At 65.8% G+C, this 115,343-nt stretch carries 93 protein-coding genes and 1 tRNA gene (1 of these 94 cut by a window edge); 47 read left to right on the top strand and 47 right to left on the bottom strand.

Going from position 1 to position 115,343, the window contains the following annotated elements; translation table 11 throughout:
- Positions 1-1,077 precede the first annotated feature (1,077 nt).
- The 7 genes from AC4JJG_RS16195 to AC4JJG_RS16165 form a co-directional block, all read right to left on the bottom strand.
- Complete coding sequence (locus AC4JJG_RS16195) at positions 1,078-1,482, bottom strand: hypothetical protein (RefSeq protein ID WP_495398421.1); 405 nt, start codon at positions 1,480-1,482, stop codon at positions 1,078-1,080.
- Between the two features lie 92 nt (positions 1,483-1,574).
- On the bottom strand, positions 1,575-2,141 hold the full coding sequence (locus AC4JJG_RS16190; RefSeq protein WP_495398423.1) for a hypothetical protein: 567 nt from the start codon (positions 2,139-2,141) through the stop codon (positions 1,575-1,577).
- Positions 2,142-2,820: 679 nt separating this feature from the next.
- Positions 2,821-4,731: a hypothetical protein gene (locus tag AC4JJG_RS16185; protein ID WP_495398425.1), complete on the bottom strand. Its 1,911-nt coding sequence runs from the start codon at positions 4,729-4,731 to the stop codon at positions 2,821-2,823.
- Positions 4,728-5,567, bottom strand: a complete 840-nt coding sequence (locus AC4JJG_RS16180; RefSeq protein ID WP_495398426.1) for a VOC family protein — start codon at positions 5,565-5,567, stop codon at positions 4,728-4,730. Before AC4JJG_RS16180 ends, AC4JJG_RS16185 begins: the two co-directional genes overlap by 4 nt.
- Positions 5,568-5,592: 25 nt before the next feature.
- Positions 5,593-6,810: a WXG100-like domain-containing protein gene (locus AC4JJG_RS16175; RefSeq protein WP_495398427.1), complete on the bottom strand. Its 1,218-nt coding sequence runs from the start codon at positions 6,808-6,810 to the stop codon at positions 5,593-5,595.
- A gap of 8 nt (positions 6,811-6,818) precedes the next feature.
- A complete protein-coding gene (locus AC4JJG_RS16170) occupies positions 6,819-7,121 on the bottom strand; it encodes a hypothetical protein (RefSeq protein WP_495398428.1) in 303 nt (100 codons plus the stop codon).
- A 43-nt stretch (positions 7,122-7,164) separates the two neighbouring features.
- A complete protein-coding gene (locus tag AC4JJG_RS16165; protein ID WP_495398430.1) occupies positions 7,165-7,713 on the bottom strand; it encodes a YbaB/EbfC family nucleoid-associated protein in 549 nt (182 codons plus the stop codon).
- A 445-nt stretch (positions 7,714-8,158) separates the two neighbouring features.
- Between AC4JJG_RS16165 and AC4JJG_RS16160 the strand changes: the two genes are divergently transcribed.
- Positions 8,159-8,995 carry a hypothetical protein gene (locus AC4JJG_RS16160; RefSeq protein WP_495398431.1) on the top strand — a complete coding sequence of 279 codons (837 nt, stop codon included), beginning with the start codon at positions 8,159-8,161 and terminating at the stop codon, positions 8,993-8,995.
- Between the two features lie 12 nt (positions 8,996-9,007).
- On the opposite strand, the gene mycP is transcribed toward AC4JJG_RS16160, so the two are convergent.
- Entirely contained in the window at positions 9,008-10,390 is a 1,383-nt protein-coding gene (gene mycP, locus AC4JJG_RS16155) for a type VII secretion-associated serine protease mycosin (protein ID WP_495398432.1), read from the bottom strand.
- Complete coding sequence (eccD, locus tag AC4JJG_RS16150) at positions 10,390-11,877, bottom strand: type VII secretion integral membrane protein EccD (protein ID WP_495398433.1); 1,488 nt, start codon at positions 11,875-11,877, stop codon at positions 10,390-10,392. The genes mycP and eccD overlap by 1 nt, the downstream gene beginning before the upstream one ends.
- 143 nt (positions 11,878-12,020) lie before the next feature.
- On the opposite strand from eccD, the gene eccCa reads away from it, so the two are divergent.
- On the top strand, positions 12,021-16,076 hold the full coding sequence (gene eccCa, locus AC4JJG_RS16145; RefSeq protein ID WP_495398434.1) for a type VII secretion protein EccCa: 4,056 nt from the start codon (positions 12,021-12,023) through the stop codon (positions 16,074-16,076).
- A gap of 240 nt (positions 16,077-16,316) precedes the next feature.
- Here eccCa and AC4JJG_RS16140 read toward each other — a convergent pair whose 3' ends face one another.
- The 6 genes from AC4JJG_RS16140 to AC4JJG_RS16115 form a co-directional block, all read right to left on the bottom strand.
- Positions 16,317-16,862 carry a ferritin gene (locus tag AC4JJG_RS16140; protein WP_495398435.1) on the bottom strand — a complete coding sequence of 182 codons (546 nt, stop codon included), beginning with the start codon at positions 16,860-16,862 and terminating at the stop codon, positions 16,317-16,319.
- Positions 16,863-16,980: 118 nt separating this feature from the next.
- Positions 16,981-18,291 carry an LCP family protein gene (locus AC4JJG_RS16135; protein ID WP_495398436.1) on the bottom strand — a complete coding sequence of 437 codons (1,311 nt, stop codon included), beginning with the start codon at positions 18,289-18,291 and terminating at the stop codon, positions 16,981-16,983.
- A gap of 151 nt (positions 18,292-18,442) precedes the next feature.
- The gene (locus tag AC4JJG_RS16130; protein WP_495398438.1) at positions 18,443-19,252 is read right to left on the bottom strand and encodes a CPBP family intramembrane glutamic endopeptidase; all 810 of its coding nucleotides are present in this window, start codon (positions 19,250-19,252) and stop codon (positions 18,443-18,445) included.
- Positions 19,253-19,553: 301 nt separating this feature from the next.
- Positions 19,554-19,952: a hypothetical protein gene (locus AC4JJG_RS16125; RefSeq protein WP_495398439.1), complete on the bottom strand. Its 399-nt coding sequence runs from the start codon at positions 19,950-19,952 to the stop codon at positions 19,554-19,556.
- Positions 19,953-20,030: 78 nt separating this feature from the next.
- Positions 20,031-21,014: a hypothetical protein gene (locus tag AC4JJG_RS16120; protein ID WP_495405790.1), complete on the bottom strand. Its 984-nt coding sequence runs from the start codon at positions 21,012-21,014 to the stop codon at positions 20,031-20,033.
- 782 nt (positions 21,015-21,796) lie between these two features.
- The gene (locus AC4JJG_RS16115) at positions 21,797-22,555 is read right to left on the bottom strand and encodes a DUF2470 domain-containing protein (protein ID WP_495398441.1); all 759 of its coding nucleotides are present in this window, start codon (positions 22,553-22,555) and stop codon (positions 21,797-21,799) included.
- Positions 22,556-22,707: 152 nt separating this feature from the next.
- On the opposite strand from AC4JJG_RS16115, the gene pheA reads away from it, so the two are divergent.
- Together pheA and AC4JJG_RS16105 are read left to right on the top strand one after the other, a co-directional pair.
- A complete protein-coding gene (gene pheA, locus AC4JJG_RS16110; RefSeq protein ID WP_495398442.1) occupies positions 22,708-23,688 on the top strand; it encodes a prephenate dehydratase in 981 nt (326 codons plus the stop codon).
- A complete protein-coding gene (locus tag AC4JJG_RS16105) occupies positions 23,688-24,350 on the top strand; it encodes a histidine phosphatase family protein (RefSeq protein ID WP_495398443.1) in 663 nt (220 codons plus the stop codon). Before pheA ends, AC4JJG_RS16105 begins: the two co-directional genes overlap by 1 nt.
- Positions 24,351-24,697: 347 nt before the next feature.
- On the opposite strand, the gene AC4JJG_RS16100 is transcribed toward AC4JJG_RS16105, so the two are convergent.
- Positions 24,698-25,048 (bottom strand): metallopeptidase family protein, encoded by a 351-nt coding sequence (locus AC4JJG_RS16100; protein ID WP_495398444.1) that lies wholly within the window; start codon positions 25,046-25,048, stop codon positions 24,698-24,700.
- Between the two features lie 4 nt (positions 25,049-25,052).
- Complete coding sequence (locus AC4JJG_RS16095; RefSeq protein WP_495399572.1) at positions 25,053-26,330, bottom strand: septum formation family protein; 1,278 nt, start codon at positions 26,328-26,330, stop codon at positions 25,053-25,055.
- Between the two features lie 98 nt (positions 26,331-26,428).
- On the opposite strand from AC4JJG_RS16095, the gene serS reads away from it, so the two are divergent.
- Entirely contained in the window at positions 26,429-27,688 is a 1,260-nt protein-coding gene (gene serS, locus AC4JJG_RS16090; RefSeq protein ID WP_495398445.1) for a serine--tRNA ligase, read from the top strand.
- Between the two features lie 40 nt (positions 27,689-27,728).
- Positions 27,729-28,649 (top strand): EamA/RhaT family transporter, encoded by a 921-nt coding sequence (locus AC4JJG_RS16085; protein WP_495398447.1) that lies wholly within the window; start codon positions 27,729-27,731, stop codon positions 28,647-28,649.
- A 77-nt stretch (positions 28,650-28,726) separates the two neighbouring features.
- Here the strand turns inward: AC4JJG_RS16085 and AC4JJG_RS16080 are convergent, their stop codons facing one another.
- Entirely contained in the window at positions 28,727-29,320 is a 594-nt protein-coding gene (locus tag AC4JJG_RS16080) for a TetR/AcrR family transcriptional regulator (RefSeq protein WP_495398449.1), read from the bottom strand.
- A gap of 75 nt (positions 29,321-29,395) precedes the next feature.
- On the opposite strand from AC4JJG_RS16080, the gene AC4JJG_RS16075 reads away from it, so the two are divergent.
- On the top strand, positions 29,396-30,262 hold the full coding sequence (locus tag AC4JJG_RS16075) for an alpha/beta fold hydrolase (protein WP_495398451.1): 867 nt from the start codon (positions 29,396-29,398) through the stop codon (positions 30,260-30,262).
- A 23-nt stretch (positions 30,263-30,285) separates the two neighbouring features.
- Complete coding sequence (locus AC4JJG_RS16070; protein ID WP_495398453.1) at positions 30,286-31,146, top strand: hypothetical protein; 861 nt, start codon at positions 30,286-30,288, stop codon at positions 31,144-31,146.
- 194 nt (positions 31,147-31,340) lie between these two features.
- On the opposite strand, the gene AC4JJG_RS16065 is transcribed toward AC4JJG_RS16070, so the two are convergent.
- Together AC4JJG_RS16065 and AC4JJG_RS16060 are read right to left on the bottom strand one after the other, a co-directional pair.
- A complete protein-coding gene (locus tag AC4JJG_RS16065; protein WP_495398454.1) occupies positions 31,341-32,018 on the bottom strand; it encodes a TetR/AcrR family transcriptional regulator in 678 nt (225 codons plus the stop codon).
- 15 nt (positions 32,019-32,033) lie between these two features.
- Positions 32,034-33,665, bottom strand: coding sequence for a Rieske 2Fe-2S domain-containing protein (locus AC4JJG_RS16060; RefSeq protein ID WP_495398455.1), 1,632 nt, complete (start codon positions 33,663-33,665; stop codon positions 32,034-32,036).
- Between the two features lie 225 nt (positions 33,666-33,890).
- On the opposite strand from AC4JJG_RS16060, the gene AC4JJG_RS16055 reads away from it, so the two are divergent.
- The 3 genes from AC4JJG_RS16055 to AC4JJG_RS16045 all read left to right on the top strand — a co-directional run bounded on the left by AC4JJG_RS16055 (position 33,891) and on the right by AC4JJG_RS16045 (position 36,448).
- Complete coding sequence (locus AC4JJG_RS16055; protein WP_495399573.1) at positions 33,891-34,652, top strand: lysophospholipid acyltransferase family protein; 762 nt, start codon at positions 33,891-33,893, stop codon at positions 34,650-34,652.
- Between the two features lie 78 nt (positions 34,653-34,730).
- Complete coding sequence (locus AC4JJG_RS16050) at positions 34,731-35,531, top strand: lysophospholipid acyltransferase family protein (RefSeq protein ID WP_495398456.1); 801 nt, start codon at positions 34,731-34,733, stop codon at positions 35,529-35,531.
- Positions 35,531-36,448 carry an HAD family hydrolase gene (locus AC4JJG_RS16045; protein WP_495398457.1) on the top strand — a complete coding sequence of 306 codons (918 nt, stop codon included), beginning with the start codon at positions 35,531-35,533 and terminating at the stop codon, positions 36,446-36,448. The genes AC4JJG_RS16050 and AC4JJG_RS16045 overlap by 1 nt, the downstream gene beginning before the upstream one ends.
- Positions 36,449-36,530: 82 nt before the next feature.
- On the opposite strand, the gene AC4JJG_RS16040 is transcribed toward AC4JJG_RS16045, so the two are convergent.
- The gene (locus AC4JJG_RS16040; protein WP_495398458.1) at positions 36,531-37,964 is read right to left on the bottom strand and encodes a peptidoglycan recognition protein family protein; all 1,434 of its coding nucleotides are present in this window, start codon (positions 37,962-37,964) and stop codon (positions 36,531-36,533) included.
- 166 nt (positions 37,965-38,130) lie between these two features.
- On the opposite strand from AC4JJG_RS16040, the gene AC4JJG_RS16035 reads away from it, so the two are divergent.
- Positions 38,131-39,669: a SpoIID/LytB domain-containing protein gene (locus AC4JJG_RS16035; protein ID WP_495398459.1), complete on the top strand. Its 1,539-nt coding sequence runs from the start codon at positions 38,131-38,133 to the stop codon at positions 39,667-39,669.
- A 21-nt stretch (positions 39,670-39,690) separates the two neighbouring features.
- Here AC4JJG_RS16035 and AC4JJG_RS16030 read toward each other — a convergent pair whose 3' ends face one another.
- Positions 39,691-40,065 (bottom strand): DsrE family protein, encoded by a 375-nt coding sequence (locus AC4JJG_RS16030; protein WP_495398460.1) that lies wholly within the window; start codon positions 40,063-40,065, stop codon positions 39,691-39,693.
- Positions 40,066-40,179: 114 nt separating this feature from the next.
- Between AC4JJG_RS16030 and AC4JJG_RS16025 the strand changes: the two genes are divergently transcribed.
- From AC4JJG_RS16025 to AC4JJG_RS15960, 14 genes are all read left to right on the top strand, one after another.
- Entirely contained in the window at positions 40,180-40,890 is a 711-nt protein-coding gene (locus AC4JJG_RS16025; RefSeq protein ID WP_495398461.1) for a winged helix-turn-helix transcriptional regulator, read from the top strand.
- 72 nt (positions 40,891-40,962) lie between these two features.
- Positions 40,963-42,183 (top strand): UDP-galactopyranose mutase, encoded by a 1,221-nt coding sequence (glf, locus tag AC4JJG_RS16020; protein ID WP_495398462.1) that lies wholly within the window; start codon positions 40,963-40,965, stop codon positions 42,181-42,183.
- Positions 42,184-42,194: 11 nt separating this feature from the next.
- On the top strand, positions 42,195-44,138 hold the full coding sequence (locus AC4JJG_RS16015) for a glycosyltransferase (RefSeq protein WP_495398463.1): 1,944 nt from the start codon (positions 42,195-42,197) through the stop codon (positions 44,136-44,138).
- A complete protein-coding gene (locus tag AC4JJG_RS16010) occupies positions 44,119-44,712 on the top strand; it encodes a phosphatase PAP2 family protein (RefSeq protein ID WP_495398464.1) in 594 nt (197 codons plus the stop codon). Before AC4JJG_RS16015 ends, AC4JJG_RS16010 begins: the two co-directional genes overlap by 20 nt.
- A 52-nt stretch (positions 44,713-44,764) precedes the next feature.
- On the top strand, positions 44,765-45,703 hold the full coding sequence (locus tag AC4JJG_RS16005; RefSeq protein WP_495398465.1) for a decaprenyl-phosphate phosphoribosyltransferase: 939 nt from the start codon (positions 44,765-44,767) through the stop codon (positions 45,701-45,703).
- Positions 45,693-47,735, top strand: coding sequence for an arabinofuranosyltransferase AftB family protein (locus AC4JJG_RS16000; protein ID WP_495398466.1), 2,043 nt, complete (start codon positions 45,693-45,695; stop codon positions 47,733-47,735). Before AC4JJG_RS16005 ends, AC4JJG_RS16000 begins: the two co-directional genes overlap by 11 nt.
- 271 nt (positions 47,736-48,006) lie before the next feature.
- Positions 48,007-48,990 (top strand): alpha/beta hydrolase, encoded by a 984-nt coding sequence (locus AC4JJG_RS15995; RefSeq protein ID WP_495398467.1) that lies wholly within the window; start codon positions 48,007-48,009, stop codon positions 48,988-48,990.
- Positions 48,991-49,223: 233 nt separating this feature from the next.
- Positions 49,224-50,696 carry an alpha/beta hydrolase-fold protein gene (locus AC4JJG_RS15990; RefSeq protein WP_495399574.1) on the top strand — a complete coding sequence of 491 codons (1,473 nt, stop codon included), beginning with the start codon at positions 49,224-49,226 and terminating at the stop codon, positions 50,694-50,696.
- Between the two features lie 187 nt (positions 50,697-50,883).
- Complete coding sequence (locus AC4JJG_RS15985) at positions 50,884-51,438, top strand: DUF732 domain-containing protein (RefSeq protein WP_495398468.1); 555 nt, start codon at positions 50,884-50,886, stop codon at positions 51,436-51,438.
- A gap of 1 nt (position 51,439) precedes the next feature.
- Entirely contained in the window at positions 51,440-52,447 is a 1,008-nt protein-coding gene (locus AC4JJG_RS15980) for a cutinase family protein (RefSeq protein ID WP_495398469.1), read from the top strand.
- Between the two features lie 262 nt (positions 52,448-52,709).
- A complete protein-coding gene (locus AC4JJG_RS15975; protein ID WP_495398470.1) occupies positions 52,710-53,696 on the top strand; it encodes an LLM class F420-dependent oxidoreductase in 987 nt (328 codons plus the stop codon).
- A 286-nt stretch (positions 53,697-53,982) separates the two neighbouring features.
- Complete coding sequence (gene fadD32 / locus AC4JJG_RS15970; protein ID WP_495398471.1) at positions 53,983-55,881, top strand: long-chain-fatty-acid--AMP ligase FadD32; 1,899 nt, start codon at positions 53,983-53,985, stop codon at positions 55,879-55,881.
- A 51-nt stretch (positions 55,882-55,932) separates the two neighbouring features.
- Positions 55,933-61,296, top strand: coding sequence for a polyketide synthase Pks13 (gene pks13, locus AC4JJG_RS15965; RefSeq protein WP_495398472.1), 5,364 nt, complete (start codon positions 55,933-55,935; stop codon positions 61,294-61,296).
- Between the two features lie 22 nt (positions 61,297-61,318).
- Positions 61,319-62,869: an acyl-CoA carboxylase subunit beta gene (locus AC4JJG_RS15960; RefSeq protein WP_495398473.1), complete on the top strand. Its 1,551-nt coding sequence runs from the start codon at positions 61,319-61,321 to the stop codon at positions 62,867-62,869.
- Positions 62,870-62,952: 83 nt separating this feature from the next.
- Here the strand turns inward: AC4JJG_RS15960 and AC4JJG_RS15955 are convergent, their stop codons facing one another.
- Together AC4JJG_RS15955 and AC4JJG_RS15950 are read right to left on the bottom strand one after the other, a co-directional pair.
- Positions 62,953-63,699 carry a VIT1/CCC1 transporter family protein gene (locus AC4JJG_RS15955; protein WP_495398474.1) on the bottom strand — a complete coding sequence of 249 codons (747 nt, stop codon included), beginning with the start codon at positions 63,697-63,699 and terminating at the stop codon, positions 62,953-62,955.
- A 104-nt stretch (positions 63,700-63,803) separates the two neighbouring features.
- Complete coding sequence (locus tag AC4JJG_RS15950) at positions 63,804-64,430, bottom strand: LppP/LprE family lipoprotein (protein WP_495398475.1); 627 nt, start codon at positions 64,428-64,430, stop codon at positions 63,804-63,806.
- A 192-nt stretch (positions 64,431-64,622) separates the two neighbouring features.
- On the opposite strand from AC4JJG_RS15950, the gene AC4JJG_RS15945 reads away from it, so the two are divergent.
- The 3 genes from AC4JJG_RS15945 to AC4JJG_RS15935 all read left to right on the top strand — a co-directional run bounded on the left by AC4JJG_RS15945 (position 64,623) and on the right by AC4JJG_RS15935 (position 68,129).
- Positions 64,623-64,931, top strand: a complete 309-nt coding sequence (locus AC4JJG_RS15945; RefSeq protein WP_495398476.1) for a hypothetical protein — start codon at positions 64,623-64,625, stop codon at positions 64,929-64,931.
- 23 nt (positions 64,932-64,954) lie between these two features.
- Positions 64,955-67,192 (top strand): TPR repeat domain-containing protein, encoded by a 2,238-nt coding sequence (locus AC4JJG_RS15940; RefSeq protein ID WP_495398477.1) that lies wholly within the window; start codon positions 64,955-64,957, stop codon positions 67,190-67,192.
- 682 nt (positions 67,193-67,874) lie between these two features.
- Positions 67,875-68,129 carry a hypothetical protein gene (locus AC4JJG_RS15935; protein WP_495398478.1) on the top strand — a complete coding sequence of 85 codons (255 nt, stop codon included), beginning with the start codon at positions 67,875-67,877 and terminating at the stop codon, positions 68,127-68,129.
- Between the two features lie 125 nt (positions 68,130-68,254).
- On the opposite strand, the gene AC4JJG_RS15930 is transcribed toward AC4JJG_RS15935, so the two are convergent.
- Positions 68,255-69,133 (bottom strand): oxygenase MpaB family protein, encoded by an 879-nt coding sequence (locus AC4JJG_RS15930; protein WP_495398479.1) that lies wholly within the window; start codon positions 69,131-69,133, stop codon positions 68,255-68,257.
- A gap of 84 nt (positions 69,134-69,217) precedes the next feature.
- Between AC4JJG_RS15930 and AC4JJG_RS15925 the strand changes: the two genes are divergently transcribed.
- The gene (locus AC4JJG_RS15925) at positions 69,218-69,688 is read left to right on the top strand and encodes a GNAT family N-acetyltransferase (protein WP_495399575.1); all 471 of its coding nucleotides are present in this window, start codon (positions 69,218-69,220) and stop codon (positions 69,686-69,688) included.
- Here the strand turns inward: AC4JJG_RS15925 and AC4JJG_RS15920 are convergent.
- The 4 genes from AC4JJG_RS15920 to AC4JJG_RS15905 all read right to left on the bottom strand — a co-directional run bounded on the left by AC4JJG_RS15920 (position 69,682) and on the right by AC4JJG_RS15905 (position 80,290).
- Positions 69,682-72,987, bottom strand: a complete 3,306-nt coding sequence (locus tag AC4JJG_RS15920; RefSeq protein ID WP_495398480.1) for an arabinosyltransferase domain-containing protein — start codon at positions 72,985-72,987, stop codon at positions 69,682-69,684. The genes AC4JJG_RS15925 and AC4JJG_RS15920 overlap by 7 nt on opposite strands.
- The gene (locus tag AC4JJG_RS15915) at positions 72,977-76,213 is read right to left on the bottom strand and encodes an arabinosyltransferase domain-containing protein (RefSeq protein ID WP_495398481.1); all 3,237 of its coding nucleotides are present in this window, start codon (positions 76,211-76,213) and stop codon (positions 72,977-72,979) included. The genes AC4JJG_RS15920 and AC4JJG_RS15915 overlap by 11 nt, the downstream gene beginning before the upstream one ends.
- A 196-nt stretch (positions 76,214-76,409) precedes the next feature.
- Positions 76,410-76,973 (bottom strand): nitroreductase family protein, encoded by a 564-nt coding sequence (locus AC4JJG_RS15910; RefSeq protein ID WP_495398482.1) that lies wholly within the window; start codon positions 76,971-76,973, stop codon positions 76,410-76,412.
- Positions 76,974-76,975: 2 nt separating this feature from the next.
- The gene (locus tag AC4JJG_RS15905; RefSeq protein ID WP_495398483.1) at positions 76,976-80,290 is read right to left on the bottom strand and encodes an arabinosyltransferase domain-containing protein; all 3,315 of its coding nucleotides are present in this window, start codon (positions 80,288-80,290) and stop codon (positions 76,976-76,978) included.
- 62 nt (positions 80,291-80,352) lie between these two features.
- On the opposite strand from AC4JJG_RS15905, the gene aroQ reads away from it, so the two are divergent.
- The 4 genes from aroQ (at position 80,353) to AC4JJG_RS15885 (ending at position 82,606) form a co-directional block, all read left to right on the top strand.
- Positions 80,353-80,802, top strand: coding sequence for a type II 3-dehydroquinate dehydratase (gene aroQ, locus AC4JJG_RS15900; RefSeq protein WP_495398484.1), 450 nt, complete (start codon positions 80,353-80,355; stop codon positions 80,800-80,802).
- Positions 80,803-80,808: 6 nt separating this feature from the next.
- Positions 80,809-81,762 carry a DUF389 domain-containing protein gene (locus AC4JJG_RS15895; RefSeq protein ID WP_495398485.1) on the top strand — a complete coding sequence of 318 codons (954 nt, stop codon included), beginning with the start codon at positions 80,809-80,811 and terminating at the stop codon, positions 81,760-81,762.
- Between the two features lie 75 nt (positions 81,763-81,837).
- Positions 81,838-82,287 carry an SRPBCC domain-containing protein gene (locus AC4JJG_RS15890; RefSeq protein ID WP_495398486.1) on the top strand — a complete coding sequence of 150 codons (450 nt, stop codon included), beginning with the start codon at positions 81,838-81,840 and terminating at the stop codon, positions 82,285-82,287.
- Positions 82,280-82,606, top strand: a complete 327-nt coding sequence (locus tag AC4JJG_RS15885; RefSeq protein ID WP_495398487.1) for an ArsR/SmtB family transcription factor — start codon at positions 82,280-82,282, stop codon at positions 82,604-82,606. Before AC4JJG_RS15890 ends, AC4JJG_RS15885 begins: the two co-directional genes overlap by 8 nt.
- A gap of 180 nt (positions 82,607-82,786) precedes the next feature.
- On the opposite strand, the gene AC4JJG_RS15880 is transcribed toward AC4JJG_RS15885, so the two are convergent.
- The 8 genes from AC4JJG_RS15880 to AC4JJG_RS15845 all read right to left on the bottom strand — a co-directional run bounded on the left by AC4JJG_RS15880 (position 82,787) and on the right by AC4JJG_RS15845 (position 92,351).
- Entirely contained in the window at positions 82,787-83,527 is a 741-nt protein-coding gene (locus AC4JJG_RS15880) for an MBL fold metallo-hydrolase (protein ID WP_495398488.1), read from the bottom strand.
- Positions 83,524-85,503, bottom strand: coding sequence for a galactan 5-O-arabinofuranosyltransferase (locus AC4JJG_RS15875; RefSeq protein ID WP_495398489.1), 1,980 nt, complete (start codon positions 85,501-85,503; stop codon positions 83,524-83,526). Before AC4JJG_RS15875 ends, AC4JJG_RS15880 begins: the two co-directional genes overlap by 4 nt.
- Before the next feature lie 10 nt (positions 85,504-85,513).
- Positions 85,514-86,275, bottom strand: a complete 762-nt coding sequence (gene dprE2 / locus AC4JJG_RS15870; protein ID WP_495398490.1) for a decaprenylphospho-beta-D-erythro-pentofuranosid-2-ulose 2-reductase — start codon at positions 86,273-86,275, stop codon at positions 85,514-85,516.
- A gap of 42 nt (positions 86,276-86,317) precedes the next feature.
- Positions 86,318-87,742 carry a decaprenylphosphoryl-beta-D-ribose oxidase gene (dprE1, locus tag AC4JJG_RS15865; RefSeq protein ID WP_495398491.1) on the bottom strand — a complete coding sequence of 475 codons (1,425 nt, stop codon included), beginning with the start codon at positions 87,740-87,742 and terminating at the stop codon, positions 86,318-86,320.
- Between the two features lie 27 nt (positions 87,743-87,769).
- A complete protein-coding gene (locus AC4JJG_RS15860) occupies positions 87,770-88,930 on the bottom strand; it encodes an MFS transporter (RefSeq protein ID WP_495398492.1) in 1,161 nt (386 codons plus the stop codon).
- A 210-nt stretch (positions 88,931-89,140) separates the two neighbouring features.
- Positions 89,141-89,422, bottom strand: coding sequence for a GIY-YIG nuclease family protein (locus tag AC4JJG_RS15855; RefSeq protein WP_495398493.1), 282 nt, complete (start codon positions 89,420-89,422; stop codon positions 89,141-89,143).
- Between the two features lie 148 nt (positions 89,423-89,570).
- On the bottom strand, positions 89,571-91,130 hold the full coding sequence (locus AC4JJG_RS15850) for a phytoene desaturase family protein (protein WP_495398494.1): 1,560 nt from the start codon (positions 91,128-91,130) through the stop codon (positions 89,571-89,573).
- A 6-nt stretch (positions 91,131-91,136) separates the two neighbouring features.
- Complete coding sequence (locus AC4JJG_RS15845) at positions 91,137-92,351, bottom strand: alpha/beta hydrolase family protein (RefSeq protein ID WP_495398495.1); 1,215 nt, start codon at positions 92,349-92,351, stop codon at positions 91,137-91,139.
- A gap of 123 nt (positions 92,352-92,474) precedes the next feature.
- Between AC4JJG_RS15845 and AC4JJG_RS15840 the strand changes: the two genes are divergently transcribed.
- Both AC4JJG_RS15840 and AC4JJG_RS15835 read left to right on the top strand, forming a co-directional pair.
- Complete coding sequence (locus tag AC4JJG_RS15840) at positions 92,475-93,305, top strand: aldo/keto reductase (protein WP_495398496.1); 831 nt, start codon at positions 92,475-92,477, stop codon at positions 93,303-93,305.
- 56 nt (positions 93,306-93,361) lie between these two features.
- The gene (locus AC4JJG_RS15835; RefSeq protein WP_495398497.1) at positions 93,362-93,859 is read left to right on the top strand and encodes a GtrA family protein; all 498 of its coding nucleotides are present in this window, start codon (positions 93,362-93,364) and stop codon (positions 93,857-93,859) included.
- Here the strand turns inward: AC4JJG_RS15835 and AC4JJG_RS15830 are convergent, their stop codons facing one another.
- A complete protein-coding gene (locus AC4JJG_RS15830) occupies positions 93,860-94,738 on the bottom strand; it encodes a TIGR03619 family F420-dependent LLM class oxidoreductase (protein ID WP_495398498.1) in 879 nt (292 codons plus the stop codon).
- 132 nt (positions 94,739-94,870) lie between these two features.
- Positions 94,871-95,383 carry a winged helix-turn-helix transcriptional regulator gene (locus AC4JJG_RS15825; RefSeq protein WP_495398499.1) on the bottom strand — a complete coding sequence of 171 codons (513 nt, stop codon included), beginning with the start codon at positions 95,381-95,383 and terminating at the stop codon, positions 94,871-94,873.
- A gap of 60 nt (positions 95,384-95,443) precedes the next feature.
- On the opposite strand from AC4JJG_RS15825, the gene AC4JJG_RS15820 reads away from it, so the two are divergent.
- Positions 95,444-96,799: an MFS transporter gene (locus AC4JJG_RS15820; protein ID WP_495398500.1), complete on the top strand. Its 1,356-nt coding sequence runs from the start codon at positions 95,444-95,446 to the stop codon at positions 96,797-96,799.
- A gap of 100 nt (positions 96,800-96,899) precedes the next feature.
- Here AC4JJG_RS15820 and glfT1 read toward each other — a convergent pair whose 3' ends face one another.
- The 4 genes from glfT1 to AC4JJG_RS15800 are packed head-to-tail and all read right to left on the bottom strand — an operon-like array spanning position 96,900 to position 100,077.
- Positions 96,900-97,817, bottom strand: coding sequence for a galactofuranosyltransferase GlfT1 (gene glfT1 / locus AC4JJG_RS15815; RefSeq protein WP_495398501.1), 918 nt, complete (start codon positions 97,815-97,817; stop codon positions 96,900-96,902).
- Positions 97,814-98,632: a galactan export ABC transporter ATP-binding subunit Wzt/RfbE gene (wzt, locus tag AC4JJG_RS15810; RefSeq protein ID WP_495398502.1), complete on the bottom strand. Its 819-nt coding sequence runs from the start codon at positions 98,630-98,632 to the stop codon at positions 97,814-97,816. Before wzt ends, glfT1 begins: the two co-directional genes overlap by 4 nt.
- Before the next feature lie 10 nt (positions 98,633-98,642).
- Positions 98,643-99,503 (bottom strand): galactan export ABC transporter permease subunit Wzm/RfbD, encoded by an 861-nt coding sequence (gene wzm, locus AC4JJG_RS15805; protein WP_495398503.1) that lies wholly within the window; start codon positions 99,501-99,503, stop codon positions 98,643-98,645.
- A gap of 28 nt (positions 99,504-99,531) precedes the next feature.
- Positions 99,532-100,077, bottom strand: a complete 546-nt coding sequence (locus AC4JJG_RS15800; protein WP_495398504.1) for a bacterial proteasome activator family protein — start codon at positions 100,075-100,077, stop codon at positions 99,532-99,534.
- A gap of 51 nt (positions 100,078-100,128) precedes the next feature.
- On the opposite strand from AC4JJG_RS15800, the gene AC4JJG_RS15795 reads away from it, so the two are divergent.
- A complete protein-coding gene (locus tag AC4JJG_RS15795) occupies positions 100,129-101,325 on the top strand; it encodes a cysteine desulfurase-like protein (RefSeq protein WP_495398505.1) in 1,197 nt (398 codons plus the stop codon).
- Between the two features lie 6 nt (positions 101,326-101,331).
- Here AC4JJG_RS15795 and AC4JJG_RS15790 read toward each other — a convergent pair whose 3' ends face one another.
- Complete coding sequence (locus tag AC4JJG_RS15790; RefSeq protein WP_495398506.1) at positions 101,332-102,297, bottom strand: NAD(P)H-quinone oxidoreductase; 966 nt, start codon at positions 102,295-102,297, stop codon at positions 101,332-101,334.
- A gap of 207 nt (positions 102,298-102,504) precedes the next feature.
- On the opposite strand from AC4JJG_RS15790, the gene AC4JJG_RS15785 reads away from it, so the two are divergent.
- The 3 genes from AC4JJG_RS15785 (at position 102,505) to AC4JJG_RS15775 (ending at position 103,711) form a co-directional block, all read left to right on the top strand.
- Positions 102,505-102,963, top strand: a complete 459-nt coding sequence (locus AC4JJG_RS15785) for a MarR family winged helix-turn-helix transcriptional regulator (RefSeq protein WP_495398507.1) — start codon at positions 102,505-102,507, stop codon at positions 102,961-102,963.
- 12 nt (positions 102,964-102,975) lie between these two features.
- Positions 102,976-103,060: transfer RNA gene (locus AC4JJG_RS15780), tRNA-Ser, on the top strand.
- Positions 103,061-103,192: 132 nt separating this feature from the next.
- Positions 103,193-103,711: a hypothetical protein gene (locus AC4JJG_RS15775; RefSeq protein WP_495398508.1), complete on the top strand. Its 519-nt coding sequence runs from the start codon at positions 103,193-103,195 to the stop codon at positions 103,709-103,711.
- Positions 103,712-104,101: 390 nt separating this feature from the next.
- Here the strand turns inward: AC4JJG_RS15775 and AC4JJG_RS15770 are convergent, their stop codons facing one another.
- Entirely contained in the window at positions 104,102-104,986 is an 885-nt protein-coding gene (locus AC4JJG_RS15770) for a hypothetical protein (RefSeq protein ID WP_495398509.1), read from the bottom strand.
- Positions 104,987-105,745: 759 nt separating this feature from the next.
- On the opposite strand from AC4JJG_RS15770, the gene AC4JJG_RS15765 reads away from it, so the two are divergent.
- Positions 105,746-106,339, top strand: coding sequence for an MspA family porin (locus AC4JJG_RS15765; protein WP_495399576.1), 594 nt, complete (start codon positions 105,746-105,748; stop codon positions 106,337-106,339).
- A 2,757-nt stretch (positions 106,340-109,096) separates the two neighbouring features.
- Positions 109,097-109,444 (top strand): alpha/beta fold hydrolase, encoded by a 348-nt coding sequence (locus AC4JJG_RS15760; RefSeq protein ID WP_495405789.1) that lies wholly within the window; start codon positions 109,097-109,099, stop codon positions 109,442-109,444.
- Here the strand turns inward: AC4JJG_RS15760 and AC4JJG_RS15755 are convergent.
- Positions 109,393-110,328 (bottom strand): DMT family transporter, encoded by a 936-nt coding sequence (locus tag AC4JJG_RS15755; RefSeq protein WP_495398510.1) that lies wholly within the window; start codon positions 110,326-110,328, stop codon positions 109,393-109,395. The two genes, AC4JJG_RS15760 and AC4JJG_RS15755, sit on opposite strands and share 52 nt — an antisense overlap.
- Before the next feature lie 72 nt (positions 110,329-110,400).
- Here AC4JJG_RS15755 and AC4JJG_RS15750 point away from each other — a divergent pair, with 72 nt between their 5' ends.
- The 3 genes from AC4JJG_RS15750 (at position 110,401) to AC4JJG_RS15740 (ending at position 114,445) form a co-directional block, all read left to right on the top strand.
- Positions 110,401-111,297 carry a LysR family transcriptional regulator gene (locus AC4JJG_RS15750; RefSeq protein ID WP_495398511.1) on the top strand — a complete coding sequence of 299 codons (897 nt, stop codon included), beginning with the start codon at positions 110,401-110,403 and terminating at the stop codon, positions 111,295-111,297.
- A gap of 293 nt (positions 111,298-111,590) precedes the next feature.
- Positions 111,591-112,964: a cytochrome P450 gene (locus AC4JJG_RS15745; protein WP_495399578.1), complete on the top strand. Its 1,374-nt coding sequence runs from the start codon at positions 111,591-111,593 to the stop codon at positions 112,962-112,964.
- Positions 112,961-114,445, top strand: coding sequence for a flavin-containing monooxygenase (locus AC4JJG_RS15740; RefSeq protein ID WP_495398512.1), 1,485 nt, complete (start codon positions 112,961-112,963; stop codon positions 114,443-114,445). The genes AC4JJG_RS15745 and AC4JJG_RS15740 overlap by 4 nt, the downstream gene beginning before the upstream one ends.
- An 18-nt stretch (positions 114,446-114,463) precedes the next feature.
- Here AC4JJG_RS15740 and AC4JJG_RS15735 read toward each other — a convergent pair whose 3' ends face one another.
- On the bottom strand, positions 114,464-115,066 hold the full coding sequence (locus AC4JJG_RS15735; RefSeq protein WP_495398513.1) for a TetR/AcrR family transcriptional regulator: 603 nt from the start codon (positions 115,064-115,066) through the stop codon (positions 114,464-114,466).
- Between the two features lie 119 nt (positions 115,067-115,185).
- On the opposite strand from AC4JJG_RS15735, the gene AC4JJG_RS15730 reads away from it, so the two are divergent.
- Positions 115,186-115,343, top strand: partial view of an alpha/beta fold hydrolase gene (locus AC4JJG_RS15730; RefSeq protein ID WP_495398514.1) — the 5' end (the start) only. Its footprint extends 736 nt past the window's final position; the window shows 158 of its 894 coding nt (coding positions 1-158); the start codon lies at positions 115,186-115,188; its stop codon lies beyond the right edge, outside the window.

Below are 115,343 nucleotides of genomic sequence, written 5' to 3'. Positions count from 1 at the left end.
AAGAATGCGAAGACGCCGTCGTTGACGAAGCCGTCGTCGTCGCAGAGTCCGGCTAGTGGTGTGTCGTCGGGGTTGCAGCAGGCGGCGGGGTTGGGGTCGTCGGCGGCTGGTCAGGCGCAGAGTGCGTTGTCGAAGTTGGCGGGGTTGTCGAAGTCGCCGTTGACCAAGCCGGCGGGGTTGCATGCGTTGGATGCGGCGAACCGGGTTCGGCAACGGCTTTGGCGTAGGAGCCTGCGGTTTGTCCTGCTTCCAGGGCTCTCTGGGATTTGCACCGGATCTCCAGCACCGAGAGAGTATGCCAGTAACCCCCGATTGTCCCGCCGATCGCGGCACCCACAGCACCCTGTCTTCCCGATACTTGACCCGGCCCCAGGACGGGCTGGGGCGGGGTCAAGGTCGAAAACTCAAACGCACGTTGTCGGCTACCTCAGTGTCGCAATAGCGAAGCGCTCTCTGCTATCGGACTCGGCGCATTTCGGTTCCGCCGAACGGCACAGCCCCGCCTGCAGCATTTGTCGTACCCCTATAGCCGTACCGCGTCTTCCTATAGTTTGTGGTTATGGCCCAGCGCCCATTCGGAATGTCGCGGTAAGTAACGCCGCCATCCTTGGTCGGCGAAATATTATAGACATAGAAATTCCTGGGACCCACGCCTAAGAAATCTACGTACATTTTGTTGCCTACTGCATGCACATTAGATTCGGGACCTGGAATGATGCCGTATGCTATCACTCGCGACTTGTAGTGCCCTGGCTCGATCTTTGCCTCTGCGTGACCAGCCCCAAGCATAACCCCAGCCGCAACCGCTCCACTGGCTACGATCAGTATCACCAGTTGCTTCATTACCGCTTCCATCTCTTCTTCTTGCGCTCATCAAGACGTTTGGTCGGACTTCATGCTTCCAAGCTGGCGTACATGTCCCCATTCCAGCCAATTGTCCTCACCGAGCTTTACGCGGCATCGGACTTCACAACCGATTGGAACTCATCACCGGAACAGGTCACCTCCGATGTCCGCCCCGCTGTGCATTGCATAACGGGGCGAACGCTATCGAAAACCTTTACGCCAGGTGGTGAACTAGCGACGGGGCTTCGACGTCTTCGTCATGATTGCATCGCGGACTGGAATTCCATACCCATACTGGGTACCGCGATAACCTGTCTTAGTTCGCTGCGTGTATTCATCCCGCTGCACGAATTTCACGAAGGGATCGTTACTGCGCGCAATCACTCCGCCGTTCCTCGTGGGAGTGATGGTGCTGGTGTACTGATTCCAGCGACCTGCTCCGTAAAAGTCTGAGTATGCTCGGTTGCCGACAACCTTCACGTTGTATGTCGGCGTGTCGACGAGTCCCAGCAGCTTGTAATGAACCTTATAGTTACCAGGTTCAATTTTTGCTTCGGCCGATCCGCTGCCTGCTGTGGTTCCAAATGCAATTGCTGCACCAGCAATCATGATACCGGCGCCTACCCTCTTCAGCATACGAGACACTCCTTAACTATATTTGAACGGACGCTACGAGATCATCGCATAGGGGCCTAAAGCGCACTAGAAGGCTGTGGTTCGCCACAGACCTATCTGGGTGTCTCCTGGGGCCACAGGACCTGAACACCTGGCAGGACGGCCTGAAGCTGAGCGGTCCCCTGCTTTGTGAGCTGACGAGCGGTCTTCTCCGCGCCCGGCCCCAGCACCTTGTATGGGGCCATCGCTTGCTCGGCCGACCAGCCGAACTCTTGATTGCCAATCTGGCCTTTCACGTCGCCACGAAGGTTTACGACGTAATCAACAGCCGGCAGACCTGACTGCGAAGCCTTAGCCTGCGGCAGGTGTAGCTCGAACTGGTTCGCACCAGGGTTCGGAAGGGGCTTTACCTTTGGTGCCCGCGGTTGACCCTGCTTCCAGGGCGCTGCTGGCTTGGCACCCGGATCGCCAGCGCCCAACGAGTATGCGAGCATGCCACCGATCGTGCCGCCGATCGCGGCCCCAACAGCGCCGCCAAGAGCTGCGCCACCGACACCGCCGACTATCGGACCGGCGATGACGCCGATCAGCGCGCCGGGGCCGACACCTGCGGCGGCGCCGCCCAAGATGACACCCGGCAGACCCGGACCGGTCCACCAGGCGGTAGTACCAGCGGTCACAGCACCAGTGACGGCACCAGCTACGGCGCCGACGCCGGCCCCCACCGGTATCCCGAACAGCGCACCTGCTGCCGCGGTGGGCAATCCCAAGGCCACGGCTCCAGCCGTGCCGCCGAGCATTACGCCGATGATGGTCGAAGCGGCTTGGCGGCTTGCCTTGTCCAGCGATCGACGCCGCCAGCACCGCCGAGGTGACCGTGGTGAGCACAGGCGACCGACGGTCACCTGTCTTCAGCGCATGACGAGCTCCGCGTTTGATCGGCGGCTGACTCATCGGTGTTGTTTCCCTTTCACTGACAAAGTGCGAAGCACAAAATGTCTGGCGGTCGGTACTGTGCATGGCTACTTCTTCACCCGCGGTGCAGGGCCGCCTCGCGAGACTGCGGAGGAATCGCAGGACAACTACTGTGACGAGCACCGGCAAGGACGAGAGTGAGTTCACGGGCGGGACGCGCATCAGCGGCAGGCCTGAACGTCAGCGGACCACGCATAATCCCCAGTCCTACCCGGACAACACTCTTCACACCTCCCCCATGGGCATTCAGTGTCCTTCGGACGCGTGTGTGCCCGGAGGACACTACACATCGGAGGACTCATGTCACCCGTGTCTGTCGGTCGAGCGAATGACAAGACAGGGCGCCACTTAGCCGCCCACAGAATTCCCTCAATTGTTGGGGCGTCAGTAGCTTTGGGAGAACAATAGTAGTGGGATGAGTGGAAGATTCTTCAGCTTGAGTGTTCGAGTGCCGAGCGCCTCGGCGAGCGCGAGAGAGATGGCGAGTTCGTGCGCAGAGCGGTCGTCGATAGGATCGCGTGTCCGAAGGTCAAGGCGCCCACCGCGTTTGCGCTGCAGTGTGTTTCCGACTCGTTCGTGGCTCGGGCCGCGGAGCGTCCACATGTCGTTACCCGAGACCAGGTAGTTCGGTTCGACGGTTATCAGGTGCCCGCGGCCGTCGTCCACCGCGTACTGGTGGCTGTGTACTGAGAACGGATGGCGGCGCAGGCGCGCAAGATTCCACGGAACAGCATCCACAGTGATGTGCAGTCGCGACCGATCATAGGTACCGATCGGGCTCCGGCGATGTGTCACCTCGCCTACTCGTTCGATGGTGACAGTCGGGATTGTGCTGCCGGACACCGTGATTGCGGCACCATCGGCTCGCCATGCAATGGTCATCGTTCCCTGCTGCAGCCGTTCGGTATGAGAGCCGCCATGCGGGATCGCGGGTATCGCGTAGGCATGGAATGAGGGTGACTCTTCATCGACCACCAACGCTGCCGGGTCGGGGCGTTCGGTCCAGGCATACCCCAAAGCCTTTGCCAGATCCGGGCGGAACTCCCAGAGAAGTTGTGCTGCAGTTTCTTCACCGAAGAATGCTTCGAGATCGACCAGAACGGCACACGGTGTACCCGGATGCGCCCGAAACCGTCCGATGTGGCGGATCGGGAACCAATGACTGCGACTGTATCCGCGGCCTTCGATGTGAGGCCGCACGATCGCCGGGGCCCGGAGATCATGGGCCTGCGATTGATCGAGTGGTTGCCAGACGATGCCCGACATCTGTTGCCAGGGCAACCACTGCGTCCGCCGCCGAGACGTCAGAATGAGCCCGTCAGGTGTCGCAACGAGATTCCACCCGGCCCACCGAACGCGCTCTGTCGGTATTCCGGCCCAACGGCATATCGCTCTGATCAAACGCCGGGCTGTCACTGCGAGGATTACGGCGCCGACCGCCAATAGCGCGGTCAGTGCAATGGGAAGAAGGAAGAACGAGACTCCAAGGCCGACCAGCGTGGCAATCACCAACGTCACGATGGTCAGTGCCAACAGAATGGTCCCGGTGTCGGACAGGCTACTCTCGGCGAGCCAGTCGTCCGGTGCTCCGCCAGATTGCGGCATTTCTGGCTCCGCATCGGGAGCCGCGTTTCGATGAGCGACGACGCCGGCAGCAGCCGATGGGCGAGCTACCGAGCCGCCGGCGGGTCTGGAACCCACCTTGGCCGCGAGCTCGGTACGCAGAAATCGGAGAAACGACTGATAGTTCTTGGCCTTCTGTAGATACCGCAGGTCGAACGCGATGTCGACCGGTTCGCCGCGCGCGCTGTCCGCCCACTGATTGATGACGCGAATGGAGCGATGGTGCGGTATGGCTGTGCCGACGCCGGCGATGGCAGGCGACGTGGACATGTCGACCGCATTGACATCACCGTCGGCGGACCCAAGCGCCGCGGGAACGGAATGAATGCCACTCCACGGCAGGAACTGAGTTAGGTCCGGGGAGTCGATGATCAGCCCTGCATGGGTTATTACGACGTGATGTTCACCGACCCGGCGGAGCCGGTCGGCTGGGAGGCCGGTGACACGATAGATGGTTCGAGCGACAGAATCCCAGGCAAGGATTGTGCCCCAGATGACGACGAGACACGCCGCTCCGACGGCCGGTAGCGGCTCATCAAGTCTGACCAGGATCGCGGGCCCGATAGCCAGGACAAAGCCGAGCCCAATCGTCAGGGACGCTGCGTGGCCGACATGCGCAGACGCAAGCCAGTCGTCGCGGCGTTTCGCAGCTGCGGTCTCGGCGCCGGTCACAGTGTCAGCGAGGTCGGGAACCCGGCGTTGTCCGCATCGGCCGACTCCTGTCCCGGGAACTCAGAAGTTGAGCCCCGATCGACCACCGGGGCCGGTTCCAACAGGCCAAGTTCGGCGCCACCAGGATCGGTGATCACGGCCAACCTCCCAAGAGGGTCATTTCGGTGCGGTTTCACGGTGACCTTTGCTCCCAACGCAGAAGCCACTCGTACGGCGTCGTCGAGATCAGGTACCCGAAAGTAGGTGAGCCACCGTGGGTTATCGGACGACTCGACCACCCCTGCCAGCGGTTGACCGTCCGAGTTGGTGAACACGCGGTACAAGCCGCGTTCCGTCTGGACGACGTCGGCAGCGACATCGAACAGCTCGATGTAGAAGTCCGCGATGGCACGAGGACGCCGGGTGTGAAGTTCGAACCACACCGGCGTACCCGCGCTGCCCAGGGAGAAGCCCTCGAGCCTGCCCGGTTCCCATAGCGAGAAACTGGCGCCTGCCGGATCGGCGACCGAGAGGACACGCGATAGGTCATCGTTCGCGATCGCGGTGGTCAGCAGCTCGCCGCCGACCGCTCCGGGACGTTCGGCGAGATCCTCGAAATCGACCGACGAGAAGTACAGGTGCCAAAACTCAGGCACATTCGGTAGGTCGGGTGGAATCTCGGAGAGTTGAGCGACAGGCGCGTCGTCGACCATCGCGAGCACCGTGCCGTTGTGATCGGTGTACTTCCAGCCGAAAAGCTCATGATAGAAGTTCGCCGACGCCCGTACATCATGAGTGGCCAGGCCGATCCAGCACGGATGGCCATGCGCGTCGGCGCCGATGGGGGGAGTGGTCACGTGTGGACTCTTTCAGTCGTCGCGATCACGGCGCCGATGGCACCGACGGTACCGGCGTGACCGGTGGTGGCACCGGCACCGCACCGGGCGGTGCCGCTGTGGTCGGTGCAGTAGCCGGTGCGCTGGGTTGGGGAGCGTCGACGGAAGGTGTCGCACCGGACGGCGTTGTCGGAACGATCGTGGGCGACTGCTCACTCGGCGGAGCCTCGACCTCGGGAGCGCTCTCCTTCACCGAATCCCACACATCACCGCCGGACGTGCCATGGCCGGCCAGGCCGGTTTGCCGGGCAATGACCGCATTGGGGCCGAGCGCCATGACTCCGGTGGTCGTCCACATAGCGTTGAAAGCAGCCTTCGTGGAGTCACTGGCCTTGCCGGTGACGTACTGCTTACCGGCGCCGAGGATATCCAGCGCGCCGGGGGCGGCTTTGGGATCGGCGGACGGCAGCCACCGCATCTTGTCCCCGAAGAACTCGGCGCCGTACTTGCGGGCAGCGGCAGTATTGACAGACAACGAGACCGGCGACGCGACAACGCCCAAACCCGCACCGGTGAGCGCGGTGACGCCGACCTTCTTCCAGTCGAAGTCCTTGTCCGCAAACTTATTCAGCAGAGCCTGTTTGCCGAGTTCGACACCGCTACCGCTCAACGCACCGAGGCCGGCCTTGATGCCGAGGTTGATGCCGACATCCTTCCAGCCGTTGACGCCGATCGCACGGAAGAGCGCCTTCTTCGTCATGGCCTTGGCGAGTTGCGCCGCGATCTTCTGGACCGTCACCTTGATCGCTGCCCGCAACGTGGCCTGGGTGGCCAGCTCCGCGGCCAGGATCTCCAGAGGTGCCCCCCAATTCACGTAGATGGTGGCAAGAGCCGCGACGATGAATGCCGCGAGGGCCACCAGCTCGACGATGTAGAAGATCTTGAGCAGGAGTATTTCGTTGGAGGTGTTGTTGCACGCCTCGGCGATGTAGGCGACATCATCGATGAGCTTGTCGATCGACTTGTCACCCTCGAAGTACTCCTTGAGCTTGGCCTCCAGAGCCGTCTTGGTTTCGCCTTCCTCGATTGTGGCGAGGGTTTGGCTGGCGAGATTCGTCAGGTTCTCGGCGTAGGTGGTGAGGTCCCTGCCGAACTCCTCCCATGAATCGGACATCCGGTCCATCGCCGTTTCATCGCCCTCGGGCCACTGCATCCCGATCAACGACAGCGTCTCGGTCAACGCGCCGGGCAGCTCCATTCCCATGTCGCTCCCTACCTACCCAGTGCGTCAGCGTTGGCATTGTCCTGACCGCGGAAACCGGCCGCGATCGACAGCAGGGATTCGCCGAGCGCGTGGAGGCTGGACACGTGCTCGTTCGTGTTATCGAACACCGTGGTCGCCTTGGGGCTGTACCCCTGCGAGAACGCCGACCCGGGTTCGTCGCTGCCCCAGCACTCATTCTCCGCGGACAGCTTCTGGGCGAGTTTGAGTTCGGCAGCCGATAGTTCGTCGGCCAAGGGGCCGAAGCGTGCGGCCTTGTTGGCGAGATCGCTGTGGTCGAGGTGCAGGTTCACAACAGTTGCCTTCCGGTCTCAGGGCGTTGTGTCGAGTGGTCCATCACCAGGCCTGGTCACGGAATGTGCGCGGCGGCGGTGCATCGTCTTCGTCCAGGTTCTCGTAGAACGGTTCGGCCGGATCCCCGACTGTGCGTTCTTCGAGGTCCTCGTAGACCTCGGGCTCCTCGGGGACGCGATCCGTGTCGGACGGAGGCGTCAGGGGTGGTTCAGGCTGAGAACCGAAAAGTTCATCGATGTTGGGCAGCCCGTCGATGGCGTCACGCGCTCGGGGTAGCGAACTGCGGAACTCGTTGATGGGTTCCCAGACCTCGGCGGCCTTCTCGTTGACCTCCGCTGCCGCCGCCTGGGCGGCACTCGTGATCGCCTTCCCGACCCGGGCGGCGGACTCGTCGCCGAACAGCCGATCGTCGATGGTCGTGGCGATGACGACCCCGCGCGCATTCACGGTGACGCTCACCTTGCCGTCGAGCTCGGTCGCCGTCGCCGTCAGTGCGACAACCTTGTTCCGGGCCGTCGTGATCTCACCGACGAGTGTGTTCAGACCGGACATCAAGGTGTCGACGTCGTCGGCGTTGCGTGGAAAGTCCACTGTTACCCCCGGAGGTGCTTGCGGCGCGTGCGCCGGCTGGTCGTAGCTTGTCGACAAGGTTAGGGCAATCCGTGATGCCGCAATAGCGCCAGGTCCGGGCGGCGGCGCCGGCGAGATTGGCTCGGCACGAAGCCTGGTCGAGCGTTTCTGCAGTTCATAGCAGGTGTGTGGATGTACGTGAGTCATGTGGATCGCGGTGGCCGGTGCCGCCTACGTCCTCCATCCGAACGACGTCGTGGACCAGGGAATCGCCGGGCACCCGGGTACCGCGGCGGCCGTGTCATTCACGTGACTGGCGTCTGCGGTGAGCACTTCGGGAGCCCGACGGTGAGCGGTAACGTGACGCGAGCGTGCTCGGTGTGTCATCGATGGTGTCGCCTGCCGACGTACGGAACAGGCTGCGCCGGCTCCGGGCCCGCGATGATCGACGAGGGGATCGGTGACGGTGAGAAACGTTCTGCCGCTGGACGAATCGACCATCTATCGCACCGGTTACTACGCCCGGTACCGAGACGACTGGTACGAGGCGCACCAGGGCGAGACATGGCCCGATGAACTCGTGATCGGCGCTCGTGCGGGTGACATGATGCCGGAGGGATTCTCCGAGACACCGGACGGACGGTTCGTCGCGTCACGCATCGTCCGGCTCGGAGAGCTCAGCGGTATCGCTTCGGTCCAATCGTTCTGCGTATGGAAGAACGCCGTCTGGAGCATCGATGATGTGGACTGGGACAGGCGCGTGGCCACCCTGCGCCGCACCATGGACCGTCCGCGTGCGCACTACTCCGAACCTGCCCCCGGACCGGCGGGCATCGATTTCCCGAGCTGGCCAGGAGTGGACGCGCATGACCCCGAATGGATCAGTGCGATCGTCCGACCGTCCGAGCTGGCACGAGTCTGTGTGGAAGCTACTCCCGTCGATGTGAACCCGGTGCCGACGTTCGCGGTGACCGAGACTGCACACAGCCGACCGGCATCCTTGCGGGAGTCGCCCTGGTTGCCGCCCGAACGGGCGATCACCCTTGTCCGCCAAAGCATCACCGTTGAGGACATGGGTGCCTATCCCGTTGCGGACCTGCAAGCGGATCGTTTGCGCGACGGATGGCGGGTGTGGGCGGTTCCGCCGCGCACCGACGACCCGCTGAGTGTTCGATTGGGTTGGGCTATTTGGTATGTGGCCGACGATGGGCTCATGTGGAAGTCCTCGACGTCCACCGAATTTGTCGTGGACGAGCGCCGAATGACCGCACAGTTCTTCGAACGAAATCAGGCAGTCAGGTGATGGGCCGCCGGTTCAGTAGTCGTCTTCGCCGAGCTTGCGGAGCCGCCGCCGCGGCATGGTGATCATCCACCAGATCAGCGCGACCAGGAGGCATAGTCCGGTCCCGATGAGGCCGACCGTGCGCGCCGTCTGGTTGGGCGGATGTGCACCGGGCGGATCGATACGTCGGCCGTCGGCCGAGGCCGACTGCGTTCGCGGTGGCACGGTATCGCTCAGTGCCGCAACGGGATCAACGACGCCGTAACCAATCACGTCGTCCCGCCCGGAACCTGCCCCATGTGCGGTCGCCGCGATCCTGTGCATCACGTCGTCGGCGGAAATGCCCTTGTACTTCGACTTGATGAGCGCCGCCAGCCCGGCGACGTAGGGCGCAGCGAAGCTCGTGCCGTCGAGCGTTGTGGGACCGTTTTCCCCCTGCTGCCGGTTCACTGCCTGTCCGCGTGCCCCGACACTGATGACCTCGGTGGCGGGTGCGGCCGCGGACACCCACGGACCATTGATGCTCAACGGCCAGGCGCTACCGGTTGCCGAATCGACGCCGGCGACGGTCAGCACGTAATCCTGGTACCACGAGGGACTGACGACGGTGTTGAGCGAATCCCAGCCCTTCGCAGCAGGATTGGCGGGGTTGGCCCCGGTGTTCTGGTTCTTGCATGGATCGACGAGGTTGCCCGCTGCCGCGACGACCACAACATTGCGCTTGTACGCGTACTGGAGCGCGGCGCCGAGTTGTTTGTCGTGCATGTTGCTGCCAGCCGGGCCGCAGGCGACTTCGGAGATATTGATGACGTCGGCGCCCTTCTGGACCGCGGCCACCACCGAGTAGGCGAGTGTTCGCACGTCGCCGTAGCTACTGGCGGCGATGTCGCCGGTCTCCGACTGGTTGCTACTGCCCTTCACGGCGTAGGCGAGAGAAGTCTGTCGTATCGACAGAATCGTCGCGTCCGGTGCCATCCCGACGAATCCGTCATCGGGACTGGACTTTCCGGCGATGATGCCGGCCACTACGGTTCCGTGGCCATCACAGTCACGCGTGCCGTCTCCGCCGGAGACGAAATCGCCGCCCCCGACGACCTTCTTGAATCGCTTCGACGGCTGCACTCCGGTGTCGATCACGGCTACGGTGACGCCTGATCCGGTGCTGTACCGGTGTGCCGCTTGAACTTCCATCAGTTTTTGCGCCGGCGACGGATCGCGGACGTCTGCCGGACTGCTCGCGAACGGCGCGCCGCACACAGCCTTTTGCTCGGTCGGTTCGGGCGGCCCGCCGGGGACCCGCTGCACCAGATCGGATGGATTGGCGACCGGCGGTGTGATGGCTGATGCGGGTGCGACGGCCGAGGCCCAGAGGGCGCAACAGACCGCGGTGATGGCACCGGCGCGCGCGACCCGCATCAGAGGTTGCGAACCGCGCTGTAGACACCCATGACCCAGAAGGCCAACGGAGCGATGACCGCCACCAGGATGTACTCCAGGATTTCGCCCATGCGCTTCATGACCGGCGAGAATTCCTGCTTCGGGGCCACCACACCCATCATCAGGCCGAGTACTGCCAGCGCCAGGATCAGACCGAAACCGATGTAGGTCCAGGTGACATCGTTGAACGCAAGCCCGACCATGAGCAGCGTGAAGGTGATCGCGCCGGCCGCGACGAGTACCGCGGTCTGCGCGACGTCGCTGTGGGCGCGACCGCGCAAGGCCAGGACAATCGCGATGATCACTGCCAGAACCGTAGTGCGCCAGTCGAAACCGTTGAGCGGATCAGCGCCCAGGAGTGCCCCCACCCCGGCGAGCGCCCCGGTGCCCAGCACAATGCCGGTCAGATACTGGTTGGCGGTATAGGCGCGGCGCTCGAGTGCACTCGCCGACGGCAGGGCCATCGCGCCGATCGCGCCGATTCCTTCGATATTGGGGCGCACCTCTGCGTCGATCGGGTCGATGGGGCCGCCGGATGTGGGCACCGGCGGCAACGGCAGGCGGGCCAGTCCGATCGTGAATCGGGGGGCGAGCAGGACACACAGGACGGCCACGGCGGCCAGACCGACCCCGACATGCTGGGCGCTGGTGCCGAAGATCAGCACCACACCCGATGCGATGAGACCGCCGAGCGATGCCATCAGGAGTGCGCTGTGCAACATCGGGCCGACCGCGGTCACGCGGTACACGATCACCGCGGTGACCAGGGACGCGGCGCACGCAAACGTCATATGGGGAGACCCGAACGGATGCGGGGTCACCAACAGCGCGCCGACGAACATCAGGGGTTGGGCGCACGCGGCGAGGACGGTAGCGGTCGAGGTGTCCTTGTAGGCCCTTGTCACCACGATGGTGGCGACCACGAATCCGATGCCGAGGAAGAGGCTCACTGCTCCGGGGATCCATGTGTCGGAATGCCAACGGGACAAGGCGAGGACACCGGCGGCGATAACGGTCGCGACGAGCGCCACCACGTAAGCCATGACCCGCGCCGATTTGGCCGACCAATTCACGAAACGAGATTCATTCAAACGACCGACGGCATCGATGACGTCATCGAAGAGTGCGGGAGCTTCGCGGGACACCACGGATTTCAGGATCAATAGGTCGCCGTCGAGGATTTGCGCTTCATTCAACGTGCGGTGTGAGTCGATGGGATCGCGGCCCACCTTGCTCAGAGTCCAATGCTCCCGCTTGTCGTCCCGAGCGGGATCGTCCTTGTGCCGCCGGGGATTTCGGGACTCGATGAGGGTCACCAGGTCGGGGAGCAGAGCGGCGACGGGCAGCGTCGACGGCAAGGCGACGTCGACCTGCGTATTGCCGCCCAGGATCGAGATGCGTGTCAGATCGGGTTCGCCGGTCTGCGCCTCCTGATCGAGATCGGCGAGCGGGTCCTCGATCGTCATGGTGAGCATTCCCCCAGGTCAGTAAGGTGTGGGGGACGATACTTGTCCCCGGTCGTTTAGGGAATCTACCGGATTCTCCATTAGCATTCGTGCGGGCAGGTCACTTGTGCCGTCAAATGGACCACATCATGTGAGGGGGAGCATTGGCGACTACCGGGTTCGTACGGAAGCCGCGGATCTCACCGCCTCGCGCACCGGGTGGCGAGGTGGCCATGCAGCCACCGCCTGACGTCCCGCGCGTGATTCCCGGCGGCATCATGATGAAGCTGCTGCCGGTGATCATGATCCTCGCGGTGGTGGGCATGATGGCCATGATGTTCACCGTCGGTGGGCGATCGATTCTGACCAACCCGATGATGATGATGTTCCCGATGATCATGATCATGTCGATGGCTGGCATGTTCATGGGTGGCGGCCGGTCCGGCGGCAAGAAGGCCGCTGAACTCAACGAGGAACGCAAGGACTATTTCCGCTATCTCACCCAGCTCCGGGACGAGGTGCAAAGCACCGGGGCATCGCAGCGAGAGGCGCTGGAGTGGAGCCATCCGGAGCCCAAGGCACTCCAGGGTGTCGTCGGTTCCCGGCGCATGTGGGAGCGTCGGCCCGGCGATCATGATTTCGGCCACGTCCGTGTGGGCGTCGGAAGCCAGCGACTCGCCTCCCGTCTGATGCCTCCCGAAACGGGGCCTCTCGAGGATCTCGAACCGGTGTCCGCCGTCGCGCTTCGCCGTTTCGTGCGCACCTATTCGATCGTCCACGGATTGCCCACGTCGGTGTCTCTGCGCGGTTTCCCGGCAGTCAGCATCGATGGTCAACGTCAGGAGACCCGAGCGCTGGTTCGATCGATGATCGTCGAGCTCTGCGCCTTCCATGGCCCGGATCATCTGCGTATCGCCATTGTCTGTGGGGATCCGGAGAACGAGGCGTGGTCGTGGAGCAAGTGGCTACCGCAACTTCACCATCCGACCAGTCGAGATGCGGTCGGGGCCGAACGCATGCTGTACGGCTCGGTCGCCGAACTGGAAGAAGCGATCGCGCCCGATCTGCTCGAACGCGGACGATTCTCGCGCACGGCGCCGCCGACCCCCGGGCGGATCCACTACGTGGTCATCATCGACGACGGATACGTGAACGGTGACGAGCGGATGATCACCGATGCCGGCATGGACGGCATCACGATCCTCGACCTCACGGCCGCACCCGATGGGCTGGCCGCCCGTCGCGGCCTGCAGCTGGTGGTCTCCGACGGGAAGATCGCCGCTCGAAGCGCCTCCGGCATCGAGACCTTCGCCGATATCGACACCATCGAAGTGCCCGATGCCGAGGTCTTCGCACGTTCGATGTCGCGCTATCGCATCGCGACGGCCGCGCAGATCGTCAGTCTGGAGCAGGACAGCTCGCCGGTCGACCCCGGGCTGATGGCGTTGCTGAAGATCCCGGACGCCAATCTCATCGATCCGGCCGTCGTCTGGCGCCCGCGAACTCCTCGCGAGCGGTTGCGTGTGCCGATCGGTGTGTCGCAGAACGGAACTCCGGTCGAGATCGACATCAAGGAGGCTGCCGAGAACGGCATGGGTCCGCACGGCCTGTGTATCGGCGCCACCGGTTCGGGTAAATCGGAATTCCTTCGTACGCTGGTGCTCTCGATGATCACGACGCACTCGCCCGATGCCCTGAACCTCATTCTCGTCGACTTCAAGGGTGGTGCGACCTTCCTCGGCCTCGACGGTGCCCCGCACGTGGCGGCGGTCATCACCAACCTCGAGGACGAGCTCGACATGGTGGACCGTATGAAGGACGCCCTGTCCGGTGAGATGAACCGACGCCAGGAACTCCTGCGCTCGGCGGGCAATTTCGCCAATGTCGGTGATTATGAGCGCGCGCGGGCCGCCGGCAAGCCTCTCGATCCCCTTCCTGCCCTCTTCGTGGTGGTCGACGAGTTCTCCGAACTCCTCGCGCAGAAGCCGGACTTCGCAGAATTGTTCGTCGCCATCGGTCGACTCGGGCGTTCACTGCAGATGCATCTGCTGCTCGCGTCGCAGCGACTCGAAGAAGGAAAGCTACGTGGCCTCGACAGTCATCTGTCGTACCGCATTGGTCTGAAGACCTTCTCCGCCAATGAGTCCCGCACCGTCCTCGGTGTGCCCGACGCCTACCATCTGCCGAGCATTCCGGGTTCCGGCTATCTCAAGACCGACTCGGGAGAACCGCTGCGTTTCAACGCCTCATACGTCTCGGGCGTCTATACAACACCGGAATCCGTTGCGCCGGAGGCCAAATCGGGCCGCGGACAGAGTGGCATGAAGATCTTCACCGCGGGTCCGGTGGCGATCGATTGGGAGGCGGGCGAGTTGCCGCCCGCATCGACGACATCGCCGAACGGTTTGCCGTCGCTGGAGGAACTGGAGGCTCCCCTCGCGGCCGAGCCCGCCGGGGTCGGACCGACATTGCTCGACGTGGTGGTGTCGCGATTGTCCGGCCACGGCCGTGCCGCCCACGAGGTCTGGCTCGATCCGCTCAATGACTCGCCGACCATCGACATGTTGGTGCCGGCCGGCGCCGACTGGCGTGAGGGCACCAACCAGCTCGGCGATCTGCGGTTCCATATGGGCGTTGTGGACCGGCCCTATGACCAGCGCCGCGACGTACTGATGCTCGACGTGAGCGGTGCGACCGGAAACGTGGCGATCGTCGGCGGCCCTCAGTCGGGCAAGTCGACCGCCCTGCGCACGATGATCATGTCGGCTGCGGCGACCCATATGCCGGAGCAGGTGCAGTTCTACTGCCTCGACCTGGGCGGCGGAACACTGGCCGGTTTGTCGGAGTTGCCGCACGTCGGCCTCGTCGCCTCCCGGTCGGATGCGGACGGCATCCGTCGCTCGGTGGCGGAGATGGCGACCCTCCTGCGTGAGCGTGAGGATCGCTTCCGCCAACTCGGCGTCGAGAGTATGCGCGACTTCCGGAAGCGCAAGGCCGCCCTGCTGACCGGCGGTGGCCCCGATCCGATCGCCGAGGATCCGTTCGGCGACGTCTTCCTCGTCATCGACGGCTGGGCGGCGTTCCGTGCGGACTTCGAACCGCTCGAGGGCACGGTCACCTCGTTGATCAGCCAGGGCCTGACGTACGGCATCCACGTGGTGCTCACCGCGTCCCGCTGGGGCGAGATCAGGCCTGCGCTCAAGGATCTGATTGGCTCCAGGCTCGAGCTCCGCCTCGGTGACCCGATGGAATCGGATATGGCTCGCAAGGTCGCGGCGCTGGTTCCCCAGGGAAGGCCTGGACGCGGCATCACCGCGGAGGCGCTGCACCTTCTGGTCGGTCTTCCCCGACTCGACGGCGACTCCGATCCCGATTCACTCAGTGAGGCTGTCGCCTGGTCGGTGAATCAGGTCAAGGAGATCTATCCGAACCGTGGAGCACGTCGAGTGCGCAAGCTTCCGCTCGACCTCACACGCGAGGAAATGCGTGCTCGCGCAGCGGAACTCGGCATCACCTTCGGTCCGCAGCAGATTCCGGTCGGGCTCGGCGAGGCCGAGTTGGAACCGCTGGTCCTCGACTTCGATGCGCAACCCTTCTTGTTCGCGTTCGCCGACAACGAGGCCGGCAAGACAACGCTGTTGCGCAACATCGCGATCAGCCTGATGGAGAACGGGCCCTCCACGACGAACAAGATCGTCCTGGTCGACTATCGGCGTACGATGCTCGGGCAGGTGGAGGGCGACCACCTTGCTGGATACGCAACGTCTGCGCAGGCCTTGGGGCCGATGATGCAGCAGCTGCACGGAGTCCTCAGCAGCCGTCTGCCCGGCCCCGACCTCACGCCTGCGCAGTTGCGTGATCGTAGTTGGTGGGAGGGGCCGAATGTGCACATCCTCGTCGACGACTACGACATGGTCGCATCGTCGTCGGGTAACCCGCTCAGCATCCTCGGTGACCTACTTCCGGCCGCTCGTGATATCGGCCTCCGGCTCGTGGTGTGCCGCCGATCGGGCGGCGCGAGCCGCGCGATGTTCGATCCGGTCCTCGGCAAGCTGAAGGACCTGTCGTCGGACATCCTGCTGATGAGCGGCGATCGCGATGAGGGAAACATCGTGGGCCGCACAAAGATGCAGAAGCTGCCCCCGGGCCGCGGCGAATTCATCTCCCGTGCAAGGGGTTCCGAGCTGGTTCAGATCTGCCAGTTGCCGCCGCTGTTCTGACCTGGTGCACGTCGCGGCCGTCGGTTGGCTGATCTCGATACGCGCGCTCGCTGCGCTCGCGGGCTACTCGATCGGCGGAGACACTGCTCGACCAGCCGAGATTCGACCGGGCACTGCTTGATCAGCGGAAATTCGATCGCTGGTCGATCGGCGGAGACGCGATCGGCGGAGATTCGACCGCTGGTCGAGTAGCGCCGGACGACGTCCGCCGCGTATCGAGGCCACGCCCCGGCAGACCGGTCAGATGCTGCCGCCGGCCGCAGGCGGGGCGGAGTTGTCGCCGGACCCGGATTTGTTGAGTTCGCGTTCGACGAAGTTCTCCAGATCGAAGAGGTTGCCCTTGGCGCGTTCGGCGATGGTCTGCAGGGTGGTCATGGTGGCGACCTCCTCGACCTGCTCCTTGAGGAACCACTGCATGAACTGCTCACCCAGGTAGTCGCCGGAATCGCGGGCCGAGCGCGCGAGATTCACGATCTGCTGGGTGACCGTCTTCTCCTGCTCGAGAGCCATCTGGATGGGGGCCGCGTAGTCGTCGAAGTCGTTGCGGGGTGCGGGAACACCGGGAATCTGCACCTCGATGTCGCGGTCGAGGAAGTACTGCACGATCATCATCGCGTGATTGCGTTCCTCGGCGGACTGCAGATAGAAGTGCCGGGCGAGCTGCGGCATGTCGTGGCTGTCGTAGTAGATCGCCATCGCGGCGTATTGCTGCGACGCGGCGAACTCGTGTCCGATCTGCTCGTGCAGCAGGGTGTAGAAGGCCGAGGAGTCAGTGGGTTCGGTCATGCAGGCCATCGTAGAAGTGTCGTCGGTGGGTGCGCCATGCAGTTCGACCTAACTGAGTTGAGCCTGACCAACTTTCGGCCGGTCGTCGGTGCGGGCGTGGGCGACGTGCTTTGCCGCGTCAGCCTGCGCCGATGGCACCGGTGTCGTCGGAAAGGAGATCGTCGGGTACCGCTTTGCCCGCGCGGAGGTATTCGAAGAACCGGGTTGTGTTGTCGCCGACGGTCAGTGAGTCGCCGTCACCGGTGTACTCCGAACCGCCGGTGGGCGTCGTGGTGGTGATCGGGTCGCCGCGCAGGGCGAAGCCCAGACTCATCAGATGCCAGAGATGATCGCCCTCGTCGACGGTGAGCGCTTCGGTGACGCCGTCGACAAAGGGGATCAGCCGGAAGGGATTCAGCAGCACCGACGGACTTGTTGCCTTGGACATCAACGCGCTCAGGAACTTTCGCTGATTCACGACCCGCGCGAGGTCGGCGTTGGGGAATGCGCGGGTGCGCACCAGGCCCAGCGCCTGCCTGCCGTTGAGGTCCTGACAGCCCTTCTTGAGCCGCAGTCCGGCCTTCGGGTCGTTGAGGGGCTGATCGAGGCAGATATGCACACCGCCGACCGCGTCGACGAGCCGGTCGAATCCGCCGAAGCCGATCTCCGCATAGTGATCGATCCGGATGCGGCCCAGGTTCTCGACGGTCTGGACGAGTAACTGTGGACCGCCGAAGTTGAAGGCGGAGTTGATCTTATGGGAGCCCTGCCCGGGAATCGGCACATACAGATCGCGCGGGATGCTGATGATCATCGCCTTCCCGCTCGGGGGCTTATGGATCAGCATGATGGTGTCGGTGCGTGAGCCGTCGGAGTCGCCGGTCGACAGCTGCGCGCGTTCGGCAGCACTGAGGTCCGCCCGGGAGTCGGTGCCGACGACCAGCCAGTTGGTGCCCGCGGTGTCGGCGGGCCGGCCGGCGTAGGAGGTGAGTGCATCGGTCCGGTGGAGTTTGCTGTCGTAATAGAAGACCAGACCCACTGCGGCGACGATCACGACGAGCACGAACACCAGCAGGGTGCGGCCGACTCGCAGCTTCCGCTTGCGACGGGGACGTTTCGGCGCGGCCGACCGGTCGTCGGTGCGGCGGCGTGATCCGCGTGGCGGTTGACCACCGCCTCCCGAGCGGGAATCCGGACGGCCACGGTCGGATGGGCGACGTTCTCCGGAGCGGGAGCGGCGGCCGGGTTCGGCCGGGAACGGTTCCGGTTGCTGCGGCGGGGCATAGCGGCGCCCCGGATCGCGCGTTCGGGATGCGCCACCGGGCTCGTCGGACCAGGCCAGGGGCGGCTGATAGTCGGTGCGACGGCCTTCGCCGCCGGGTGGCCTGCCCCCCGGGCCGCCCGAGGGCACCCTGCGGGTCGGTCCCTGATCGGGCGGCGGGCCAGGCATCGGCCCCCGTGCCGGTGGGGGTGGTGGGGCGGATCGTCGGGGGCCCGGCGGACGGGGACCCTGCGGCGGCGGTGGCGGGGTGCCACGGCGTCGCATCATCGGCGGATCCGGTTCGTTCATCCCAACCAATGTACGCAACCCACGCTGTGAATCAGCCCACCCAACTCAGGTGATCGTGCAGCAGCGCGTAGCCGACGAAGGCCACGATGTCGATCACCGCATGCGCGATGACCAGCGGCCACACCCGCGAGGTGAGCTGGTACCAGCGGCCGAACACCAGTCCCATGGCGACGTTGCCGAGTCCGGCGCCGACACCCTGGTAGAGGTGATAGCCGCCGCGCAGGAGTGAGCTGGCGGCCAGGGAGGCGTTCTCCGAGGCGCCCAGCTGTCGGAGTCGCGTGATGAAGTACGCGACGACGACGATCTCCTCCGCGGCGGCGTTGCCGATCGCGATGAGGATCAGGACGGGCCATCGCCACCACACACCGTCGGTCTCGGCCGGGATCAGATGTGCGTTGAGACCGAGCGCGCGGGCGATCGCCACGAGCGCCAGTCCGGGGAGGCCGATGAGCGCGGCGAGACCGAGGCCCGCCGGGACGTCGCGGCGTGGCGTCCATCGGCCCAGCCCCACTCGTCGAAGGCCGATACCGCTGCGCCACAGCAGATATACCCCGAGGGCGCCGATGGCGAACAGGCGCACGGCGCTCATCATCTGCCGGACGAAGTCCAGCCACCCGAGGTCGGACCGGCTCGGGTTGAGGGCGACGCTCGAGTTCCCGATGCCGCCGGTCAGCTGCGCCTCGATGAGCGACAGGATCGCCGACAGCGCGGAGAACGCGAAGGTGAGAACACCGACGATCGCCAACTCGATGATGATCGCGCGCCGCTCGATCGGGTCGTTCACCCGGGCGATCGGATCCCGCGGCCGCGGGCGCAGCAGCGAGGACAGGACACCGGCCATGCGGTCAGCGTACGGACCCCGCCTCAGTCAGTGCCGAGATCGCTGCGGTGGCAGCAACAGCCGACGCCCGCGACGATTATGTCGACGCCGACCCAGCCATGGAGGTTCCGCTGTCGCCTCGCTCGCGTTCGTCGCGGCCCCGTCACCCTGATGTGCCGACGAAGCTAGTCTCCGTCAGAGGACAAAGCCTCGCCCCACCTGCTAAGCGGGACGAGGCTTGTACCCTCGCGATTCCAGTTAAATCGTCAACGGCGCTGAGTGGTTTCTTCGTGCCATAAATGTCCTAAGGGGTCGATGCACATTATCGCCGCGGCTTGACTTTCCTCAGAACCACGTCCCCAGCGGGCAGGCCGTAGGCGTAAGTCGTTCCACGATAACCATTTTTAGTCCGCTGCGTGTACTCGTCCCGTTGCACAAAGCGAGTCGCCGGAGCATGGTCCTTCGCAACAATTCCGCCATTTCGCGTCGGCTTGATAATGCGCTTTTCCAAATTCCACGGGCCAGCGCCGTAGGCGTCATTGTACATCCGGTTCCCAATCACCGTGACGTTGGCATCGGGGCTGTACTGCACTCCGAATAGCGAGTAATGGAGCTTGTAGTGGCCCGGCTCTATCTTCGCGTCCGCCGAGCCTGCTCCCATTGCGACACCCACGAAACTAGCGCCGCCAATCAAAGCCCCTGCCACAATCTTTCGTAACACGTCGGTCTCCTTTATTAGTATTGATGCCGGATCATCAGACGAATTTTCAGTGCGAAACCGTTTCTGCCGCGCGTTACACTAGCGCGGCGCTTCTTGCGGCCACAACACCTGGACTCCAGGAAGTACCGACTTGAGTTGCGCCGTGCCTTGCTTAGTAAGCTGACGAGCGGTCTTTTCAGCGCCGGGCCCGAGAACCTTGTATGGAGCCATTGCCTGCTCAACCGACCAACCGAACTCCTGATTGCCGACCTTGCCCTTCACATCGCCGCGCACATTAACGACGTAATCCACAGCCGGTACACCCGCGGGTGCCTTCTGACGCGGCAAGTGCAGCTCGAACTGGTTAGCTCCAGGGTTCGGAAGTGGCTTTGACTTCTGCGTAGGAGGCGTGTCGCCCTTCCAAGGTTCCTTTGGCTTCGCACCTGGGTCGCCGGCGCCAAGCGCGTAGGCGAGCAGGCCACCAATTGTTCCACCAATTGCCGCACCGGCGGCGCCACCGAGAGCCAATCCCCCGACACCGCCGGCTACAGGGCCGGCTACCGCGCCAATACCAGCACCAGCCATAGCTCCAGATGCTGCGCCGATAACTGCCGCTGGTGGAGCCCCCGCGATCGTCCACCATGCCCCGCCGACGCCAGCGACAGCGCCAGCGACTGCGCCAATGCCGGCACCAACGGCCGCTCCGACGGGAAGTCCCAATGCTGCACCGGCGGCCGCAGTAGGTAGTCCTAGAGCCAGCGCACCCGCGGTACCGCCCAACATCACGCCAATGACAGTGGATGCAGCCTGACGACTGGCCTTGTCCTTCGGCACTCCCACGGCGATCAGGTTCTGCGCGATCTTGGCTTCGCCGTAAGCCGACCAGGCGTTGATCGAGTTCACATCACGCATATTCATCCCCTTGGGGATGGGTGTGATGAAGTTGCCGACGCGAATCTTGTTGGGCGGCGGAGCAATCGGGCGGACCGGCGCTACACGCTTGGGAGCCTGCAAAGGCGCATTCGGTACCGGGTTGTAGGCATCCTCGTATTGCTGGGGTGCAGCCTGCGGGGTGTACTCCACGTACGGAGCCTCCTGCGGGGGTCCCGGAATCGAACCCGGGCCCGGGGTGGTTACCGCCGGCGGTGCGGGGGCAGGCTGCGGGGTGGGTGTGGTGCCACCCTGCTCAGGGGCACTCTGCTCCGGCGTGGTGCCACCCTGCTCCGGCGCGGAATCACCGGGATTGGTGCCACCCTGCTCCACCGCCGACGCAGCACCGGCACCCAGCCCGGCGGCGATCGACGCCGCGAGGACTGCCGAGGTGACCGTGGTGAGCACCGGCGACCGACGGTCACCTGTCTTCAGCGCATGACGGGCTCTGCGTTTGATCGGCGGCTGACTCATCGGTGTTGTATCCCTTTCACTGACAAAGTGTGAAGCACAAAATGTCTGGCGGTCGTTCGGTCCATCGGATTACTCACCGACTTAATCGGCTTTTTCTCCGGCGAGTCTGCTAACAACAATTCCCGACCGGATACACCACGCTTATCCCCCGACATTCAGCGGCAGATTATCGTATGGGTCCACCACACTGCACACCGGAGCGACTCATGTCACTCGTGTCTGTCGATCGATCGAACGACAAGTGAGGGTGCCGCTTTCGACCGAATTCCGCCCATCGCGTCCGCCGTCATCCCGATGAATCCGTCATGAGGACTCGATTTTCCTGCGAGGATTCTCGCCACTACGGTGCCGTGACCGTTCACAGTCGCGCAGGTGTCACCGGTGGAGAGGACATCGCCGCGACCGACGACTCTTGTGAATCGCTTGGACGTTTGCTCCCGCCTCGGCGACTGCCGGGACTGTCAGGATTCGGGAAGGCTGTTCAGGAACGGGCATCCGGCCAGGGCGCGCAACGCCTGGGACAGTTCGTAGACATCGGTGACCGGACGGCTGAACGGCAGCCGGACGTCGGAGTCGCCGTTGGCGCCCTCGATCCGGAAGCGGATGCCGAAACGGTCCAGGCCCAGGGGGCGGACGCGGCCGTCGAGAAGGTCGCGGGGCAGTGTGCGCGCGAGTTGGCCGACGAGATCGGCATGGTCGGCATCGAGGTGGGCGATCCAGTCACTCTCGAACTCCCAGAACGGATCCGGTGTGGCGCAGGCCAGCTCGACGGCCGGCACGGATGCGGCACCCGAGGACGTGGCGATGACCGCGGTGTCGACCTGCAGGCGCAGCATCGACGAACCGTGTCCGATGTCGAGGAGCCCGTCGTCGGGATGCTCGCCCGCGATCTCTACGGCCAGCTCCCGCTCCAGGTTCGGCGGGACGGCGTGCAGCCGTCCGTTCAGCCAGATCAGCGAACGGACCCGCTCGCGAAGGTCGATGGGCGCGCAGTCGGTGACCTCGAGCATCGCAGGCAGTCCGTCGGCGTGCTCGGCTGCCAGCGTCATGGCGTCGCCGTCGGTCGGCACCATGACGAAGGCCTGTGATTCGAAGAGGTGGACCACCGTCACCGGGGTCGGGTCGGCACCTTCGATGGCCAGGGTCGCGGTGGTGACGCGCCGGCATGCGGTCTGGATCATCTCGGCATCCGACGGGCGGTCGGTGATGGCGCGGGTCATGCGGCCTGCCTCTCTACACGGAGTCTCGGAGCGATGTAGGTAACCCTAACCTAATTACTGGACGAGTGATACGTCAACGCCCGAAGTCTGTTCATCCGGGTGTACGCCGCAGGTCAGCGCGCTACGCCGGGTCCGTCGACTAGGCTTTTCCCGTGTCAGTGTTCGCGTACTTCGGCCCGGCCGGAACCTTTACCGAGATAGCGCTCGACCGCCTGCTGGCGGATCGGTTGCCCCGACAGGGCGGTCCGGGTGCCGGTGAGGCCGGTGAGGTGCGGAAGGTGGCGGCGAACAATCCCGCCGCCACCATGCAGATGGTGCGGACCGGCGAGGCCGACTTCGCCTGTGTCCCCATCGAGAGCTCGGTGGAGGGTGCGGTCCCGGCGACCGCCGACGCGCTCGTGCCGGTGGCGCCCGGCGGCGCGGATCGACTGCAGGTCTTCGCCGAGGTGATCCTCGATGTGTCCTTCACGATCGCCGCTCGTACCGCTCTACGCGCCGAGGACGTGCGGTCCATCGCCGCCTTTCCGGTGGCGGCCGCCCAGGTGCGGGAGTCCGTCGAGAAGCTCTACCCGAACGCCGAGTTCCGCAATGCTGGTTCGAATGCCGCTGCGGCACAAGATGTTGCGGCCGGAAAGGCTGATGCCGCGGTGACGACCTCGCTGGCCGCCGGGCTCGCCGGCCTGACGGTGCTCGCCGACGGGGTCGCCGACGTCGACGATGCCGCGACACGCTTCCTCCTGCTCGGCACACCGGCGCAGGCGCCCGCCCGCACCGGTTCCGATCGCACCTCGGTCATCCTCGAACTGTCCAACGAGCCCGGCAGCCTGATGGCCGCGATGAACGAATTCGCATCGCGGGGAATCGATCTCACGCGTATCGAGTCGCGGCCGAGACGCGACATGCCCGGCACCTACCGGTTCTACCTCGACGCCGTCGGACACGTCGACGATGCCGCCGTCGGCGAGGCGCTGCGCGCCCTGCACCGCTCGTGCGAACGTGTGGTGTACCTGGGGTCGTGGCCCGCCGACCGAGGAGCCGGTACACCGCCGCCCGACCATGCGGAGAGTATCGCGTGGTTCGACGGACTGCGTACGGGGGAGGCCGGTACGAGAGAGATTGGGGAGGGGAACTGATGGCACGGCTGCATCTGGTTCGTCACGGCGAGACCACGTCGAATGTGATGAAGCGGCTCGACACCGCACTGCCCGGCGCATCGCTGACGGATTTCGGTGTGCGGCAAGGCGTTCGGTTCGCACTGGAGAACGAGCCGCAGGAGCCGGTGGCGCTGATCAGTTCGGTCGCGCGCCGGGCGCAGCAGACCGCCGAGATGATCGGATCGGTCTGGGGTGTGGACTCCGAGATCGTCGAGGGCATCCATGAAGTGCAGGTCGGTGACCTCGAGGACCGTTCCGACGACGACGCGCACGACACCTTCAAGAACATCGTCGACCGCTGGCACGGCGGCGAACTCGAGGCGCGCATCCCCGGCGGCGAATCACTCGCGATGGTCTACGAGCGCTACCTGCCCGCCATCGAAGAACTCACCGCCCGCTATCTCACCGGTGGTACGCAGCGCGACGTCTACGTTGTGAGCCACGGGGCCGCGATCCGGTTGATCGCAGCCCATCTCGCGGGCGTGGACGCGGCCTTCGCGGCGAGCACCCACCTGAAGAACACCGGCAGCATCGAACTCGAATACACCGGCGACCTGTGGGTGTGCCGTCGCTGGGGCGCCGTTCAGGCACCCTCCGGCGCCACGGTCAACGAGCCTCTCGTCACCGATCCGATGGGCTGATTGTCGGTGTGGCGCAGGTGGTCTCGATACGCATCGGGCTCGCTACCGCTCGCTCGTTGCTACTCGACCAGCGAGAGAACTCGCTACCGCTCGACCAGCGTAAGAACTCGTTACCGCTCGACCAGCGAGAGAACTCGCTACCGCTTGACCAGCGTAAGAACTCGCTACCGCTTGACCAGCGAGAGAACTCGCTACCGCTCGACCAGCGTAAGAACTCGTTACCGCTTGACCAGCGTAAGAACTCGTTACCGCTCGGTCAGCGTAAGAACTCGCTACGGCTCGGTCAGCGTAAGAATTCGCTGATCGAGTAGCGTCCGAGCGTAGCGAGGCCGCGTATCGAGATCCCGCTAACCCCAGCCGTTGGCGTGCAGCCAGTCGTCGCTGATGCCGAAATGATGTGCGATCTCGTGGATCACGGTCACCGCGACCTCGTGGACCACCTCGTCCCGGTCGCGGCACATCGCCAGGATCGGTTCGCGATAGATGGTGATGGCATCGGGCAGGAACCCGCCGTACTCGTGATCGCGGCGGGTGAGCGACACCCCGGAGTAGAGCCCGAGGATGCTCGGCTCCTCCTCGTTGTGGGGCTCCACCAGGATCACCACATTCGACATGTTGTCGGTCAGTTCGCGCGGGATGGTGTCCAGCGCGTCGGATACCAGTCCGTCGAACTCGTCGTCGGACATCGAGACGGGCATCGGATCACCCGGCCGGTGCGGGGATCTCGGCGGGATTCGGATCCACCCCCGGCGGAAGAGGTACGGGTGTGGGCAGCGCGCGGCCCGGCGGCGCCTGCGGCGGCGGAACCGGCAGTTTCCCGTTGATGAGCAGCGTCGACCGTGCGTCGCCGACGAGCGTGGCGAACCCGCCGCGATCGGGAAGACCCAGGTAGCAGACTGCGGTGCGGCTGCCGGCCAGCCAGCTCGGCTCCGACAGCACCGACCACTGCACGTTCAGCGTCGTCGCGTCGAGTTTGTTCTTGCCGCCCAGAAACCGATGCGCCTGTACCGGGCAGATCGGCGACAGGAAGCTGTTCTGCTCCTCGGGCTTCGGCCACGGACGACCGGACAGCCGATCGCCGAAACGCGGTGCCATGTTCACCGATCCGGTGGTCTGGAAGGCATGCGGCTCAGTGCAATTCACCGGAACGGTGGGCTGCCGGGTGGCCTTGTCGATACCGATGCAGGTGCCGGGCGCCCACTGGAACGACTGATCCTGCTCGCCGACGCGTCCACTGAACTGTTCGGGAACGCCGTCCTTGCCGCGATGTTGCAGTCCACAGCGCAGTTCCCGCGCGCCCTTGTCCCATTGCACCTGCGACGGGAACATCATGCCGGGGATGAAGCGGCCCTGCGGATCGAGTCGGCCGTCGAGATACTCCGACACCAGGACGGGGCACTGCTCGTCGCGGATGGCGGCGAAGCGCTCGGCTCCCGGCCAGGGTGCGGCCTCGCCGAATTCCGATCCGGGCAGCATCGCGGTGTCGAGTTTGGCCGCCACCTCGAAGCGGTGCTTGCTGCCGCAGTCGACCTTGTTCGGCTGACCTGGCTGCCCGGCGGGCCAATCGAGGCAGTCACCCGGCACCGAGGTGGACAGCGCGTTCTGCGCCAGGCGCTCGTTCTCGCCGATGTTCGTGCCGCCGACGCTGCCGCTGTCCTTGAACACACCGAGGGCGAGCGCGATGGCGCCCGCCACGATCGCGCCGATGACCACGGCCGACAGCACCAACCGCACCGGATGCTCCAGGAGTGAGCGGCGCCAGCCGGGAGTGTCGTCGTCATCGAACTCGTCGTCATCGAGTTCGTCGTCCCAGTCGTCATGATCCGGACGGCCGGGAGCCGCATCCGGGTCGTCGATGTCGCGATCGCCGAAACCGTCGGTATCGGCGGCGTCCGCGTCGGGACCCTCGGGATCCGCGTCGTCCGGCACATCGCCCCAGTCGTCGTCGGGGTCGCGAGGCGCGTTGTCGTCGGCGTTCATCGCCTCCATCATGCCTGTTGCGGGCGGAAGGATGAACGGACTGCCGCTGATCAGCCGCGCACGGCGCACCCTCAGGCGACTCCAGTAGGGTTTTCCTCGTGATCGACCTGAAGATTGTTCGTGAGAATCCGGACCTCGTCCGAGCATCGCAGCGCACCCGCGGGGAAGACCCCGGCCTGGTGGACGCGCTGCTCGAAGCGGATGCCACCCGGCGTGGCGCCATCGTCGAGGCGGACTCTCTGCGCTCCGAGCAGAAGGCGCTCGGCAAGCAGGTCGGCAAGGCTCAGGGCGACGAGAAGACCGCGCTGCTGGCCCAGGGCAAGGAGCTGGCCGAGCAGGTCAAGGCCGCAGTGGCCAAGCAGTCGGCGGCCGACGAGGCGGCATCCGCCGCCCATGCCGCCATCTCGAACATCGTCCAGGACGGCGCACCCGCGGGCGGCGAGGACGACTACGTGGTCCTCGAACATGTCGGTGAACCCCGCACCATCGAGAATCCGAAGGATCATCTCGAACTCGGCGAATCGCTCGGTCTCATCGACATGGAACGCGGCGCGAAGGTCTCCGGGTCGCGCTTCTACTTCCTGACCGGGCAGGGCGCGCTGCTGCAGCTGGGTCTGCTGAACATGGCCGCGCAGAAGGCCGTCGCCAACGGATTCACACTGATGATCCCGCCCGTGCTGGTCCGTCCCGAGGTCATGCAGGGCACCGGCTTCCTCGGCGCGCACGCCGACGAGGTGTATCACCTCGACAAGGACGACGACCTGTACCTCGTCGGCACCTCCGAGGTGCCGCTGGCCGGCTACCACATGGACGAGATCATCGACCTGAACGACGGCCCCAAGCGCTACGCGGGCTGGTCGAGCTGTTTCCGGCGTGAGGCCGGCAGCTACGGCAAGGACACCCGGGGCATCATCCGCGTGCATCAGTTCGACAAGGTCGAGGGCTTCGTCTACTGCAAGCCCGAGGACGCCGACGCCGAACATCAGCGGCTGCTCGGCTGGGAGAAGGACATGCTCGCCGCCATCGACGTCCCGTACCGGGTGATCGATGTGGCCGGTGGTGATCTCGGATCGTCGGCGGCGCGAAAATTCGACTGCGAGGCCTGGGTGCCGACGCAGAACACCTATCGCGAACTCACCTCGACGTCGAACTGCACGACGTTCCAGGCGCGACGGCTCTCGATCCGCTACCGCGACGAGAACGGCAAACCGCAGACCGCCGCGACGCTCAACGGCACGCTCGCGACGACCCGCTGGCTGGTGGCGATCCTCGAGAACCATCAGCAGCCCGACGGTTCGGTGGTGCTGCCGCCCGAACTCGCGCGATACGTCGGTACCGAGGTCCTGACGCCCGCGTGACCGGCCACGGCATGCACACGACGATCACCGGAACCCACCGATGACCGTCGGCATCATCATCGCGGTCATCGGGTCGCTGTCCTTCGCGGCGGCCTCGGTGCTGCAGGCGCTCGGTGCGGAACGGGTGGCACAGCGGGCGAGCCGGCGACAGGCCGAGCGGCAGGCGCATCCGTCGCTGCGATCCACGGCGGCCACGATGCTGACGGTGCCGTTCCTGATCGGCTTCGTGTTCGACATCGTCGGGTTCGTCGCGACGATCCTGTCCGCGCGCCTCATCCCGCTGTTCCTGTCGCAGACCATCATCTCCGCGCGGCTCGTCGCCACCGCGATACTCGCTCTCATCGTGCTGAAAGTGCCACTGCGGCGGCGTGATTGGATCGCCGGTTCAGTGGTCGTCGCGGCCCTGGTGGTGCTGGCCGTCGCCGCGGGCCGCGAAGGCGTCGACGACCATCGGTGGATGCACTGGCTGACGCTGATCGGCGGGCCCGCACTCGTGGTGCTCGGTGTGGTGGTCATGCGCGTCATACGCAAACACATCGCCGCGGTGACCGGTCTCATCGCGGGCGCGGTCTTCGGTGTGATGGCCGTGGCGTCCCGGGTGCTCGACGGCGTCGATCCGCTGAACCTCGGCGTGCTGTTCACCGACCCCGCGCTCTACGGCCTGCTGCTGAGCGGTATCGGCGGCTTCTACCTGTTCACCGTTGCGCTGCAAACGGGTTCGGTCAACGGCGCCGCCGCGGCACTGGTCGTCGGGCAGACCGTGCTCCCCGGTGCGATCGGCATCATGTTCCTCGGCGACGCCACTCGCGCGGGCTGGGGTCCGGTGGCGATCGTGGCCTTCGTCGCGGCCGTCGGCGGTGGCGTCGCACTCGCGTCGTCGAGCGCGGTCCGCACGGTCGACGAAGCCGACGCGACCAATGCGCCCTACGGGTACGGGCACCCTCCGCGCGAACTCCACTGATCCTTCGCGCGCCCTCGTCTCGTTGGCGCGACCTCGGCCGAAGTCGCAGGAACGAGGTGAGGTCGCGGGAAAGCGATCTACGAACTCACGCCGCGAAGGTAGGCGGTGACGATCGGTACGAGCGGGGCATCCATACCCATGATGGTGCGCTGGAACACCAGGGCGTCGGTGAGGGCGATGAGTTCTTCGACGCGGGCATCGGTGTCGGAAAGCCCTGTGCGCCTGAGGAAATCGGCTGTGACCTGACGGCTGATGGAGTGCACGTCGGATTGGGTCGTCAGTTGATCGCGCAGGGCCGGGACGTCGTCGAGTTCCAGGATGAGTGCGTAGCGGGCACGCATGTCGTCGTGGCGGGCGGCCAGGGTCTCGACGAGTGTGGTGATGACGGCGGAGAGTTCGTCGATGTCGGGTGCGTGGTCGCCGGGGAACGCCGCGGTGAGTGAATCGGCGGCGGCGGTGGCGTCGGTGACGGCACGGGTGGCCAGGTCGCCGACGATCAGTTCGAGGAGAGCGCGTCGGCTCTTCGCGTGATACGACGTCGAGCCCTCGGGCAGGTTCGCCTCCCGGTCGACGGCGCGGTGCGTCAGGGCGCGCACGCCGTCGCGGGAGATGATCCGGATGGCGCTCGCGGCGATGAGCCCGCGACGATCGGCGCCTGCTCGGGTGGACACGACCCGATGCTACAGGTGTAGAGTCCGAATGAAACGCTACAGCTGTAGAGGGACCGTCGAAGCGAGGTGACTCCGATGCAGGTCGATGCCGTGCCCGATCCGGGTCTGTATCCGTTCCGGTCGAGGTGGTTCGATTCCTCGGCGGGCCGGATCCACTACGTCGACGAAGGACACGGACCTGCGATTCTCTTCTGCCACGGCGCGCCCACATGGAGTTTTCTGTACCGCCACCTGATGCAGGCGCTACGCGACCACTATCGGTGCATCGCCGTCGACATGCCGGGTTTCGGACTGTCGGAGCGTCCGAACGGGTTCGGGTACACGATCGCCGAGCAGATTCCGGTGATGGGCGAGATCATCGACCATCTCGATCTCGACGGGTTCATCGTGATGGGACACGATTGGGGTGGTCCGGTCGGACTCGGCGCGGCCGTGGAGCGGGCCGACCGGGTGGCCGGAATCGTGGTGGGCAACACCGTGTTCTGGCCCGTCGACCCGCTCGCGAACCGGATGTTCAGCGTGATCATGGGCAGCGCTCCGATGCGGCGGCGCATCCTCGAACGGAATCTGCTCGTCGAGAAACTGGTGATCGGCACGCTGGGCCGGGTGTTGTCGGAGGCCGAGGCCGACCAGTATCGACTGGTGCAGCCCGACGCCGAGGCCCGGGTGGCGCTCGCGGTCATGCCCGGCGAGATCCGCGCGGCCCGCGACGTGCTGTCCCGGCTCGCCGACGAAGTGCCGGCACGACTCGGCGGCACCCGTGCGCTCGCCGTATGGGGTATGCGCGACAAGGTGTTTCGGCCGAAGGAGTGTCTGCCGCGCATTCGTGCCGCCTTCGGCGACCTCGAGATCGTGGAACTGCCGCGGGCCGGACACTTCATCCCGGAGGAGTCTCCGTCGGAGATCGTCGCGGCGATCGGTGCGCGCTTCTCGCGTGTCTGAGCGTGTGCCGACATACTGGTCCGGTGATCTTCGGCATCGTGGCCGCGGTGGTGGCCGCTCTCGCATACGGCACGGCCTCGGTGCTGCAGGCGCGCGGTGCGCGCACGGCGGAGCGCGCCGAGGATGCGGGGCGGTCGCCGTCCCTGCGGTCGACCGTCGCGGCGGTCCTCACCGGGTGGTTCCTGGCCGGCTTGTGTCTTGACGCCCTGGGTTTTCTGAGCGCACTGGTTTCGGCACGCCTGACGCCGCTGTTTCTCTCGCAGACGGTGATCAGCGCCAACCTCGTGGTCACCGCGATACTCGCGACGCTGGTGCTGGGAACCCGGCTGTCCGTCCGGGATCGAGTGGCGATCGGTGTGGTTGTCGTGGCCCTGGTGGCCTTGGCGTTCGCAGCGGGTGGGGAGGGGCATCAGGGTAAACACGAGACGCTGCGCTGGACGATTCTGCTCGTCGCGATCGGCGTCTTCCTCCTCGCCGTTGCGCTGATTCAGGTGCTGGGCAACAGAATCGCGGTCGGCGCGGGTCTGGCGGCCGGGGCACTGTTCGGCATGCTCGCCATCGGTGTCCGCATCGCCGACGGTCTGAGCCCCTTCGACCCGGGCGCGTTGCTCACCGATCCGGCCGCGTACGCGATCGTGGTCGGTGGGGTCGGCGGCTTCTATCTCTTCACCGTTGCTCTGCAGACCGGCTCGGCTCCCGCGGCGTCGGCGGCAATCGTGGTGGGGGAGACAGTGGTTCCGGGAGCGGTGGGCATCGCGGTGCTCGGTGATACGACACGTGAGGGCTGGGGGCCGGTGGCCGTGGTGGCGTTCGCGGCCGCGGTGATCGGTGCGATTGTCATCGCCAGCTCACCGACGGTCATCGGCATCGAAAGTGCCGACTGAGAAAGAGAATTCGAGCGGGGTCGCCACCGGAGCGGTGCGGAGGGGTCTGGCATCGCTCCGGTGACCCCCGGACCGGCGCATCAGGAGTGAGAGCCAGGTGATGCGCCGAGGTCAACCTTGTGAGACGTAACAGTTCCACATTGCGGTGAAACCTAACACGGTCGTGCGGCCGTGGGCAATGATCGCTAGCGAGGCTAGTTATCGGCGCTCGGCAGTCCCCGGGACACCGCGAGCGCGGTGATCACGCGGACCAGCATGGTGACCACCGTGTCCTGCGACGGCCGAGGCGACGAGGTCGCCCACACATGACCGGCCTCGGTCAGGGCGCCGATGAACGCGGCCGCCTCGTACTGGAAGCCGAACTCCGAGTCGTCGAAATCGTCGGCGAACAGGGCGGCCGCCGCCGCGAAGAACTCGATCCAGCGTCCCCGTGTTTCGGCCCGCCGTTCCTCGACACGCGCACTCACACCGGCGACCTCGATGAACGCCACCCGCATGCGCCTCGGATCCGAAGCGACGGAATCGAAGAAGGCCGAGATGCCGGGACGCGCCCGCGCCTCGACGCCCTGGTCGAGTGGGCCCGCCTGGAATGCCGAGAGCACCGCTGTCCGCGCGTGCTCGTGGATCAGGTCATAGACCGCGAGCAGCAGGTCCTCGCGGGTGTCGAACTGCTCGTAGAACTGTCGCCGCGACAACCCGGCCTCGGCGCAGATCGCCGAGATGGTCGCCTCCCGATATCCCGCGGTGCCGATGACCTGCAGTCCCGCGTCGAGGAATCGACGCCGGCGATCCAGGCGGCGCTCCTGCACCGACTGGCCGCGATATGAGCGCGCACCATCGAGGGAATCATCAGTCGGGTTCGGGGGCACCATGATCCGGCCGGACGATCAGGTCTCGAGTCGGGAGGCGCGCAGCTCATGCCCCTTGGAGGTGAGGCACCGGCCGGTCGGCAGATCCCACTGCCAGCCGTGCAGGTTGCAGGTCAGCTTCTCGCCCTCGATGACGCCGAACTTGGAGAGATCCGCCTTCAGGTGCGGGCACCGGCGCTGAATCTCCCAGCCGTCCTTGACGATCGAGGCCGAGTCGTCGTGAGCCTCGGAGAACCAGCCGTCGGCGTAGGCGATTCGCTCATCCGTCAGGCACTTGAAGAAGGTGTACAGGAACTCGTTGTACCCGCCGATGCGCCACGTGGTGAACCGGGTGGACAGGAAGATCGTGTTGACCCAGTCCGGTTCTTCGTCGCGGAGGACGGTCCGCACGATCTCGGTCGGGATCCGGAAGCCGTAGCGGTATTTGCCTTCTCCCTCCTTCGGTTCGCGCACAATGCGATTCGGGAAATCGAGGACGACGGTCTCGGTCTCGTCCGTGGTGTCCTTGCCGGTACTGCCCGGCGTCATCACCAGTCCGACGGGATAGCCGATGCCGTCGCATATCAGATCGGACTGCGCCATGATCGGTTCGAAGAGTTCCTTGAGGGCGGGCAACAGAGGTTCACCCTCGGCGGGCGCCCAGCCCTCCTTCTCGGCGGCGATCACCGGCGCGAACTTCTCCTTCATCCGCTCCAGGTACGCCTGCTTGTTCTCACCGAAAACCTCATGGGGCGCATAGGGATGCGTGACCTCGTCCAGCGACGATCCGGTGAACTCGGCGACCGATCCGGAGACCATCATCAGGCCGCGATGCTTCTCGCCGTCGTCGGTGCCGTGCAGCCGCATCTGCTCCAGGAAGGTCTCCTGATCCGGGAAGATCGACGTGACATCGCCGGGGCGCGCGTTGTCGCCGCCCTCGATGCCGGACCCGAAGTCGTTGAGCGAGAACAGGTCCTCGTCGAGGAACATCGGCGGACCGGCCGACGGAACCACCCAGGTCGCGCCGACCTGCTCGATGTACGAGCGTGCGCGATCCATGCCGCGCTGCCGCTTCTGGGCCGCGAAGTTGGCCTTCGACTTGCGGGGGATGTCGTACACCATCGGATACCAAATGGCGCCCGAGTACTGCAGCAGATGCACGTCGACATGACCGAACTGCTCCTCGATGACATCGAGGTCGATGGGTCGCGCATCGTTCATGTTGAAGCAGGTGGTCTCGCCGTCGGAAACGATCAGGCCGCTGTCGCCGATCGGGCCGTCGGCCGGGGCCCGCAACGCGATGATCATCACGTCGAGCGAACCCTTCTCATTGGTGACCGTGGTCTTCACCGAATCGGTGGTCTCCACGAACTTGTGGAAGCCGAGGGCCTCGAGTTCACGCTTCAGATCCGGCACCGGATAGTCGGGCAGCAGGACCGTCGCGTCCTTGTTCACGTTCTCACGCAGGTTCTGCTCGTCGAAGTGATCACGGTGCAGATGCGAGACGTACAGATAGTCGCAATCGCCGAGCTTCTTCCAGTCCAGTTCCGAGTTGTCCGGAAACGGCACCCACGAGGCGAAGTAGGCGGGATTGGTCCACGGATCGCAGAGGATGGATCCGGCGCTGGTCTGGATGTGGAAACCGGCATGACCGATGCTGGTGATCTGCACGGACGGGCCTTTCGTTGATCAGTGCGTGCGGGGCGTTGGGGCGTCACCCGCTCACCCACCAATCTAGCGGGCAGGGACGTGTGACTTTGGTCCTGGCCCTGGGCGGAACCCGCGTCCGGGTGCACGCATTCGGCTCATCGGGCCGGCGTGACGCCGACGGGCCCGGCGCGATTGCATCGATCGGTCGACCCCGGGCCGATGACCCGCACCGCTAAGCTCGACGCCATGGAACCCGTCTACGACACCGTGATCGGCGCGGCCCGGCTGCTCTGGCTGGCCGAAGGACTGAAATTCAAGGTCTCGGGCGTCGAGAACGTACCGGATCACGGACCCGGCGTGGTGGCGCTCAACCACACGGGCTACCTCGACTTCACCTATGCGGGCATCCCGGCCTTCCTCAAGGGCCGCAAGGTTCGGTTCATGGCGAAGAAGGAAGTCTTCGACAACAAGATCACCGGGCCGATCATGCGGTCCCTCAAACACATCCCGGTGGACCGCGGCAATGGCGCGCAGAGCTATCACGATGCCGTCGACTATCTGAAGCGCGGCGAACTCGTGGGCGTCTACCCGGAGGCCACCATCAGCCGCAGCTTCGAGCTGAAGGAGTTCAAATCGGGTGCGGCGCGGATGGCGCTGGAGGCGAACGCCCCGATCATCCCGACGGTCATCTGGGGTGCCCAGCGAGTATGGACGAAGGGGCATCCGAAACAGTTGGGCCGCACGGGCTACACGATCATGATCGGTGTCGCCGAGCCGGTGCTGCCGGAGGGGGACGCGGAGACCATCACCGCGAAGCTTCATGAGGTCATGACCGCCAAACTCCACGAGTTGCAGGACGCCTACGGCGCGCACCCGCAGGGCGAGTTCTGGGTGCCTGCCCGGCTCGGTGGCTCGGCGCCGACTCTCGAGGAAGCCAATCGGATGGATGCCGAGGAACAGGCCGCGAAGCGTGCCGCCCGGGAGGCCCGTCGCGCCGAGGAAGCGTAGTCTCGACACGCTCGACCAGCGGAGGGACAAGCTCGGGTAGCGGCCGACGGCTCGTCCCGCACAGTGAAGAGGCAGCCCATGGAACCGGTGTATCGCACCCTGGAGTTCATCGCGAACGGTCTCGTGCGTGCTCAGGCCGTCGACCTGAGCTATTCGGGTCTGGAGAACATTCCGGCCACCGGCGGCGCGGTCCTCACCATCAACCACACCGGCTATGTGGACTTTCTCCCGGCGGCGCTCGGCCTGTATCGAGCCGGACGCCGGACGCGGTTCATGATCAAGTCCGAGGTCATGGATGTCGCGATCATGCGATTCCTGGTGAACCACACCAAAACCGTGCCGGTGGATCGTTCGGCGGGAGCCGAGGCCTTCCGAGCGGCGGTCGACCGGCTTCGGGAGGGCGAGATCGTCGCGGTCTATCCGGAGGCGACCATCAGTCGCAGCTTCGAGTTGAAGGACTTCAAATCCGGCGCGGTCCGGATGGCCGCCGAGGCAGGCGTGCCGATCGTCCCGGCGATCGTGTGGGGCGCTCACCGTCAGTGGACCAAGGGCGACGTCACCCGACGCATGGGGCGGGCCCACATTCCCGTCGAGGTCCGGTACGGTTCGCCGCTGCACGTGTCGGCCGGCGAGAATCCGGAGACCGCGACGGCACGCCTGCGCGAGGCCATGACGATGCTCCTGCATCAGGTGCAGGACGACTACGGTGAGCATCCCGCAGGCGAGCCGTGGGTTCCGTCGCGGCTCGGGGGCTCGGCCCCGACCCCGGAGGAAGCCCACGTCATCGAGGACGCCGAGGCGCAGCGCAAGGCGGCGGCCCGCGCCGCGAAAGCTGCCAAGAGTTCACCGAAATCGCCACCGGCACAAGGAGACAGGTGATGAGTTCCGAGCCCGACTACGTCGGCAGGCATCGACGGCCCGCACCCGCGATCACGCCGTCGACGAACCGCCGTCGGGTCGGTGTGATCGCGCCCGACCGGCCGACTCTCATCGCCTCCGACGTCGACGGCACCCTGATCGACGACGACAACAAGGTCACCGCCCGCACGCGTGCCGCCATCGACACCGCCGCCGGAGTGGGTGTGGAACTGGTGCTCGCCACCGGACGTCCCCCACGGTGGATTCACGAGATCGCCGACCAGTTCGACGGCGAGGCCCGCATCCGATATGCGGTGTGCGCCAACGGTGCCATCCTGTACGACGTCGCCAACGATCATGTGATGCTGTCGTCGACGATCCATCCGGAGGCGCTGGGCACGCTCATCGAACGTGCGCAGCGGCAGTTGCCGGGATGCGGGCTCGCGGTGGAACGGGTGGGCCGGTCGGCACACGACACCGCCACGCCGGCCTTCGTCGCCAGCTCGGGATACGAGCACGCCTGGCTCAACCCGGATCACGTCGAAGTGTCCGACGACGACCTGGTGTCGCGTCCGGCGGTGAAACTCCTTGTGCGGCAACCGGGTATGCCGAGCAGCGAGATGGCCGCGAAGATGAACGAGGTCGTCGGCGCACTGGCTCAGGTCACTTACTCCACCGACAACGGGCTGATCGAATTGTCGGTGCCGCACACCCACAAGGCCTCCGGGCTGGAGGCCCTGATCGCGCTCGCTGACCTGGACGCCACCCGCACCATCGCCTTCGGCGACATGCCCAACGACGCCGAGATGCTCGCGTGGGCCGGACACGGGGTCGCGATGGGACACGGACATCAGGCCGCACTCGACGCGGCCGACGAGGTGACCGTCGGCAACAACGACGACGGTGTCGCCCGCGTCCTGGAGCGCTGGTTCCGCTAGCTGTACTGCCGGATCTCGATACGCTGCCTCGCCTTGCGGCTCGGTAGCTACTCGATCAGCGTCGACGGGTGACGGCCGTGGACTACTGGGCGGGTGCCGGCGGCGGTGCGGGAGCCGGGGGTGCCTGGCTGGGTGGTGGCGCGGGTGATGCCGGCGCAGGGGCGGGTGCCGCGGGTGGATTCGAGCCGCTCCCGGTGCCGGCCACCATCGCGCGGATCACGCCGAGCGCGGCCATGCCGTGCTCACCGGGGCAACTGGTGCTGTTGTAGTCGCGGTGTCCACTGATTGTCGGGAGATTGGTCATCGCGCCGGCCGGAAAACGGCTGGCGGTGAACGGTTCCGCACGTAGTTGGGCGGGCGCGGCCGGGTTGACGCCCGCCTTGTTCAGGCGCCACTTGAGGAAACGGGCCACCGAACCGGTCATCGCGGCGGTGGGCGCGACCTGATCGAGGTTGCCGATCATCGTGACACCGACGGTCTCCTTGTTGAATCCGCCCGTGTGGGTGGCCTCGACGTTGCGGTCCAGACCGCCGAAGGCCCCCTCGAAGATCTGCCCGTACTTGTCGACCAGCACGTTGTAGCCGATGTCGCACCAGTTCAGCGTTCGTGCGTGGTAGGCGTAGATGCCGCGCACGATCTCCGGTGACTGCTCGGGGGTGTAGTCGTTGCTGCCCGCCGTGTGGTGGACGATCGCGGCCTTCATCGACGGCGAGAACGTCGGTTGGGAGCAGCGGATCGATTCGTCGGCACCCCACTGGCTGCGCGCGACCACCTGCGGTCCACCGAGCAGCGGCGTCAGCAGCGACGATCCGAGCGACAGCAGGCTCTCCGGACTGATCAGTGTCGCCTTGACCGTCGACAATGCGGTGGTCAGCAATTTCTGGGCGATGCCACTGGCCGCGGAGACGCCGAGTTCGACGAGTCCGCCGCCCGGCGCTCCGTCGGCGGGAATGGCGGCGGGGAGCGCGATGCCGTCGCGGTCGGTCACGGCGACCTGTACCTCACGTGCGTCGCCGACCCACACCGGTTCGGTGCCCGCCGGTCGGTCGGCCGTGGGTTTGTGCGCGGCATCGATCGGCTCGAGCGTCGTCCAGTCGCCCCACATGCCGTCCGGACGCTTGGCGCGCATCCGCATGTCGGTCTCCAGCGGTCGATCCCAGGTGAACGCGATCATCTTCAACGGCTGGTCGCGCACGATGTGCTGCACGATCGCGCCCGCGGGTACGTCCCGTGAGCGTTTCTCCAGCTCCGGCAGCTGAACTCCGGCGGCGTCGAGGCCCGTCTCGGCGAGATCGGCGACGACGGCGGGGAGTGTGTCGAGGCCGAGTTGTTCGATACCGGTCTTCGGGAGGGTGCGGTGCTTGTCGGCCGGTCGCGGATGGAGGACGACCTCGGATGCGGGTGCGGCGATGAAGGGGGCGGCGACGATCGTCGCGGCCACGACGGCGAGGAACGCCGAGGGGCGCTTGGCGGCGCGGCCCGGGCGCACCGCTCGGGTCGGGAGATGAAGGCGCATGGTTCGCCATGGTGCTGTCGCGGATGTGCGGGTTCCACCACACGCGCCGCATGTCTGAAACTCGTGATGCGGTTGTTATCTCATGAGGTTGGTGTTGTGCGTGTTGATTAACTACTGTCACAACAGTCACATCAGTAACAGCAGCAACCGAGGAAAGGTTCCGACAGTGGTCAGAGCACGCCCACGGCACGCCCGGACCCGGAAACTGTCCTTCGCCGCCATCGGCCTCGCTCCCGCGCTCGTCGCCGGGGGACTGCTGGTGGTCGGTGGGTCGCATGAACAGACCCACTCCGACCGCGTGACTCTCTCTGCAGGACAAGAAATCACCCTCATCGGCCACGGCCACGGACATGGGCGTGGCATGGGCCAGTGGGGGGCGTACGGCTATGCCCGCAAGGGCTGGTCGGCGGATCAGATTCTGCGCCACTATTACGGCGGCACCACCGCGGGGAAGGTGGACAGGCCCGAGATCTCGGTGATTCTCACCAAGCAGAACTCGGTGAATGTGCACGCGGACGCCGGAATGCGAGTGGGTGGGCAGAACGTGGCTCCCGGACAGGCGGTCAGCCTGTCCGGGAACACGGCCACCATCACCAACGGCTGCGGTGGCGCCGCCGTCCGATCCGTCCCGGTCCCGGTGCCCTTCGTCGAGCCGCTCAGCGCGGCTCCGAGTCGCCCGGGCGGTGAATTCCTCAAGATGTGTGGCTCCAACACGGCCTTCCGTGGGGCGCTCGGCCTCGACGGTGGCCGGGTCGTCAACAAATTGCACATCGACGATTACGTCAAGGGCGTCATCCCGAGGGAGAGCGTGCCCGGTTGGGCCGACTCCGGTGGATTCGAGGCGCTCAAGGCTCAGGCCGTCGCGGCACGGACCTATGCGCTGGCCGCGCTCGCCGGCGGCAAGAAGATCGACGACACCCAGAACTCCCAGGTGTACGGCGGGGTCGCGGGCGAGGATCCGCGTACCAATCGTGCGGCCGATGCGACGAGCGGACGCATTCTGCTCCAGGCGGGCAAACCTGCCTTCACCGAATTCTCGGCCTCCACAGGAGGATTCACCGCGGGCGGTCGTTTCCCGGCCGTCGTCGACGAGGGTGACACCGCGTCCCCGAATCACAATTGGACCGCCACCGTGAGCGCGGGCAGTGCCGGTGCGGCCTTCGGCGTGGGCGCGCTGCGCAGTCTCGAGGTCGTCGAGGCCAACGGACTCGGCGCCGAGAACGGCCGGGCCATCAAGGTGCGTGCGGTCGGTTCCGGTGGCACCAAGGAGGTCACCGGGGAGCAGGCGCGCACCATGCTGCAACTCAAGTCGGCGTGGTTCGCGGTGCAGGGCCAGCGCACCAAGCCGAAGATCGTCAAACCGCCGACCGGCGCGGGTGCCGGATCGCTGCCGGATCTGGGCAGCCTGATGAGCATCCCGGAACGACTGCTCCCCGGATCGTCGGAACTGCTGAACATCGCGACGCAGGCGCTGAACGGGAAATACGACCAGCTCGGCGGTCTGGCCGGGCCCCTCGGCCAGGCGATCGGCGTACCGACACTGACGCCCGACGGCAAGGGCGTGGTGCAACTGTTCCAGCGGGGCCTGATGCTCTTCAGCCAGCAGACCGGCGCACATGCGCTCGCGGGCCGTGGACTGGCGAACTACATGGCGCGCGGCGGCCAGCCCGTCGTCGGTTTCCCGAAGGCCGACCGGCTGCGCTGACGCCACGACGACCGTGTGTCGTCAGTAGCTGAACGTCGTCGCGCCGTCGCCGATCCACTCCCACAGAGGGATCGAGCCGCCGACCGTGGCGCCGTCGATGAGCGGCTGATCATCGAGTCCTTTGGCGGCGAAGCAGATAGGGCAGACCAGCATCTGCCCGCCGGCTTTCCGGTAGCGCTCGACGAGGTCCCCCAGGGGCGGACACCCGGCGCAGGCGGTTGCCGACGCGATCCCCGGGATGGCGAGTCGGACGGCCTCCTTGGTGAGGAACATCATCGTCGCGCGGCCGGATTCGGCGGCCCCGATGGCGACGAGGAAGGCCACGGTGACGCGTTCGGCATCCTCGAGTCCGGTCGTCAGCGAGATGGCGGCGCGGAGAGTGGTGGTGTCGGTCATGATCGGCCTCCGATGGGTCCGTGGGAATGTTGCTTCGATCACACTCCGTGGCGCCGGTCCGGTCACTCCACGATTTGTAGTGATCGGACCGGCGCGCGGGACTACCGTCGAAACATGGGCGTTTACCAGCAGTTCTGTCCCGTGGCGAAGACCGCGGAATTGATCTGCGACCGCTGGATGCCGCTGATCCTGCGAGAGCTGATGTGTGGCAGCACCAGATTCGGGGAAATCGCCAACGGCGTGCCTCACATCTCGCCGACGCTGCTCACCAAACGTCTCCGCCAGTTGACGGTCGCCGGGGTGATCACCCGGAATTGCAGCGATGCGACAATCCACTACGTCCTGACCCCTGCCGGCTGGGAACTGTTCCCGATCATCGAGGCGATGGGGACATGGGGTCAGCGCTGGGTGCGCAGTAGCTATACGCCCGACGAGCTCGATCCGTCGTTCCTCATGTGGGACATGCGCCGTCATCTCCAGCCAACCGGTCTGGCCGACGGGCCGACCGTCATCGAGCTGCGCCTGTCGGCGCCGGGAGCGGACCGAGTGGCGATGGCGATGTCGACGTTCTGGTTGGTGGTCGACGAGCAGATCGAACTGTGCATGCTCGACCCGGGCCGGGACGTCGACATGCTGATCACCGCGGATCTACGCGCTCTGACGATGGTGTGGATGGGCGACATCCCGATGAGCCGGGCGATCGCCGACGGACTCATCGGGCTGCTCGGGCCGGCGCACCTGGTGGCGGCGTTTCCCGGCTGGCTGGGCCGCCATCCGGTTCTGGGCGGGATCGGACCCGCCACTGCTCTGTCCTCACCGGCATGAACTCTGCCGTGATAGGCACACACGCTGCCCGCGCGGGAAACACTCAGGTTGTTTCCGATACCCTGAACACCCGTGGTGACCAATAGTGCGAACGAACCCGTCGCGGGTGAATACGACCTGATCATCGTCGGATCCGGTTTCTACGGGCTCACCATTGCCGAGCGCGCCGCGACCCAGCTGAACAAGCGGGTGCTGGTGCTCGACCGCCGCAGTCACATCGGTGGCAACGCATACTCCGAGGCCGAACCCGAAACAGGGATCGAGGTGCACAAGTACGGTGCGCACCTGTTCCACACCTCGAACAAGAAGGTGTGGGATTACGTCACCCAGTTCACCGACTTCACCGGGTATCAGCACCGTGTGTTCGCGCTGCATGACGGTCAGGCCTACCAGTTCCCGATGGGCCTCGGGCTCGTCAGCCAGTTCTTCGGCCGCTACTACAGCCCCGACGAGGCGAAGGCACTCATCGCCGAGCAGGCCGCGGAGATCGAGACCAAGGATGCGTCGAACCTCGAGGAGAAGGCGATCAGCCTGATCGGTCGTCCGCTCTACGAGGCGTTCATCAAGCACTACACCGCCAAGCAGTGGCAGACCGACCCGAAGAACCTGCCCGCCGGCAACATCACCCGCCTCCCGGTGCGCTACACCTTCGACAACCGCTACTTCAACGACACCTACGAGGGCCTGCCCGTCGACGGTTACACGGCGTGGTTGGAGAAGATGGCCGACGACGACCGCATCGAGGTCCGCCTCGACACCGACTGGTTCGATGTCCGCGACGAACTGCGCGCCGCATCCCCGGATGCCCCGGTCGTCTACACCGGCCCACTGGATCGCTACTTCGATTACTCGGCGGGCCGATTGGGCTGGCGCACCCTCGATTTCGAGACCGAGGTGCTGCCGACCGGTGACTTCCAGGGCACTCCGGTGATGAACTACAACGATGCGGACGTGCCGTTCACCCGCATCCACGAATTCCGTCATTTCCATCCGGAGCGCGATTCGTATCCGAAGGACAAGACGGTCATCATGCGCGAGTTCAGTCGCTTCGCGCAGGACGACGACGAACCGTACTATCCGATCAATACCCCGGAGGATCGCGAAAAGCTTTCTGCCTACCGGGATTTGGCCAAGGCGGAGACCGCCGACAATAAGGTGCTGTTCGGGGGACGTCTCGGCACCTATCAATATCTGGACATGCACATGGCGATCGCGAGCGCCCTGACCATGTTCGAGAACACGCTGGCGCCGCACCTGCGTGAGGGCACACCGCTGTCCTCCGGGGCGGAGTGAACGGAGAGTAGATGACTGTGGCTGTGGATCAAACCGCGCTGTCGGAGGCGGGTGTCGGCGACTCGAAGGCGGCAGCACTGCTGCAGCGCGTGATCTTCCCGCGCGCGGGCGAACCGCTGGATGTGCGATCGCTCTATCTGGTGGAGTCGGCGAGCAACAACCGTCGCGCCCATGCACCGAGCCGGACGTCGGTGCTGCTCGGTGCCGAGTCCGAGGTGAGCTTCGAGAGCTACTTCAACGCATTCGCCGCTGCCTACTGGCGTCGCTGGAGCGTGCTGACCTCCGTGGTCCTGCGAATCGAGGTGATCGGCACCTGCCGCGTCGACCTGTACCGCTCCAAGGTCGACGGTTCGCGCATCGGCATCGGCGGTGACCTGATCCCGACCGACCAGAACGGCCGGGGCGTCATCGAATTCGAACTCGACCTCGGTCCGTTCGAGGACGGCGGCTGGATCTGGTTCGACATCACCACCGACACCGACACCGAGGTCGTCGCCGCCGGTTGGTACGCGAATCCCGAAGCCGCGCAAGGGCTTGATCCGGACACCAAGCGGGTTACCGTCGGCATCCCGACCTTCAACCGGCCCACCGACGCGGTGGCCGCGCTGGCCGCGCTCACCTCGGATCCGTTGGTGGACGAGGTGATCGATGCCGTCCTGATGCCGGATCAGGGAACGAAGAAGGTCGTCGACGAGAACGGCTACACCGAAGCCGCTGCGGCACTGGGCGATCGGCTGCACATCCTCGACCAGGGCAACCTGGGCGGTTCCGGCGGATATGCCCGGATTATGTACGAGGCGTTGCGGCTCACCGACTCCCCGTACGTCCTGTACATGGACGACGACATCGCCATCGAACCGGATTCCATCCTGCGTGCGCTCGCGATGTCCCGATTTGCCAAGTCCCCCATGCTCGTCGGCGGACAGATGCTCAATCTGCAGGATCGCAGCCACCTGCACTGCATGGGTGAGGTGATCCGCCGCGACACCTTCATGTGGACCGCGGCCCCCTTCGTCGAATACGACCACAACTTCGCGAAATACCCACTGCGTGACCGGGAGAACTCGAAGAACCTGCATCGGCGCATCGACGTCGAGGGCAACGGCTGGTGGATGTGCATGATCCCGCGGGCCTGCGCCGAGGAGATCGGTCTGCCGATGCCGCTGTTCATCAAGTGGGACGACTGGGAATTCGCGCTCCGTGCCGCGAAGGCCGGCTATCCGACCGCGACGATCCCCGGCATCGCGATCTGGCATATGGCGTGGAGCGACAAGGACGATGCCATCGACTGGCAGGCGTACTTCCATCTGCGCAACCGGTTGGTCGTCGCCTCGATCCATCACGACGGCCCGATCCAGGGCATCCTGAAGTCGATGGCGAAGGCGACCGCGAAACATCTGCTGTGCCTGGAGTATTCGACGGTGGCCATCCAGAACGAGGCGATCCGCGACTTCCTCGCCGGCCCCGATCACATTCGCGAGCTGCTGCCGACGGCCCTGCCCAAGGTGGCCGCCATGCGCAAGGAGTATCCGGACGCCGTGGTGCTGCCGTCGGCCACCGAGCTGCCGAAGACCAGTGGCGAGGCGACCCATCTGGGTACGCGCCCGCCGGTGACGGCCTTCGCCAAGGCGAAGGCGCTCGCGGCGGCGGTGCGTCGGAACGCACGTCCGGCGGATCCGCGCCATCACGAAGTCCCGCAGGCGAATTACCCGCCGATCGAGGCACGCTGGTTCAGCCTCGGCCGGGTCGACGGTGTCACGGTGACCACGGCCGACGGACGCGGCGTGGTCTATCGTCAGCGCGATCGCGACACGATGATCGCTCTCGCCAAGGAATCCGCGGCGCTCGTGCGGGAGCTCAAGGCCCGCTTCCCGGAGATGCGCGACGCCTACCGTGCCAAGCATCAGGAACTGACCAGTACAGAGAGTTGGGCGCGTGTCTTCGGAATCGATTGAGCCGGGTGTGGTCGCAGACGTCGAACCGGATCTGAACGGCGAGGCGGGCATCCTGGTCGATGTCCAGTCGACCGTCGGGGCACTGCCCGGCGCGACCTCCGTCGCCCGCGGGCTCTCGCACTTCGGTGAGCACTCCCTGGGCTGGCTCGCCATCGCCGGTGCGGGCTGGGCGCTGTCCCGCCGACGGGGCGACGCCGCCGCGCAGCGCCGATGGGTCGAGGCCGGGGTCGGTGCGTTCGGCGCACACGCCGCATCGGTCGTCATCAAGCGCATCGTGCGCCGCCCGCGCCCGAATCACCCGGCAGTGACGATCGGCGTAAGCACGCCGAGCAAGCTCAGCTTCCCGTCGTCGCATGCAACCTCCACCACCGCGGCCGCGATTCTCATCGGCCGCGCCGCCGGTCTTCCGCCCGCGGTGGTGCCCGCCGCCCTGGTACCGCCGATGCTGCTGTCCCGGCTCGTGCTGGGCGTGCACTACCCGACCGATGTGCTGGCCGGTGCCGCGATCGGTGCGGCGAGCGCAGGCGCCGTCGTGGCGGGTGACAGACTGATCGCGACCCGCACCCGCGCGTGAGCGACCCCACGCCGATGCTGACCAACCGAGTCGATGAGATGAGCCCGAGGACATGAGCGAAGAGCCGATCGAGCACGGACCCGTGCTGGGACCGCCGAAGAATCTGGCGAGCGGTCTGGTCAAGGCGGTCCGCCCGCGTCAGTGGGTGAAGAACGTCCTGGTGCTCGCCGCACCGATGGCCGCGGGCACCGAGGTGCTGACCGACGGTGGCTCGATGCTCCGCGTGCTCATCGCCTTCGTCGCGTTCTGCCTGGCGGCGTCGTCGATCTACCTGATCAACGACGCGATGGACGTCGAGGCCGACCGTGCCCATCCGACCAAGCGTTTCCGGCCGATCGCGGCGGGCGTGGTGCCGCGCAACCTGGCCTTCGGACTCGCGATCGTTCTGGTGGTCGCGGCGATCGGCATCTCGCTCCTGGCCAACTGGGAGACCGCTGTGGTGATCGCGATCTACATCGCGATCCAGCTCGGCTACTGCTTCGGCCTCAAGCATCAGGCCGTCATCGACATCTGCATCGTGTCGTCCGGCTTCCTGCTGCGGGCCATCGCGGGTGGTGTGGCCGCCGAGCTCACCCATGGCCTCTCGAAGTGGTTCCTCCTCGTGATGGCCTTCGGTTCGCTGTTCATGGCCGCCGGTAAGCGCTACGCCGAACTGGTGTACGCGGAGCGGACCGGCGCCAAGATCCGCAAGTCGCTGCAGTACTACACGGCCACCTACCTGCGGTTCGTCTGGACGCTCTCGGCGACCGCGGTGGTGCTCTCGTATGCACTGTGGGCGATGGACGCCGGTGCGCACGGCGGCGACCGCCCGGACAATGTGTTCTACGCGATCTCGGTGGTGCCGTTCACCATCGCGATCCTCCGCTACGCCGTGGACGTGGACGGCGGCGAGGCAGGCGAACCCGAGGAGATCGCGCTCGGCGATCGTATCCTGCAGTTCCTCGCGGTGGCCTGGGTAGTCTGCGTGGGTGTCGCAGTCTATGCGTTCTGAGCGAGACGCTTCCGAAACCGAGATCGTCGACGAAACGCCCGACCACCGTGCCGACCCCGGCGCGGGGTCCCGTTCGTCGCTGAGGCGTTGGCTGCCCGCCGCGAGTTTGCTCATCGGCGCAGTCCTCGTCAGCACCTTCTTCGCGATCGGCGCCTGGCAGCGCCGGTGGATCGCCGACGACGGACTGATCGTCCTGCGCACCCTGCGCAACCTCTTCGCCGGCAACGGTCCGGTGTTCAACGCCGGTGAGCGCGTGGAGGCCAACACCTCCACCGCGTGGACCTACCTGCTGTGGTTCTGGGCCTGGATCACCGACGGCCAGCTCGAATACGTCGCCCTCTGGGTGGCCCTGGTGCTGTCGGTCGCCGCGATTCCGCTCGCCATGTACGGCACGGCCCGGCTGTACGGACGCGATCTCGGGGCTTCACTCGGCGGCTGGACGCTGATGCTGCCCTTCGGCGCCATCGTCTACATCGCTCTCCCGCCCGCCCGCGATTTCGCGACGAGCGGCCTGGAGAACGGCCTCTGCATCTTCTGGGTTGCCGCACTCTGGTGTCAGCTGGTCGCCTGGGCGCAGCGCGGCAAACGCCGCGCGGACGGCGCCGGGCGTCGCGGTGCGATGGCGGCCGATCTGGCACTGGCCTTCACGGCGGGTCTGGCCCCGCTGGTGCGGCCGGAACTCACCGTGCTCGGCGGGCTCGCGCTCCTGCTTGTCTTCCTCGCGCCGACGACCTGGAAGATGCGCATCGGCATCGTCGTGGTCGCCGGTCTGCTCCCGGTCGGCTATCAGATCTTCCGCATGGGCTACTACGCCCTGCTGGTGCCGAATCCGGCGGTGGCCAAGGACGCCAGCGGTTCCAAATGGCATCAGGGTGCGGTCTACGTCGGCAACCTCTTCGGGCCGTACGTGCTGGTGCTGCCCGCGGTCATGCTGATCGTCGCGGCCGTACTCATCGTCCTGCGCAGGCGGGGTGGTGGTTTCGGCAAGCTCGACCGTCGGGACGACACCGAAGGCGCACAACAGGATTGGCGGAGCAGGCTCGCGGGCTGGTCGTCGGCGTTGCAGACGCCGACGGCGGTGGTCGTGGTCGTGACCGCGGCGGGACTCATCGGCGGCCTCTACTGGATGCGCCAGGGCGGCGACTTCATGCACGGCCGTGTGCTACTCACCCCGCTGTTCACCATCATGTTGCCGCTGATGGTCCTGCCCCTCACGATCCCCGCACGGGCACGTGCGAGCGAGACACCCGGGCCGTCGAAGGGATCGCGCGCGTGGGCGCGTCCCGCGGGTGCGCTGGTGCTGGCCGGACTGTGGGTGACGACCCTCGTGTGGGGCATCGTCAGCCACGACAACGGGCTGCCGAACGCGGGCATCGACATCGGGCGCAGCGGCATCGTCGACGAACGCCGCTTCTATGTGACCAACATGGGCAACGAGAATCCGGTGACCGCCGCCGACTATCTCGACTACCCGCGTATGCGGGCGATGGTCGAGGAGATCGAGCAATGGCACAAGGACGGCGGCGTGATCCTGCCGTCGTTCAACTACGACGAGTGGTACGTGGCCCAGTTGCCCGGCGTCATGCCCAAGGACGCGAAGCGTCAGGTGACCGTCTACTTCCTCAATCTCGGTATGACGAGCATGAACGCTCCCCTCGACGTGCGCGTCATCGACCAGATGGGGCTGGCCTATCCGCTGGCGGCGCACACCGAGCGCCTCGAGGACGGCCGCATCGGTCACGACAAGATCCTGCCGTCGGAGTGGGTCGTCGCGGAGTCGGGCGCGTACCCGCGCAAACCGGTGCTGCCCGGCTATCTCGACGAGGACCTGGTGCGTCAGGCGCAGGTGGCGCTGACCTGTCCGCAGACGAAGGACCGGTTCGCCTCCTTCGAGGGCACCTGGTCGTTCGCCCGCTTCAAGAGCAACCTGAAGCAGGCGTTCACGTTCAACGGCTACCGGATCGAGCGTGAGCCGGAGTACGAGATCGCGCGGTGCGGGCTGCAGATGCCGCCCCGGATCCATCCCCGCTGATCTCGAATTATCTCGAATCGGTAACGCTCGCGGTTCGATTGTCGATAAACCCCGAGATCATGGCAACGGCGCCATGGCAGAGTATGCGTTCGGATAGTAGTTGTGACCCCAGTCACACGGTTTGTCAGCTTCCTGGGTATGCAATAGGCTCCCCAAACGGTGCAGATTGCGGCCCCGCCGGGGCTTGGCGGCGTGCCGACATAGGGGCCACTGAGGTCGGGGAGAGTCACTACCTCGGGCCGACCTGGGGAAACAAGGGAGATAGCAGTCGATGCGCGTAGCTGTAGCTAAGTCGCGAAGTACTGGCCGGCACCGTCTGGTCGCCATGATCGTCGCGATTGCGACTGTGATCGGTCTGGCCGGCGTCGTCGGTGGGGCGGGGCAGGCGGCAGCCCGCATCGGTGGCACCCAGACCGGCCTGCAGACGTTCTGGGTGAACGGCTGCGGAATGCCCAACGTCAAGGTGCGCGCCTGGAAGCGCCCCGGCAACTACAAGACCGTCATCATGCTCGATGGCATGCGCGCCCAGTACGACTACAGCGGCTGGGAGATCAACACCAACATCCAGGAGATGGTGAAGTCCGGCGTCAACGTCGTCGAGCCCATCGGCGGACCCGCGAGCTTCTACTCCGACTGGGACGCACCCAGCAACTTCAACGCCCAGCCGTACCGCTACCGCTGGAACTGCGTCATCACCAATTCTCTGATCCGCGGCCTGGACGCACGCGGCTTCCGCGTCGGCAAGAGCCGCAAGTACGCGATCGCCGGTCTGTCCATGGGTGGTAACGCCGCGCTGGTCATCGGTGCGCGTAACCGCCACAACTTCGACCGCGTCGCGTCGCTGTCGGGCTACAACTTCCTGAACGCGCCGGGTATGCGTACGGCGCTGCGTCTGGCGATGTTCGACGTCGACCCGAAGCCGTGGAACATCGACGCGATGTGGGGCCCGCCGTGGAGCCCGCGCTGGTTCGACAACGACCCGTTCATGAACATCAACCGCATGCACGGCATGAAGGTCTTCATCGGCTCGGGCAACGGCCTCTTCGGCAAGTACAACGCCCTGCCGAACGTCTTCGACGACCTGTTCAAGGGGTCGACGCTGGAACTGCTGGCCTTCACGCAGGCCAAGGCCTTCGAGGTCGGCGCCTTCGCCCAGGGCCTGCCGCTGATGACCTACTACGCCAACGGCACCCACGCCTGGGGCTACTGGCAGGACATGGTGTGGAACGCGAAGAACCGAGGGTTCTTCCGCTAAGCAACATAAGTCACACAAATCCCACGCGTAACAGCGTGGCGTAACCAAAACAGAGCGCCCTACGTGTAAGAAACACGTAGGGCGTTCTGTTATCTGTGGGTTTGATGTGACTCAAGTGAGAAGAGTTGCGTAGTGACCTGCACGAACGCCGCGATGCTCGATTGGTGAGAAGGAGTTCGAGGGTGAGCTGGCGAGATCTGCGGGAGACGGCACGGCGAGATGAGGTGCGCACCATGACCTCACGCCGCGCCGGTGGGCTGGTGGCCGCTGTGGCGGCCACGGTGATGGTCATCGGGGTGAGCGCGCCGGCGTTCGCCGAACCGGCACCCGCGGCGCCTCCGGCCGCACCGGCGGCGCCCGCCGCACCGCCTGCCGCACCGGCCAGCCCGGCGGCGCCCGCACCGGAAGCCCCCGCCCCGCGGCCGGCCGCGCCCGAGCAGCGCCCCGCACCGGCCCCCACTCCGGCCTCCACCGCACCCGCACGCGTCACCCGCTCGTTCTGGTACAGCGATCGCCGTGTGGCCCTGTGGGTGCACTCCCCGGCGATGAACACCGACATCCAGATCCAGGTCCTGCTGGCCCGCGACTGGTGGGCCAAGCCGAAGGACAAGTTCCCGCAGCTGCTCACCCTCGACGGTCTGCGCGCGCAGGAGGACCAGAGCGGCTGGATCATCAACACCAACATCGAGGACTTCTACAAGGACAAGAACGTCAACGTGGTGCTGCCGGTCGGTGGCGAGTCCAGCTTCTACACGGACTGGAAGGAACCCGACAAGAACAAGCTGTACCGCTGGGAGACCTTCCTGATGCGGGAGCTGCCGCCGATCCTGGAAGGCGACTGGCGGTCCACCGACGTCCGCGGCGTCCAGGGCCTGTCCATGGGCGGTTCGGCGGCGATGATGCTCGCCGCCCGCAACCCCGGATTCTTCAAGTTCGCCGCGTCGTACTCCGGCATCCTGCAGATGACCTCGTACGGCATGCCGCAGGCCATCCAGTTCGCGCTCCGCGACGGCGGTGGCTACGACTCGATGAAGATGTTCGGTCCGCCGAGCGATCCGGCGTGGAAGGAGCACGACCCGTACCTGCTCGCCGACAAGCTGCGTGGCACAAGCATTTACGTCTCCTCCGGCAACGGCATGGTGGGGCCGCACGACAAGCCGTCGGACATCCCGATGCTCGCGACGAACTACTCCGGTGTCGGTCTCGAGGTGCTGAGCCGTGTGACGTCGCAGCAGTTCGCGATCAAGATGAATCAGCTCGGCATCCCCGGCCAGGCGGTCTACCGGCCGTCCGGCACGCATACGTGGCCGTACTGGCAGTTCGAGATGCAGCAGGCGTGGCCGCAGGCCGCGGGCGCGCTGGGGCTGCTGCGCGATCGTCCGGCGTGCCGGGTCGGCGGCGCCTTCAAGAAGCTCTACAACGCCAATCGCGCATCGCTGGGTGAGTGCCTGACGCCGGAGTACCCGGTGCCGGGCGGCCGCGCCCAGGACTTCCGTGGCGGACGCATCTTCAGCGGTCCCAAGGGGCCGAAGATCGTCGGCGGCGGCATCGGTGGCGCGTACGTGCAAGCAGGCGGCTCGGGCGGCAAACTCGGCCTTCCGACGAGTGGCGAGCTGACCACCCGCGACGGCAAGGGACGCTTCAACACCTTCGAGCGTGGTCGCATCGTCTGGACGCCGAAGGACGGCGCCCGGGTCACCAAGTGAGTGTCAACCTGAGCGCCGTAGGGCAGCGGCCTGAAACTTCGCTGAGGAAACCTGGCGTTCATGCAGGTGACGCGGGTTGCTGCACCGTAATCAGGGTGTGCGGCGGGTAGCCTTGCGCATGGCCGATGAAGGCCGTGGACACCACCGCCGGGCGACGCCCGGGACGGGCACGACGAGGAAGTTGAAGATGACGAGTAAGTTCTGGCACCTGGCGTTGATCGCGGCGGGCGCCATGCTGGCAGTCGGGTCGTTGTCCGCGTGCGGTGACGACTCCACCGCGAGCGCACCGATCACCCAGAATCCGGTGACGACCACGTCGATGTACGCGTCCAGCAGTACCGGTGCCGAGAGTTCCGCCGAGAAGCCCGACGACGAGTCGGCGGCGCCCTCCGACAAGGAGGACGGCGCCAGCGCGGAATCGAGCCTGCCCGAGACCGCCCCCAACTCGAAGACCAAGGTGCCGAGCAACTTTCCCGGCCCCAACGGCCAGCCGCTCGACGAGAAGAGCAAGCGCTACCTGTCGGCGCTGAAGAAGCAGAACATCACCTTCATGGGTGACAGCGACAACTCGATCGCGATCACCATCGCCGAGTACGTCTGCAACGAGCGGAAGAAGAACACCGATCCGGTCACGGTGAAGGCGTTCGTCACCGCACTCGTCGGTCCGGGCACCAAGTCGGTCGGCGAGGCGAACACCAAGGCGGACCGCGTGATCAAGGTCGCCGGCGAGAACTACTGCTGACGTGGCCGCGCGTAGATCGGCCCGTGGGGGCAGGGGCGGGCGCCGCAAGCTGAGCAGGTTCCTGCTCGTCCTCGCGGCACTCGCCGTCATCGCGATCGTCCTGATCGTGATCCTGGTGATCACCCTGCTCAAACCGGGCCCCGGGCCCGTTCCGCCGCCGGGTCCGCCGTCGACGTCCGAACCGTCGGGACGCCCGCAGGCGCAGTCCGCGGACTGTCCCGACGTGCTCACCCTGGTCATCCCGGGTACGTGGGAGTCGTCCGCCGACGACGATCCGTATCAGCCGTCGTCGAACCCGCGCTCGCTGATGCTGCGGGTGTCCTCGGCCATCGCCGACGCCTATCCGTCGAGCCGCACCAGCGTGTACACCGTGCCGTACGTCGCGCAGTTCCGGAATCCGACGAATATGGCGGATCGGCAGAAGGACTACAACTACTCGCGGACGCAAGGGTACAAACGTGCGGCGGGCAAGATCATCTCCACCAACAAGAAGTGCCCCCTGACCCGATACGTGATCCTGGGCTTTTCTCAGGGCGCGGTGATCGGTGGCGACATCGCCAGCAATATCGGCAATGGTCGTGGTGTTCTCAAACCGGAAGATCAAGATCTCGTACTCGGAGTCGGCCTCATCGCCGACGGCCGTCGCCAGCCCGGTGACCAGAACGACATCGGTCCGTCGCCGGACGGGGTCGGCGCGGAGATCGCGCTGTCCGGTATGGGTGGTCTCGTCCCCGGCATCACGATGACGGGTCAGCGGAGCGGGGGCTTCGGTGAACTTCGTGATCGTGTCCAATCCATTTGTGCGCCAGGCGATTTGATCTGCGACTCGCCGACCGTCGACAACCCACTGCGAGCCGTCGGGCAATTGGCGGGTGCGATCAACAATCCGGTGCACGCGATGTACGCATCGCCGCGTTACTGGTCGCTCGACGGCGCCACGTCCACCCAGTGGATGTTCGGATGGGCGAATTCCACGATCAAGGATGCGCCCCATCCGAAGCATTTCTGAGGGGGGCTTGCCTTTCGCTGATCGAGTAGGCCGGGCGCCGGCCGTCGTCGTATCGAGATCTCGATACGACGACTCGCTACGCTCGCCGACTACTCGATCAGCGGATGTGCGCTGTAACTCTGCTGTGGGGTTTCGCGATGTGTTTGGGTGGCGTGATGATGCTGCATTAACGTGTTGCCGGATCGGGTACCGATAACCCGTTCCACGCTGCCCACGATTGCGCTGTGAAATCTGCGCCGACGACGCCGAGGAGAGACTGCACATGAGCGAATCCGGAGAACTCCGGAAGTTCCGGTTCGGCGCCGGTGGCGAGGGCAACAAGGAAGAGGGCGGTGCCCGCAAGTTCGTGCAGCTGGCCCAGACCGCCGAGGAATACGGTTACGACACCTTCGCCGTCCCCGATCACCTGGGCAACCAGGTCGGCCCCCTGGCCGCGCTCGGCGCGCTGACGCAGGCGACCAGCCGGATCCGGCTCGCCACCTCGGTCCTCGCCAACGGATGGCGCCACCCGGCCCTGCTCGCCAAGGAGGCCACCACCATCGACGTCCTGTCGAAGGGGCGCCTGGAGCTGGGCATCGGCGCCGGTTGGATGAAAGAGGAATTCGACAAGGCGGGCATCGAGTTCGAGTCGCCCGGCGTGCGTATCCGCCGCCTCGACGAGGCACTCACCGTTCTCGACGGGTTGATGCGTGGCGAGACCGTCGACTTCGACGGCGAGTTCTATCAGATCAAGGGCCTGGAGGGCAGCCCGCGTCCCCGGCAGGGACCGCGTCCGCCGATCGCGGTCGGCGGTGGCGGGCCCAAGATGCTGGCACTGGCCGCCAAGCACGCGGACATCATCTCCGTCGCACCGGGCACCACGACGGACGGCCGCATGCGGCTGTCCGACATGACCATCGAGAAGACCGCCGAGCGGGTCGACCGGATCCGGGAGGCCGCGGGCGACCGGTTCGGCGAGATCGAGCTGAACTGGACCATCGCCGTCATCGTCATCACCGACGATCGCGAGGCAACCGCGGAGATGGCGCTCAAAGCGCTTGAGCAGGGATATCCGCCGAATATCGCGCAGGACGGCGAGTTCACGGTCGACGACATCCTCTCGTCCCCCTATCTTGCGATGGGCACCTTCGAGGAGATCGCCGACCAGATCCGCGAGGTCCGCAGGCGCACCTCGATGTCCTACGTCGGCATCTTCCCCACGCAGATGGATGCGTTCGCACCCGTCATGCAGCTTTTGAAGGGGGAGTAGGATGACCGACGGTCTGACGTGAAGGACGAGGTGAACCCCCGGATTTCCGAAGCACGACACGGGGTCCGCGCGGTGGTGACACCCCCGTCACGCCGCACGATCCAGCGAAGCAAGCACAACAGGCATAGAGAGCAACTGACAACACATGTGGTGTGGCCGTGACCGCGGCGCACTCGACACAGCGTTGATTCGTGAACGACGGCCATGGGCACAGGGGGGTGCCCGAGCCACACGGGCGGAGCCGACCGGCTCGCCGTCGCACGTTTTGGGGCCACAGGAGTAATGGATGCTGAACACCGAATTCGAGCAGTTCCTCGACGAGAACGGCAATCTGTCGTTCAACGACGATGCGACGCTGGTCGATTACGTCGAGCGCAACGTGGTCGAGAAGGCCGACACCCTCGCCTACCGGTTCATCGACTACAGCAGGGAACGCGACGGGGAGCCGCAAGACCTCACCTGGGCTCAGTTCGGTAAGCGTCTGCGTGCGGTGGCCGCTCGTCTGCAGCAGGTGACGAAGCCGGGCGACCGGGTGGCCATCCTGGCTCCGCAGTCCCTCGAATACGTCATCGGGTTCTTCGCGGCGCTGTATGCCAGCAACGTCGCGGTGCCGCTGTTCTCACCCGACGAGCCGGGCCACACCGACCGTCTGCATGCCGTCCTCGGTGACTGCAAGCCGACCGCCATCCTCACCTCGACCAAGTCGGCCGAGGCCGTGCGCGACTTCTTCGCGCCGCTGCCGGCCAAGGAGCGCCCCCGCGTCATCGCCGTCGACGCCGTGCCGGATTCGGTCGGGTCGGCCTGGGTGGCACCGGTCGCGGGCAAGGACCACAACAAGGACACCGTCGCCTACCTGCAGTACACCTCCGGCTCCACACGCGTGCCGGCCGGTGTGGAGATCACCTACCAGGCCGTGGCCGCCAACGTCCTGCAGATCTACGACACCATCGAGATCGACCGCAACGCCCGCGGCGTCACCTGGCTGCCGATGTTCCACGACATGGGCCTGCTCACGGTGATCCTCCCCGCACTGGGCGGCCGCTACATCACGATCATGAGCCCGATGGCCTTCGTGCGCCGTCCGGGCCGCTGGATCAAGGAACTGGCCGCGGCCGCCGACGGCGCCGAGACGTATGCCGCGGCGCCGAACTTCGCCTTCGAGCACGCCGCCGTCCGCGGGCTGCCGAAGGAGGGCGAGAGCCTCGATCTGTCCAATGTCATCGGCCTGATCAACGGCTCCGAGCCGGTCACGGTCAGTTCGATGAAGAAGTTCAACGACGCGTTCGCCCCATACGGTCTGCCGAAGACCGCGATCAAACCCTGCTACGGCATGGCCGAGGCGACCCTCTTCGTGTCCGCGACGCAGCGTGAGAACGAGGCGAAGGTCATCTACGTCGACCGCGACGACCTGAATGCGGGCCGTCTCACCGTCGTCGACCAGGACGCCCCGAACGCGGTGGCGCAGGTGTCGTGCGGTCAGGTCGCGGTGAGCCAGTGGGCCGCCATCGTCGACCCGGAGACCGCCACCGAGCGCCCGGACGGCGAGGTCGGCGAGATCTGGCTGCACGGTCTCAACATCGGTGCCGGCTACTGGAACAAGCCGGAGGAGACCGAGGAGACCTTCCACAACGCGATCACCGAGCGTCTCGCCGAGGGCAGCCACGCCGAGGGAGCGCCGGCCGACGCGAAGTGGATGCGCACCGGTGACTACGGGGTCTGGCTCGACGGCGAGCTCTACATCACCGGCCGGGTGAAGGACCTCGTCATCGTCGACGGCCGTAATCATTACCCGCAGGATCTCGAGCACAGCGCCGAGGAGGCCAGCGAGGCCATCCGGCCGGGCTTCGTCGCGGCGTTCTCGGTGCCGGCCAACCAGTTGCCCGCCGAGGTCTTCGAGAACACGGCCAGCGGCTTGACCGCCGACCCCGACGACGCGTCCGAACAACTCGTGATCGTCGCCGAACGTCCCGGCAAGAAGTGGGATCCGCAGGAGGTCGCCGATGCGGTGCGCGCCACCGTCGCACAGCGGCACGGCGTGATGGCCCGCGACGTCCTGCTGCTGTCGGCCGGGTCCATTCCCCGCACGTCCAGCGGCAAGATCGCGCGCCGCGCGACCCGGGCCGCGTACATCGACGGCAGCCTGCGGGGAGGCTACAAGCAGACCGCGTTCCCGGACGCTCAGTAATCTCCGCAAGGCGCCCCCGCCGGGTGTCGACCGATCAGTAGTCTGGAAGCGATGTCTGAACTGAATAACGAAGAGTCGACCAGTCCCGCATCCGCCGGTGAGCCCAGCTCGCCCGCCGACGTCGACGCCTCTTCGAATGCCACAGGAACCGCTGGTGAGACCGCCGGTGAGCTGACCGTCGCCGAACTGCGCGACTGGTTGCGCGACTGGGTTGCCACCACCACCGGGATGCCGGCCGAGCAGATCCCCGACGATCGGCCGATGGAGGAATTCGGTCTGTCCTCGCGCGATGCGGTCGCACTGGTCGCCGACGTCGAGGACAAGACCGGCGTCATCCTGACGGCCACGGCCGCCTACAACCATCCGACGATCGCCATGCTGGCCGAGCGGATCATCGAAGGCGATCCGGACGAGGGGCTGGAGTCCGACGCGGGCACCTTCTGGCAGCGTGAGCGCAGTCCGGACGACGACATCGCGATCGTCGGGCTGTCGACCCGTTTCCCGAAGGCCGGCGACACCCCGGACTCGACCTGGGAGGCGCTGCTGGAGGGCCGCGACGGCATCTCCGAGCTACCTGACGACCGGTGGACGGAATTCCGCTCGGATCCGCAGATGCTCGAGGTCCTGGAGGCTCGCAATCTGCGCGGTGGCTACCTGGACGACGTCAAGGGTTTCGACGCCGACTTCTTCCAGATGAGCCCCCGCGAGGTCGAGATGGTCGACCCGCAGCAGCGGCTGGTGCTCGAACTGACGTGGGAGGCGCTCGAGGACGCGCACATCCCGGCCAGCGACCTCAAGGGCGGTCAGGTCGGTGTCTTCGTCGGCACCTCGACCAACGACTATCAGCTGATGGCGGCGCTCGGCCTGGGCGAGGGCTCGGACGAGACCGCCGCCTATGCCCTGACCGGTACCGCAACCTCGATCATCGCCAGCCGGGTCTCCTACTTCTTCGATTTCCACGGACCGTCGGTGGCCGTCGACACGGCATGTTCGTCGTCGTTGGTGGCCGTGCACCAGGCGGTCCGTAGCCTCCGTTCCGGCGAATCCGATGTGGCGCTCGCCGGCGGCGTGAACATGATCCTCACCCCCGCCGCGACGGTCGGCTTCGACACCATCGGTGCCGTCGCGAAGGACGGCCACATCAAGGCGTTCTCGAAGGACGCCGACGGCATGGTGCGCTCCGAGGGCGGCGGCATGTTCGTCCTCAAGCGCATGGCCGACGCCCGGCGCGACGGCGACGAGGTGCTCGCGGTGATCGCCGGCTCCGCGGTCAACTCCGACGGCCGCTCCAACGGCATCTTCGCACCGAATCCCGAAGCGCAGGTGGAGGTTCTGCGGTCGGCCTACACCGATGCCGCGCTCGATCCGCGTGGCGTCGACTACATCGAGGCCCACGGCACCGGCACCATCCTGGGCGACCCGATCGAGGCGGACGCTCTCGGACGTGTGGTCGGCCGTGGCCGCATGGCCGACGCCCCGGCCCTGCTCGGGTCGGCGAAGACCAACTTCGGTCACCTGGAGTCGGCGGCCGGTGCCGCCGCGCTGGCCAAGGTCGTGCTCGCGTTGCAGCACAACAAGATCCCGGCGTCGATGAACTATGCGGGACCCAACCCCTACATCCAGTTCGACACCAACGGACTGAAGGTCATCGACGAGGTCGGTGACTGGCCGCGCTACACCGGCAGTGCTCTCGCCGGTGTCTCCGGCTTCGGCTTCGGCGGCACCAACGCCCACGTTGTCGTGCGTGAGGTCCTCCCGTCCGATCTCGAAGCGCCGGGGGCGGATTCCGATGGTCGAGTCACGGCGACGGAGTCGCGTATCGAGACCACCGCCGCCGATGCCGACGACGATGACGAGGAATACCTGACCGAGGCGGAGCGCGCGATTCTCGCGGCACAGCCGAAGGCCGAGGAGACGCCCGTCGAGACGGTGGAGAAGGATCCGGCCGAGGGCTTCGCGCCGTGTGCCGTCGAGGGTTCGGTTGTGCCGCTGGTTATCTCGGCCTTCCTTCCGTCACGACGGCGGAAGGCCGCTGCCGAGCTGGTCGAGTGGCTGGAGTCCGAGGACGGGCAGGCGACCCCGCTCGTCGACATCGGCCGTGCTCTGGCGCACCGCAATCACGGGCGTTCGCGTGCCGTGGTGATGGCCCGCACGCATGAGGACGCCGTGAAGGGGATGCGTGCCGTCGCCGAGGGCAAGGCCAATCCGCTTGTCTACGTGGCTGATTCGCCGGATGCCGCGTCGGCGGTGTGGTTGCTGTCCGGTTTCGGGTCGCAGCACCGCAAGATGGCCAAGCAGTTGTATACCGAGAACCCGGTCTTCAGGAAGTACGTCGACCGTGTCGATGCGATCGTCGAGAACGAACTCGGGTACTCGATCGCGGAGATGTTCCTCGACGACGAGCAGACCTACGGGATCGAGACCAGTCAGGTCGGGATCTACACCATTCAGGTGGCGCTCGCCGATACGCTGCGGCACTTCGGCGCCGAACCCGGTGTGCTGGTGCCGCATTCGATGGGTGAGGCATCCGCCGCCTACATCAGTGGCGGATTGTCGCTGGAGGACGCCACCCGCGTCATCTGCCAGCGTTCGCGGCTGATGGGCGAGGGCGAGTCGATGCTGGCCGGCGACGACATCCGTCTGATGGCGCTCGTCGAATACAGCGCCGAGGACATCAACGATGTGCTCGCCGACTACCCGGATCTGGAGATCTGCGTCTACGCCGCACCGACGCACACCGTGATCGGTGGTCCCGAACCGCAGGTCGACGCGATCGTCGAGCGCGCCGAGAAGGAGGGCAAGCTCGGTCGCAAGCTACAGACCAAGGGTGCCAGCCATACCTCGCAGATGGACCCGCTGCTCGGCGAACTGTCCTACGAACTCACCGGCATCGAGCCGCTGCGCCCCACGGTGGGCTTCTACAGCTCGGTCGACCGCGAGACCTTCTACCGGCCGGGTAGCGAACCCGTCCACACCATCGACTACTTCCTCAAGGGCCTGCGGCACAGCGTCTGGTTCAGCCAGGCCATTGCCAAGTCGGTGGAGAACGGACACCGGACCTTCCTGGAGTTGTCGCCGAACCCGGCGGTGCTCATCTCCGTTGCGGCCGTGACCTTCTCGGCCGGACTGCACGACGCGGAACTGGTCGAGACCCTCAAGCGTAAGGAGGATGAGAGCCACGGCCTCATCAACGCGCTGATGAAGCTGTACGTCCACGGGCATCCAGCCGATGTCGCATCGCTGTTCGGTGCGGGCGATTTCGCGGACATCCCGCGGACGCGCTTCGAACGCAAGGACTACTGGCTCAAGGCGAACCTGTCGTCGGGCGGGTCGTCCGGCAAGGTGCCCGGCGCCCATGTCGCTCTGCCGGACGGCAGGCACGCATGGGAGGTCAACGCCGCGGCGGTGTCGGATCCGCGTGAGCTGGTGCGCGCCGCGGCTGCCCAGGTACTCGCCGGTGCGACCGTCGGTGCCGACGCCACGCACGGACCGATTCCGAAGACCGGGACCGTGACCACCACCCTGAGCCCCCACCCCGGCGGTGCGTCGGTGACCGTGCATGCCAAGGAGGACAAGAACTTCCGGCTCCTGTTCGAGGCCGTCGCGACCGGCGAGATCGCGGACGGTGCGCAATCCGCCGTCGGCTCCGCCGATTCGGAGGCGCCCGAGCCGAAGACCGGGGCCGAGGCCTTCGCGGACAACAAGGTCGTCGAGGAACCCGCGGTCGTCGACAACATCGGCGATCGGTGGAGCCCGGATTCCGGTGAGTCCGTGGGTGATCGACTGGCGATCATCGTCGGTGAGTCGATGGGCTACGACCCGGAGGACCTGCCGCGTGAGGTCCCGCTCATCGAGCTGGGTCTCGATTCACTGATGGCGGTGCGCATCAAGAACCGCGTCGAGTACGAATTCGACATCCCGCAGCTCCAACTGCAGGCCATGCGCCAGGCGAACCTGGGCGACGTCGAGAAGTTCGTGGAATTCGCGGTCACCCACCGCGATCAGCTCGACGACCTGGCCGAGAATGCCGCGGGCGGTGGCGAACTCGACACCGCGGCCCTCAACGCCTACATCGACGAGCAGAACGCCAAGGACGCCGCGGCACCCACCGCCGAGCCCGTTCCCACCGCTGGTCGAGCAGCGGCGACGGAGGCCGCCCCGGATGCTGGTCGAGTAGCGGCGACGGAGGAGCCGCGTATCGAGACCACGCCCGCGGTCGTGAAGTCCGCCCAGCCCGCGCCTGCGACCGAGACGACCCCGGCGAAGGTCGATCTGTCGGATCAGGCCGCCGTCGCCGATGCCGCGGGTGCCGACGTGCCGCCGCGCGACGCGGCGGAGCGACTGACCTTCGGTGTGTACGCGGTGGTCACCAAGTCGTCGGCGGGTGGCGTGTTCAACAAGCTGCCGGTGCTGACCGAGGATGTGGCGCAACAGCTGACGGACCGGCTCAACGAGCGGACCGGCGGCGACATCGACGTCGAGGACATCCTGGACTCCGAGACCATCGAGGAGATGTCGAATTACGTTCGCTCCCACCTCGATTCCGGTGCCGACACCGACGGCTTCCTGCGGTACCTGCGGCTCGTGCCGGAGGGCAAGAAGGTCTACGACACGTCCGCCGGTGATCCCGTGCCGATGCTGCTCTTCCATCCGGCGGGCGGCAACACCTCGGCGTACGAGGCACTGCTGAAGCGTGTGCCCGACGATCAGCCGGTGATCGGCTTCGACCGCGGAACCGAGGGTTCCATCGAAGACCGTGTGCGCGAATATCTTCCGCGGCTTCGGGAGATCCAGCCGCACGGGCCGTACGTTCTCGTCGGCTGGTCCTTCGGCGGCGCGCTGGCCTACGGTCTCGCCCAGTTGCTGCGCGAGGCGGGCGAGGAGGTCGCGTTCGTCGGCCTCATCGACGTGGTGCGTCCCAAGGAAGATCTCATCGAGACGCCGGAGACGAAGCGGGCGCGGCTGGAGCGCTGGAAGAACTTCGCGATCCGCAATTACGATCTCGACGAGGACATCCCTATCCCGATGGATCGACTGGTCGAGGCCGACGACGAGGGTCAGTTCCAGATCATCATGGAGATGATGGCGATGAGCTCGACCAAGATCCCGGGCGGCATCATCGAGCACCAGCGGACCTCGTTCATCGAGAACCGCGCCCTCGATCAGATCGAGCCCGCACCGTACGACGGCAAGGTCGTCCTGTACCGCGCCGACCGAATGCATGACGGCGCCATCGAATTGGAGCCCAAGTGGGCCGAGATCGACGAGGACGGGCGCTGGGGAGAAGTGGTCGACGATCTGGAGATCCTGCACATCGGCGGCGATCACCTGTCGATCGTCGACGAGCCGTTCATCTCGAAGATCGGCGCCGACCTGACCCGCCGCATGGGCGACGTCTCGGCGTCCGAGAAGTGACACCGGAGAAAGTGGTATCGCAGTGACCGACACAACTGCCGCGAAGCTCGCCGACCTGCGCGAGAAGCTCGACGCCGCACAGGAACCCGGAGGCGAGAAGGCGATCGCCAAGCGGGCCGCCAAGGGTATCTGCTCACCGCGCGAGCGGTTGGAGATGCTGTTCGATCCGGGCACGTTCGTCGAGATCGGCGCACTTGCGAAGATGCCGGGTGCGGCGAACTCCGGCTACGGCGACGGTGTGGTGACCGGGCACGGCATGGTGCACGGACGACCTGTCGCAGCCTTCTCCCACGATCAGTCGGTCTTCGGCGGAACGGTCGGAGAGATGTTCGGCCGCAAGGTATCCGCGCTCATGGAGTGGGCCGGCAAGATCGGTTGCCCGATGGTCGGCATCAACGACTCGGCCGGCGCCCGTATCCAGGACGCCGTCACGTCGCTCGCCTGGTACGCGGAGATGGGCCGCCGCAACGATTTGCTGTCGGGTCTGGCCCCGCAGATCTCGGTGATCCTCGGCAAGTGCGCGGGCGGCGCGGTCTACACCCCTGCGAACACCGACATCCTCGTCGCCGTCGAGGACAAGAGCTACATGTTCGTGACCGGACCCGACGTCATCAAACAGACGACCGGAGAAGAGATCTCGGCGGAGGACCTCGGCAGCGCGCACAATCAGGCGAGGTGGGGCAACATCCACCACATCGCTGCCGACGAGAAGGCGGCCTTCGAGTGGGTGCGCGAGTACCTGCAGTACATGCCGTCGACCGCGTACGAGGAGCCGCCGGTGATCAATCCGGGCCTCGAACCGGAGATCACCGAGTCGGATCTGTCGCTGAACGACTTCATGCCGGACAACGACAATGCCGGCTACGACATGCACGACATCATCATCAAGCTGTTCGACGACGGCGCGTTCCACGAGGTGGCAACGCTGTTCGCGCCGAATATCATCACCGGCTATGCCCGCGTCGACGGTCAGAGCGTCGGTGTGGTGGCCAACCAGCCGAGTGTGATGGCCGGGACTCTGGACACCGACTCCTCGGAGAAGGCCACGCGATTCGTCCGCACCTGCAACGCTTTTGGCATCCCGCTGATCTTCCTCGTCGACACGCCCGGCATCCTGCCCGGCCTGGTGGAGGAGCAGAAGGGCACCATCCGGCGTTCGGGCAAGTTCCTGTTCGCCTACGTGGAGGCCGATGTCCCGAAGATCACCGTGGTGCTGCGCAAGGCCTACGGCGGTGCGTACGCGGTGATGGGCTCCAAGCAGCTCGGTGCCGACATCAACTTCGCCTGGCCGACCGCGAAGATCGCGGTGATGGGTGCGGAGTCGGCCGCCGCGGTGCTGACCCGCAGGCAGACCGAGGGGATGTCCGCCGCCGAGGCCGACAAGGTGCGCCGCGACTTCATCGGCTTCTACAACACGATGATGGCGACGCCGTACCTCGCGGCCGAGCGCGGCTACATCGATGCCGTCATCGAACCGGCCGAAACCCGGCTGCAGCTCCGAAAGGCCTTGGCGCAGTTGAAGGACAAGCGGATGATGCGCACGCCGCGCAAGCATTTCCTGATGCCCATCTGATCGAATCCACAGCGAGCACCGCTCAGCGACCTCGATGGCATCACACGCGATCGAGACCGCTGAGCGGTGTCGTCTGTGGACGGTCAGCCGACGGCGCCGCCGACCAGGCTGCCGATGGCGTAGGTGACGGCCATCGCGAGTGCACCGCCGATGACGACGCGGAGTGTCGGCCGCCAGGGGCGCGACCCACCGACGATCGCGCCGATCGCTCCGGTGAGCGCCAGTGCGACGAGCACCGCGACGAAGGTGACCGGGACACGCCAGTCCGCGGGCGGCAGGAGGATCGCGAGCAGCGGGAGCAGAGCACCGAGGGTGAACGAGACGGCGGAGGAGAAGGCGGCCTGCCAGGGGTTGGTGAGCTCGTGGGGATCGATGCCGAGCTCCGCGTCGACGTGGGCGCCGAAGGCGTCGTGCTCGGTCAGTTCCGTCGCGACCGTCGTCGCCGTGTCGTGGCTCAGTCCTTTGGCCTCATAGAGTCCGACGAGCTCTTCGAACTCGGCGTGCGGTTGTTCGGCGAGTTCACGTCGCTCCTTGGCCAGCAGAGCTTTCTCGGTGTCTCGCTGGGTGCTCACCGAGACGTATTCGCCGAGCGCCATCGACACCGCACCGGCCGCCAGACCGGCAATGCCTGCGGTGAGGATCGGTCCCCGGTCGACGGTCGCGGCGGCGACACCGACCACGATGCCCGCGGTGGAGACGATGCCGTCGTTGGCGCCCAGGACACCGGCCCGTAGCCAGTTCAGGCGATTGGCGAGGCCGCCGTCGGCGTGTGGCTCGGCGGAATGCTGGTGTGGCACCACGTCTTCGTCGTGCGGTTGTGCGTTGACCATGAAGCCACTACAGCGCGGATCGGCGGGTGGCGCAAGCAAGGCAGGACTGCCTTGCCCCGCGGCTTCGCGCTGTTTGGAAGGGCAGGCAAAGCTGTTCTACGGCTTCAGCATTGGCTGCCACGGGCTCGGTCCGGGATGGTGCCGTTCATCTGCACACCGGTTCCGGTCCACGCGAACGAGAGAGCGAACTGTCCGGTTGGCCGAGCGCTGATGTCATCGGGGTTGAGATAGCGATAATCGACGTCCACCGACGAACCGGTGGAACCGGTCACCGTCTGATATCCGAGGTTGCACTTGGTACCGGTGCCGAGAAATCGTCCGCGATGGAAGAGCAACAGCTGATAGGGCGATGATGCCGTCGCGCCCTCGGTGACGAGTTCCGCATAACTTAGGTCGCTGCAGGTGTTGTAGTTCGTCGTGCCCTCGAATGCCCAGGGCACGGCGGGGTTGTTCGAGAGTGGCGGTGGAATGCGGCCCGCGGCAGCCGCGATGGCCGCGGCCCCGTCGGTGGAGCAGTTCGCCGCCGGGGGATTGTCGTCGGACGTGGTTGTCCCGGGAGCGGGTTCCGGTTCTCGGGGTGCTGATGTCGTGGTCGGTGTCTCGGTCACGGTGATCACCGATGTGGCGGTGTCCGGAGTGGCCATCGGCTCTCCGGTTTGCGTGCATCCGGCCAGTGCGAGCGCGGCGGCGACCGCGACCGTGCCGGACGTGATGGGTCGTCTTCCGAGCATTGCTCCACCTCCCGATTGTGATCGGTACATCGGCCGCGTCGCGCGAGCGCGTTACACCGACCCTATGCCGGATGAATGACGGGAGGTGTCCGGCCTTGACATCGATTTTGGTTGTCGCATTGCATGGCGCCCACGACGAGCGGACCGGGAACACCGTGAGGTGCGGCCGCCGACAATCTCACGGGGGGTGCGATGCACGTCGATCCAGATGATCTTCGGGCAGCGGGGCAGAAGATCTCGGCCAACGATTCCGGACTCGACTCACAGTCGAACGCGAACGGTATCCGTAGCGGTGCCGCAGGTCTTGGCGGCACGGCCACTGCACAGGCGATGACCCAGGTCGCAGACACGGCGGAGACGGCGATCGAGATCGTTCGGGCACGACTGTCGACGTGGAGTTCTGTTCTCGCCCAGTCGGCGGAGGACTACCGGGGTGTCGATGTGCAGAGCGCCGAACGTCTGCGGGCCATGGGCGATTTCCACCGGAAGCCGGGGCGCTAGCGATGCGGCCCACCCGCTCACAGATGAATGGAATCGACTTCACTCAGATGCCGCTCGCCGCCGACACCGCGTCCCGGCTCGGGGCCGCCGTCGAGAGCGATGGACGGAACATCCACCGTACGATCGTCGGCCTGGACTGGTCCGGGAAAGCACGTGCCGCCGCGGAGATGCGGGCTGTGCGGGAGAGGACGCAGTTCGTTCGCGTCGGCGATGCGTTCGGCAAGCTGGCCGGAACGCTGTCGAGCGGTCATACATCGATGAGCCATATCGCCGGCCGGCTGAAGTCGCGGGCTGCGGGGTACGAGGCCGGTGGCTTCGACGTGGGCGACGACTGGACGGTGAAGGACGCCTACAATTACGGGCTCGCGGAGGCGATGTCACAGAACAATCCCGAGACGATGGCGCGACTGCAGGCGCTCAAGAATGACCGTGCCGAAGAGGCCCGCACCGCGACGACGATCCTGAACCGGTTGGCCTCGGAATTCGACGAGACCGACACGCGCTGTGCCGCTGCCATGAAGGCACATGGAGCCGACATCGGAGCACTGACGCCCATCGCATCGGCGCTCGGTGGCGGGGTGGCGGAGCGGATCGCGCGCAAGCTCTCCGATGGAAAGCCGTTGTCGCCCTTCGAGCGCAAGGTCCTGAAGGAGGGTGCCACGCTCCGGCCCGAGCAGCTCGACGCCCTGCGACACGGACGGCCTGCACGAATCTCCCAGGGGCAGTTCGATTTCCTGCGGGAGATCGCCGATGAGCTCGACGGTAAGACGATGGACCAGATTCTGGCCTTGGGCACCGAGCCGCATCATGGTGAGGTGCAGGGCTCCCTCGCCAACGCCACGCAACTCCTGGGGATGCCGGGTCTGCGCACCTCCGCGGGTGACCACGGCGGAATGGCGATGCTGCCCGCGACTATGCGAGATCTGTTGACGTCCAACCTCGTCGAGAAGAATCCGTCCGGATTGTCGAAAGCGTTGCTCGGCGCGGGGCCGCACGTCCCCAGGGCCCGAGAATTCGGGAAACTCGCGGACTTCCTGGCGCAGGGCGACGAACAACAGCGAGTCGGCTCGGACGTGAACAGAGGGTTGCTGAAGCAAACGTCGGAGCTTGCCGCGGCGGGTGAGGCACCGCGCGACGGCGCGGGTGGTTCGGTGAATGCGCGCGAGTTCGATCGAATTCTGAACACCGCGCTGAACGTCGGTGCGGCGGACAAGATTGCCGCCCACGACTTCATGACCGGTGCGAATATGAACGTGACGTGCACCGATGGTGGCCACTACAACGCAGGTATCCATCTCAATGGGCTGGCCGGTCAGGAGTGGACGGGCAACAACCCCGGCCTGCATAAGCTCTTCGACTGGGTGGGCGCCGATGCAGGTTCGCCGAACGCCGTCGATGCCACAAGGGCGCACCAAGCGGCGAGTGCACTCGGGCACTATCTCGGATCACCCGGTGATCTCGCCACGAATGGTGATCTGGGCCTGCGGAATCCCGAGCTGGCGAGGATCATGGCGACGACGCTGAGCCCCTATATCGGCGACTTCTCGGGACTCGAGGTCTTCGGTGCCGACCGGCTCGAACCCGGCGAACTCGAGAACATCTTCCGCTCGCTCAACACCGACGGCACTGCTGCGGCCACGCTCAATTCAGCGGCCTTCACATGGCAGAACATCATGGGCGAGATGTACGGCATGGACCCGTACCAGTCATGGCTGGGGCGCGACGCCGGTCAACTGTCCCAGGCAATGCTGGACGGCAACGCACACGCCGTCGAACACCTTAACGACAGTCAGCTCGCCGAGCGAATGCGGTTGTACACCAACCAAATGCAGGCCTTCACTCTGACGAAGGATGCTCTGGGGCTGGTACCCGGCGGTGCGCTCGGTTCGGCTGCTATGCAGCAAGCGCTCGCCGACCAGCTCTTCGGTGACGCGCCGGTCCGCCCGGACGGGGCACTTCGGGGGAATGACCCGGAGTGGATCGCTCAGCTCAACGATCCCGTGGTGAATCAGTACTTCCAGTTCGCCGGCTACGTCTCCACGCATCCGGAGGTGGCAGCACGGTATCCGCAGTGGTTCGACAGCGATGGACAGCCGGACTGGGGCAAGCTGGCAAACGACCGAGAATGGGTGGGGTTCATGAGTGATATATCGGACCGTTGGGAGGACGATTACTCTCGCGGCCTCAGGCGTCCGGACTGGCCGCAAGGACCCGACAACCCGAAGCCGGAGAATCCGAATGCGCCTGCGGCACAACCGTAAATCATACGATAGGCCGCTTATCGGCAGGGTGTGCGCGGTCCCGGTTGCTGCTCTTCTCGCGCTTACATGCGCGGGCTGCGAAGCGGGGACGCCGTCGACCGTACCCCATGTCCGGCCGACGGACGACGCGGCGAGTTATCCCATCGTCTGGTTCAGCACCCCGTACTTGGATCTTCGGTCACCTGACGGCACCTTCGTTCGTGGCATCGCAGAGTCCTATTACCTGCGAGCGCAGTTGGGACCCGGAGCCTACTTTCCTGGCTACGAGGCAGCAACAGACCGGGGATTTCGGTGGAGCGATGACATTCGCCCGCAGTTGGAGGCACCCCATGCAACCTTCATGTGGGCTGCACCGTTTCCAGAGCCCGACCCGCAAGGTCAGCCAGATTGGGCCCCTTTGTCTTCCGAAGTCGGAGGTGCTGCGATATGTCAGACTGCGCCTGGAACTTCCGATCCCGACAGTCGACTGTTCTTCACGTATCGGCGAGAAGGGCGGTCACCTCTGACCGAGCAGAGCGGTCCCGCCCATGCTCCGTCCGCGAGCGTGTTCGGCGACTGGCGGGTACTGGATTACATAGGGCCGACACTAGTGCGACGTCAACGCTGCGACGTCCCGCCGAAGCCGCTGTCGGTCATCGCGACACGATCAATCCCCGGTTGGCCCGGTAGATAGGTGATGACGATGGATTCGGAACTCCCGCCGATGATCAGGGCGGCGCTGCGGGCTCCGGTGGGCACGACGCCGGAAGAAGTCGAGGCACGCATCGCCGACAGCATCCCAGATCAGCAGCAAGATAACGGTTTTGAACACCTGTATCGGGATGCGCTTGACGAGTGGTGTGAGCGAAACGGCCGATACCGGGTTCCGTCATCGGTTGCTCAACAGATTGAGGCCCAGATCCGTGCAGATCTGGCGTGGGAACAGCGGGCACGTTGACGTGGCCCACAAAAAAATCCCCGCACAGGTAGGCCGACTGGATTATCCACTTCGTTGGGCTGTGGAGTCGAGTTTCTGTGGGAATCTTGGTGGCCGACAGCGCCGCTGAATTGCACCGACCGTGATCAGAAGACCCGCAGGCCGAGGCGTCGGCGAAGGCGCATGTCCAGCAGGTAGGCGTGCATGAGCGCTCGATACGACCAATTCGTCACCGGGTCGACCTTACGGAATGCAGCCAGAATAGTGTTGTAGCGCTTGTCATCCCGGGATGTCCATTCCCAGCCCATCATGGTGCGGAACTCGGGAGGGAGCCCGCCGCGGATGAGGAAGGCGAGGGTGCCGCCCGCGGTCTTGTGGAGCACGGTGCCCGCAGTCCCGAGGCGGATCTTCAGGTAGGAGAGGTCGGACAGGTCCTGCAGGAGTTGACGTACCGGTGGATCGATCGACATCTCCGGTAGCTGACTTTCCCAATACTCCAGCAGGGCAGCATAATTGCCCGGCCACTGTCCCTCGTGCACATTGAGGGTGGTACCCAGCCACCGCGCGTCGAGCACCACATCGTCCCGTTCCTCGGCCGAGAGCGGTCCGTAGAGCAGTTCGTACTGGTCGACGAAGAACTTCACGAGGCAGATCGCCACCCACAGTTGGAGCCGGGAGTCGTTGGCGCTGTAGCGAACCGGACTGTCGCCCGTCGAATACACCTCGCCATGAATGCGTTTGACGGCTTCGTGGACGAACGCCCGGTCGTCGTCGGTGCCGAAGAGCGCGGTCGCGAGGAACAGTCCGGTGGTGCGGGCACGCTTGATGGGGTGCTTGATGGCACTGCCGGAGTCGACACGGCTTTCCAGGACGCCATAGCCGACCTTCGGGTGGGCCAGCTGCATGATGACGTTCGATCCCGCGATGGTCGGACCCAGTGTGGTGATCAGGTCGCCCGGTACCCGCACATGCCGACGCCGACGGACCGCACGGGGAACATCCTGATGCTGGTAGGTGACCGTCATTGAGACTCCTCCGCCGTGGTGTCTCAATAGGTTACCGATCGATGGCGACCTTTGGCGATAGTCTGAACGATGGGAGATCGGGAGATGGCCGTGCAGATCGTGCTCGCACAACCGGGGGACGCGGCGACCGCCGCGCGCCTACAGGTCGAGTTCGACCAGGAATTCGACTCGCCGACACCTCCGACCGAGGTGCTCGAACGCCGTTACCGTGCGCTGCTGGCTGATCCGGCGGCATTCGTCCTGTTCGCCGGCGATGCCGCACAGCCGACGGGATACGCCCTGGTCACGCTGCGGCCGACGATCTACTGCGACGGTCCGCTCGCGGTGCTCGATGAGCTGTACGTGGTGCCGGCGCTCCGCGATCAGGGGATCGGCACCGCCCTGCTCGAACGCATGATCGCGGAGGTACGGGCCCGCGGGGGCGGCGAGATCCACATCAATGTCGACGAGGTCGACACCGACACCCGGCGCTCCTACGAGCGGCATCACTTCGTGAACATCGAACCCGGCACCGACTATCGGATGCTGTGCTACATCCGCGAGCTCGATCAGTAGCCGCTCGACCGGAGGGGAGCCGGATCGAACAAGCCGGACCGGGTCGCGGTGCCGATCTCCAGCTGCGCGGGCGGAGCCGGATTGATCTCGGTGAAGCGTTGCAGGCCACCCCAGTCACGGCCCCAGTTGTTGCGCAGGTAGGTGGGCAGCAGCGTCGGGGTGAGCATCGCCTCGGTGATGCCGAGGGGACCGCCCGCGGTACCGGACATCCAGGTCTGGCTGTTCTTCCGGGTCGCCTCCTCGTCGGGCAGGATGCGCCAGCGCGGCACCTCCAGAACACCGTTGCTCACCCGCATCGGCCGCTGGCAGGGGAAGACGAATCCGGGCAGCCAGTCGATGAACACCGGATCGGTCCGTCCGACAACATCATTCAGGGTGCGCAGCGGAGTCACCCGAGGCGGGGTGATCGCCACCCATTCCGACGGCGCGCCCGCGGTGTCCTGGACCTCCACGCGCACCACGTCGGCCCGCGGCGGCGCATCCGCCAGCGGGAAACGGAGATTACGCCAGATCGGGGCCTTGCCGATGTCGATGGGTGACATCCGGCCGACGGGTCGTACGCTGCCGTCCGGCGCGGTACGGCCGAACTGGACGGTCACCTTCTGACCCGCGTGGACCACACCGATGCCGTCGACGGCCTCCACCGAACCGGCGACAGCCATCGTCAGCAGGGGTGCGTCGTCGCTGCGAGCGGGCAAGCCGTACCAGCCGGTGGTCAGCGAACCGGTCCCGGTCGGTGAGCCGTAGCTGCCGAGCACCGGGGCCCGGGCCGGATCGAGACCGAACGGCAGCGCAACGGTCGACCCGTTGATGCCGCGCGTACCCCGGCCTCCGCCGGTGCCGCCCTGAGCGGACGAGCTGTTGGCAGTGGATTCGTCTGCGCCCGCACCGGATTGGGCGGTGTTCTGGGCGGACGCCGTCGACGAGTCCTCGACGGTCGCATCGACGGAGAGCTTCGACGGAACGCCTTCCGGAGTGAAACCGGCCGACGGGGGTGAACCCGCGAGCGTGGCTCCGGCGGAGGGGGCGGGCCGATTGCCGAGGCGTGCGGGTTGTAGCAGACCGGTATTCGGATCCGCTTCCACCAGAACGTCGTTCGCGAGCGCGCAGGGATTGCCCGCGATGGCGCGCGCGTTCGAGTTCAGCCACGACCAACTGTCCCGCTGCTCGTAGGCGGCCTTGGCGAAGGAGGCCACCATGAACAGCACCATGAGCGCCGAGATCACCGGCAGCGGAGAGAACTTCAGCTTGGACAGCAGACCGGAGGTACGGCCGGTACGGGTCCGTTCGCCGACGAAGTCGTCGCGGAAGTGGAACCACAGGCCGACGAGTGCGGTCGCGACGGCGAGCGCCATGATCACCCAGCCCAGGCGGATACCGGCGATCGCCGGCGGACGATCCCACCACGGGATGCCGTAGCCGCCGACGAACCACCAGCCGTTGGGACCGGCGAAGGCGATGGCGGTGACAGCGAGCACCGCGGCGGCGAAGAAGGTCCGATTGCGGCGCGAGCGAAGGATCGCGGGGGCCATCATTGCGCCCGCCGCGGCGGCGAGGGCGGCGGCGATGCCCGCGTAGACACCGAAGTGGTGCGTCCACTTGGTCGGCGTGAACGCGATGAAGAACATGGTGCCGAGCATGACCGCGATCAACCGCCAGATCGGTGCCCGGGCAATACCGTTCGGATGCTCGCGGCGCAGCAGTCGCAGCAGGACGACCACCAGGCACAGGATCATCATCAGGATGCCGTAGCGGCGCGCCAGGGTGCCGTCGGCGGTCGGCAGCAACAGGTAGTAGTAGCGGATCGGCTCTTCCCACCATTCGAGTGTGGGGCCGACGTCGGTGGCGACCTTGTTGCCCGCGACGAGCGCCATCAGAGGCTGGTCGAAGAAGATCTGGTAGAGCACGGCGGTTCCCGCCGCGAGGATCGGCATCACCATGGGCAGCAGCCCGATCTCGGCCCGGCGACGGACGATGGTCTTGATCACCGGCCGGATCCCGGCGAGAAGCGCAGCGACGGCCATCAGGCCACCGGGTGCGAGCGCCAGGGTGAAGGCGGCGACGATCACCGCGATCGCGTAGGGGAGCATCCGGCGCGTGGCGATGGCGCGTTCCGCGCAGCACCAGGTGAGCAGCGCGCCGACGGCCTCGGCCGGCTCGGGACGCAGACCGTTGTTGAACGGCAACCAGATCGCGAGGAAGACGAACGCCGCCGACCACACCGCGGGGGTCGAATTGCGCACCGCGCGACCGAGACGGGGGATCACCTCGCGGCTGAGCAGCCACCAGCCCAGCAGCCCGAGCAGGAACGCGGGCAGTCGCATCCACGGAGCCGCGAGACTCACATGACTCATCGCGGAGATGACCTGGAAATGCCAGCCGAACGGATCCTGCGGGACGCCGAAGTAGCGGAAGTAGTTGTCGGCGTATCCCGCATCACCGGTGATGCGGCCGACGACGAAGTTGTAGCCGTCGTCGGAGGTGTTCGCCCCGGCGAACCACCAGAACGCCAGAATCGCGAAGACCGCGACATCCGGACCACGGATGGTCCACCAGCCCGCGGGCAGGAATCGCTTGTGTCCGCGGCCGTCCCGGTGGTCGAGCACGCCGAGCGCGATGAGCGACAGCAGCGTCATCACGATGCCGACGACGATCACGGCGACCTTCAGCGGCGTGGGTGTGCTGACATAACGGGTGTCGATGGTGGCGTGCAGACGGAGTCCGTCACGCGATACGTCGGCGGGCAGATCGGAGTACACGCCGACGATCTGCGGGCGCATCTCATGATCGGCGACGGTGAAGGTGAGCAGTCCGTCGCCGCCGACGCCGACGATCCGGCCGCGTGCACCGGTTCCGTCGGCCGAGAACTCGATCCGGCAATCCGGGTTCGCCTGTGCCGCAGCACGATCCGTGGTGAGGATGACGACGTCGCGGTCGGTCACGACCAGTGATTCGTCGGTGGCCCGAATCATCAGCGCACGCGCGGCCGCATCCTGACCGCCCTCGGGGATGGTGGACAGCAGCAGACCGCCGTCCCGGGGAAGGTCACGCGCCAGCGAGCAGGGCACCGAGACGTCCATGTCGACCGGCACGAACGACACCAGCGGTGCGGCGACATCAAGATTCGGCCCGCTGGTCTTCTGCTGCGGCCAATTCAGTTCCGCGGTGGTCTGATTCACCGGCAGAAGCGGCGTGATCAGTGCCATCACAAAACCGAGAAGCCCCGCCACCACCGCGACGATCTGCGCGATACGGGTGCGGCGCGTCCTGCTGGTTGCCATCGGAGTGTCAGTCGTCATCGGATTGCGGCTCCACCCTGATCGATCCGGTTCGCGACCATCCCCACCGCGTGGCCTCCTGTGTGCTCACCCGTACCGCGGCGGCATCGGGTACGAGCGGTGTGAGTCGTTCCAGCGCACCCCAATCCCGCGCCCAGTCGTCCTTGAGATACGTCGGTACAGCCTTTGCCGACGTCGTTGATTCGGAGATCGACAGCAAGCCGCCGTCCACTCCGGCCTGCCAGGTCTTCGACTGCGAATTGGTCAGCGGATAGTCGGGGAGGATGCGCCAGCGCGGGACCTCCGCGACACCGTTGGTGATCCGGAGTGCCCGCTGGCACGGGAAGTGTGCGGCCACCGAGAAGTCGATCAGCGACGGAGCGTTCTCGCCGACGACTTCCTGGAGTGTCTGCAGCTTCGGTGCTCGCGGCGGGGTGATCCCGATGAACTGATACTGCCCGAGGTTGTTGTCCTGCAACGACAATCGCATCGCCGTCGCGGCCGGAGGTGCGGCGGACATCGGCACGCGAAGATTGCGCCACGGTCGGTTCGTGATGACCGGTCCCGGATCGATGGGCAGCACGTCGGGGCCGAGCTGCTCGAAATCGCCGTTCGGGCCCGGCTTTCCGAACTGCACGGCCAGACGCTGACCGAAGTTGCGCACCCCGAAGGTGTCGATGGTGGACACCGCGCCCGCGGTGCTGAACACGAGCAGTGGTGAGGCGTTACGGGCGGGTAGCTGGTACCAGGAGGTGGTGAGTCGTGCCTCGCCGCCGAAACCGTAGCTGCCCAGTACCGGGGTCTTCGCCGGATCGAGGCCGAAAGGCAGTGCGGCCGTCGAGCCATTGACGGTCCGGGGGCCGGTGCCGCCGGTGGTGCCCGCGCCCAGTCCGCCGGTGATCGCGAACGGCCGCGCGACGCTGGCCGATACATTCATCTGACCGGGTCGCTGGCTGCCGGGTTCGGGGGACAGGTCACCGGGGATGCCGTCGGGGGTGAAGCCGACGGGTTTGTCGCCACGCAGCGCGTCCGTGGCCGATCCACCGCGCGCGGGCGCCAACATCCCGGCGTTCGGATCCTGTTCCACGAGAACCTCGTCGGCCATACCGCAGTGGTTGCCGCGCAACGTGTTCAGGTTCTCCGACAGCACGGTGATCGCGGGCTGTCGTGCGACGGCCGCCTTTGCGAACAGCAGGAGTTCGGCGATGACCATGAGCGCCGCGACGATCGCGATCGGCGAGGACGCGAATGCCCGGCGCTTACGTCCGGTGCGCTCCGTGCCCTGCACATAGTCGAGGCGCAGGTGCTGCCAGACCGCGACTGCCGCGGTGACGACGGCGAGCACGAGGAACATCGTCGACACCGGTTTGCCCGCGAGCACCGGGGCACGGTCGAACCAGGAGATCCCGTAGTCGTAGACGAACGGCCACGCGTTGTAGCCCGCAGTGGCCGCGGCGAGTGCGAAGAATAGGCCGGACATGAAGACGGTCAGGTTTCGCGGCGAGCGGGCCGCCGACTGCGCGACGGCGAGTGTGGCGGTGGCGGCGATCGCCGCACCCAGTCCGGCGAAGATCCCGAACTGGATCGTCCACTTCGTCGGGGTGAACACCAGGAACAGCAGCGTCACGCCGATGGAACCGATCAGGCGCCACGTCGGACCGGGATTGATGCCGCGAATACGGTTGCGGCGCAACATCACCGCCACGGTGACGATCAATCCGGCGAAGACCAGCAGCACCGGGACGCGACGCGTGAGGGCACCGTCGTCGGTGACCACGGACAGGAAGTAATACCGCATGTACTCCTGATGCCAGCTGATCACCGGGCCGACCTGATAGCGGATCTTCATCGCCTCGACGACCGTGGCCAGGGTCTGGTCGCGGAAGACCAGGATCAGCACCAGCATGCCGGCGGCGAGTAGCGGCGCCACCAGCGGCAGTGTGCCGGTCTGTCGGCGACGAACCAGCAGTACGCGCAGCATGGGCCGCGCCGACACGATGAGGATCGCGACGGCGATGATCCCGTGCGGCGCCAGGGCGAGCGTGAATCCCGCGGTGATGGCCGCGACAGCGGCGGGCAGTAGTCGATGTGTCGCGATCGCCCGTTCGGCGGCCCACCACGTGAGCAACGAGCCGAGCACGATGATCGGTTCGCTGCGGAGGCCGCTGTTGAACGGCAGCCAGAACGCCAGGAAGGTGAGAGCGGCCGCCCAGATGGCCCAGGCGTTGCTCCTGATGCCGGGGCCGAGTCGCGGCAGCAGAATCCGGCTCAGGATGTACCAGGAGACGAGGCCGGCCACCAGCGGCGGGATGTGCATCCACAGGATCGACGGCGAGATCGACGACCAGTGGGCGAGGAAGCTGTAGTACCAGTCGAACGGCGCTTCGGGGATGCCGTAGAAGCGGTAGTAGTTCGCGAGGTAGCCGGACGCGTCGGCGGCGCGGCCCATGGTGAGGATGTAGCCGTCGTCGGCGGTTCCGGCGCCGATGAACGTCCACACCAGGAGCACGGCGGTGACCGCGATGTCGGTGGGTCTCGGGATGAGTGAGCGTGCGAGCGTGCGACGGTCGCCGACACGCCGGTGGTGGCCATGACCCCGGTCGAGGAGGAACAGCGCGAACAGCGAGACGAGGACGGCGATGACCCCGAGGATCATCACGATGAGCTTGAGGATCGTCGGTGAGCTGACGTAGCGGTTGTCGATGGTGACGTCGGCTCGCAGTCCGGCGGCCGCGGCCGCCCGCACCTGGTCGGTGCTCAGCGTCGAGAAGATGCCGTCGACCTGTGGGCGTTTCTGCGGTGGCAGGGTGCCCGCCGGACCGATTCCCTCGAACTGTGCGCCCGCCTCGGCGGGCGTCGCCCAGATGTGCAGGGTCCGGCAGTCGCCGAGGCGGTCGCGTGGGGCGCTCGCGGCCAGGGTGTTGCGGAAGGACACGCTGATCGTGTCCCGTCCGGCGGTGACGACGAGTGCGCTGCTGCTCGCGTTCTTCGCGCCCGAGGGCATCGTCGCCAGGATGCGCCCGGCGTCGTCGGGGAGAGTGGCGAGCACCGAGCACGGGATGCGGATCTGCAGGTCCGCCGGGGTCTGGGCGATCAATGGAGCCACGATCGACGACGACTCGGCGCTCAGCTGCTGATCCTGCGGCCAGCTGAACGACGCATCGGTTGCCTTCACCGGCAGGAGCGGGGTGATTCCGCACAGGACGACGCCGAGCAGTCCCGCGATGACGGCGATGGTGCGGGTCATGGTCGCCCCTGTGGCAGGGGGCGTGGCAGCGGGCTCGGACACGGTCTCCGATGGTATCGGGTACCCCGGCGCCCGCCGGTGAGCCGCTCACCTATTCCGTTTCTGCTCACCCGGTTGAGTGAGCAGAGACGGAAAAGGTGAGCGCGTAATGCTCCGCTGTCAGCGCGGTCCACGGCTGTGGACTCTCGCGGCGGGACTATCCGCCGGGCGCTCCCCAGGGGCGGGTGCGGATATCCGTCACCGACAGGCGTTCCCGGTTGTCGTCGGTCTCGTCGAGGGCGTGGCCGACGGCGATCATGGAGACGATGTCCCACCCCGGCCGTGGGTGCAGGTCGTCGGTGAGCCCGTCGAGATCGAAGGCTCGGAACTGGTGGCACGACAATCCGAGAACCTGTGCCTGAATGGTCAGATGCGCGACGGCCTGGCCGAGGTCGTAGTCGGCGAACTCGGAGTAGGGCATCGACGGGTCACCGTCGACGCGACGATACGCGGCGGTCACGATCAGTAATCCCGCGTCGGCGGCCCAGCGTCGCGAACTGCCGGCCAGCCGTTGGGAAACGACTGCGTGATCGGCCGAACCACGATGTGCGACAAAGAATCCCCACGGCTGGGAGTTGCCCGCGGACGGGGCCCAGCGCGCGGCGTCCAGTAGTGCGTCGACCTCGCCCTCACTGACGGCACGTCGAGGATCGAATCGGTGACTGCTGTACCGCGCCGCCAGCACCGGGTGTCGGCGGCCGTCCGGCGTGCAGTCGGTCATCGTCAGTACCGGATGGGTGCGGGACTCCACAGCCCGCTGCGGGTGGCCTTGCCGATCTCCAGGTCCGCGAGGGTGGTGACGTCGCCGTACGGCGTGTAGCGCTCCAGGGAGCCCCAGTCGCGGCCGATGTCGCCCTGCAGGTAGGTGGCCATCGCGGTGGCGCGCTGCGACACCTCGAGCCAGCCGAGCGGTCCGCCACCGAAGGAGTCCTGCCATGCGGACACGGCGGCGGCGAGGTCGGCGCCCGGCTTGATGCGCCACTTGGGGATCTCGGCCACGCCGTCACGATGGTTGAACGGACGCTGGCAGGGGAACACCAGACCCGAGGTCCAGTCCACGTGTGTCGGAGCCTCGCGGCCGACGACCTCCTGCAGGGTCTGCATCTTCGGTAGGCGCGGCGGCGTGACCACGATGAAGCGGTCCGTCGTCAGATTCTCGTCCACGGCGACGATCCGCACCGCGGTGGCGTCCTTCGGCAACGACGACGTGGTGACCCGCACATTGCGCCACGACGGGCGTGGGCCGGGGTCGATCATCTCGGTGCTGCCCGTGGCCTTCAGCGAATCGTCACGGGTGCCCGGCTCGACCGGGTCGATGGTGTACTCCAGCAACAGGTTCGGGTTGTCGAAGAGGCCTGCCACCGAGAAGGTCAGCAGTGGCTGATCGCGGAAGTCCGACGGCAACGCGTACCAGGCGGAGGTGAGTCGGGCGGGCACCTGATCGGTGGTCGAGTAGCTGCCCATGACCGGGGTCTTCGCCGGATCGAGGAAGAACGGGAGGCGGGCGAAGCTGCCGTTGACGCCCGCCGTCGACGACCGGCCGCCGCCGGTGCCACCGGTGTTGGCGGTCAGCACGTCCGGGGATGCGGCCGCGACGCCGGCCAGTACGCCGAGGGATCCTTCGCTGGCGGTGGTGTCCAGGTCGAAGGGGACGCCGTTGGCGGTGAAGCCGGAGGTGGCGGAGCGGGCCGAATCCTCCGGTGCCACAGTGGGTCCGGAGAGCGGGTCGGCGATCGACCCGTCGACCGGTGTCAGCTGGAATCGGCTCGGATCGGATTCCACCCACACCTTGTCGGCCATGCCGCATTCCTTGCCGGACAGGGCTTCCAGGTTGGAGCGGGGTACCGAGTAGGAGTCGCTCTGCTGGATGCCCGCGAAGACCGCGGTGATCACCAGGAAGATGACGATGCCCGCGGAGACCCAGGCCAGCGGTGCCGCGGCGAGTGGCCGCCACAGGCGCTGGTACCACTGCTCGTGTGATCGGGCGGCGGGCGGCGCCGAGGCGTCGGTGAAGGGCTCGCGGAAGTGGAACCACAGGGCCAGCAACAACAACAGCAGGGAGGCGTAGAGGAACAGGTTGGCCAGCGACATGCCGATGCTCACCTGCGTGACACCCCACGGCATCCCCCACGCCGACGAGTAGAAGAAGGAGTTCGGTGCGGTGAATGCCAGGCCTGCGGTGAACAGGACGAGCGCCGCGAACAGGGTCCGGTTGCGCCGGGACTGCATCACCGCGTCGCTGGCCGCGATCGCCGCGATGGCGGCCAGGGCGGCGGCGAGTCCGGCGAATACCCCGAAATGGTGGGTCCATTTGGTGGGGGTGAACATCAGGAACACCAGCGACGCGAAGGTGATCGCGACGATGCGGCGAGACGGTCCGAGCGCGGTACCGGGAATCCGGTTGCGGCGGATGAGCATGGCCGCCGAGACGACCAGGCCGAGGATCATCGCGAGTACGGCGAAGCGTCGCGCGATCGAGCCGTTCGCGGAGAACTCGAACAGCGACGAATAGCGGTCGATCTCGTTGTACCAGTGCAGCGACGGCCCGAGCGCGGTCTTCATCGACGATGCGTCGAGGAAGGACGTCAGCGTCAGGTTCGAGAACACCACGAAGATCACGAAGGTTCCGGCGGCCAGAATCGGGGCGATCAGGGCGACGTAGGCCCATCGCCCGCCACCGATCACCTTGGCGCGCTTCACCAGCGCCAGGATCATCGGCCGCGCTCCCGCGATCAGCGCCGCGACGGCCAGGAGCCCGGTGGGTCCTGCGGCGAGGCTGAACGCACCGAAGAGGCAGGCGACCGCCGCGGGCAGGAGACGCCCGGTTGCGATGGCCCGCTCCACCGAACACCAGGTCAGCAGGGCGCCCAGGCAGATGATCGGCTCCGGGCGCAGCCCGTTGTTGAACGGGAACCAGGATGCCAGGAACACGAAGGCGGCGGTCCAGCCGACCGCCGGGCGGGTGATCGCGGCACGGCCGAGCCGGGGCAGGACCTCATGGCTGACGATGAGCCAGACGCCGATCCCGCAGAGCAGAGCGGGCAGGCGCATCCACGGGCTGGCCAGACTGACGTGGCCGAGGAGGCCGAAGATCTCGTAGTACCAGCCGAAGGGCGCTTCCGGCGCGCCGTACCACCGGAAGTAGTTAGCGGTGTACTGCGCGTGCTGGGCCACCCGCGACATGGTCAGCAGATAACCGTCGTCGGAGGTGTTGGGGCCCACGAAATGCCAGACGACCAGCAGCCCGATGACGACGTAGTCGCGGGCGTTGAGCCGCCACCACCGTGCGGGCAGGAACCGGCGATGACGCCGGCCGTCGGTGGAGTCGAGCGCGGCCAGCGCCATCAGTGACAGCACTGTGCACACGATGCCGACGATCAGGACGATCCACTTGAGGATGGTCGGTGCGGTGGAATACCGGGAGTCGATGGTGGCGTGCGCGCGGAGGCCGGGCATGTCGGCGGCCGGACCGGACAGATCGGTGAACAGTCCGGTGACCTGGGGCCGCTGATCGGGGTCGATCAGTTCGCGGTCGGCGGTCGTGCCGGTCAGCGGCTCGTCCTTGTCGTTGTGCATGCCGACGAACTCGGCGGTCACCGCATCCGAATCGGCGTGCACGACGATCTCGCGGCACTGTTGTTCGCGGATCTGGGCCAGCGTCGCGGAGACGAGCGGCAGGTTGCGGTTCACGACCTCGACGGTCTGCCGGTCGGCGGGATCGCCGGGCTGACCGGTCTTCCGGATGAACAGTCCGCGTTCCGGCGACTTCTCGGCCTGCCGCGGTGTCGTCGACAGCAGGGTGGATTCTCCGTCGCCCAGCTGCTCGATGGCTGAGCAGGGCACCGATGCCTGCAGGTCGATGGGTACGTAACTGATCAGTGGCGCGGCGACGGAACCGATGCGGCCGTCCTGCGGCCACGAGATCTGCGCGGTCGTCTGCTGGACCGGCATGAAGGGGGTCGCCAGAGCCATGACAAAGCCCAGCAGACCCGTGATGATGGCGGCGATCCTGGCTCGCCGAACCGTCTGCGCAGGCACAAAGACACATGGTAATGGTTGCGTTCCGGGCGTCGGACCGACGCTGGATTACGCTGACAGACATGTCGGAATCCGAGCGCCCACCGGTCCTGTTGCTCAATGGTCCGAATCTCAACACGCTCGGGGTTCGTGAGCCTGACGTCTATGGATCGGACACCCTCGCCGACGTGGTCGACCTCGCCGAGCGCACCGCGGCGGAGCTCGGATTGGGTTTACGTGCGGAGCAGACCAATCACGAAGGCCAGATGATCGACTGGATTCACGAGGCCCGCGGCCGGGTCAGCGGCATCGTCATCAACCCCGGCGGCTGGACGCACACATCGGTCGCGCTGGCCGATGCGCTGGTGGTGCCCGAGGTCCCGATCATGGAGGTGCACATCAGCAATGTGCATCGCCGGGAGGAGTTCCGGCATCATTCCTACGTCTCGCCGATCGCGTCGGGGGTGATCGCCGGTTACGGCATTCGCGGCTACGAGTTCGCGATCCGCAGACTGGCCGACCTCCTCGGGTGATATCGCGTGCTGCATATCGAGATCTCGACGACCCCGGACAAGACCGAGGACATTCTTGAGCTCGTGTGCGACGACGAGGCCGTCAGTGCCGTCGGTGTGATGCGCGGGGCATCGGTGAAGCCGCCCGGTGACATCGTGGTCCTCGACATCGCCCGCGAAGCGGTGACCGACCTGATCCAGGAACTTCGTGCACTCCAGGTGCCCGTCGAGGGTTCGGTACGCATCGAGGAAGTCGACACCTATCTCTCCAGGCACGCGCTGGAGGCCGAGCATCGGGCGCCGGGATTCGGCTCCGACGCCGTGGTATGGCCGCAGGTGGCCACGCGCGCGTACCTGGAGTCGGAGCTCAATTTCACCTACCTCGGCTTCATCATCCTGGCGACCGTGCTGGCGGCCATCGGCATCGTGCTCGACTCGCAGATCCTCACCATCGGTGCGATGGTGCTGGGTCCGGAATTCGGCGCGATCGCCGCGATCGGTGTCGCACTGGTGATGCGTCGATGGAACCTGCTGGGCAACGCGATTCGCACCCTGATCGTCGGGTTCGTGGTGGCGATCGTGGTGACTTTTCTCTTGTCTCTGCTGATGCGCGGTATCGGCTGGGTGCATCGTGAGGATCTGGTGCTGCATCCGGACACCGCGTTCATCTATACCCCCGACCGGTGGTCGTTCATCGTCGCGCTGCTCGCCGCGGTGGCCGGCATCCTCTCGATCACCTCGTCGAGGGCGTCGGCGCTGTCCGGGGTGTTCATCTCGGTGACGACGATTCCCGCCGCCAGCAACATCGGTCTGGGCATGGCATTCGGGCAGTGGACGGAGGTACGCGGCTCGGTCCTGCAGTTGCTGATGAACCTGGCCGCGATGATCGTGGCGGGCTGGCTGACGCTGTATGTCCAACGCCGACTGTGGAAGCCGTTCGAGCGCAGGCGGGTGGCCCGCTATCGCGATGTGCAACTGTAGGGTTGCCATAAAGGTGATGGATGTGCAACTATGGGGTTGCACATCAGATCAATCCATCACGCGAAAGGCGACATCATGACACTCGACTTCGACCGGATCGACCGGGAAATCACCATCGACGCACCCGTGGAGCGGGTGTGGGGGCTGGTCAGTGAACCGGGCTGGTTCGTCAACGACAACGAGATCGCCGAGCATCGCGTCGAACGCGACGGCGACATCGCTTACATCGAGGATCCGACGCACGGACGTTTCGCTTTCCGGATCATCACCCTTGACGAGCCCACGTACGTGGCCTACCGCTGGCATATCGACGCCGACGATCTGGACAGTTCCTCCACCCTCGTCGAATTCCGGCTGACCCCGGCGGAATCCGGCACCCTCCTGCACGTCACCGAGAGCGGCTTCGCCTCCCTCGACGAACCGGAGGTGAATCGACGCTCCCGTTTCGACGACCACAGCGAGGGGTGGACTCTCGAATTGGAGCTCGCTGCTTCACATCTCGCGGAATCGGCCAGCCGTGCCTGAATCCCTTGCTGCGCCCATCGACATCTTCGCGGCGCTCGCCGACGACAGCCGCTGGCAGATCCTGGTGGCGCTGTCGTCGGCCCCCGCGTCGGCCTCGACCCTCGCCGACGGTCTGCCGATCAGCCGGCAGGCGATCGCGAAACATCTTCGCGTGCTGGAGGATGTCGGCCTCGTCGAGGCGACGAAGGTCGGCCGCGAGGTGCGCTACGAACCGGTCGGTGCGCGACTCAGTCAGCTCGCCCGCCGCCTCGACGCCATCGCCCGTGGCTGGGATCGTCGCCTGGATCGCATCAAATCGGCCGCCGAGGCCGACGAGTAGGCGCAGCGGGGATCTCGATACGCTGCCTCGCCTGGCGGCTCGTCAGCTACTCGATCAGCGAGGTAACGGAGCCCTCGATCAGCGAGAGCGTCCCCACGCTGGTCGAGTTGGCTGCCGTTGTCCCCACGCTGGTCGAGTAGGCCGCGAGCGCAGCGAGCCGCCGTATCGAGACCAAGCGCCTCAGGACACCTCGAGCGCGCGGCGGGCGGCGTCGGCGACCGGGCCGTCGTGGCGCGGGCCGTGGCCGGGGAAGAGCGTGGTCGCGTCGAGCGTTGTGAAGGACTCGACGGAGGCGCGGGCGGCCGCGACGTCGTGCTGGAAGGCGTTCGACGTGCATTGCGGACCATGGATCGAGGAGATCGGATGGCCGCTGATGAGGGCGTCGCCGGAGACCAGTGCCCCGCCGTCGGCGACGAGATAGGCGCTGTGGCCGTCGGTGTGGCCGTGTGCGGCGACGGGCATCGGCCGCCCGGGCAGGTCGAGTTTCTCCGGGAAGGCCTGGGCGTCGTCGATCCCCTTGCGGCTCAGCACGCCCAGCGGTGCCACCCGTGCCAGCCAGCGCAGAACCCGTGGTTGGTACGCGATCGGCAGGATGTCGGTGGGGCCCGCCTGCTGTAGCAGTTCCCGGCGGGCATGCGCGACCTCGATGGGGTCCATGTACACGGGGAAGTCGTACTTCTCATGCAGGGAGACCAGACCGCCGAGGTGATCGACGTGCGCATGCGTGAGCAGCGCACCCCGGATGTCCTCGGGACGGTAGCCGATCTGGCGGATCGACTCGACCACCGCGCGCGCCTGCCCCGGATAGCCGCCGTCGATGAGCGTGAGGTCCGAGCCCTCTTCCAGCACAATCCAATTCGAGACCTCGGTGTGCACCAGATGAGCCGTGGACGAACCGGTGGGTACGGACGAGATGATCATCGCCGTACCACCAGGACGAACGGTCCGACCTCGGTGACGATGAAGCGCGGGTCGTCGAAGACCGCGCGATCGAAGGTCACGGTGTAGCGCTTGACGTTCGGATCGTTCGGGTACACGTCCTCGGCCAGACGCAGGGAATAGCCGTCGGCGCTGTACCGGAACAGGAAGACGTTCGGCGGCTTCCAGGGTGCTCGGTCGAGGGCGGTGACCAGTTCGTCGGGGGTGGTCAGCGTCGACCAGTCCTCGATGGTCTTGGCGCGTTTGTCGAACTCCGCCAACGGGTTCGCGTAATGCGAGGTGAGTCCCTGGAAGCCCCAGTACGGGTAGATCGACAGGAATCCGTAGTCGGCGGTGAGGACCACGTTGTCGGTCGCGGCGCGGCCGGTCTGCTGGTGGACGAGCCGGTCGATCTCGGGGAAATACGATTCGGCACCCGGCGGACGGCGGTCGGCGCGTTCGCCGTGGCCGTCGGTGTCGGTATAGGCGGTGGTGATCTCGGTGGCCAGGAAGCCGGGAACACCCTGCGCCATCGCGATTCCCGCGACCGTGCACACCGCGCCGATGGCGAAGCGCACGTCACCGAAACGACTGACCAGCCAGCGCGAGATGTCGGCGAGGCCGAGGACGCCCGCGGCTGCGAGGACGGCGTTGAGGGCCGGATCGAGGCGGAACGACAGCAGCGTGCTGCCGATGGCGGTGCCCGTCATCGACAACAGGCACATCAGGTAGACGGCCACGACGGTCGTGCCCAGCGCGAGTGCGATGGTCCGCTGCCGGAAGCGCAGCAGAATCCAGAGCAGCCCCACGAAGGTGAGCAGCCCCATCAGCGTGAACTGGAAGAACGGCAGCGGAAGGATCGAACCGCGTTCGGGCAGATAGTGTTCGGCCGTTCCGCCACTCGCGGGTTCGTTGGTGGCGCGTGCCCACAGGTACGGCGCCCACACGATCAGTGAGACGAGACCGGAGATGGCGCCCACGGCGACGAGGCGTGCGGCGATCGCGCCGATGACACTCCACCGGGCCTTCGACACGACCTTGTCCGGGACGGCCTTGTTGGTGGGGGCGATCCACGCCTGCACCGCGAGATAGAGGGCCATGAGGACCGCCGTGAGGGCGAACAGGCCGGTGTACAGCGTGTAGGAGATCCCACTGATACCGATGAACACACCCGAGGCGATGACCGCCGCCCACGCCGTGCCGGAACGGATTCCGCCCACCGGTCCGTCGGCGGCCCGCGACCGTCCGCGCAACGCGTGCAGCAGCGGGATCAGCATCGGAGTACCGGCCAGAATCAACACGGCGGCATAGGGTTCCGGCGATGCGAACATCAGGGTGAGAACGGTAATCGCGAGGCCGATCGCGATACCGCGATCCGGTCCGACCATCCGATTCCACAGGAGCACACCGATGGCGGCGGCGACCGACATCGAGATGATCGCCCATGGCTTGTAGGCCTCCCAGCCCGGTAGTCCGGCCAGCGCGGCGTAGCGTCCACCGGGCCAGAACCAGCCGGCCGGATAGAACGGCGGCAGATCCAGATAGGTCATGTCCGCGAGCCGCGGGCTGCTGGTGAGGCGCGTCAGATACTCGGTGCGGAACTGCTGGTCGACGGAGAGCCCGAACAAGTAGAGCTTCGTGGCGCCGAGGGGCAACCCGAGCGTCACCGTCACCAGGCCGGCGGTCGCCGCGACGGCGAGAACATTCACCGTGCGGAGCGCGCGCCGGTACCGGTACAGGATCACCGCGACGACCATCACGATGATCGCGGCGACCTGCCCGACCGTGGTGACCGCGCGAGTCACGTTGGAGGAGTTGAACGCCGGCCAGTCGACGGCATCGATGACGGTGAGCCCGACGACCGAGACGACAGCCGCCAGAACGGCGCCGACGATCAGCCAGGCGAGATCACGTACGTGCCGACGTGCAGCCGATGGCCGCGCGACCGGTGAGGCGGTGGACGGTGGCGAGTCAGTCACGGGAGCGGGATCAGATCGGGAGCTTGCGGAAGATCGGCCGCGGGATATGGCGCAGGATCATCATGATGAAGCGGAACGGTCCGGGCGCCCAGACGATTTCCTTGCCCTTGTCGGCGGCCGCGACGGCGAGGCGCCCGACGTCTTCCTTCTCGATGGTCAGCGGGGCCTCGTCGACGTGCGCGGAGAGACGCGTACGAACCTGCCCGGGACGTACGACGAGGACGCGAACACCGAAGGGCCGCAACGCCTCACCGAGGCCGAGGTAGAAGCCGTCGAGACCGGCCTTGGTGGAGCCGTAGACGAAGTTGCTGCGACGCACGCGCTCGCCGGCGACCGAACTCATCGCGATGATCTGTCCGGAGCCCTGCGCCTTCAGCTTCTCGCCGAGCAGCACACCGACGGACACCGCTGCGGTGTAATTGATTCCGACCTCGGTGACCGCGGTCTTCTGATCCTGCCAGGCCTTCTCGTCGTCGGGCTGGATACCGAACGCCACGATGGCGATGTCGATGTCACCGCCGGCGAAGGCCTTGTCGATGACGGCCGGATGAGTCTCGGGGGCCAATGCGTCGAAGTCGATGAGTTCGACGCTGCTCGCGCCCGCCTGCTTCATCTTCTCCTGTGCGGCGGCGGCGGTCGGATCGCCGGGCACGGTCGCCAGGACCACGCGAGCCGGTCCACGGCGCAGGTACTCGGAGGCGATGGCCAGACCGATCTCGGAACTGCCGCCCAGGATGAGGATGGACTGGGGGGCGCCGACGGCGTTGATCATGTGAGGTAGTCGCTTTCGGTTGGGTATCAGGCGAGTTCAGGCTCAGACGAGTTCGAGGCGGCGGCCCATGTCGGACATGAAGACGCCGGTGGGGTCGATGGCGCGGCGCACCGCGGTCCACTCGCCGAGCCGGGGATACATGGCGTGGAAGTTCTCCGCCGACGTCCGGGAGTCCTTGGCGGTGTAGAGGCGTCCGCCCATGGCCATCACCCGACGGTCCAGATCGTTGAGGAACTCCGCGAGCCCCTTCTTGATGGGGAAGTCGAGGCAGACGTTCCAGCCCTTGAACGGGAAGGAGAGCGGCGCCTTGTTGCCGTCGCCGAACAGCTTGATCACATTGAGGAAGCTGACGTGACCCGAGGCCTGAATGTCCTCGATGAGTTTGATGAACTCGGTCTCGTTCCCGGTCGGAACGATGAACTGGTACTGCGCGAACCCGCCACCGCGGCCGTAGGCGTTGTTCCAGTCACCGAAGACGTCGAGCATGTGATAGAACTGCGCCAAATTCTTGACCTTGCCCTCGCTGGGCGGGCCCATGCGGTAGTAGCCCTCGCCGACGACCGAGAAGCTCAGCTTGTTGGCCAGCCCGCGCGGGAAGACGTCGGGGAAGCTGATGAGCGGTTTGTTGTTGAAGCTCAGCGGATCCTTCTGATACTTCGCGGGCAGTTCGTCGAGGCGGGCGAGATTGCCGCGGGAGAAGGTGCCGCGACCGAGCTTCGGCGGCGCGCTGATGGTGTCGAACCAGCCCGACGCGTACTCGTATCCATCCTCGAAACCGTCCTCGAGGTGCAGGTCGATCGTCTCCTGCAGGGAGTTCGTCTGCGCGGTGTCCGCGATGAAGTAGGCGCTCTCGGTGCGCTTCATCTGGATCTTCGCGCGCAGGATGATGCCGGTGAGGCCGATGCCCGCGACGGTCGCCCAGAACAGGGAGGCATCCGGATCGTCGCCGGAACCGTCCGGGGTGAGCGTGAGGATGCGACCGTCGGCGACCAGTAGCTGCATCTCGACGACGTGATTGCCGAAGGAGCCCTGGCTGTGGTGATTCTTGCCGTGGATGTCGTGGGCGATGGCGCCGCCGATGGTCACTTGGCGGGTACCCGGGAGCACCGGAACCCACAGGCCGTACGGCAGGGCCGCCTGCATCAGCTGGTCGAGCGAGACACCCGCGTCGAGGTCGACGGTCGCGGTCTCGGGATCGATGGCGTAGATGCGCTGGAGCTGCGTCATGTCGACGGTCAGACCGCCGGTGTTCTGGGCGGACTCGTTATAGGAGCGGCCCAGGCCACGGGCGATCACGCCGCGTTTGAGGTGATCGGGCTTGTCGGCGTTGTCGTCGGCCACGCGGGCCACGGCCTCCGCGATGACCTCGGGATACGGCGAGGACAGGACGTGCCCGGTGATCGGTGTGGTGCGGGACCAGCCCACGAGCTTGCGGGTCGTGATCGGCAGCAACTCTGGAGTAGACATCGCCCATGAGGGTACCTGTCCCGCCGATCACGACTCGTTCGATGAGCTCATTTTTCCGCGGATCAGAACCGGTGCCGCGATAATCATGACTGCGGCGAGGGCGCCGTAGCCGACGGTCAGGGTGGCCACTGCGGCACAGCTCGCCACGAACAGCGGACCGCCCGCATCGCCGAGCTCGCGGCCCAGTTCGGCGGCACCCATCGTCTGTCCGAGCCGGCCCTCCTCGGTGGAACCGGCCAGGGTGGCAAAGGCCAGTGGCGTGATCAGACCGGTCCCGATGCCGACCAGGACGGCGGCCACGAGCACTCCGACGATCCCGGGGAGCATCGCACCGGCGAAGCCCAGGCCGGTCAGAGCGAGACCGGCGGCGACGCCGTGCCCCGCGGTGAGCCGTCCCGCGTCGAGTGCGCGGCCCGCCCACGGCTGGGCGATCGCGGCACACAGGGCGAGGACCGAGACTGCTGCGCCGGTGGCGACCGGGCCGAGTCCGGCCGCGGCACCCGAGACGGGCAGGAACCCGACGCCGACGGACAGCGCCGCGGTCGACAGTGCGAGTGCAGTGGTGGGCCGTAGGAAGCTGCCCTCGGACAGCCGCCGGGCCAGATCGACGACGGTCTGACGCCGCCGTGGCAGCGGCGCGAGATGCGGCACCGCGATGAACGCCCACACCGCGACCACCAGCGCCAGGACCGCCATCACGATGAACAAGGTGCGCAACCCGCCTGCCCACACGATGGCGCCGCCGACCAGCGGTCCGAGGGTGTACCCGATGCTCTTGTAGAACCCGTATGTGCCGAATGCCTTGCCGTGCTTGGTCTTCGGTGTCATGCGCGCCACGAGCGCACTCGCCGAGGGGGAGAACGCCGAGGCCGCCGCGCCCTGTCCGAGACGGGCGAGCCACAGCCACGACGGATCGTCGACGAGTACGAAGACCGCCGACGCGAGAGCGAAGCCGATCAGTCCGCCGAGCAGCACCGGTCGCGCGCCGATCCGGTCGGCCAGTGTGCCGAAGATCGGTTTGAGGAGTACTTCGGCGCCGTCGTACAGGGCCAGCAGCAGCCCGAGATACAGCAGCGAACCGCCGATGCCGACCGTTTCGCCACCGAGATTCGCGGCGATGCCGTGCGCGCCGAACGCGGTGGTGAAACCGGCTGCGTACAACGGCCATACGGCCGATCGGTTGGTCACGGGCAGTGACGCTACCGGTACGGCGGGATGATCTCGATACATCGGCTCGCTGCGCTCACCGATTACTCGATCAGCGGAAGTGCGCCCCGTTGATCGAACGCTCACCGATTACTCGATCAGCGGAAGTGCGCCCCGTTGATCGAGACCTTCCTCCGCTGATCGAGTAGCTGCCGAGCCGCCAGGCGAGGCAGCGTATCGAGATCCCCGCGCTCACCACCTCTTACGCGACAACCGCGGCAGATCGCCGAAGCGCCCCTCGATGAGCGCGAGTCTCTTGGCACGCGACCAGCCCTGGATGCGCTTCTCCATTGCGAAAGCCTCGGCAACGGACTCGAACTCACGGTGATAGACGAGCCGCACCGGCCGGCGGGTGCGTGTATACCGCGCGCCGGTCCCACTCGAATGCTGCTCGACCCGTGCCTCGATGTCGCGGGTGCTGCCGACGTAGAAGCTCCCGTCGGCGCATTCGAGGATGTAGACATATGCGTTCACGGTCCGACTATCGGTCACGTCTATGTCCGACTCAGCCGGCAGCACAGGGTTATCCACAGGGGGATCTCGATACATCGGCTCGCTGCGCTCACCGATTACTCGATCAGCGAGAAGGCTGCGCGATCAGCGTGGGTCGAGGCCGAAGGAGTCACTCCTCGCTCAGCGTCTTCGCCGCGGCATTGTGACCGGGGATTCCACTGACCCCACCGCCCCGGCGGGCGCCGGCACCGCACAGCAGGAGGCGAGGATGTCGGGTCTCGACACCCCAGGCGCCGACCTCGTCACCGGACTCCGCCCACGGCCACTGCAGGCTGCGGTGAAAGATGTTACCGCCGGGCATCCAGAGCGTCTCCTCGAGGTCCTGAGGCGTCTTGATCTCGATGCACGGATTACCGTTCGCGTCGTGGGCGATGACGTTCTGGATCGGCTCGGCCAGAATCGAATTCACCGACGCCAGGGTTGCGCCCACCGCATGCTCCACGGCGCCCGGCTCGTCGAAGACCTCCGGTGGGGTGTGCAAGCCGAACAATGTCAGGGTGTGTTTGCCGTCGAGTTCCGGCCCGAGGATGGATCGGTCGGACAATGTGTGGCAGTAGATCTCGCATGGCGGCAGTTCGGGCATCACGCCGTGATCGGCCTGCCGCCAGGCGGTCTGGAGCTGATCGTAGGTCTCGTTGATGTGTAGCGTCCCGGAGAACGCGGCCTCGGGGGATACCGATGGATCGAGCAGATGCGGTAGGCGGTCCAGGAGCAGGTTGATCTTGAGTTGCGCACCGCGCGTGTCATTTTCGGTGGCGATGGGGTCGTCGAGGTAGTGATTGATGATCTGTGGCGCACAGGCGGCGTAGATCATCCTCCCCGTGACGGTGCCGCGATCCGTCTCGACCGTGCCGTCGTCCGGGTCCACACCGATGAGCCGAATCCCGGTGTGGACCTCGGCGCCGGCGGCGGACGCGGCCTGGTAGAGCGCACCCGAGACGGCGCCCATGCCCCCGACGGGCACATCCCAGTCACCCGTGCCGCCACCGATCACGTGATAGAGGAAGCAGATGTTCTGTCGCAGTGAGGGTTCGGTGAGGTCGGCGAACGTGCCGATCAGGCCGTCGGTGGCGACGATGCCGCGCACCACGTCGTCGTCGAACCACTCCGAGATGATGTCGCCCAGGGGCCGTGTGGTGAGCATCGAGAACAGTTCCGCGGCGGCCTCGTCGCCGGCGAGGAGGCCGGAGAGGTCGCCGACGGCTCGGAGCGGTTCCGTCATGGTGGCGAAGATCCGCTCGGCGATGCCCTGTGCACGTCCGTAGAAGTCCTCCCATGCGCCGAATGCGTCATCCGATCCGGTTGCCCGCCAGAATGATTCGGCGGTGACGATATCGTCCTCGGCGTCCACGAGAATGCCGCGCGACGGGTCGGACGGCAGCGGTGTGAAGGAGGAGAAGCGGCGTCGGATCAGGCGGATGTCGAGTCCGAGATCGGCGATGACGCGCCGCGGCATCAGGGAGACGAGATACGAGAAGCGCGACAAACGCGCGGGCATTCCGGGGAAGGGGATCGCCGACACCGACGCCCCACCAACGTGATCGGCCCGCTCGAGCACGAGCACCGAGCGTCCGGCCTGTGCCAGGTAGGCGGCCGCGGTCAGGCCGTTGTGACCGGCGCCGATGATGATGTCATCGAAGTGATCGGCGCCGAACCCATGACCGGTCATCGATGATTACCGCAGTAGTCGCCGGAGGAAGGGCGTGGAATCGGGCATCGACGCCAAGACGGTGCCCGAATGGTCCTGCGTCGGATAGACATGCAGATCGACGGACTGGCCCGCGGCCCGCATCTGCGCGTAGAGCGACAACGCCGACGGGGCGGGCACATCGGTGTCGAGGAGTCCCTGGCCGAGGAAGATCGGCCGGTCGTAGCCGGCGAACGGCGTGCCCATGTACTGGACGAGCGCCGGGCGGATACCCGGGATCGACGCGATCGGTGCTCGGAACAGTGAGCGGAGATCGCGTCCGCTCATCAGTGCTCGCATCTCCGGGTAGCAGAGCTGACGGGCCTGCGCGACGATCCGTTCACCGACCGGACTGAGTACGCGCTGCGGTCGGAGATCCGGCCGGGCGTCGATGAAGCCGGCGAGAATGTAGGTGGCGTAGGTGTTGAGCCCGGCGGGCAAGGTGACCGGAGGGAATGTCGGCCCACCGAGGGCGATGATCTGTTCGATGTTCGCGGGCGCCCCGGTGGCCACCACGCCCCGGTAGTCGAGTCCGGAACCGCGCGACAGATCGGTGGCACGACGCGCACCGTTGAGTGCGGCCCCCGCGCCCTGCGACTGCCCGACGATCGCCCACTTCGTCGACAGCGGCAGTCCCAACTGCTGCGCGGCTTTCACCGAGTCGACGATGGAATGAGCTTCGGATGCACCGTTGAGGTAGCTCATCAGGCCCGGAGTACCCAGTCCGACATAGTCGGTGGCGACGACGGCGTAGCCCTGCCGGAGCCAGTGTCCGAGGTAGGCGCGGTCCCGGTCGCTGCGCGGCTGGGCCGACGGCGTGCACGAGTCGCCGAGGCCGGTGGTGCCGTGCGCCCAGGCGATCACCGGCCACCCGCCCCGCGGTGGCGTGCCGGCGGGGATGAAGACCGCGCCGGTGCTGGATGCCATGCGGCCGTGCTGGTTTGGCGTCGAATACTGGATACGAAGGGCGCGGGCCGCGCCCGGTAGCGACAGCGACGGTGCCAGCGGCACCTGCGCCATGAGGGTTCCGGGCCGCGAGGGAATCGGTCCCCGGTAGTCGCGTACGTCGAGGCCCGACCAATTCGGACGGCCGGTGCTTTCGGGCGCGGCGGCGGCGGCCCCGGTGCCGACGATCAGCGCTGCGGCGAGCGCGGCCGCGGCCACACCACCCCGCCACGACCGGCTACGGATGCGGGACCTCATGAATCCCGAGAGTAGACCAGCCGCAAAAAGCCCCGCGCCGAATCGGCCATCCCGTTTCATCCATTGGGGTAACGAAGACAACAAGACGAGCGAAATTCCGCAGCCTCGACTTATGGTGGCTTTGTGGACACCCCAACAGTGGAGTTGAACAACGGTCTATCGATTCCCCTGGTCGGTTTGGGCACTTCGGGGATGTTGGGCAGGCCGAATGTGTCCGCCGTGTCGTCGGCGATCCGGGCGGGCTATCGATTGGTCGACACCGCGACCAGGTACAGCAACGAACTCAGCACCGGGATGGGGATCGCCGAGTCGGGTGTTCCGGTGTCCGACATCGTGATCCAGACCAAACTCGGCGGCGGCGACCAGGGCTACGACGAGGCCATCAACGCAGCCAAGGAAAGTGCCCGTAGGCTCGGCGTCCCGCGCCTCGACGTGTATCTGATCCACTGGCCGTGCCCGACGCTGGGCCGCACCGTCGAGTCCTGGAAAGCCCTGCTGACGCTGCTCGACGAAGGGTTCATCCGCACCGCGGGTGTGTCGAACTTCCGTGAACATCATCTACAGATGCTGTTCGACGCGACCGGACGCTGGCCGTCGGTGAATCAGATCCAATGCTCACCCGCGTATGCCCGGACCGAGTTGCGCGAGTTCATGACCGACAAGGGGATTCACGCGCAGGCCTGGCGGCCGACCGGACGCAAGGACGGGTTGCTCAGCGAGAAGACCATCATCGAGCTGGCCCGCAGGTACGGGAAGTCGCCGACGCAGATCGCGTTGCGCTGGGCGGTGCAGAACGGCATCGGCGTGATCCCGAAGTCGTCGCATCTGGGGCGTCAGATGGAGAACGCCGACCTGTTCGACTTCGTGCTCGAACCCGACGACATGGCTGCCCTCGCCACCCTCGATCGCGGCGAGGCCGCCGCCCGGGATTCGGATATCGACGAGGAGTTCTGAGGGCTGCGTGACCAGGTGAGCTGAGGCCACGGTGGTCGGCGGACTAGGGTGGCAGCGTGTCACGACCCGATCCCGATGAGGACAAGCGCCATCACGAGGACTTCCGCACCCGGCATGCGCCGATGCCGCTGGAGCTGCCCCTCGACGATGAGGAAGCGTCGACGAATGTCGACCTGAAAACGCAGCTGATCCGGTTCGTCATCACCGGTGCGGGCTCCGGCATCCTCGATTTCGGTCTCACGATCCTGCTGCAGGATGTGGTGGGTCTGGCGCCGTGGCTGGCCAAGGCGATCGGGTTCATCGTGGGCACCACCACGGCCTACCTGATCAACCGCCGCTGGACCTTCCGCGCCGAGCCCAGCGCTGCGCGCTTCGCCGCGGTGGTGGTGCTCTATCTGGTCACCTTCGCGGTGAACGTCGGCCTGTACGCCCTGTTCGTCCACCTGTTCCCGGGTGGCTTCATCTATTCGCTGATCGCCTACGTCATCGCGCAGGGCACCGCGACGGTCATCAATTTCGTCGTGCAGCGCGCGGTGATCTTCAAGATCCGCTGATCACCCATTGACCTTCGCGATCACGTTCTCGCCGTACCAGTTGAGGTGATCGATCTTCTTCTGCAGCGGCTCGGTGTCGGGGCCCATGATGTAGGGCAGTCGGAAACCGACGATCACGTCGGTGATGCCCTTGTCCTCCAGTCGCTTACAGCCATCGACGGTGTAGGCGTCCATGGAGATCACGTGGATCTCGAACGGATCGTTCTCCTTGCCCTCGGCCTTGCGGATGTCGGCGATCTTGTCGAGCAGCGCGTCGAGCTCCTCGGGCGGGCCGCCGCCGTGCATCCAGCCGTCGCCGCGCACCACCGCACGTTTCAGGGCGAGATCGGCGTGCCCGCCGACGAGCAGGGGGATCGGTTCGGTCGGTGCGGGCAGCATCCGGGTCTTCGCGATGTCGTAGAACTCGCCGTGGAACTCGAAGTACTCCCCGGTGGTGAGTCCGCGGATGATGTCCATGCATTCGTTCATCCGCTTGCCGCGGCGCGCGAAGTCGACGCCCATCAGTTCGTAGTCCTCGGGCCACGGGCTGGTCCCCACGCCGAGAGCCAGACGGTTATTCGTCAGGTAGGCAACGGATGCGGCCTGCTTGGCCACCAGGGCGGGAGGCCGGATCGGCAGCTTGAGAACGAACGGGGTGAAGCGGATGGTCTCGGTCACCGCACCCAGCGCGGCGGCCTGGATGAACGTCTCGATGAAGTCCTTGCCGTCGAGGAACTCCCGATTGCCGTCCGGCGTGTACGGGTAGGTGGAGTCCGACTCGTACGGGTAGGCGACCGAGTCCGGGATGGTGAAGCCCGCGTACCCGGCCTTCTCCGCCGCCTGCGCCAGCGGCGCGTAGTAGCTCGGATCCGTCATGGCTTCGGCAAAGGTGAACCGCATCGTGCTCCTCCGGTCGCGGGTGGCGCTGCTCACCACAGAGTAGAACACGTTTCAGTTTTGTCCAGGAGTGATCTCGATACGGAGCCTCGCTACGCTCGGCGCGTATCGAGCTCGGGAACCAACTCGCAGATGTCAGGGAACCGGTGTGAGCATGCGGTGTGGTTCGTGGAGGACGCGGGCGACCGGATCGTCACGGCGGGCGGAGTTGTGTCCGGGTGCCGGCCGGACGACGAGATCGTCGACGGGCGGGATCGCGCCACAGGCCGGGCAGCGTCCGGCGGCGTCGATGTCGGTACCGCAGGTGACGTGACTGAACCGGCGTCCGGGATGGTCGCCGGGCAGATGTCGCTCGCCCCAGACGCCGAGAGAATAGATGATGGGCCACAAGGCAAGTCCCGCGTCGGTGAGTCGGTATTCGACGCTGCGGCCGACCGGATGGCGTTCGAGCACGCTCGCGCCGACGAGTGTGTCCAGGCGTTCGGTGAGCACGGCTCGTGAGATGTCGAGATGTGCGAGGAAGTCGCTGAAATAGCGGACACCGTAGAAGCAGTCACGCACGATCAGCAAGGTCCATCGTTCGCCGACGACCTCCAGTGCTCGTGCGAGGAAGCATCCTTGCCGTTCATAACCCGATCCCAGAGCCATGACGAAATGATACGGCAACAAGTCTGTTCATCAGACCGATAACCTGATAGGAATGGTCTGGTGACCAGACTTGTAGAGGTGGCCGGTGGATCGACCTACCGCGCGACCCTCACGATCGTCGTGGTCAGCACGTTCGTCTCGATGCTGGCCTATGCGGGGCCGCTCGGTAACGCGGTGACACTCACCCGTGCCTTCGATGCCTCGCCGGCCGGTGCCACGTGGATTCTCGCGTCGATGAGTGCGGGCCTGGCCGCGACCCTGCTGGTGGCGGGAGCGGTGGCCGACCGGGTCGGTGCGCTACGTGTCTTTCGTTGGGGTGCCGCAGTTTTCACCGCGGCGAACATCATCTGCGCGGTCGCGACCACGACGCCGGTCTTCGTCGCGGCGCGTCTGGCGGCGGGATTCGGGGCGACGGGGCTGATCGCGACCGGACTGAGTCTCACCGCAGCGGTGGCCGCGCATGACCGGCATCGCGCCACCACCGCCACCGGCTGGAGCGTCGCCATGGGTGCGGGGATCGCCCTCGGGCCGCTGCTCACCGGTCTTCTCGACCTCGTAGACGGCTGGCGGTGGTTCTACGCGCTACTGGCGGCAGGCGGCGCGGGGATTCTCCTGGCGGCCAATCGGTGGCTGATCGGGCTGCGCACCGTCACCACATCGAGGCGGCTCGACCTCGTGGGCTTCATCCTGCTCACCGCGTTGCTGGGCACGCTGGTGGCCGCCATCGTGGAGATCCGTGCGTCGGGTCCGCGTGTTGCGGTGATCCTCTTTCTGGTCGCGGGCCTCCTGGTCGTCGCGCTCATCGCCAGTCAGCGACTCGGAACCGCCCGCCTGGTCGATCCGTCGCTGTTCCGTCACCGTCAGTTCCTCGGTGCGACGATCGCGGGCTTCGGCACCGGGCTGGGCGTGATATCGGCGATGTCCTTCTCCGCCACCGTCATTGTCGCGGGGCTCGGCGAGTCGACGCTGAGGTCGGCGGCGGTCCTTGCCGCCTGGTCGGCGACGAGTGCGGTGGCCGCGCTGGAGTTCGTCCGGATCTCCGGGCGGTTGAGCGGGGCGACGCAGTTGATGCTCGGCCTGACCGGAGTGGCGATCGGTCTGGCGGCGCTCACAGGCCTGTCCGACGGCGACAACACAGTCCGCCTGTTGCCCGGAATGTTCCTGTGCGGCATCGCATCCGGACTGCTCAACACGGGACTTGCGCGACAGGCGGTGGCCACCGTGCCGGTGGACAGCGCGGCCATGGGGGCGGGTGCGAACAACACCGCCCGCTACCTCGGGTCGACCGTCGGCGTGAGCGTGGCGAGCGTGATCGCCACCGGCGGCGGCATCGTGTCCGGCTGGAACGTCGTCGCGATCCTCGCCGCGGTCGTCTCGGCCGTCTGCGCGCTGATCGTCGGTGTGCTGTGTCGCTGACGTGTCGGCCGTGGAGCGGATCTCGATACGGAGCCTCGCTACGCTCGGCGCCTACTCGATCAGCGAAGAACGGGTCTCGCTACGCTCGGCGCCTACTCGATCAGCGGTCCGAGGGGCGGCGGAAACGCTCCCGGCGGCCGAGGCCGCGCAGGCGCATCCATTCCAGGAAGCCCTTCGGATCACGTTGCTGCACAAGGAAATACCAGCCGAAGCGGGCGTACTCCTGGGGGAGTAGCTTACGCATCCCGGGCTGACTCATCAGGTAGCCGCGGTTGCGGTAGGTGAAGAACCGTTTCGTCGCGTTGTCCGGGTATTGAGTGTGCATGCGGCCGCCGAGGATCGGACGGAATTCGTCGGAGCCGTCGGGATGCAGGTAGCCGGCGGTGAGGCAGGTGCCGAAGCGCAGTCCGGATCGTTGCAGCCGCCGGTGGATCTCCACTTCGTCGCCGCGGAAGAACAGTCGCAGATCGGGCACGCCGACGTATTCGAGTGCGCGCGCGGAGAAGAGCGCGCCGTTGAAGAGCGATGCGATGCCCGGAAGGAGATCATCGGAGTGTGCTTCACCGTCGGCGAAGAGCTCGGATCGCTTGCGCCGCCACGTCAATCCGCGCCGCAGCGGGAAGGCCAGGGTGTCCGGATCGTCGATGTTGGCGACGACCGGTGACACCTCGTCGAGGTCGTGGCGCTGCGCGCATTCCAGAAGCGTCCCGAGGACGAGCGGGCCGTCGGGTCGGCCGTCATCGTCGGCGCACCACACCCAGTCGGCACCGAGGGCGAGTGCGTGCAGCATGCCCAGCGCGAAGCCGCCCGCGCCGCCGAGGTTGCGTTGCGAACCCAGGTACGTCGTGGGAATGGGCTGTGCGGCAACGAGTTCGGCCACCCGGGGTTCGTCGGCGTTGTCCACGACGATCAAATGGTCGACGGGGCGCTGCTGACTCGAGACCACGGCCAGCGACTCGGCCAGCAACTCCGCGCGACGGTGGGTGACGACGACCGCGATGACCCGTTCGGTGGTCACGACTCCTTGGCCTCCAGGTCCGCGAGCACCTTGCGGACGTGCGCGCCCGCGGCCGGACCCTCGTAGGCCTCGACGACCTCTTCGATGCCGCCCTCCATGCGAACCTGGCCATGGTCGATCCACAGTGCGCGGTCGCAGAGCTGCGCCAGGAATTCGTTGGAATGGCTCGCGAACACCAGGATTCCTGAGCGCTCGACCAGAGCTTGCAGGCGGACGCGGGCCTTCTTCATGAACTCGGCGTCGACGGCGCCGATACCCTCGTCGAGGATCAGGATCTCGGGGTCGATGCTCGTCACCACGCCGAGCGCGACACGGACCCGCATGCCGGTCGAATAGGTGCGCAGCGGCATCTGCAGATAGTCGCCGAGTTCGGTGAACTCCGCGATGTCGTCGATCTTCTTGAGCATTTCCTTGCGGCTCATGCCCAGGAACATGCCGCGGATGATGATGTTCTCGTAGCCGGAGATCTCCGGATCCATGCCGACGCCGAGGTCGAAGACCGGTGCGACGCGGCCACGGATACGGCAGGAGCCGCGTGTCGGCTCATAGATCCCGGACAGCAGGCGCAGCAGAGTCGACTTGCCCGCGCCGTTGTGCCCGACGAGGCCGATCCGATCTCCGTGCCGCAGATGGAGATTGATGTCCTTCAGCGCCTCGACGACCACCACATTCGAGTCGGTGGACCCGATGACGCCGCCGGCCGCCCCGATGACGGACTTCTTCAGTGAACGGGTCTTCGCGTCGAAGATCGGGAAGTCGACGCAGGCGTCCCACGTGTCGACCCGGACCTCGCCGGTGCTCTTGCCAGTTGCCATGTCGTCCGCCCTACACCCAGTACGCCACGCGGGCACGATAGTTACGCATCACCAGCAGCGCCATCAGGAAGCCGACGGCGGTGCAGCCCAACACGATTGCCCAGTGATAGAAGGCGACGTCGTTGCCCAGCAGTGAGCCTCGGGAGATCTCCAGGTAGTGATACATCGGGTTGATCTCCACCAGCTTCAGTCGCGACGACGACTCGCCGCTGGTCTTGCCGAGGCTGTGCGTGGTCCAGATGATCGGCGTCATGAAGAACACCAGCTGCACCACGGTGGTCAGCAACTGACCGATGTCGCGGAAGCGGGTCGACAGAATGCCGAAGACGATGGACACCCACACCGAGTTCAGCACGAACAGCATCAACGCGGGGATCACCATCAGTTGTGTCCACGTCATATGCGGCGGGAAGATGATGAAGATCGCCACGATGATGACGATGTTGTGCATGAAGATGATCAGCTGCCGCCACACCACCCGGTAGACGTGCACGCTGACCGGCGCCGGGATCTGTTTGATCAACCCCTCGTTCTTCGCGAACACCTCGGCGCCGTCGAGGATCGAGCTCTGGATGAAGTTCCAGAAGATGAAGCCGAGCGCCACGTACGGCAGGAAGACCTTGATGTCCATGCCGAACAGCTCGCCGTAGAGCAGGCCCATAGCGACGGCGGTGACACCGGTGGCGACCGTGATCCACAGCGGGCCCAGCACGGAGCGCCGGTAGCGCTGTTTGATGTCCTGCCAGCCCAGGTGCAGCCACAGCTCCCGATTCGCCAGTCCCTCGGAGAGGTCCTGGAACGCACGTTTGAAGGTGCGGGAATCGGAAACCTCCGGGCGCGCGGGGGTTTCTTCGTCGACAACCGATGACACGAGGAGCCAGCTTACTGACACACGGCGGTCACAGATACTGGCCGGTGCTGGGACCTTGATGTCCCGGCCCGCCGGGCATGCCGGGCGGCAGCGCGCCTTGCCGCATTTGTTCGAGTTGCGCCCGGGCGGCCATCTGTTGAGCGAACAGCGCGGTCTGAATGCCGTGGAACAGACCTTCGAGCCAGCCGACCAACTGTGCCTGCGCGATGCGGAGTTCGGCATCCGACGGCGTGCCGTCGTCGGTGAAGGGCAGCGCCAGGCGTTCGAGTTCCTCCCGGAGTTCCGGGGCGAGCCCGTCCTCGAGTTCGCGGATTGACGATTCGTGGATCTCCCGGAGCCGGTTGCGGCTGGCCTCGTCGAGCGGAGCGGCGCGTACCTCTTCCAGCAGCTGCTTGATCATGGTGCCGATACGCATGACCTTCGCCGGCTGCTCCACCATGTCGGCAACGCTCTTGTCGTCGCCGTCGCCGTCGGCCGCGGTGTCACCCCCGACGATGACGATCGGTTCCTCGTCTCCGGCCGGTGCACCGGGGATGCCTGCTTGCGGGTCCTTGCCTCCGAACGGTCCTGTCATGAGCCCCATTGTGCCCCGGTTGGGCCGAAGGCCACGTCTAAGGTGTCATCCATGGCCTTCGACGTCGCACACGTGCGTGGACTGTTTCCCTCGCTCGGCGACGGCTGGATTCATCTTGATCCGCAGGCAGGCATGCAGATTCCGGACTCGGTCGCCAGCGCGGTGTCGGCCGGCTTCCGTCGGCTCGCCTCGGCGCCCGGCGGGGTGTATCCGGCGGCGCAGGCGTCGGCCGAAGTACTCGACGGGGCGCGCCGTGCGATCGCCGATCTGGTGGCGGCCGAACCGTCCGGCGTCGTCCTCGGATCGTCGCGGTCGATGTTGGTGGGCGGACTGGCCGAGGCGATCGTGCCCACGCGCTGGCTCGGCGCCAACGTCGTCCTCAGCAGGCAGGACGACGAACCCAACATCGCGCCGTGGCTCCGGGTGGCCGATCGTCTCGGCGGCCAGATCCGGTGGGCGGAGATCGACGTGGAGACCGGGGCGTTGCCCGCCTGGCAGTACGACGACCTGATCGACGAGCGCACCGTGCTGGTCGCGGTGACCCTGGCGTCGTCGACGCTCGGTTCGATCACCGACGTCCGGGCGATCGCCGAGAAAGCGCACGCCGCGGGTGCGCTGCTGGTCGTCGATGCGACGAGCGCGGCGCCGTATCTTTCGCTGGACATCAAGGCGCTGGGTGCCGATGTGGTGGTGGTGTCCGCGGAACGCTGGGGTGGTCCCCGGGTGGCCGCGATGGCCTTCGCCGACGCGTCCACCATCGACACCCTGCGGTCCATCTCCAGTGATCCACGCGCCACCGGCCCGGCACGACTGGAACTCGAACCGCATCAGGGTGCGTTGCTGGCCGGGGTCGTCGCATCCGTGGAACATCTCGCGAACCTCGACGAGGCGGCCATCGGCAAACGGAGGCGGCGACTCGTGACCGCGCTCGACGGCGTCTACGAATACCTCCAGCGCCTCACCTTCTATCTGACGACGACGCTGCAGCACCTCAATCAGATCAGCATGGTGGGCACTGTGGAGGACCGCATCCCGGTCGTCAGTTTCACCTTCGACGGCGTGCCGGCCGACCGTGTCGTCCGGAGGCTGGCGGGCAACGGCATCTGCGCCCTCGCCGACGTGCCCAGCCGTGCGCTGGACCGGATGGGCGCGCGGGACTTCGGTGGAGCCGTCACCATCGGACTCGGACCGTATTCGACTCCCTACGAGGTCGATCACCTCGTGCGTGCGCTGGGCTCACTCGGCTGACGCCGGTTACCCGACGGTGAGCAGCACCTTGCCGATCGCGTCGCCGCTGTCGAGGCGGGCCTGCGCGGCAGCGGCCTCGGCGAGCGGGAAGGTCGAGTCGATGATCGGCCGGACCTTGCCCTCGTCGATGAGCGGCCAGGTGTCGTGGCGGGTCGTCGCGACGACATCGGCCTTCGATCCCTGGCCGATCACCGGCCGGGACCGCAGCGTGGTGCCGTACACCGCGCCGCGTTTGCCCATCAGCGTGCCGATCGGCAGTTCGCCCTTCACGCCGCCCTGCATGCCGATGATCACCAGGCGGCCGCCGGTGGCGAGCGCGTCGACGTTCCGCGGCAGGTAGGCGGCGCCCATGATGTCGAGGATGACGTTCGCGCCGCCCTCGCCCTGCATCACGGTCACGAAGTCCTCGGTCGAGTAGTCGATCAGGATGTCGGCGCCCAGCGCTTTGCAGCGTTCCAGCTTCTCCCGGGTGCGCGCGGTGACGGCCACGCGGGCACCCAGTGCGTGCGCCACCTGGATGGCATGCGTGCCGATGCCGCTCGACCCGCCGTGAATGAGAACCAATTCGCCTGCCGTCAGGTGCGCGGTGGCGAGCAGGTTGGAGGCGACCGTGCAGGCCACCTCGGGCAGAGCCGCGGCGTCCACCAGAGTGACCCCGTCGGGCCGCGGGAGCACCTGAACCGCGGGCACCGCGACCTTCTCCGCGTAGCCCCCGCCGGCCAGCAGCGCACACACCTCGTCGCCCACCTTCCACTCTCCCGCATCGTCCCCAACTGCGGAAATGCGCCCGGACACCTCCAGTCCGAGGATGTCCGAGGCGCCGGGCGGGGGCGGATACAGCCCACGCCGCTGCAGGAGATCGGCGCGGTTCACGCCGGCCGCGACGACATCGATCACCACCTCGCCGGGGCCGGCCACCGGATCGGGCACGGTGCCGAGAGACAGGTCTTCCATGTGGACAACTGCGCGCATGATTTCGATGCTGTCACACGAACCCGTTACCGGTAACTGCTCCCAATTGGTTACACTCGGTTTCACTCGCTTATGAGTCGGTTGTGCGACGCAGTTCTGGGGGTTCGGGGGAGTTCGGCGCCGCACAGTGGGATCGCTTCCTAAAGCGTTGGGGACCAATGCGATTCATGGGCGAGCGGGATGGGTCGGGGAGACAGGGGAGGGAATATGCCTGTACCCGAGGGCATGGTGGACGACGAACTGCGCGTGTGGTCGTCGATGATGGTCGAGACAATGCGTCTCGTCGGATTTCTCGACGAGCGTCTGACTCTCGAGGACGGGGTCAGCTACGCGGAATACCGCACGATGATCAACATCCTGCGAGACGGACCGCAGCGTATGTCGGACTTGGCGCAGGAGGGACTGGTGTCGCGTAGCGGTATCAGCCGTCAGGTGGCCCGGCTGGTCGCGCTCGGATACGTCGAGCAGTTCACCGAAGTGAATGACGGTCGTAGCCGCCTCGTGCGGCTCACCCAGGACGGACGCGACGTGGTCACCAAGGCGACCACGACACATTCCGCCCGGGTGCGACAGTTGCTCTTCGATCAGCTGGACGAGGAAGAGGTCCGCACGCTGGACCACATCTACAGCAAGGTGGGTGACAGCCTGACGCGCACGCTCCAGTAGCCTGTGCGGCAGGGAAGCGTGGCAGAGCGGCCGAATGCACTCGCCTTGAAAGCGAGCGTGGGTAAAACCACCGGGGGTTCAAATCCCTCCGCTTCCGCTGCCTGAGGTCAGAGGCGGTTTCCGGGCAACCGGAAGCCGCCTCTCTTTCCGTTCCGGTGACCCATTCATAGTGCCTGCCGAAATACGATCAGCGGGTATCGCGCCACAATTCGGTCGGTACCGTGACCATATGAGACTGGGGCGTGCACTCGGGGCGTCTATCGGCGCAGTGTTCGCGCTCCTATTCACTGCTTGCGACCCGTTCGCCAACCCGGACCTCAGCTCCCGCGACATCGACGCCGGGGACGCCGCGCAGGCGATCGAACAGCGGCACATCGAATTGCCAGAGGGGTTCCGGTTCACAGCGGGGAGGATTCATCCGGTGGCATTCCAGGGACGCCCCGGTTACGACCTCCTCTACGACGCTCCGGCTGCGGTGTTCGAGGACCCGCGCTTGCTGCAAGCGGCGTACACGGGCACGTCACTTGACGGCGCGTTCTCCGAGTTCGAAGACTTCGATTGCGCCGCGGGGATTCTCGGCGTCGCTCGTGAGCAGAGGTGGGTGACGTGCACGCCGCAGACGCGGGCGAAGTTCAGCGTCACCGGGACCGATCGCACCAACACCGCGCGGCCCTTCTATTACGACGGGATCGCGGTCATCGCCGCGGAGGGGCGGACTCAGGTGATTGTGGTGATCGGCGGGTCGTAGGGCAGTTAGTGATCCACGCCGGTGACCTGTTCACCCAGGACGGTTCACTCATGGTCGCGTGGTCTCGCTCGCTGGTTACTGACAAGGGAACCCGTTGTGCCGCGGCGCGCTCGAACCACGTACGACGCAGCAGACCGCTCGCCACCTATCGCGCCGAGATGGCTTCCCTCGACCGGCTGTGTGACTTTTAAGCAGTGACCTTGGTCGAATGCACGCTGACGACACGCCGAACCGAATTACACGGTTGTGATTCAACCTTCGGATTGGCCGCATACAGTGGGCGCGTACGGAACGAACGGCGTCGGTAGGAGCACTCACGATGGCGGATCGGGTTCCTGTTGGCATCTCCGGTGACCTCCACCGCTATCAAACCTGATTGCGATCTGAACCTCAGCTACTACAGGCCGGCGAGTCATCTCGGGAGCTGTCTAAGCGGCGCAGAGGCTCCCGTTCCCATCCCTTGGCGGGACTGAAGGTGAGCACGACCTGCAGTGGCCACGCGATCACGACGACTTCGTCGATCTCGTCGGGAAGCTCCAGGGGAGCACTAGGCGCCACCTCGGAGTCTCGGATCGTGGCAATCATCTCCTTCGCTGGACCGGAACTGTCTGCGACGAGCGCCAAGATCCGCCGACCTGTTTCGGGACCCAGCGACTTTCGCGCATTCGTCGCGCGTTCCGACGCCAGCCACTCGTTGAGGAATCCGACCATGTCGATATCGAGATCGGTCGAGCGCGCCCCACCGTAGCCTTCACTCAGGATCACGCCCGGCCCGAGTGGTTGCTCACCGGACGACGGTGGCGGCACGGCACTTCCACTCACCGGATAACCGACGGCGGCCGTCACCGCACTGTTTCGCCAGAACCCGCCCGACCCTTCGGCTTCGATTCGGGCGAGCGCGGCTTCAAGATCAGGCAGCATCGTGTCGAACCTCGGCTTTCGGAGCGTGCCCCATGTCTCGCGGGCCTCGGTCGTGTCCATCACCAACAACCAGGTCTCCCGCAACGACTGCATCGGGTGGAAGTGTTCTCCATCGAATGCTTCGTCCAACTTGACGTTGTGCCACCGCATCGCAGCGCTCGTTAGCCACTTCACCTCGACCGCTACCGCCGAACAGGCCGACCTGAAATCGGGGACCGCCCCCTGGCGCTCTACCTCGCAGACTCGGCTGAAAGTCAGACCGGTGCGGGAGGTTATGACATCGAGCGCGATCTGCTCGGCCCGGTCGCGCTTCGCGCACTTCATGTGGGTGCAGGCCACCGCTTCTTTCGCCATCCGCTCACGGTATTGCCGCAGGCAAATGCCGGCGACTCGACTGATCGTTCAACTGCGTTCTCGCCTATGCGATTTACGTCCAGCGGACTGTAGTTGTTGCGCCACTCCACGAGACTCGAGGCTGGACCGCGCCATGCCCGATACTGTCATTCAAGGGATATACCTTTGAGTAAGATATCTGTGCGCTTGAAATGGCCCGAAATCAACGTCGCGCTGGCGCGGCTGCATCAGCCCCGACCACTTCAGAAGTGTCGATTCAGGATCATCGCAATAAGTTGAGTGCCGAAGCGATGCTTGTGGAGGACGGTGGTATTTTCGCTGGTAGCTGGCATCAGAAAGCCGCCACGCTGAATCATTGGACGAACTACGCAGACTATGCGGGGACGTGAAGCCCGAGTGTGTTTGTTGGTTGGAACGCTGTCATTTCGAGCCGAGGGGTTCCCGTCCCATGTATCCGAACGTATACACAATGACAGTTGAGCGGCATAGCAAAGTTGGCTGAGAAGTTGCACACCAACTGAGTCATCAATATGGTTTCGGCTAATCGGAGCCGCAGCTAATCGGAGTCGCAATAGTGGAAGCCCGGAAACTAGAAATGCATCCGGGGTTAATTCGCGAGTCACGGGTCGGTCAGACACCAACTCGTTCGGGATTGCTGCACTGATAGAGACAGCTTCTGGAGGGACATTGCATTTTACGCGGCGGGTAATTCTAGGTCTACTTTCGTCATTGACATTGGCACTTCCGGCTACCGCCGGAATGGGAGTAGCGTCAGCAAAACCGACGCCATTGGCATCAAAGTTCGATCAAACTGTCACTGACGATGGTTGGAAGCTCGAGTTGCGAGCATCTGAGCTCATAGTCAACCCGATGTCCAATATTGCCAACAGTTTCGCGTCCCGAGAGGGATGGATCACGTCTCGTGTCGGCGCACTCATTACTCCAGCCGCAGGACGCAGACCTTCCGAGCCGGTGTTATCTGGGATTGTTGAGCAATTTCTAGTCGTGGGGTGTCAGGTCGACGTTTCCGATGGCGCCACGTTGGGGCTTGGATCATCCATTGGACCAACAGCTAGTGTGACTATCAGTGGACTTCCGTCGGCATCGGTTGGCGGATCAGCGTCTCTTAGCCCGTCGATCTCGTCAAGGCTCAGAGCAGGCAAGGTCACCGAGTTCTCACTAGGTAAGAAGACGTTAAACACGAATCGGGCATCTATTCGCGCCAAGCGTGTCCATCTGCGTGTAAACGGATGTGTCGGCCCAACCACGGTACGCGTCATCGTTCGTTTCTCGGTGTCCACCCGGACTGCCGACGACACTCTCAACGTGTACTCGGCTCGGATGTGGTTGTGAAAGGTATGGCAGTGATGTCAAGAAGGAACCTGGCCAAGATCCCTGCTTTCCGCCTGAGCGCTATTTTTATCGCGATAGTTGCGTTGCTCCTTACGATGGCGATTAATACCAACGCTGGTGCCGAGACTCCGGCCGAACGCTGCAAGCGCGAGACGGCAACCTATAACGCGGCCTGGGCGGCATCGTGGTCGGCAGCGAACGGAAAACCTGTTGCTGAAGCGCCTCCACCCCCGGTTCCGTATACGTGCCACGATCCCGGGCCGTCGACAACGCCGACCACGCCTTTGCCGTCGGTGACTGCGCCCAGTGGGACCAGCGAACCCGCGACCCCCGCACCAGACGGGCCAGACATCGGCGGGCACGCACCCACTGACATCCCGCCAGCTGGCGCATCACCGATAGTGCCGGTGCCACGAGGACCTCTCAAGCAAGCGCCAGGCCGCACTGAAGCTGGTATTCTGTGCAATAAGGTGTCTGGGTGCAGGCAATGGAGGCACACATTTAGTGAAGAGAATACGAAAAAAATGTGGGAAAGCTACAAAGAAGCCGGTCCGCTAGCCGGTGGAGTGGCATGCGGGCTGATTCTCTTGGCGATGCGAGCCGGGCCTGTCGCGGGGCTCATCGGCGGGGCGGTTTGTCAGTACGTATTCAATCAAGTTTTTAAATACACGCCTGAGCTTCCGAAGGGTGCCCAGCTGCATCTGGCAATCACCTACAGTGCTTTCGGAGCGAGCGTTGACCCGAATGAGACATATCTAATTATTCCGGGTCAGGCCGTTCGGCAGCGATGACCGGGGTTGAGGTAAATTTCGTGATCGGGATCGTGGTTGGGATCGCGGCCATATACCCAGTCGGCAGCCTGATTCTAAAGCGACGGCGCCGACCGAGTGAGATGAGGGCAGTGTCGATATTGTTGAGTGTTCTCGCGGCATTCATTCTCAGCCTGGCTTTGTACACGGCAGTGATATTCTCTATAGATTCGGCAGGATTGAAGAGCTTCGCGAAAGGGTTAGTCGCAAGCATCGTTATCTCGACATTTGGGCTACTTGCGTACGCCAACAAGGCTAGAGGAAAGGGAGACTGATGACCTCGACGAAACTGGCGACTCTAATTAAACCCGTACTGCTTGTGTTGGCAATTTCAGCTATCGTTCTTGCGGCTGTAGGTATCCACTCGGCTCAAAGCGATGAGCCGGCAGCGCAGGCTGCCCCTTCGAGAGGTCAGCTCACCGATCAGGATCTGCAGGTTCTGTTACAGATGACCGCGAAGCGGTTCTATGTATCTGCATATCGAGGCAATGCTGGCGATGTATACTCTCTGCTGACTTCGCGATGCCAAATGAAGAATCCGATCGACGGACTGGCTCGTGCGATTCCTGGGGTACCACTCACGGATCCGGGTAGCTGGAAGTATTTTACAATGCCGATCGGAAAGCGCTTCAGCCCGCAAACTGTCCAACCATACTCAAACGCCAAACTCGAAGGTAAGCCGACTCAGTGGTCCTTGGTGTCGAACAAGTGGCGACTTGACACATGCTGATCGGCCGCTCCCATCAGCTTCGGTAGCTTCCGGCGGTTTCGCTCCAACAGTGAAGTTGGAGCTACGGAGATGGCGGTGACGCTATAAGGACGGGGTGCGAGCTAAGTGCTCCTGATGCATTTGGTGGTACCGCTGTCCGCGCGGGATGAGGGACACGACATGAACTGTCGGGGTGTCGCCCGAATCGGACTCGTTCTGCTCGGGCACGGCCTGAGACGCTTCTGACGGTGTCGGATGGTTGTCCGCTTGTCGACAGCTAATGTCATTGCCGTTGAACTGGAGCTCTGAGTTGGCGGTCCTGCCGAGGACGTGACCGGGAGGCCGATGCGGTGGCGGATATCGATGAGACCGCTTCGGCGGCAGTGGTGCTCTGGTGGATACCGGTAGGCGCTGGCGGGCGGGTTGTGCGCCACACGAGTCGGTGGTGGGAGCTAATCCAGGCACGGTTGGCTCGGCGTGATCCACGTCCACTTTTTCACGCCGCCATGGAGGTGACTCTCGTCGACGGCACGCGATACGTGATCGAGATGGCGCCAGCGTGGAGTGCACCCCTAGGACTGGACCGCGGTGTGGCGGTCAGCGGACCCGTGGGACTACGGGCTTTGGGACGATGGCGACTGTTTCGCTACGAGGTTCGGTGCTGGGCTGACGGGACGATCCCCGACCGGTCTTACGCGGTGGGCGGGCCGGTAGTGCTCACGACTGACCGCACCAAGTCGCAGGCCCTCGTCAGCAGTGTTCGGGACGTCCCGTCGCTGACATGGGGACGAAATGTCGGAGTCGTCAACGATATGTGGAACTCGAACTCTGTGGTGTCCTGGCTCTTGGTCATGGCTGACATGTCGGCTGACGGAGTGGTTCCGCCGCAGGGCGGTTGGGCGCCGGGGTGGCAGGCCGGGATTGCGCTTGCGACTTCACGACGGCACGATCCAAACTGACGTAGCGGGGCAGGGGAGGGTTAGCAACCGACATCAACTGACAAGGCTCGAGGTGTATTGTTCACACCCCGACATGATCGGGCGCGCATAGGCCTATCCGAACAGCCAGCGGATCTCGGTAGCTTCCGACCGCCAATCTCGATACTCGAAAGGCAAATCTGCGTGACCAGATCAGACAAGCAGGTGTGATCTACATACAAATAGAATAGGCTGGCCCAGCCTGCGGACACGTCCGCAGACCCGGTTTACCTCCTGACTCAGAAGACTGCTGGACAAACGTATGTGCGGCTCGCATTTGGTCGGAACGACAACTGCCTTCGCCCAGTGGGAGCGCAGATCGGCCCAGATGTCTAACTCGTCCGGAGGGGCATCGCCCCACCACATGCGAGCGTTCTACTTCACTCAACCGCCCGAGGATCTCTTCGACCGAATCCGCTCGTTGACGATGCCGGTCCACATCATCGGCGGCGCGGAGGATCTGCTGTTCGGCAACGCGCCGGTGCGGGCTCTTGCCAAGATTTTCTCCCACGGCTCGATCGAGATGATCGACGACTGCGGACACTATCCGTGGGTGGATCAACCCGATGCCTTCGCCGCTGCGGTTGCCCGTTGGGCGTCGTCCGGATAGTGCGGTCGTGATCGGGCGACGAACGCGGCGCCGCCGAGAATGAGGAGGCATCCGAGGATCTGCGTCGTCGACGGCACCTGGCCGAGCAGGAGTGCGGCCAGGGGGAGTGCGAAGACCGATGGAAGCAGGAGGAGTACGCCGCTCAGATGCGTGGGAAGGAGCGTCACCCCCTTGTTGATCAGAGCGAATGCCAGCACCTGACCGGCGAAGGCCAGCAGCACGATCAGCAGCCATGATCGTGGGGTGCCTGGCATTCGGAGCGTGCCGGTCGCCGCGCCGATGAGTGCCGCAGTCGCTGCCGCGGACGTGCACGCGACCGTCAGCACCGTTGTCGGCCAATGGTTCTGATCAGAGGAGCCGCGACGGATGAGGAACAGGTAGATCGTGTAGCCGACACCGGCGATCACGCCGGCAAGGACGCCGACCGCACTGGGAGCGGTGCCGGAGCCGGGGCTGAGGAGTCCGCCCGCCAGTGCGACACCGACGAGCATCAGTGGCGCCAGGAACCAGGTCGTTCGGCGCGGGCGCACGCGATCGACAGCGAACACCAGCAGCGGCATCACCACGATCTGCACGTTGATGAGCACGGTCGCGATTCCGGCGCCCGCGCCGGCGATGCTGATGTTCCAGCAACTGAAGTCGAGGCCGAGTGCGATGCCGGCTGCCGCTGCGAAAAGAATCTGACGCCGTGGCGGGTGGCCCAGCCGCCGGAACTCGACGATGGCGAGTGGCAGCAACATGATCGCGGCGAGACCCGCACGCAGCATGGCGACCGTGACGGGCTCACTGTCGGCGGCCTCGACCAGAATCGACGAAAACCCAAGGCACAGAGCGGCACCCAGTAGTGCCAGCGTTCCGGTGCGGGCAGTCGTGAGGGCGACCATGCCTCCACCTTCCCGACAATCATTCGGTAAGTCCAGGTGATGTTTGCTTGCTGTATTGCGTAATCTGGCTGAATGATCGATTCGTGGGATCGACTCAGGGTGTTCGCCGCCGTAGCCAAACACGGCAGTCTCGCGGCTGCGGCAACGGAGTTACACCTGACGGGACCCGCTGTGTCACATCACCTGCGGCGCCTGGAGAACACACTCGGCACACGGCTCGTCGAGCGCGATGGTCGCGGCATCCGGCTCACCGTCGCAGGACGCATCCTCGCCGAAGGTACGCGCGAGGTCGAAGCGGCGGTACATGCCGCCGAAGCGGAGATCGAGGCGCTGGCCGACGAGATCAGCGGACCTATTCGACTGGGCGCTTCGGGGACTGTCCTGCGTAGTCTCGCGCCGGTCCTCGGTGCGTTCGTCCGCAGGCATCCGCGCAGTCGTCCGGAGGTGATCGACGCCGACACCGTGGACCTGCTGCCAAAGCTGCGTCGCGACGAATTGGACCTGGTGGTCGCCGAGTCCTGGAGTACCGCGCCGCGCCGAGTGGGTAGCGGCTTCGTCGCCGAGGTCGTGCACGTCGAGCGTGCGCGCGTCGCCGTTTCTGCCGATGATCCGGTCGCGAAGGCCGGTCGCGTCCCCGCGAGCGCCTTCGCCGAGGCGACGTGGGCCACGTGCGCCGACGGCAGTGACCCATCACTGGGCTTGCGTGAGTTGGTGGCCGCGACAGGGGAGGGGCGTGAACCTCGGATTGCGTATCAGGTCAACGACTTCGCCACTGCGCTCGCTCTGGTCCGCGAGGGGCTTGCGTGGGCGCTGGTCACCGATCTGTCACAACCCGAATGCGGGAACGAAATCATCCTGTGCGACACCACTCCTGAGATCACCAGGACACTCAGTGTGGTCCGCCGTGCTTCGACGGCACGTCCTGCCGTCGCCGCCTTGGTCGACGCCATCGCCGCCGGCTTCGGATAGACGGCAGTACTCAGCGAATCTCCACATCAGATGAACCGGTAGTGCAGACGTCTGCACGTCGGGTGCCGCGATCAACCGGCGCTGCTCACACCGAATTCACCTGACAGACAAGTGAACTGGAATATCCAGTCGGCCTCGCCATGACGTAAGAAATCTGTGGCCCGTGCAGTCATGGTGTTGGCCGCATGACGTGCACGGAGTGAATGTGACCCCTTGCACAAATTGGTACGCTCACGTACCGTCTGTCTGGTACGCCAACGTACCAACCGTTCGAGGAAGGCCGCGCCGTGACCATGATCGACCTGCCCACCGGCCCGAGGGCCCCGTCATTCGTCCAGGCCTGGTGGGCGGTGAAAGACCGTCGTCGCACCATGGCCCGTCTCGCCGAGCAGCACGGCTCCGCGTTCACGCTGAGGATGCCGATCTACGGGGAGTCCGTGGTGATCAGCGATCCGGCGGAGGTGCGCGAACTGTTCATGAACGCCGACGACGCCTTCGGGCCGATCGAACCCAACCTCGGCAAGATCCTCGGGCCGGGCTCGATGTTCGCCCGCGACGGAGCCGATCATCGTCGCCAGCGCAAGCTCCTGGTGCCGCCCTTCCATGGCCGCAATCTCGTCACCTATGAGCGGATCATCGAGGAGGAGGCCGTTCGGGAGATGGCCAAGTGGCCTGAGGGCAAGCCTTTTTCGGTGATGGAGTCGATGATGCACATCACCCTGAACGCGATCCTGCGCGCGGTGCTCGGCGCCGAGGGGGACGAGTTCGACGAGCTGCGCACCACCATGCCCGAGGTCGTCGAACTCGGGTCGATGCTCGTCGCACTGCCGATCCCGCAGGTCGAATTGTTCGGCCTGGCACCGTGGGGTAAGTATCGCCGGATGCGCGCCCGCTACGACGCCCTCATCGACCGCCTGATCGACAAGGCGCTCGCCGACGATCAATTGGAGGAGCGTACGGACGTGCTCGCCATGATGGTGCGGTCGACCTACGACGACGGAACCGCCATCTCCCGCAGTCACATCGCCGACGAACTCGTCACCATGCTGGCCGCCGGTCACGAGACCACCGGCACCACCCTCGCCTGGGCCGTCGAGCGGCTGCGCCGGCACCCCGAGATCCTGCGCCGGCTCGAAGCCGAGGTCGCCGCAGGTGAAGGAGCACTCCGGGCGGCGACGATCACCGAGGTGCAGCGCATCCGCCCGGTCATCGACTTCACCGGTCGCCGGGCCCGGGAGGACAACACGAAGCTCGGGCGATGGACCCTGCCCAAGGGGAAGGTCGTGCTCGCCAGCATCAACCTGATGCATGACAACGAAGAGCTCTTCCCGAACGCCAAGGCCTTCCATCCGGACCGGTTCGTGGGAGCCAAGGCCGACGTCTACAGCTGGATTCCCTTCGGCGGCGGCGTACGTCGATGCATCGGCGCAGCCTTCGCCCAGATGGAAATGACCGTCGTACTGCGAACCCTGTTGCGCGACTTCGAACTCGAACCGACGACCGAACCCGACGAGCCGTGGCATTCCCGCGGTATCTCCTGGGCGCCCAAGCACGGTGGACTCGCCGTCGTGCATCGACGCTCGACCCCCCTCGTCGGAAGCGAGCCCGCCGCCGAGGCGGTGTCGGCGCCGTCCGATGCCGCGACCAAGATGGAGACCTCCGCATGACCAGCGCCCCAGAGTATTTCGACTATCTCGTGATCGGCGCCGGGCTGTCCGGCATCGGCGCCGCACGCCAGTTCGCCGCCACGTTCCCCGGAAAGACCTACGCGGTCCTCGAGGCCCGGGAAAATCTCGGCGGCACCTGGGATCTGTTCCGCTATCCCGGTATTCGCTCAGACTCCGACATGCACACGCTCGGTTATCGCTTCAAGCCGTGGACGCAGCCGAAGGCGATCGCCGACGGTCCGAGCATCCTCGCCTACATTCGTGAGGCGGCCGCGGAGGGCGGGGTCGACGCCCATATCCGATACTCCCACAAGGTGATCGGCGCGAGTTGGGACAGCGGTCAGGCGCGCTGGACGGTTCGCGCGCTGCGCGGCAAGAAGCGCGTCACGTACACCTGCGCGGTGCTGCACGTGTGCAGTGGCTATTACCGCTACGACGAGGGCCACAGCCCGGAGTTCGAAGGCTCAGAAGACTTCCGCGGCCAGATCATTCATCCGCAGCAGTGGCCGGCCGACCTGGACCACGCGGGTAAGCGGATCGTGGTCATCGGCAGCGGTGCCACTGCGGTCACCCTGGTGCCGACGTTGGCGCAGACCGCCGCGCACGTGACGATGCTGCAGCGCTCGCCCACCTACATCTCGACGCTCAAGAGTCAGGATGTGATCGGCAACAAACTGCGCGCATGGCTCGGCGAGGAGCGGGCCTACAGCCTGATCCGGCTCAAGAACACCACATTCGGTTCGGCCTTCTATCAGTTCTGCCGGCGCCGCCCGGAGACCGTGCGATCGATGGTGCTCAAGGGTGCCGCGAAGCAGCTGCCGCCCGGCTACGACGTCGAGACCCATTTCAATCCGCGCTACAACCCGTGGGATCAGCGGATGTGTGTGGTGCCCGACGGCGACCTCTTCGCGGCGATCCGTCAACGACACGCCTCGATCGTCACCGACCGCATCGAGCGGTTCACCGAAACCGGAATCCGGCTGGAGTCGGGCAAGGAACTGCCCGCCGACATCATCGTCACCGCGACCGGGCTCTCCCTGCTGCGCTTCGGAGGGATGACCTTCGAGGTCGACGGTGAGAACGTGGATCCCGGTCAGGAGGTGGCGTACAAGTCAGCGCTGCTGACGCGGATGCCGAACTTCGCCTTCACACTCGGCTACACGAATGCGTCGTGGACTCTCAAGGCCGATCTCGTCGCCGAGTATCTGTGCAAGGTGATCGCCCACATGGATGCTCGTGGCCACTCGACCTTCGTCCCGGTGCGCGAACCCGGGATGGAGACCGTTCCGTTACTCGGTCTGCAGGCCGGCTACATTCAGCGCTCCATCAACGAGTTCCCTCGCGCGGGCACATCGGGTCCGTGGCAGGTGGTGATGAGCTATCGCGTCGACAAGGCGACGCTGCGGGACGCACCGGTCGAGGAGGCAAACCTCTCCTTCTCGGGAAGCCGTTCATCGACCGGCGCCGACGTTCGGGTCTGACGCATGGCCCGGAACATGTCACCCCATCGCCAGGAGCGCGATCGCCGCGTCGGCGGCTGCTGTCGTCACCGTCTCGGCGTCCACGCCGTCCTCGAGCGAGGTTGCCATCAGCTCACGCAGGCCGCCGAGCAGCAGGACCGAGGTGTGCCGCGACGGCGGCGCGATGCCCTCGGCGCGGAAGTCGTCGGCATCGGTGACCTGGTGCAGCAGCACCGTGAAGGAGTCGAGGATCTCGCGCTGCACCTCTCGGGCACCGTCGCCGAGGGCGCGCGGTTCGCGTACCCAGCCGCGGACGAGTTCCGGCTCGGCCATCGACGCCGCGACCCACGCGCGCACGAGCCGGACCGCTTGCTCTCGCCACGGCGCACCGGGCAGCACGCTCCCCGCGATCGCCTCGACGATGCGCGCGTTCTCCGTGCGCATCAACTCGACATAGCAATCCTCGAGGCGCTCGAAGTGCTGGTAGAAGGTGCGCCGGGAGATCCGGGCGAAGCGCACGACATCGGCGACGGTCGTCTCGTCGTAGCCCTGCGCCCGGATCGCCGCGGCCAGTCCGTGGAGCACCCGACGCCGATTCTGGACATCCCGGAAGTCGCCCTCGCCGGATCCTGATTCACTCACCGGCCCACCCCGACGATTCGTTCCGCCATCTCCATCACGCCCGCATCCATTCCGCACGTCCAGCTCTGGTACGCCAGCGTACCGCCAGCTCTCGTTCGTCTGTCCCACCCGAGGTAATCATGACCGAAACCATCACTCCCGTCGGCCGCGGCATCCGGCTCGCACACGATCGGATCGGTGACTCCGACGCCGTGCCCGTCGTCCTGATCGCGGGCCTCAGCCAGCAGCTGCACTCCTGGCCCGACGCTCTGTGCAGGCTGTTGGCCGATCGCGGCCA

This window comes from Gordonia sp. B8661-1, from assembly GCF_059427765.1.
This window is presented reverse-complemented; position numbering and strand designations above follow the sequence as displayed.

What these genes read in the sequence shown, in the direction of transcription:
- AC4JJG_RS16195 (WP_495398421.1), bottom strand. Translation starts at nt 1,482, where the DNA reads ATGCTGAAGAGGGTAGGCGCCGGTATCATGATTGCTGGTGCAGCAATT.
- AC4JJG_RS16175 (WP_495398427.1), bottom strand. Translation starts at nt 6,810, where the DNA reads ATGGGAATGGAGCTGCCCGGCGCGTTGACCGAGACGCTGTCGTTGATC.
- mycP (WP_495398432.1), bottom strand. Translation starts at nt 10,390, where the DNA reads ATGCGGGTCGCGCGCGCCGGTGCCATCACCGCGGTCTGTTGCGCCCTC.
- eccD (WP_495398433.1), bottom strand. Translation starts at nt 11,877, where the DNA reads ATGACGATCGAGGACCCGCTCGCCGATCTCGATCAGGAGGCGCAGACC.
- AC4JJG_RS16140 (WP_495398435.1), bottom strand. Translation starts at nt 16,862, where the DNA reads ATGACCGAACCCACTGACTCCTCGGCCTTCTACACCCTGCTGCACGAG.
- AC4JJG_RS16135 (WP_495398436.1), bottom strand. Translation starts at nt 18,291, where the DNA reads ATGCCTGGCCCGCCGCCCGATCAGGGACCGACCCGCAGGGTGCCCTCG.
- AC4JJG_RS16130 (WP_495398438.1), bottom strand. Translation starts at nt 19,252, where the DNA reads ATGGCCGGTGTCCTGTCCTCGCTGCTGCGCCCGCGGCCGCGGGATCCG.
- AC4JJG_RS16115 (WP_495398441.1), bottom strand. Translation starts at nt 22,555, where the DNA reads ATGACCCGCGCCATCACCGACCGCCCGTCGGATGCCGAGATGATCCAG.
- AC4JJG_RS16105 (WP_495398443.1), top strand. Translation starts at nt 23,688, where the DNA reads ATGGCACGGCTGCATCTGGTTCGTCACGGCGAGACCACGTCGAATGTG.
- AC4JJG_RS16100 (WP_495398444.1), bottom strand. Translation starts at nt 25,048, where the DNA reads ATGCCCGTCTCGATGTCCGACGACGAGTTCGACGGACTGGTATCCGAC.
- AC4JJG_RS16095 (WP_495399572.1), bottom strand. Translation starts at nt 26,330, where the DNA reads ATGAACGCCGACGACAACGCGCCTCGCGACCCCGACGACGACTGGGGC.
- AC4JJG_RS16085 (WP_495398447.1), top strand. Translation starts at nt 27,729, where the DNA reads ATGACCGTCGGCATCATCATCGCGGTCATCGGGTCGCTGTCCTTCGCG.
- AC4JJG_RS16075 (WP_495398451.1), top strand. Translation starts at nt 29,396, where the DNA reads ATGCAGGTCGATGCCGTGCCCGATCCGGGTCTGTATCCGTTCCGGTCG.
- AC4JJG_RS16065 (WP_495398454.1), bottom strand. Translation starts at nt 32,018, where the DNA reads ATGGTGCCCCCGAACCCGACTGATGATTCCCTCGATGGTGCGCGCTCA.
- AC4JJG_RS16055 (WP_495399573.1), top strand. Translation starts at nt 33,891, where the DNA reads ATGGAACCCGTCTACGACACCGTGATCGGCGCGGCCCGGCTGCTCTGG.
- AC4JJG_RS16050 (WP_495398456.1), top strand. Translation starts at nt 34,731, where the DNA reads ATGGAACCGGTGTATCGCACCCTGGAGTTCATCGCGAACGGTCTCGTG.
- AC4JJG_RS16045 (WP_495398457.1), top strand. Translation starts at nt 35,531, where the DNA reads ATGAGTTCCGAGCCCGACTACGTCGGCAGGCATCGACGGCCCGCACCC.
- AC4JJG_RS16040 (WP_495398458.1), bottom strand. Translation starts at nt 37,964, where the DNA reads ATGCGCCTTCATCTCCCGACCCGAGCGGTGCGCCCGGGCCGCGCCGCC.
- AC4JJG_RS16030 (WP_495398460.1), bottom strand. Translation starts at nt 40,065, where the DNA reads ATGACCGACACCACCACTCTCCGCGCCGCCATCTCGCTGACGACCGGA.
- AC4JJG_RS16025 (WP_495398461.1), top strand. Translation starts at nt 40,180, where the DNA reads ATGGGCGTTTACCAGCAGTTCTGTCCCGTGGCGAAGACCGCGGAATTG.
- AC4JJG_RS16015 (WP_495398463.1), top strand. Translation starts at nt 42,195, where the DNA reads ATGACTGTGGCTGTGGATCAAACCGCGCTGTCGGAGGCGGGTGTCGGC.
- AC4JJG_RS16005 (WP_495398465.1), top strand. Translation starts at nt 44,765, where the DNA reads ATGAGCGAAGAGCCGATCGAGCACGGACCCGTGCTGGGACCGCCGAAG.
- AC4JJG_RS16000 (WP_495398466.1), top strand. Translation starts at nt 45,693, where the DNA reads ATGCGTTCTGAGCGAGACGCTTCCGAAACCGAGATCGTCGACGAAACG.
- AC4JJG_RS15995 (WP_495398467.1), top strand. Translation starts at nt 48,007, where the DNA reads ATGCGCGTAGCTGTAGCTAAGTCGCGAAGTACTGGCCGGCACCGTCTG.
- AC4JJG_RS15990 (WP_495399574.1), top strand. Translation starts at nt 49,224, where the DNA reads ATGACCTCACGCCGCGCCGGTGGGCTGGTGGCCGCTGTGGCGGCCACG.
- AC4JJG_RS15985 (WP_495398468.1), top strand. Translation starts at nt 50,884, where the DNA reads ATGACGAGTAAGTTCTGGCACCTGGCGTTGATCGCGGCGGGCGCCATG.
- AC4JJG_RS15975 (WP_495398470.1), top strand. Translation starts at nt 52,710, where the DNA reads ATGAGCGAATCCGGAGAACTCCGGAAGTTCCGGTTCGGCGCCGGTGGC.
- fadD32 (WP_495398471.1), top strand. Translation starts at nt 53,983, where the DNA reads ATGCTGAACACCGAATTCGAGCAGTTCCTCGACGAGAACGGCAATCTG.
- pks13 (WP_495398472.1), top strand. Translation starts at nt 55,933, where the DNA reads ATGTCTGAACTGAATAACGAAGAGTCGACCAGTCCCGCATCCGCCGGT.
- AC4JJG_RS15955 (WP_495398474.1), bottom strand. Translation starts at nt 63,699, where the DNA reads ATGGTCAACGCACAACCGCACGACGAAGACGTGGTGCCACACCAGCAT.
- AC4JJG_RS15950 (WP_495398475.1), bottom strand. Translation starts at nt 64,430, where the DNA reads ATGCTCGGAAGACGACCCATCACGTCCGGCACGGTCGCGGTCGCCGCC.
- AC4JJG_RS15945 (WP_495398476.1), top strand. Translation starts at nt 64,623, where the DNA reads ATGCACGTCGATCCAGATGATCTTCGGGCAGCGGGGCAGAAGATCTCG.
- AC4JJG_RS15940 (WP_495398477.1), top strand. Translation starts at nt 64,955, where the DNA reads ATGAATGGAATCGACTTCACTCAGATGCCGCTCGCCGCCGACACCGCG.
- AC4JJG_RS15935 (WP_495398478.1), top strand. Translation starts at nt 67,875, where the DNA reads ATGGATTCGGAACTCCCGCCGATGATCAGGGCGGCGCTGCGGGCTCCG.
- AC4JJG_RS15930 (WP_495398479.1), bottom strand. Translation starts at nt 69,133, where the DNA reads ATGACGGTCACCTACCAGCATCAGGATGTTCCCCGTGCGGTCCGTCGG.
- AC4JJG_RS15925 (WP_495399575.1), top strand. Translation starts at nt 69,218, where the DNA reads ATGGCCGTGCAGATCGTGCTCGCACAACCGGGGGACGCGGCGACCGCC.
- AC4JJG_RS15920 (WP_495398480.1), bottom strand. Translation starts at nt 72,987, where the DNA reads ATGACGACTGACACTCCGATGGCAACCAGCAGGACGCGCCGCACCCGT.
- AC4JJG_RS15915 (WP_495398481.1), bottom strand. Translation starts at nt 76,213, where the DNA reads ATGACCCGCACCATCGCCGTCATCGCGGGACTGCTCGGCGTCGTCCTG.
- AC4JJG_RS15910 (WP_495398482.1), bottom strand. Translation starts at nt 76,973, where the DNA reads ATGACCGACTGCACGCCGGACGGCCGCCGACACCCGGTGCTGGCGGCG.
- aroQ (WP_495398484.1), top strand. Translation starts at nt 80,353, where the DNA reads ATGTCGGAATCCGAGCGCCCACCGGTCCTGTTGCTCAATGGTCCGAAT.
- AC4JJG_RS15890 (WP_495398486.1), top strand. Translation starts at nt 81,838, where the DNA reads ATGACACTCGACTTCGACCGGATCGACCGGGAAATCACCATCGACGCA.
- AC4JJG_RS15880 (WP_495398488.1), bottom strand. Translation starts at nt 83,527, where the DNA reads ATGATCATCTCGTCCGTACCCACCGGTTCGTCCACGGCTCATCTGGTG.
- dprE2 (WP_495398490.1), bottom strand. Translation starts at nt 86,275, where the DNA reads ATGATCAACGCCGTCGGCGCCCCCCAGTCCATCCTCATCCTGGGCGGC.
- dprE1 (WP_495398491.1), bottom strand. Translation starts at nt 87,742, where the DNA reads ATGTCTACTCCAGAGTTGCTGCCGATCACGACCCGCAAGCTCGTGGGC.
- AC4JJG_RS15850 (WP_495398494.1), bottom strand. Translation starts at nt 91,130, where the DNA reads ATGACCGGTCATGGGTTCGGCGCCGATCACTTCGATGACATCATCATC.
- AC4JJG_RS15845 (WP_495398495.1), bottom strand. Translation starts at nt 92,351, where the DNA reads ATGAGGTCCCGCATCCGTAGCCGGTCGTGGCGGGGTGGTGTGGCCGCG.
- AC4JJG_RS15830 (WP_495398498.1), bottom strand. Translation starts at nt 94,738, where the DNA reads ATGCGGTTCACCTTTGCCGAAGCCATGACGGATCCGAGCTACTACGCG.
- AC4JJG_RS15825 (WP_495398499.1), bottom strand. Translation starts at nt 95,383, where the DNA reads ATGGCTCTGGGATCGGGTTATGAACGGCAAGGATGCTTCCTCGCACGA.
- wzt (WP_495398502.1), bottom strand. Translation starts at nt 98,632, where the DNA reads ATGGCAACTGGCAAGAGCACCGGCGAGGTCCGGGTCGACACGTGGGAC.
- AC4JJG_RS15800 (WP_495398504.1), bottom strand. Translation starts at nt 100,077, where the DNA reads ATGACAGGACCGTTCGGAGGCAAGGACCCGCAAGCAGGCATCCCCGGT.
- AC4JJG_RS15795 (WP_495398505.1), top strand. Translation starts at nt 100,129, where the DNA reads ATGGCCTTCGACGTCGCACACGTGCGTGGACTGTTTCCCTCGCTCGGC.
- AC4JJG_RS15790 (WP_495398506.1), bottom strand. Translation starts at nt 102,297, where the DNA reads ATGCGCGCAGTTGTCCACATGGAAGACCTGTCTCTCGGCACCGTGCCC.
- AC4JJG_RS15785 (WP_495398507.1), top strand. Translation starts at nt 102,505, where the DNA reads ATGCCTGTACCCGAGGGCATGGTGGACGACGAACTGCGCGTGTGGTCG.
- AC4JJG_RS15775 (WP_495398508.1), top strand. Translation starts at nt 103,193, where the DNA reads ATGAGACTGGGGCGTGCACTCGGGGCGTCTATCGGCGCAGTGTTCGCG.
- AC4JJG_RS15770 (WP_495398509.1), bottom strand. Translation starts at nt 104,986, where the DNA reads ATGGCGAAAGAAGCGGTGGCCTGCACCCACATGAAGTGCGCGAAGCGC.
- AC4JJG_RS15765 (WP_495399576.1), top strand. Translation starts at nt 105,746, where the DNA reads ATGGGAGTAGCGTCAGCAAAACCGACGCCATTGGCATCAAAGTTCGAT.
- AC4JJG_RS15760 (WP_495405789.1), top strand. Translation starts at nt 109,097, where the DNA reads ATGTGCGGCTCGCATTTGGTCGGAACGACAACTGCCTTCGCCCAGTGG.
- AC4JJG_RS15755 (WP_495398510.1), bottom strand. Translation starts at nt 110,328, where the DNA reads ATGGTCGCCCTCACGACTGCCCGCACCGGAACGCTGGCACTACTGGGT.
- AC4JJG_RS15750 (WP_495398511.1), top strand. Translation starts at nt 110,401, where the DNA reads ATGATCGATTCGTGGGATCGACTCAGGGTGTTCGCCGCCGTAGCCAAA.
- AC4JJG_RS15745 (WP_495399578.1), top strand. Translation starts at nt 111,591, where the DNA reads ATGATCGACCTGCCCACCGGCCCGAGGGCCCCGTCATTCGTCCAGGCC.
- AC4JJG_RS15740 (WP_495398512.1), top strand. Translation starts at nt 112,961, where the DNA reads ATGACCAGCGCCCCAGAGTATTTCGACTATCTCGTGATCGGCGCCGGG.